This window comes from Photorhabdus machadonis, assembly GCF_052657765.1.
On the sequence record NZ_CP199761.1, the window covers coordinates 3171935 to 3287277 of the forward strand.

General features: G+C 43.3%; 107 protein-coding genes, 4 tRNA genes and 3 pseudogenes (2 of these 114 running past the window's edge). 51 read left to right on the forward strand and 63 right to left on the reverse strand.

Features of this window, described 5'->3' with window-relative positions; translation table 11 throughout:
- Together ACUN2T_RS14965 and ACUN2T_RS14970 are read right to left on the reverse strand one after the other, a co-directional pair.
- Positions 1–218, reverse strand: partial view of an RNA polymerase sigma factor FliA gene (locus ACUN2T_RS14965; protein ID WP_445493795.1) — the beginning only. It extends 505 nt beyond the left edge of the window; the window shows 218 of its 723 coding nt (coding positions 1–218); the start codon lies at positions 216–218; its stop codon lies beyond the left edge, outside the window.
- Positions 219–464: 246 nt separating this feature from the next.
- The gene (locus ACUN2T_RS14970) at positions 465–1532 is read right to left on the reverse strand and encodes a FliC/FljB family flagellin (protein WP_445493797.1); all 1068 of its coding nucleotides are present in this window, start codon (positions 1530–1532) and stop codon (positions 465–467) included.
- Between the two features lie 271 nt (positions 1533–1803).
- Here ACUN2T_RS14970 and fliD point away from each other — a divergent pair, with 271 nt between their 5' ends.
- From fliD to fliT, 3 genes are read left to right on the forward strand one after another with little or no spacing between them, the layout of a single operon-like run.
- Positions 1804–3237, forward strand: coding sequence for a flagellar filament capping protein FliD (fliD, locus tag ACUN2T_RS14975; RefSeq protein WP_445493799.1), 1434 nt, complete (start codon positions 1804–1806; stop codon positions 3235–3237).
- A 12-nt stretch (positions 3238–3249) separates the two neighbouring features.
- Complete coding sequence (gene fliS, locus ACUN2T_RS14980; RefSeq protein ID WP_021324066.1) at positions 3250–3660, forward strand: flagellar export chaperone FliS; 411 nt, start codon at positions 3250–3252, stop codon at positions 3658–3660.
- The gene (gene fliT, locus ACUN2T_RS14985) at positions 3660–4031 is read left to right on the forward strand and encodes a flagella biosynthesis regulatory protein FliT (protein ID WP_445493801.1); all 372 of its coding nucleotides are present in this window, start codon (positions 3660–3662) and stop codon (positions 4029–4031) included. The genes fliS and fliT overlap by 1 nt, the downstream gene beginning before the upstream one ends.
- 237 nt (positions 4032–4268) lie before the next feature.
- Here fliT and ACUN2T_RS14990 read toward each other — a convergent pair whose 3' ends face one another.
- The 3 genes and pseudogenes from ACUN2T_RS14990 to fliE form a co-directional block, all read right to left on the reverse strand.
- Positions 4269–4784 (reverse strand): hypothetical protein, encoded by a 516-nt coding sequence (locus ACUN2T_RS14990; protein WP_445493803.1) that lies wholly within the window; start codon positions 4782–4784, stop codon positions 4269–4271.
- A pseudogene (locus tag ACUN2T_RS14995) lies at positions 4771–4929 on the reverse strand (Thoeris anti-defense Tad2 family protein); the annotation flags it as partial. The pseudogene ACUN2T_RS14995 and the gene ACUN2T_RS14990, both read right to left, overlap by 14 nt.
- A gap of 635 nt (positions 4930–5564) precedes the next feature.
- Positions 5565–5876 (reverse strand): flagellar hook-basal body complex protein FliE, encoded by a 312-nt coding sequence (fliE, locus tag ACUN2T_RS15000; protein WP_445493805.1) that lies wholly within the window; start codon positions 5874–5876, stop codon positions 5565–5567.
- Positions 5877–6160: 284 nt separating this feature from the next.
- On the opposite strand from fliE, the gene fliF reads away from it, so the two are divergent.
- From fliF to ACUN2T_RS15090, 18 genes are all read left to right on the forward strand, one after another.
- Complete coding sequence (gene fliF, locus ACUN2T_RS15005; RefSeq protein ID WP_445493807.1) at positions 6161–7861, forward strand: flagellar basal-body MS-ring/collar protein FliF; 1701 nt, start codon at positions 6161–6163, stop codon at positions 7859–7861.
- Complete coding sequence (gene fliG / locus ACUN2T_RS15010; protein WP_445493809.1) at positions 7858–8850, forward strand: flagellar motor switch protein FliG; 993 nt, start codon at positions 7858–7860, stop codon at positions 8848–8850. The genes fliF and fliG overlap by 4 nt, the downstream gene beginning before the upstream one ends.
- Positions 8843–9547 (forward strand): flagellar assembly protein FliH, encoded by a 705-nt coding sequence (gene fliH / locus ACUN2T_RS15015; RefSeq protein ID WP_445493811.1) that lies wholly within the window; start codon positions 8843–8845, stop codon positions 9545–9547. The genes fliG and fliH overlap by 8 nt, the downstream gene beginning before the upstream one ends.
- Entirely contained in the window at positions 9547–10911 is a 1365-nt protein-coding gene (fliI, locus tag ACUN2T_RS15020) for a flagellar protein export ATPase FliI (RefSeq protein ID WP_445493813.1), read from the forward strand. The genes fliH and fliI overlap by 1 nt, the downstream gene beginning before the upstream one ends.
- A 44-nt stretch (positions 10912–10955) precedes the next feature.
- A complete protein-coding gene (gene fliJ / locus ACUN2T_RS15025; protein WP_445493814.1) occupies positions 10956–11402 on the forward strand; it encodes a flagellar export protein FliJ in 447 nt (148 codons plus the stop codon).
- Entirely contained in the window at positions 11399–12703 is a 1305-nt protein-coding gene (locus ACUN2T_RS15030) for a flagellar hook-length control protein FliK (RefSeq protein ID WP_445493815.1), read from the forward strand. Before fliJ ends, ACUN2T_RS15030 begins: the two co-directional genes overlap by 4 nt.
- Positions 12704–12894: 191 nt before the next feature.
- A complete protein-coding gene (gene fliL / locus ACUN2T_RS15035) occupies positions 12895–13371 on the forward strand; it encodes a flagellar basal body-associated protein FliL (RefSeq protein ID WP_445497883.1) in 477 nt (158 codons plus the stop codon).
- Between the two features lie 5 nt (positions 13372–13376).
- Positions 13377–14381: a flagellar motor switch protein FliM gene (fliM, locus tag ACUN2T_RS15040; RefSeq protein WP_445493816.1), complete on the forward strand. Its 1005-nt coding sequence runs from the start codon at positions 13377–13379 to the stop codon at positions 14379–14381.
- Positions 14374–14793: a flagellar motor switch protein FliN gene (fliN, locus tag ACUN2T_RS15045; protein WP_445493817.1), complete on the forward strand. Its 420-nt coding sequence runs from the start codon at positions 14374–14376 to the stop codon at positions 14791–14793. The genes fliM and fliN overlap by 8 nt, the downstream gene beginning before the upstream one ends.
- A 1-nt stretch (position 14794) precedes the next feature.
- Positions 14795–15247 (forward strand): flagellar biosynthetic protein FliO, encoded by a 453-nt coding sequence (fliO, locus tag ACUN2T_RS15050; RefSeq protein WP_445493818.1) that lies wholly within the window; start codon positions 14795–14797, stop codon positions 15245–15247.
- Positions 15248–15296: 49 nt separating this feature from the next.
- Entirely contained in the window at positions 15297–16013 is a 717-nt protein-coding gene (gene fliP, locus ACUN2T_RS15055; protein ID WP_445497884.1) for a flagellar type III secretion system pore protein FliP, read from the forward strand.
- Between the two features lie 20 nt (positions 16014–16033).
- Complete coding sequence (gene fliQ, locus ACUN2T_RS15060; RefSeq protein ID WP_021324077.1) at positions 16034–16303, forward strand: flagellar biosynthesis protein FliQ; 270 nt, start codon at positions 16034–16036, stop codon at positions 16301–16303.
- Between the two features lie 2 nt (positions 16304–16305).
- Positions 16306–17088, forward strand: coding sequence for a flagellar biosynthetic protein FliR (gene fliR / locus ACUN2T_RS15065; RefSeq protein WP_445493819.1), 783 nt, complete (start codon positions 16306–16308; stop codon positions 17086–17088).
- Between the two features lie 260 nt (positions 17089–17348).
- A complete protein-coding gene (locus tag ACUN2T_RS15070; RefSeq protein ID WP_445493820.1) occupies positions 17349–17756 on the forward strand; it encodes a cytidine deaminase in 408 nt (135 codons plus the stop codon).
- 249 nt (positions 17757–18005) lie between these two features.
- Positions 18006–18563, forward strand: coding sequence for a LemA family protein (locus tag ACUN2T_RS15075; protein WP_445493821.1), 558 nt, complete (start codon positions 18006–18008; stop codon positions 18561–18563).
- Positions 18564–18589: 26 nt separating this feature from the next.
- The gene (locus ACUN2T_RS15080) at positions 18590–19642 is read left to right on the forward strand and encodes a hypothetical protein (protein WP_445493822.1); all 1053 of its coding nucleotides are present in this window, start codon (positions 18590–18592) and stop codon (positions 19640–19642) included.
- Between the two features lie 11 nt (positions 19643–19653).
- Entirely contained in the window at positions 19654–20190 is a 537-nt protein-coding gene (locus ACUN2T_RS15085) for a LemA family protein (RefSeq protein ID WP_445493823.1), read from the forward strand.
- Positions 20191–20195: 5 nt separating this feature from the next.
- Positions 20196–20603, forward strand: a complete 408-nt coding sequence (locus ACUN2T_RS15090) for a hypothetical protein (RefSeq protein ID WP_350304289.1) — start codon at positions 20196–20198, stop codon at positions 20601–20603.
- A 239-nt stretch (positions 20604–20842) separates the two neighbouring features.
- Here ACUN2T_RS15090 and ACUN2T_RS15095 read toward each other — a convergent pair whose 3' ends face one another.
- From ACUN2T_RS15095 to ACUN2T_RS15150, 12 genes are all read right to left on the reverse strand, one after another.
- A complete protein-coding gene (locus ACUN2T_RS15095) occupies positions 20843–21112 on the reverse strand; it encodes a type VI secretion system PAAR protein (protein WP_445493824.1) in 270 nt (89 codons plus the stop codon).
- 126 nt (positions 21113–21238) lie between these two features.
- The gene (locus ACUN2T_RS15100; protein WP_445493825.1) at positions 21239–22213 is read right to left on the reverse strand and encodes a hypothetical protein; all 975 of its coding nucleotides are present in this window, start codon (positions 22211–22213) and stop codon (positions 21239–21241) included.
- 64 nt (positions 22214–22277) lie between these two features.
- A complete protein-coding gene (locus tag ACUN2T_RS15105; protein WP_445493826.1) occupies positions 22278–23879 on the reverse strand; it encodes a hypothetical protein in 1602 nt (533 codons plus the stop codon).
- Between the two features lie 20 nt (positions 23880–23899).
- Positions 23900–24826 (reverse strand): DUF4123 domain-containing protein, encoded by a 927-nt coding sequence (locus tag ACUN2T_RS15110; RefSeq protein WP_445493827.1) that lies wholly within the window; start codon positions 24824–24826, stop codon positions 23900–23902.
- Positions 24826–26793 carry a type VI secretion system tip protein TssI/VgrG gene (gene tssI, locus ACUN2T_RS15115; protein ID WP_445493828.1) on the reverse strand — a complete coding sequence of 656 codons (1968 nt, stop codon included), beginning with the start codon at positions 26791–26793 and terminating at the stop codon, positions 24826–24828. The genes ACUN2T_RS15110 and tssI (ACUN2T_RS15115) overlap by 1 nt, the downstream gene beginning before the upstream one ends.
- A gap of 327 nt (positions 26794–27120) precedes the next feature.
- Positions 27121–28095 carry a hypothetical protein gene (locus ACUN2T_RS15120; RefSeq protein WP_445493830.1) on the reverse strand — a complete coding sequence of 325 codons (975 nt, stop codon included), beginning with the start codon at positions 28093–28095 and terminating at the stop codon, positions 27121–27123.
- 69 nt (positions 28096–28164) lie between these two features.
- Positions 28165–29778: a hypothetical protein gene (locus ACUN2T_RS15125; protein WP_445493831.1), complete on the reverse strand. Its 1614-nt coding sequence runs from the start codon at positions 29776–29778 to the stop codon at positions 28165–28167.
- Positions 29779–29798: 20 nt separating this feature from the next.
- A complete protein-coding gene (locus ACUN2T_RS15130) occupies positions 29799–30725 on the reverse strand; it encodes a DUF4123 domain-containing protein (RefSeq protein ID WP_445493827.1) in 927 nt (308 codons plus the stop codon).
- Entirely contained in the window at positions 30725–30970 is a 246-nt protein-coding gene (locus ACUN2T_RS15135) for a hypothetical protein (RefSeq protein ID WP_445493832.1), read from the reverse strand. Before ACUN2T_RS15135 ends, ACUN2T_RS15130 begins: the two co-directional genes overlap by 1 nt.
- A gap of 10 nt (positions 30971–30980) precedes the next feature.
- Positions 30981–31700 carry a type VI secretion system tip protein TssI/VgrG gene (gene tssI / locus ACUN2T_RS15140; protein ID WP_445493833.1) on the reverse strand — a complete coding sequence of 240 codons (720 nt, stop codon included), beginning with the start codon at positions 31698–31700 and terminating at the stop codon, positions 30981–30983.
- 352 nt (positions 31701–32052) lie between these two features.
- Entirely contained in the window at positions 32053–32190 is a 138-nt protein-coding gene (locus ACUN2T_RS15145) for a hypothetical protein (RefSeq protein ID WP_445493834.1), read from the reverse strand.
- Entirely contained in the window at positions 32171–33481 is a 1311-nt protein-coding gene (locus ACUN2T_RS15150) for an IS4 family transposase (protein ID WP_445493835.1), read from the reverse strand. Before ACUN2T_RS15150 ends, ACUN2T_RS15145 begins: the two co-directional genes overlap by 20 nt.
- Before the next feature lie 359 nt (positions 33482–33840).
- Between ACUN2T_RS15150 and ACUN2T_RS15155 the strand changes: the two genes are divergently transcribed.
- Entirely contained in the window at positions 33841–34161 is a 321-nt protein-coding gene (locus ACUN2T_RS15155) for a hypothetical protein (RefSeq protein WP_445493836.1), read from the forward strand.
- Between the two features lie 307 nt (positions 34162–34468).
- Here the strand turns inward: ACUN2T_RS15155 and flgL are convergent, their stop codons facing one another.
- The 11 genes from flgL to flgB all read right to left on the reverse strand — a co-directional run bounded on the left by flgL (position 34469) and on the right by flgB (position 44513).
- On the reverse strand, positions 34469–35434 hold the full coding sequence (gene flgL, locus ACUN2T_RS15160) for a flagellar hook-associated protein FlgL (protein WP_445493837.1): 966 nt from the start codon (positions 35432–35434) through the stop codon (positions 34469–34471).
- A 63-nt stretch (positions 35435–35497) separates the two neighbouring features.
- Entirely contained in the window at positions 35498–37141 is a 1644-nt protein-coding gene (flgK, locus tag ACUN2T_RS15165) for a flagellar hook-associated protein FlgK (RefSeq protein ID WP_445493838.1), read from the reverse strand.
- Positions 37142–37271: 130 nt separating this feature from the next.
- Complete coding sequence (gene flgJ, locus ACUN2T_RS15170) at positions 37272–38213, reverse strand: flagellar assembly peptidoglycan hydrolase FlgJ (protein WP_445493839.1); 942 nt, start codon at positions 38211–38213, stop codon at positions 37272–37274.
- Positions 38213–39322, reverse strand: a complete 1110-nt coding sequence (locus ACUN2T_RS15175) for a flagellar basal body P-ring protein FlgI (protein WP_445493841.1) — start codon at positions 39320–39322, stop codon at positions 38213–38215. Before ACUN2T_RS15175 ends, flgJ begins: the two co-directional genes overlap by 1 nt.
- Positions 39323–39334: 12 nt before the next feature.
- Positions 39335–40087, reverse strand: coding sequence for a flagellar basal body L-ring protein FlgH (locus ACUN2T_RS15180; RefSeq protein WP_445493842.1), 753 nt, complete (start codon positions 40085–40087; stop codon positions 39335–39337).
- Positions 40088–40159: 72 nt separating this feature from the next.
- On the reverse strand, positions 40160–40942 hold the full coding sequence (flgG, locus tag ACUN2T_RS15185; protein ID WP_445493843.1) for a flagellar basal-body rod protein FlgG: 783 nt from the start codon (positions 40940–40942) through the stop codon (positions 40160–40162).
- Positions 40943–40965: 23 nt separating this feature from the next.
- Positions 40966–41721, reverse strand: a complete 756-nt coding sequence (locus tag ACUN2T_RS15190) for a flagellar basal body rod protein FlgF (protein WP_445493844.1) — start codon at positions 41719–41721, stop codon at positions 40966–40968.
- 18 nt (positions 41722–41739) lie between these two features.
- Complete coding sequence (gene flgE, locus ACUN2T_RS15195; protein WP_445493845.1) at positions 41740–42954, reverse strand: flagellar hook protein FlgE; 1215 nt, start codon at positions 42952–42954, stop codon at positions 41740–41742.
- A gap of 27 nt (positions 42955–42981) precedes the next feature.
- Positions 42982–43677 carry a flagellar hook assembly protein FlgD gene (gene flgD / locus ACUN2T_RS15200; protein ID WP_445493847.1) on the reverse strand — a complete coding sequence of 232 codons (696 nt, stop codon included), beginning with the start codon at positions 43675–43677 and terminating at the stop codon, positions 42982–42984.
- Positions 43678–43689: 12 nt separating this feature from the next.
- Positions 43690–44094 (reverse strand): flagellar basal body rod protein FlgC, encoded by a 405-nt coding sequence (gene flgC / locus ACUN2T_RS15205; protein ID WP_445493848.1) that lies wholly within the window; start codon positions 44092–44094, stop codon positions 43690–43692.
- Between the two features lie 5 nt (positions 44095–44099).
- Positions 44100–44513, reverse strand: a complete 414-nt coding sequence (flgB, locus tag ACUN2T_RS15210; protein ID WP_445493849.1) for a flagellar basal body rod protein FlgB — start codon at positions 44511–44513, stop codon at positions 44100–44102.
- A 240-nt stretch (positions 44514–44753) separates the two neighbouring features.
- On the opposite strand from flgB, the gene flgA reads away from it, so the two are divergent.
- From flgA to ACUN2T_RS15235, 5 genes are all read left to right on the forward strand, one after another.
- Positions 44754–45413: a flagellar basal body P-ring formation chaperone FlgA gene (gene flgA / locus ACUN2T_RS15215; protein ID WP_445493850.1), complete on the forward strand. Its 660-nt coding sequence runs from the start codon at positions 44754–44756 to the stop codon at positions 45411–45413.
- A gap of 125 nt (positions 45414–45538) precedes the next feature.
- Positions 45539–45841, forward strand: a complete 303-nt coding sequence (gene flgM, locus ACUN2T_RS15220) for a flagellar biosynthesis anti-sigma factor FlgM (RefSeq protein ID WP_445493852.1) — start codon at positions 45539–45541, stop codon at positions 45839–45841.
- An 11-nt stretch (positions 45842–45852) separates the two neighbouring features.
- The gene (locus ACUN2T_RS15225; RefSeq protein WP_445493854.1) at positions 45853–46293 is read left to right on the forward strand and encodes a flagella synthesis protein FlgN; all 441 of its coding nucleotides are present in this window, start codon (positions 45853–45855) and stop codon (positions 46291–46293) included.
- 335 nt (positions 46294–46628) lie between these two features.
- Positions 46629–47759 (forward strand): hypothetical protein, encoded by a 1131-nt coding sequence (locus ACUN2T_RS15230; protein ID WP_445493856.1) that lies wholly within the window; start codon positions 46629–46631, stop codon positions 47757–47759.
- Positions 47704–47958, forward strand: coding sequence for a hypothetical protein (locus tag ACUN2T_RS15235; RefSeq protein WP_445493857.1), 255 nt, complete (start codon positions 47704–47706; stop codon positions 47956–47958). Before ACUN2T_RS15230 ends, ACUN2T_RS15235 begins: the two co-directional genes overlap by 56 nt.
- 142 nt (positions 47959–48100) lie before the next feature.
- Here the strand turns inward: ACUN2T_RS15235 and ACUN2T_RS15240 are convergent, their stop codons facing one another.
- The 6 genes from ACUN2T_RS15240 to ACUN2T_RS15265 form a co-directional block, all read right to left on the reverse strand.
- Positions 48101–49579, reverse strand: a complete 1479-nt coding sequence (locus ACUN2T_RS15240) for a hypothetical protein (RefSeq protein ID WP_445493858.1) — start codon at positions 49577–49579, stop codon at positions 48101–48103.
- A 48-nt stretch (positions 49580–49627) separates the two neighbouring features.
- Entirely contained in the window at positions 49628–51097 is a 1470-nt protein-coding gene (locus tag ACUN2T_RS15245) for a hypothetical protein (protein ID WP_445493860.1), read from the reverse strand.
- 185 nt (positions 51098–51282) lie between these two features.
- Complete coding sequence (locus ACUN2T_RS15250) at positions 51283–52773, reverse strand: hypothetical protein (protein ID WP_445493861.1); 1491 nt, start codon at positions 52771–52773, stop codon at positions 51283–51285.
- Positions 52774–52847: 74 nt separating this feature from the next.
- Positions 52848–53252 (reverse strand): hypothetical protein, encoded by a 405-nt coding sequence (locus ACUN2T_RS15255; protein WP_445493862.1) that lies wholly within the window; start codon positions 53250–53252, stop codon positions 52848–52850.
- An 18-nt stretch (positions 53253–53270) separates the two neighbouring features.
- Positions 53271–54842, reverse strand: a complete 1572-nt coding sequence (locus tag ACUN2T_RS15260; protein WP_445493863.1) for a hypothetical protein — start codon at positions 54840–54842, stop codon at positions 53271–53273.
- Between the two features lie 181 nt (positions 54843–55023).
- Positions 55024–55467 carry a hypothetical protein gene (locus ACUN2T_RS15265; RefSeq protein ID WP_445493864.1) on the reverse strand — a complete coding sequence of 148 codons (444 nt, stop codon included), beginning with the start codon at positions 55465–55467 and terminating at the stop codon, positions 55024–55026.
- Positions 55468–56047: 580 nt separating this feature from the next.
- On the opposite strand from ACUN2T_RS15265, the pseudogene ACUN2T_RS15270 reads away from it, so the two are divergent.
- Positions 56048–57143, forward strand: a pseudogene (locus ACUN2T_RS15270) (Fic family protein).
- Positions 57144–57450: 307 nt separating this feature from the next.
- Here the strand turns inward: ACUN2T_RS15270 and ACUN2T_RS15275 are convergent.
- The 3 genes from ACUN2T_RS15275 to flhB all read right to left on the reverse strand — a co-directional run bounded on the left by ACUN2T_RS15275 (position 57451) and on the right by flhB (position 61559).
- Positions 57451–57870 (reverse strand): hypothetical protein, encoded by a 420-nt coding sequence (locus ACUN2T_RS15275; RefSeq protein ID WP_445493866.1) that lies wholly within the window; start codon positions 57868–57870, stop codon positions 57451–57453.
- 463 nt (positions 57871–58333) lie between these two features.
- The gene (gene flhA / locus ACUN2T_RS15280; RefSeq protein ID WP_445493867.1) at positions 58334–60415 is read right to left on the reverse strand and encodes a flagellar biosynthesis protein FlhA; all 2082 of its coding nucleotides are present in this window, start codon (positions 60413–60415) and stop codon (positions 58334–58336) included.
- A complete protein-coding gene (gene flhB / locus ACUN2T_RS15285; RefSeq protein ID WP_445493868.1) occupies positions 60408–61559 on the reverse strand; it encodes a flagellar biosynthesis protein FlhB in 1152 nt (383 codons plus the stop codon). The genes flhA and flhB overlap by 8 nt, the downstream gene beginning before the upstream one ends.
- A gap of 778 nt (positions 61560–62337) precedes the next feature.
- On the opposite strand from flhB, the gene tssI (ACUN2T_RS15290) reads away from it, so the two are divergent.
- Genes tssI (ACUN2T_RS15290) through ACUN2T_RS15310 form a run of 5 tightly spaced genes read left to right on the forward strand, consistent with a single transcriptional unit; the run spans position 62338 to position 68520 of the window.
- Entirely contained in the window at positions 62338–64461 is a 2124-nt protein-coding gene (tssI, locus tag ACUN2T_RS15290; protein WP_445493870.1) for a type VI secretion system tip protein TssI/VgrG, read from the forward strand.
- A gap of 2 nt (positions 64462–64463) precedes the next feature.
- Positions 64464–65813, forward strand: coding sequence for a VRR-NUC domain-containing protein (locus ACUN2T_RS15295; protein ID WP_445493871.1), 1350 nt, complete (start codon positions 64464–64466; stop codon positions 65811–65813).
- Between the two features lie 15 nt (positions 65814–65828).
- Complete coding sequence (locus tag ACUN2T_RS15300; RefSeq protein ID WP_445497885.1) at positions 65829–66974, forward strand: DUF3396 domain-containing protein; 1146 nt, start codon at positions 65829–65831, stop codon at positions 66972–66974.
- 27 nt (positions 66975–67001) lie between these two features.
- Positions 67002–67427, forward strand: a complete 426-nt coding sequence (locus tag ACUN2T_RS15305) for a hypothetical protein (protein ID WP_445493872.1) — start codon at positions 67002–67004, stop codon at positions 67425–67427.
- Positions 67414–68520, forward strand: coding sequence for a hypothetical protein (locus ACUN2T_RS15310; RefSeq protein WP_445493874.1), 1107 nt, complete (start codon positions 67414–67416; stop codon positions 68518–68520). Before ACUN2T_RS15305 ends, ACUN2T_RS15310 begins: the two co-directional genes overlap by 14 nt.
- Before the next feature lie 1372 nt (positions 68521–69892).
- On the opposite strand, the gene ACUN2T_RS15315 is transcribed toward ACUN2T_RS15310, so the two are convergent.
- The 4 genes from ACUN2T_RS15315 to ACUN2T_RS15330 are packed head-to-tail and all read right to left on the reverse strand — an operon-like array spanning position 69893 to position 75553.
- Positions 69893–71743 (reverse strand): beta-ketoacyl synthase N-terminal-like domain-containing protein, encoded by a 1851-nt coding sequence (locus ACUN2T_RS15315; RefSeq protein WP_445493875.1) that lies wholly within the window; start codon positions 71741–71743, stop codon positions 69893–69895.
- Positions 71736–73241, reverse strand: a complete 1506-nt coding sequence (locus ACUN2T_RS15320) for a biotin/lipoyl-containing protein (RefSeq protein WP_445493876.1) — start codon at positions 73239–73241, stop codon at positions 71736–71738. The genes ACUN2T_RS15315 and ACUN2T_RS15320 overlap by 8 nt, the downstream gene beginning before the upstream one ends.
- Positions 73242–73250: 9 nt before the next feature.
- A complete protein-coding gene (locus ACUN2T_RS15325) occupies positions 73251–75248 on the reverse strand; it encodes a dehydrogenase E1 component subunit alpha/beta (RefSeq protein ID WP_445493877.1) in 1998 nt (665 codons plus the stop codon).
- An 11-nt stretch (positions 75249–75259) separates the two neighbouring features.
- Positions 75260–75553, reverse strand: coding sequence for a hypothetical protein (locus ACUN2T_RS15330; RefSeq protein ID WP_445493878.1), 294 nt, complete (start codon positions 75551–75553; stop codon positions 75260–75262).
- An 857-nt stretch (positions 75554–76410) separates the two neighbouring features.
- Between ACUN2T_RS15330 and ACUN2T_RS15335 the strand changes: the two genes are divergently transcribed.
- The 3 genes from ACUN2T_RS15335 to ACUN2T_RS15345 all read left to right on the forward strand — a co-directional run bounded on the left by ACUN2T_RS15335 (position 76411) and on the right by ACUN2T_RS15345 (position 78535).
- Positions 76411–76713 (forward strand): EamA family transporter, encoded by a 303-nt coding sequence (locus tag ACUN2T_RS15335; RefSeq protein WP_445493879.1) that lies wholly within the window; start codon positions 76411–76413, stop codon positions 76711–76713.
- A gap of 228 nt (positions 76714–76941) precedes the next feature.
- Positions 76942–78348: a carbohydrate porin gene (locus ACUN2T_RS15340; RefSeq protein WP_445493880.1), complete on the forward strand. Its 1407-nt coding sequence runs from the start codon at positions 76942–76944 to the stop codon at positions 78346–78348.
- A gap of 61 nt (positions 78349–78409) precedes the next feature.
- Positions 78410–78535, forward strand: coding sequence for a hypothetical protein (locus tag ACUN2T_RS15345; RefSeq protein WP_445493882.1), 126 nt, complete (start codon positions 78410–78412; stop codon positions 78533–78535).
- A 35-nt stretch (positions 78536–78570) separates the two neighbouring features.
- On the opposite strand, the gene cheZ is transcribed toward ACUN2T_RS15345, so the two are convergent.
- The 14 genes from cheZ to cspE all read right to left on the reverse strand — a co-directional run bounded on the left by cheZ (position 78571) and on the right by cspE (position 95656).
- Positions 78571–79221, reverse strand: a complete 651-nt coding sequence (cheZ, locus tag ACUN2T_RS15350) for a protein phosphatase CheZ (protein ID WP_445493884.1) — start codon at positions 79219–79221, stop codon at positions 78571–78573.
- A gap of 9 nt (positions 79222–79230) precedes the next feature.
- Positions 79231–79620: a chemotaxis response regulator CheY gene (gene cheY, locus ACUN2T_RS15355; RefSeq protein ID WP_036848977.1), complete on the reverse strand. Its 390-nt coding sequence runs from the start codon at positions 79618–79620 to the stop codon at positions 79231–79233.
- 70 nt (positions 79621–79690) lie between these two features.
- Positions 79691–80743: a protein-glutamate methylesterase/protein-glutamine glutaminase gene (locus ACUN2T_RS15360; protein WP_445493885.1), complete on the reverse strand. Its 1053-nt coding sequence runs from the start codon at positions 80741–80743 to the stop codon at positions 79691–79693.
- On the reverse strand, positions 80736–81566 hold the full coding sequence (cheR, locus tag ACUN2T_RS15365; protein ID WP_445497886.1) for a protein-glutamate O-methyltransferase CheR: 831 nt from the start codon (positions 81564–81566) through the stop codon (positions 80736–80738). Before cheR ends, ACUN2T_RS15360 begins: the two co-directional genes overlap by 8 nt.
- A 63-nt stretch (positions 81567–81629) precedes the next feature.
- Entirely contained in the window at positions 81630–83264 is a 1635-nt protein-coding gene (locus tag ACUN2T_RS15370; protein ID WP_445493886.1) for a methyl-accepting chemotaxis protein, read from the reverse strand.
- 53 nt (positions 83265–83317) lie between these two features.
- Complete coding sequence (locus tag ACUN2T_RS15375; RefSeq protein ID WP_445493887.1) at positions 83318–85009, reverse strand: methyl-accepting chemotaxis protein; 1692 nt, start codon at positions 85007–85009, stop codon at positions 83318–83320.
- Positions 85010–85189: 180 nt separating this feature from the next.
- On the reverse strand, positions 85190–85687 hold the full coding sequence (gene cheW, locus ACUN2T_RS15380) for a chemotaxis protein CheW (protein WP_445493888.1): 498 nt from the start codon (positions 85685–85687) through the stop codon (positions 85190–85192).
- A 52-nt stretch (positions 85688–85739) separates the two neighbouring features.
- Positions 85740–87785, reverse strand: a complete 2046-nt coding sequence (cheA, locus tag ACUN2T_RS15385) for a chemotaxis protein CheA (protein WP_445493889.1) — start codon at positions 87783–87785, stop codon at positions 85740–85742.
- A 15-nt stretch (positions 87786–87800) separates the two neighbouring features.
- A complete protein-coding gene (gene motB, locus ACUN2T_RS15390) occupies positions 87801–88784 on the reverse strand; it encodes a flagellar motor protein MotB (RefSeq protein WP_445493890.1) in 984 nt (327 codons plus the stop codon).
- A 2-nt stretch (positions 88785–88786) separates the two neighbouring features.
- Positions 88787–89677: a flagellar motor stator protein MotA gene (motA, locus tag ACUN2T_RS15395; protein ID WP_445493892.1), complete on the reverse strand. Its 891-nt coding sequence runs from the start codon at positions 89675–89677 to the stop codon at positions 88787–88789.
- A 136-nt stretch (positions 89678–89813) separates the two neighbouring features.
- Positions 89814–90395, reverse strand: coding sequence for a flagellar transcriptional regulator FlhC (flhC, locus tag ACUN2T_RS15400; protein ID WP_133815924.1), 582 nt, complete (start codon positions 90393–90395; stop codon positions 89814–89816).
- Positions 90396–90398: 3 nt separating this feature from the next.
- Positions 90399–90749, reverse strand: coding sequence for a flagellar transcriptional regulator FlhD (flhD, locus tag ACUN2T_RS15405; RefSeq protein ID WP_445493894.1), 351 nt, complete (start codon positions 90747–90749; stop codon positions 90399–90401).
- A gap of 3544 nt (positions 90750–94293) precedes the next feature.
- On the reverse strand, positions 94294–94986 hold the full coding sequence (locus ACUN2T_RS15410) for an MgtC family protein (protein WP_445493895.1): 693 nt from the start codon (positions 94984–94986) through the stop codon (positions 94294–94296).
- A 457-nt stretch (positions 94987–95443) separates the two neighbouring features.
- Complete coding sequence (gene cspE / locus ACUN2T_RS15415) at positions 95444–95656, reverse strand: transcription antiterminator/RNA stability regulator CspE (protein WP_010847246.1); 213 nt, start codon at positions 95654–95656, stop codon at positions 95444–95446.
- 480 nt (positions 95657–96136) lie between these two features.
- Here cspE and ACUN2T_RS15420 point away from each other — a divergent pair, with 480 nt between their 5' ends.
- Both ACUN2T_RS15420 and ACUN2T_RS15425 read left to right on the forward strand, forming a co-directional pair.
- Positions 96137–96655 carry a YlaC family protein gene (locus tag ACUN2T_RS15420; RefSeq protein ID WP_445493897.1) on the forward strand — a complete coding sequence of 173 codons (519 nt, stop codon included), beginning with the start codon at positions 96137–96139 and terminating at the stop codon, positions 96653–96655.
- Between the two features lie 118 nt (positions 96656–96773).
- Positions 96774–96849: transfer RNA gene (locus tag ACUN2T_RS15425), tRNA-Asn, on the forward strand.
- A 124-nt stretch (positions 96850–96973) separates the two neighbouring features.
- Here the strand turns inward: ACUN2T_RS15425 and ACUN2T_RS15430 are convergent.
- A complete protein-coding gene (locus ACUN2T_RS15430) occupies positions 96974–98047 on the reverse strand; it encodes a hypothetical protein (protein ID WP_445493898.1) in 1074 nt (357 codons plus the stop codon).
- 911 nt (positions 98048–98958) lie between these two features.
- Between ACUN2T_RS15430 and ACUN2T_RS15435 the strand changes: the two genes are divergently transcribed.
- From ACUN2T_RS15435 to ACUN2T_RS15460, 6 genes are all read left to right on the forward strand, one after another.
- Positions 98959–99034: transfer RNA gene (locus ACUN2T_RS15435), tRNA-Asn, on the forward strand.
- Between the two features lie 239 nt (positions 99035–99273).
- A tRNA-Asn gene (locus ACUN2T_RS15440) sits at positions 99274–99349 on the forward strand.
- Positions 99350–99597: 248 nt separating this feature from the next.
- Positions 99598–99673: transfer RNA gene (locus ACUN2T_RS15445), tRNA-Asn, on the forward strand.
- Positions 99674–99890: 217 nt separating this feature from the next.
- Positions 99891–100943, forward strand: coding sequence for a dihydroorotase (gene pyrC / locus ACUN2T_RS15450; RefSeq protein ID WP_445493899.1), 1053 nt, complete (start codon positions 99891–99893; stop codon positions 100941–100943).
- A gap of 203 nt (positions 100944–101146) precedes the next feature.
- On the forward strand, positions 101147–101401 hold the full coding sequence (gene bssS, locus ACUN2T_RS15455; protein ID WP_133815929.1) for a biofilm formation regulator BssS: 255 nt from the start codon (positions 101147–101149) through the stop codon (positions 101399–101401).
- A 203-nt stretch (positions 101402–101604) separates the two neighbouring features.
- A complete protein-coding gene (locus tag ACUN2T_RS15460) occupies positions 101605–102207 on the forward strand; it encodes a LuxR C-terminal-related transcriptional regulator (protein WP_445497887.1) in 603 nt (200 codons plus the stop codon).
- A gap of 63 nt (positions 102208–102270) precedes the next feature.
- Here the strand turns inward: ACUN2T_RS15460 and trhO are convergent, their stop codons facing one another.
- The 3 genes from trhO to ACUN2T_RS15475 all read right to left on the reverse strand — a co-directional run bounded on the left by trhO (position 102271) and on the right by ACUN2T_RS15475 (position 103826).
- Positions 102271–103329: an oxygen-dependent tRNA uridine(34) hydroxylase TrhO gene (gene trhO, locus ACUN2T_RS15465; protein WP_445493900.1), complete on the reverse strand. Its 1059-nt coding sequence runs from the start codon at positions 103327–103329 to the stop codon at positions 102271–102273.
- 31 nt (positions 103330–103360) lie between these two features.
- Entirely contained in the window at positions 103361–103498 is a 138-nt protein-coding gene (locus tag ACUN2T_RS15470) for a hypothetical protein (RefSeq protein WP_445493902.1), read from the reverse strand.
- Positions 103499–103589: 91 nt separating this feature from the next.
- Complete coding sequence (locus tag ACUN2T_RS15475) at positions 103590–103826, reverse strand: DinI-like family protein (RefSeq protein WP_445493903.1); 237 nt, start codon at positions 103824–103826, stop codon at positions 103590–103592.
- A gap of 141 nt (positions 103827–103967) precedes the next feature.
- Between ACUN2T_RS15475 and ACUN2T_RS15480 the strand changes: the two genes are divergently transcribed.
- From ACUN2T_RS15480 to ACUN2T_RS15490, 3 genes are all read left to right on the forward strand, one after another.
- Positions 103968–104144, forward strand: a complete 177-nt coding sequence (locus tag ACUN2T_RS15480) for a hypothetical protein (protein WP_445493904.1) — start codon at positions 103968–103970, stop codon at positions 104142–104144.
- Between the two features lie 15 nt (positions 104145–104159).
- Positions 104160–105101 (forward strand): Kdo(2)-lipid IV(A) acyltransferase, encoded by a 942-nt coding sequence (locus ACUN2T_RS15485; protein ID WP_445493906.1) that lies wholly within the window; start codon positions 104160–104162, stop codon positions 105099–105101.
- A 590-nt stretch (positions 105102–105691) separates the two neighbouring features.
- On the forward strand, positions 105692–107230 hold the full coding sequence (locus ACUN2T_RS15490) for a peptide MFS transporter (RefSeq protein WP_445493907.1): 1539 nt from the start codon (positions 105692–105694) through the stop codon (positions 107228–107230).
- Positions 107231–107395: 165 nt separating this feature from the next.
- Here ACUN2T_RS15490 and ACUN2T_RS15495 read toward each other — a convergent pair whose 3' ends face one another.
- From ACUN2T_RS15495 to ACUN2T_RS15510, 4 genes and pseudogenes are all read right to left on the reverse strand, one after another.
- Complete coding sequence (locus tag ACUN2T_RS15495) at positions 107396–107641, reverse strand: helix-turn-helix domain-containing protein (protein WP_445497888.1); 246 nt, start codon at positions 107639–107641, stop codon at positions 107396–107398.
- 3 nt (positions 107642–107644) lie between these two features.
- A pseudogene (locus ACUN2T_RS15500) lies at positions 107645–107933 on the reverse strand (tRNA-binding protein); the annotation flags it as partial.
- 140 nt (positions 107934–108073) lie between these two features.
- Positions 108074–108466, reverse strand: coding sequence for a hypothetical protein (locus ACUN2T_RS15505; protein WP_445493909.1), 393 nt, complete (start codon positions 108464–108466; stop codon positions 108074–108076).
- Positions 108467–108689: 223 nt separating this feature from the next.
- Positions 108690–109523, reverse strand: a complete 834-nt coding sequence (locus ACUN2T_RS15510; RefSeq protein WP_445493910.1) for a MurR/RpiR family transcriptional regulator — start codon at positions 109521–109523, stop codon at positions 108690–108692.
- A gap of 303 nt (positions 109524–109826) precedes the next feature.
- On the opposite strand from ACUN2T_RS15510, the gene ACUN2T_RS15515 reads away from it, so the two are divergent.
- The 4 genes from ACUN2T_RS15515 to ACUN2T_RS15530 form a co-directional block, all read left to right on the forward strand.
- Positions 109827–111338, forward strand: coding sequence for a CoA-acylating methylmalonate-semialdehyde dehydrogenase (locus ACUN2T_RS15515; protein WP_445493912.1), 1512 nt, complete (start codon positions 109827–109829; stop codon positions 111336–111338).
- 16 nt (positions 111339–111354) lie between these two features.
- On the forward strand, positions 111355–113289 hold the full coding sequence (gene iolD, locus ACUN2T_RS15520; RefSeq protein ID WP_445493913.1) for a 3D-(3,5/4)-trihydroxycyclohexane-1,2-dione acylhydrolase (decyclizing): 1935 nt from the start codon (positions 111355–111357) through the stop codon (positions 113287–113289).
- Positions 113290–113650: 361 nt separating this feature from the next.
- Positions 113651–114637, forward strand: coding sequence for an inositol 2-dehydrogenase (gene iolG, locus ACUN2T_RS15525; protein ID WP_445493914.1), 987 nt, complete (start codon positions 113651–113653; stop codon positions 114635–114637).
- A gap of 114 nt (positions 114638–114751) precedes the next feature.
- Positions 114752–115343, forward strand: the beginning of a protein-coding gene (locus ACUN2T_RS15530) for a solute:sodium symporter family transporter (protein ID WP_445493916.1). Its footprint extends 1079 nt past the window's final position; only the first 592 of its 1671 coding nucleotides appear in the window; its start codon is at positions 114752–114754; its stop codon lies off the right edge, out of view.

Sequence of the window (115343 nt, forward strand, 5' to 3'; positions counted from 1 at the left end):
TGTACCGCATAAGTGGTAAACGCGGTTCCCTGTAAGGAATCAAAACGTTCCACCGCATTTAGTAAGCCGATTCCCCCGGCCTGAAGCAGATCATCCAGCTCCACACACGCGGGTAACCTAACTTGTAGCCTTAACGCTTCATGGCGAACTAATGGTACATAGCGCTTCCAGAGGCTGTTTTTGTCCATCACGCCTTCGGCGGTATACAAATCGCTCACAACAACAGACACCTTTGGAATAAGAGACTAACTACCATTATCCAATCCCCTAACAAGGGCAATCGTTTGAACAATGTAGTAAAAGCACTTCTTTTTCACCTATGCGAAATTTATTGCCCGCCTAATAGTAACACAAATTTTAGGCTGTTCACGATAAACGACTAAAAAAGAAGGACCGGCGAGCCGATCCTTGATTTATTTGAATTTTTATGTGAATCAGGTTCACATACTGCCTTAGCTAAAAAATTAACGCAGCAGAGACAATACAGTTTGAGGAACTTGGTTAGCCTGAGCCAGAACCGCAGTACCTGCCTGTTGCAGGATTTGACCACGGCTCATGTTAGACACTTCGGTCGCGTAGTCAGCATCTTGGATACGGCTACGAGCAGCGCTCAGGTTGTTAACGGTGTTGTTCAGGTTGTTAACGGTAGATTCAAAACGGTTTTGAATAGCACCCAGAGAGCTGCGCAGGCTGTCAACCTTTGACAAAGCATTATTTAAATCGCCTAACGGCTTAGCGTTATCGTCAACCTTGGTTGTTTCACCGTTTACCGTAACTTTACCCTCATTGTTAATAGTGGCTTTATAATATACGTTTTCCCCACCTTTTGTACCGGTTACAACGTATTCGTCCTTAATTTTGTTACCGTCTTTATCGAGGGAGTAAACGACTTTGGCACCTTCAACACCCTCAGGAACAGCAATTGCTGGGTCTACATTAACATCAGCACCATCGGGACCTTTAATTTTCTCAACTGGATCGCCAACACGCACTCCAAATAATGAGTTAACATTAAAGTTGTCCAGCCCCAGTGTTCCTTTGTCGATTTGTTCCAGATTAATGGTGATAGTTTCACCATCGTTAGCACCAACCTGGATGGTCAATTCGCTATTTTTACTTAGGACATTAACACCATTAAATTGAGTTTGTTTAGAGATACGATTAATCTCGTCTAAACGCTGATTCACTTCATCCGTAATAGAGTTAATATCGCTTTCAGAGTTGCTGCCATTTTGCGCCTGTACCGTCAGTTCACGGATACGCTGTAAGTTGGTATTGATTTCGTTCAGAGCACCTTCGGTAGTCTGTGCAATAGAGATACCGTCGTTAGCATTACGTGCTGCCTGAGATAAGCCTTTAATGTTTGCAGTGAAACGGTTAGCGATCGCTTGACCAGCAGCGTCATCCTTCGCGCTGTTGATACGCAGACCAGAAGACAAACGCTCGATAGCGTTACCCAAAGCACCCTGGGATTTATTCAGGTTATTCTGAGTCAGCAGGGACAGGCTATTGGTATTGATGACTTGTGCCATAGTGAGAGTTCCTTTTTTAAATCAAGCAGATATAAGTTTGGGCCTTTGCCCACGGTGTTCATCACCGCCAACAGTTTTATCGGCGTTCCTCAAAGAACCTTTAATTTTTCTTGAAAAAACTTTTTCTTTTTTATCACGCTTCCCTTATAAGCCAAACAGCGCCTGTTCTTGACGATTATTCTTACCATCAAAAAATTATTTTTATTAGTAAACTTTTTTCGAAACTTACCGATAACCGGTTCAATAAAGATTTACTAATAAAGGAGTCAATATGGCTAGCATTTCTTCATTAGGGGCCGGGTCGGGGATGGATCTGGGTTCTATACTGGATAAACTTCAGGCAGCAGAACAAAAACGTTTAGAACCACTGACACAACAACAAACCAGTTATAAAGGTAAGCTAACAGCTTTTGGTACGTTAAAAGGCAGCCTGGAAAAGCTGGAAACTGCGTCTGAATCACTGAAAAAATTTGATAAACTCAATACAACCACCGCCAGTGAAAAACATGAGGCATTCACGGCCACGACGGACTCTAAAGCCAGCCCGGGCAACTACAGTATTGAAGTTAAACAATTGGCGCAGTCACAGGCATTAAAGACAAAAGAGGTCGATGATCTAAAAACGCAAATGGGTGCTCCCTTGGGCGAAGGTAAAACCCGGACAATCACCATCACTCAACCTGGCGAAAAAAAGCCAATGCAAATCAAGTTGACAGACACACAAACTTCCATCCTTGAACTGCGTGACGCAATTAATAAACAGGAAGGTAATGTCAACGCCAGTATTATTAAGGCAAAAGATGGCGAAAACTATTTAGTTCTGACGGCTAAAAAAGCTGGCACTAAATCAATCATGACCATCAAGGTTGAGGGTGACGACAAACTGGCTCAGTTTCTGAACTACACTCCGGGTACAGATGGCGGTAAAGGCACCGGTGGGTTAACTCAAACAGTTGAAGCTAAGAACGCACTCTTGAAAGTTAACGACATCCCAATTGAGCGTCAAACAAACCATATTACTGACGCACCAGAAGGCGTTAAGCTGGATCTGAAAAAAACGACCCACGATAAAGATAAACCGGGGGAACATAAGCCTGAACTGCTGGTGGTCTCCCGTGATATTGAACCGACGAAAGAGGCGATTAAAAACTGGGTTGATGCTTATAATGAACTGCAAACGACGTTTGATTCTCTGACCAAATTTAAACCGGTAAAACAGGGTGAAGAACCGTCGAAAGATAATGGCGCTTTACTCGGTGACAGCACCCTGCGTGGAATACAAAACCAGTTGAGAAGCCAAGTGTTCAGCTTTCAGGCCGCTAATGATATTTCGACCCTGAATAAACTGGGTATTAAGCAAAAGCTTGATGGCAAACTGGAAATTGATAACGAAAAGCTGGAAAAAATTCTAAAAGAAAAACCGGCTAATGTGAAAGCATTTTTTATGGGTGACGGTAAAGAAACCGGTTTTGCCACCCAGACACATAAACTATTAAAAGGCGCCTTGGATAGCCATGAAGGTACATTAGTCACCGCAACTAACGGCATTAATAAACGTCTGAAAACACTTGAAAAACAAGTGGACAGAACACAAAGCAACATTAACGAAACGATTGAACGTTATAAGCACCAATTTTCACAACTGGATAAGATGGTCACTTCCCTGAAACAGACCAGCAACTTCCTATTACAACAGATGAGATAATTAAAGGAAATTATGTATCAACGTTCGGCAAGTCAATTATATGCCCAGATAGATGTGGAGAGCGAAATTATGAATGCTTCCCCCTATCAGTTGATTCAGATTTTGTTCAACGGGGCGCTAAGCGCCCTGCGTCGAGCAATTATTCTGATGGAGCAAGGTAATATCGCGGAAAAAGGCGCCGCTATTTCCAAAGCGATCAATATCATTGATAATGGCCTCAAACAGGGGTTAGATAACGAGAAAGGCGGAGAGCTGGCACACAATCTTGCTTCCCTTTACGACTATATGACCCAACGTTTACTCCACGCTAATTTACGCAATGATGAGCCAGCCATTACCGAAGTTATAAAGTTACTTACCGAGATTTCAGAAGCTTGGCGGCAAATTGGCCCTCATTACAACGCCAGTCAGGATATTGTTTAATGGATAATGAAATGGATCTTTTGTCAGCTTACCAACGGATCCTAAGTTTAAGTGAGCAAATGCTTAATTTAGCCAAAAACGAAAAATGGGATGATCTTGTTGATATGGAAATCACCTACCTCAAAGCAGTAGAAGTGATCAGCCAATCTTCAATATCATCTGCCACCTCTCTTTCGTTACAGCAGAAAATGACCCACATTTTGCAGACAATTTTAGATAATGAAAATGAGATAAAAGAACTGCTACAGGGAAGACTTGATGAACTCAGCAAACTCATCAAACAAGCAGGCCGACAGCAGTTATTAAATGATAGCTACGGCCAATTCCCTGCTGAACCCTATCATACCCTTATGACTACGGAACAGAAGTAATTGAGAAATAAAGGTGATGTACTCCCATCACCATTATTTACTCATTTTGTGAGCTTGGTTTATAACGCGTAGATCTCAATTCAAATCATAAGAAATAGATAAAAAAATCTTAGTAATCAAATGATACTCTGCTTTTCATTCTCAATATCTTATACCTCAATGAAAGGTATTTTACATCTCTGATGAAAATATATAGTATCCCAGTCTACAAATCAGGATTGTTCTTCATATTCCCCATTAGAACAATGGGCGTCCGTGGGGTGAGCTATGGTTGCCTCTGTGAGTTGTAGTTAATAGGACGCCGACTGCAAGGTCAAAGAGGTCGTAATTGTTTCCTACCATATAGGACAGAGTATTTTTGGGACCTAAGTTAGCATTGGGTATGCTGTATTCTTTATCTAAACACCGCACCGTCAGAATTTTTTTCACAAGTTCTTGTTGAACCTTCTCATTATTCTCTTCACCAGTGTTTAAATTAAGAGTAGAAGGGTTAAAATTATCCACACTTTCATGTTCAGAGTAGAAACCTACAAGATTTTTTATTGGTGTGTTGTTACTGATTTCTTCCCATCCACCAATATTAAGTTTATCAACGTGCTGTGCATAGCCAAAATATTTATCTGTTATTGATGCCCAAGATGGGTCTTTTGCAATTTCATAAGCACCAATTGTTATTTTCCCTTTCAATCGAAGTGTTGAATCTGGTTCAGGTGCTGGCTCCGGCTTCGGTTCAGGTGCTGATACCTTTGTCACCCCAAACAGAACGGGCAACACGCTTGCGTAGTTTTAATTGAATCAAAGCCCAAGAAAAAGAACCGACCGGAGCGATAACACCGTGGCATTCATATTGCTTAGGATCAAACGGGCATTCATTTTCAGGCTTGATAACTTCAGACATATTATTTCCTTATATCTATGAATAATTAAAAATTAAACTGTATGATTTAATTTTCGATCTGCTATTAAGCATCCAGTAAATTTCAGTGAATTAATGGAACCAAAATAAAAATTCAAGATTCAATGATAACAGGATATATTATTCACTCTTGTTATCGTTTTTTTGTATTTGCCAATAATTTCACATCGCACTCAAAAATTAGCGCTAAAGTTATTAGGCAACTCCATGCGGAAATTTCAATCTGTATCATTCTGTAAATATCTAACCCGGCGAAACAAGAATAACCTTACTACCCAATTTCGCATATAAAAAGCTTAATTCAACCTATATTGAACTTCAACGCTCAACATCCAAAATTCATTGTTTGCTATAACAAAAAAACCACTAATGTGAAACCAATCCCATTTATTGGATATTTTATACCCAGCGGCTCTTCATCAGATACGACAGGACCTTATTCGAAAAGCAGATATCAAGCAATATGAGCTGTGGATTGCCTCTCAGCACGACAGACCAGAAATAAAACCGATAATTGCACATCTATAAAATTAAAAGCCACCTGCAAATTCGGGTGGCTATCCCAAAACAGGAAATACAAAAGGTTTATCACAATATCTATCAATAAGTTAATATGCCTACACCTGCATACTCATAATTTCCTGATAAGAAGCCACCAGCTTATTTTTTACCTGAACGCCCATTTGCAAAGCGATACTGGATTTTTGCATATCCACCATCACATCATTCAACTCAATACCCGGTACACCCAAGGTAAAATCCTGAGTTTGTTTCGTAGCATGCAAACGTGTTTGATTAATTTTACCAACAGCCGTTGCGAGTTGACTGGTAAATCCCCCCTGCAACGGCATGGGTTTTGCGATGCTCGCCGCCTGTAATGCCTGAGCCTGCATCTGTTGCAGTACCCCTTCAATTGCCTGAATTGACATAAAAACCTCGTGTTAAACCACCCTATACCTTACACAATTCAATGCCATATTAACCCAAGATACATACGGCACATTTTCACGCTGCCACCCTAACATAGCCCTCTCAATCTAAAGCGGGTAATTAACGTAAAAAGTCAGGGCTTATTGTGCCATTAAAAGATGAGTGAACAGCGAATAATGACAAGACTGAAAATAGGAAGAATTTTTTCGCTTGCGTATGGGGAGTCTGTTTTGTTACGCCACGCTTTTAGTATTCATGTTGAACAGCAAGGCAAGGATCGTCTATGAGTGCCGCAACAACCGACGTTGAAAATCAAACTAACGGTTTCAGTGCTATCATTAACCGGATAAAAGCTGATCCTAAAGTACCATTATTAGTTGCAGGCAGCGCAGCCGTCGCGATTGTCATTGCCCTTTTCCTGTGGTTACGCAGCCCTGATTACCGGGTGCTCTACAGTAATTTGAGCGATAAAGACGGCGGCGATATTGTCACGCAACTAACCCAATTAAATATTCCCTTCCGTTTTGCCGAAAACGGCTCTGCGATCATGATCCCTGCCGAGCAGGTCCATGAGACACGGCTAAGGCTGGCGCAACAAGGGTTGCCTAAAGGGGGTGCCGCTGGATTTGAGCTGCTTGATAAAGAAAAATTTGGTATCAGCCAGTTCAGTGAACAGGTTAACTACCAAAGAGCATTGGAAGGCGAATTGTCACGGACCATTGAATCGCTGGGACCGGTGCAAAATGCCCGTGTTCACCTTGCGTTACCCAAACCTTCCCTGTTTGTCCGCGAACAGAAGTCGCCTTCCGCATCGGTTACAGTCGGACTACTGCAAGGCCGTTCACTGGATGAAGGCCAAATTAACGCCATTGTCCATATGGTTTCCAGTAGTGTCGCTGGCTTACCTCCGGGTAATGTCACCATTATTGATCAGACCGGACGTCTTCTGACACAAGCGGATGCTACCGGACGTGATCTGAACACCAGTCAGTTAAAATACATTCAGGAAGTGGAAAATCGCTTTCAGCAACGTATTGAAGCCATTCTGACCCCGGTTGTCGGTCGTGGTAACGTTCACGCACAAGTGACTGCCCAAGTGGATTTTTCCCGCCGTGAAGAGACCGCAGAAGAATATAAACCTAATCAACCCCCTAATCAGGCGGCGGTTCGCTCAAAACAGTTAAGTGAAAGCGAGCAAAGTGGTGGTTCTCTGGTTGGTGGTATTCCTGGCGCGCTTTCCAATCAACCCAGCCCACCACCGAGTGCGCCGATTGATAAGCCAAATACCAAAGAGAATAATAAAAACGACAAGAGCGATAAGAAAACATCATCCGCCGGCAACAGTAACGAGCGCACGGTAAACAATAATCGCAATAACCGCCGTGACGAAACCACAAACTATGAAGTAGACCGGACTATTCGCCATGTACAACAGCAAGCCGGTGGTATTGAACGCTTATCTGTGGCCGTTGTGGTCAATTATGTCACGGTCGATGGCAAAAATGGCCCGGAAACTCAGGCGCTGACACCGGAACAACTGGCGAAAATAGAAGCGCTGACCAGAGAAGCGATGGGCTTTTCCAAAGAGCGTGGCGACAGTTTGAATGTGGTTAATACACCGTTTACTGAAAGCAAAGAAAATATCGAAGTGATTCCGGTATGGCAAAACCCTGCCCTGCTGGAAAAGGCCTTTGATTTTGGTCGCTACCTTCTGTTGGCACTAGTGGCATGGCTCCTGTGGCGCAAAATGGTTGTTCCACAACTCGCCAAAAAACGTGCTGCGGAAAAAGCGATTGAAACACAGAAAGTTCAGAAAAGACAAGTGACTGAATCCAGTGCAGAAATGGATGAAAAAACCCGCCAGAAACTGACACGCCAACGGGTCAGTGCTGAAATTCAAAGCCAACGTATCCGCGAACTGGCAGAAAAAGATCCTCGCGTCGTGGCGCTGGTGATCCGTCAATGGATGAGTAACGAACAATGAGCCTGAACGGAACAGAAAAAAGCGCCGTCATGTTGATGACCCTGGGAGAAGATCAGGCGGCCGAGGTGTTTAGACACCTAAATTCCCGGGAAGTCCAGCAACTCAGTATCACCATGGCGGGCATGCGCCAGGTTTCCAACCAGCAACTGGTCGATGTCCTGGCCGAGTTTGAAGAAGATTCCGGCCAATATGCAGCACTGAGTATCAATGCCAGTGATTATCTGCGTTCGGTGTTGATCAAAGCGCTGGGTGAAGAACGCGCTTCCAGCCTGCTTGAGGATATTCTCGAATCCCGTGAAACCACTACCGGTATGGAGACCCTCAACTTTATGGAGCCACAAATGGCAGCCGATATGATCCGTGACGAACATCCACAGATTATCGCCACCATTTTGGTTCACTTAAATCGTGGGCAAGCCGCCGATATTCTCGCACTGTTTGATGACAAGTTACGTAACGACGTCATGCTGCGTATCGCGACTTTCGGCGGTGTACAACCAGCTGCGCTGGCTGAACTAACCGAAGTCCTCAATAACCTGCTAGATGGTCAGAACCTCAAGCGCAGCAAGATGGGCGGTATTCGTACTGCGGCTGAGATTATCAACCTGATGAAAAGCCAGCAGGAAGAAAATGTTATCGAAGCAATGCGCGCCTACGATAACGAACTGGCACAAAAAATCATCGATGAAATGTTCCTATTCGAAAACCTTGTCGATGTGGATGATCGCAGTATCCAGCGCCTGTTGCAGGAAATCAGCACCGATTCCCTGCTCATTGCACTGAAAGGCTGCAACCAGCAACTACGCGATCACTTCCTCAACAATATGTCTCAGCGGGCCGCAGAGATTTTGCGCGATGACTTGGCAACCCGTGGTCCAGTGCGTATGTCTCAAGTGGAAAGCGAACAGAAAGCCATTCTACTTATTGTTCGTCGTCTGGCAGAAAGCGGCGAGATTATCCTGAACGGTGGCGACGATAGCTATGTCTGATAAGTTGAACAATGCTGGCTGGCAACCCTGGAAACCCAATGAACTCACACAGTGGGAAAAACTGCATACTAAACCAGAGCCTACTGATGATTCACTGGAAACCTCCGGGCATGATGAAATCCTTGAACAAGCGTCAATGCTGGATAACCTGAAAGAGCAGGCCCGGCAGGCGGGCCATGAACAGGGATTTGCCGAAGGCCAGGCAGAAGGTTATGAAACAGGATACCAAACCGGCTTAGAAGCCGGTCTGGCGCAGGGATTACAGGATGCCAGTCAGCAGCAGCAACCTATCATAGAACAGTGGCAAAATATGCTGGCTGATTTCCGCCATTCACTTGAAGGACTCGATACCATTATTGCATCCCGCTTGATGCAGTTATCACTGACAGCCGCGAAACAGGTCCTCGGACAACCCGCGATTTGTGATGGTACCGCCCTGCTCAATCAGATCCGTGAATTTATCCAGCAAGAACCGATGTTCAGCGGTAAACCGCAACTTCGGGTTCACCCACAAGATATTCCCATGGTTGAACAACAATTGGGCACCACACTCTCACTCCACGGCTGGCGTTTACTGGCAGATAACAAACTGCATCCTGGTGGTTGCAAAATCAGTGCAGATGAAGGTGATTTGGATGCCAGCCTGGCAACACGCTGGCATGAATTATGTCGGCTGGCAGCACCGGGGGAATTGTAATGACGGCAAGACTCGGACGCTGGCTGGCGACACTGGATGCTTTTGAGCAGAAATTAGCGAAAACGTCGCCGGTGCGTCGTTATGGCCGTCTGACTAAAGCGACAGGTCTGGTCATGGAGGCAACGGGCTTACATCTGCCTCTGGGAGCAACCTGCCTGATTGAACGGCAAAATGGCGGCAATATTGAAGAGGTTGAAAGTGAAGTCGTTGGTTTTAATGGCGAAAAGCTCTTACTGATGCCGCTTGAAGATCTGGAAGGTATTGTACCCGGCGCGCGTGTTTATGCCCGCCCGTACAGTGAAGATTGCGGTAGTGGACGCCAACTGCCTCTTGGCCCGGAGCTATTAGGACGGGTTTTAGATGGCACCGGCCGCCCACTAGATAGCTTTCCGTCGCCAGATACCGGCTATCGCGCCCCACTCACGACACCGCCAATCAATCCTCTGCAACGCACGCCGATCAGTGACGTACTGGACGTAGGAGTGCGGGCGATTAACGCCTTACTCACGGTAGGTCGCGGCCAGCGCATGGGGTTGTTTGCTGGTTCTGGGGTGGGTAAGAGTGTTCTTCTTGGCATGATGGCGCGTTATACAGAGGCAGATGTGATTGTCGTTGGCTTGATCGGTGAACGTGGCCGCGAAGTGAAAGACTTTATTGAAAACATCCTTGGTACAGCCGGTTTAGCCCGTTCAGTGGTTGTCGCAGCACCTGCCGATATCTCACCTTTATTGCGCATGCAAGGCGCATCCTACGCAACCCGTATCGCCGAAGATTTTCGTGACCGGGGTAAGCATGTATTACTGATTATGGACTCATTAACTCGTTACAGTATGGCTCAACGTGAAATTGCCTTAGCCATTGGCGAGCCACCAGCGACCAAAGGTTATCCACCTTCGGTTTTCGCCAAACTTCCGGCACTGGTGGAACGAGCAGGAAACGGCGTGAACGGCGGTGGTTCAATTACCGCATTCTACACCGTACTGACTGAAGGAGATGATCAGCAAGACCCAATAGCCGATGCTGCCAGGGCCATTCTGGATGGTCACATTGTGCTCTCCCGATCTCTGGCGGAATCAGGACACTATCCGGCAATTGATATTGAAGCCTCTATCAGCCGCGCCATGACATCATTAATTGATAAACAGCACTATCGGCGGGTACAGCAGTTTAAACAACTACTCGCAAGTTATCAGCGTAACCGTGACCTGATTAACGTCGGTGCCTATGCTGCGGGCAATGATCCGCTACTGGACAAAGCGATTGAACTTTATCCTTACATGGCACAATTTTTACTACAAGATATTGAAGAACGTAGTGAATATGAAGCGGCCTGTACTCAACTGCAACAATTGTTACCAATATAATGTAACGATTTTCTGTATGTTGTCATTAAAAAGCGAGGAATAAGATGCAGCAACAATCACCTCTCATGACCTTGCGGGAACTTGCACAAAATGCGGTGGAGAAAGCCGCCACCCACCTTGCACAAGTTCGTCAGAACCATCAGCAAATGGAGCAACAACTTACAACGTTGATGGGCTATCAGGATGAGTACCGGTTGCGCCTGAACGACACACTGAGTCACGGTATGCCGTGTACGACCTGGCAAAACTACCAGCAATTCATGAAAACGCTGGAAAAAGCGATTGAACAGCACAAATTGCAGCTCAATCAATGGCAACAGCGGCTTGAGACCGCTTTATCACAGTGGCAGGAAAAGCAACAACGTCTCAATGCTTTTGATACTTTGCAACAACGGGCGGATAACAACCGAAGATTACAACAGAACAGAACGGAGCAAAAACAGATGGATGAGTATGCCCAACGTAGTGCACAACGGAGAAATAGATTATGAATGTCACTCTTTTGCCTGCTGACCTAAAACCGGCAGAAAATCAGCAAATGCGCAATGATTCACTCACTGACGCCGATCAGCCTTCTGCCTTTGCCCAGCTTCTTAACCGGGAAACCGAGCCGGCACAAAAAGGCATGATCAAACCAGGAAAAGTTTCATCCCAAGAAGGAAAAGAGACCCCGGATGAAACAGACACCGATTTATCGCCACTATTATCTGTATCATCCGTCTCAAATGAAATTTCAGCGGAGTCTATCACCTCCTCACTGATTCCTCTGAATGTAAAAGCAGAAGCAGACAAACAACCGGCTCCTGTTGATGAAAAGCTCATGTCAGCAGAAGAATTGGCGACAAGCTTACCCGTACAACTGTCCAAATTAACCATCAGATCAGAAAACCAGAAAGATAATCCACAACCAACCGAACTGATTAAACATAGTGATAAAAATAGTGATAAAAACCGTCCACTTGTCTCTAAAGAATGGGGGATGACAGGATCACCGACAGAGAAAAATCTTCTGACGGATGTGCCGGAACAACCAAAACATGAAGAAAAAACGGAAGGTTTTGAAAATCTTTTTAAAACAAAACCTGAAAACGGATTAGTACAGCATTCTCAGGTAAAACCAAAGATCCCCTCCGGCACTACTCAGCATGAAAGTGTACCTCAAAATCATTCACGTGAACCGGCACTGATCCAGACAGCCGTTCAAGCTGAAATTCAGCCCACTTCCGTGGTAGCCGAAAATCAGCAAACCGGGCAAGTACCCTCGGTAGCAACCTCCCCCCTGCTTTCCGCAGGGCATAACCAGACGGCCCAGTTTCAGTTATCCAGCGCCTCCACCCCTCTACTGAATGCGCAGTTGGGCAGTGAAGAGTGGCAGCAACAATTAAATCAGCAAATCATCTTATTCAATCGCAATGGCTTGCAACAGGCAGAGCTGCGCCTGCATCCACAAGAGCTGGGTGCATTGCACATTCGGATGTCTGTCGAAGACAATCAGGCGCAATTACATCTGACCTCTGCTCACAGTCACGTCCGGGCTGCCCTGGAAGCTGCGTTACCTGGGCTTCGTCATGCATTAGCAGAAAGTGGAATTCAGCTTACCCAAAGCAATGTTAGCAGCGACAACGCCAGCCCGTGGCAACAAGAACAGCGTTCAGGTTCACAAAACTCAGGCGGAACTGGCGATCAACGCCCTGACGCCAAGCCAGAGAACCATTCGGCTACTGAATCCACAATACGTTTAACACCTCATCAACTGGCGTCAATCCGCGGAGGTGTGGATATTTTCGCCTGATGATGGAGGGTATTTATCCGTAGTAGACGAGACTCACAACAAACGAATGAGTTAGTGGTTTTTTCCCCGTTTGTTCCGGCTATTGCCAGCGTAAATACGCGGGATAATTATTATCGATATTGATGGATAAGCAGGTCCACCACGGAATGAGTGGGCACTTGTCCGCAACGAAAACAGGAACTTGTCTGTCCATGTCTGACTATAGCTACGAGCGTAAACGCAAAAATCCATTTTGGATGATACTGTTAGTACTGATTACCGTTGTCGGTTCTGCCATCGGAGGATACAGTTGGTGGACACTTAAACAGGCAAAAAAGAGTGACTCTGCGGCATCCCGCCCTATAGCAGTCCCTGTATTTATGGCCCTGGAACCTTTTACCGTCAATCTGATCGACAATGAAGATCACTTTGACCGAGTGCTCTACATCGGCGTAACGCTACGTTTAGCCAATGAAAAAACCCGCCAGCGCTTCCATATGTATCTGCCGGAAGTTCGTAGCCGTATGTTGCTGTTACTATCACGCCAAAAATCAGCCGATCTGGCTCATGACAGCGGCAAACAGCGTCTGATGACCGATATCAAGCAAACGCTGCACCCAACATTAGTACCAGGTGAGCCGGATCAGGTCATCACCGATGTGCTGTTTACCACGTTTATTCTGCGATAATCACCATGAGTGACAATATTCTTTCACAAGCAGAGATTGATGCTCTGCTCAATGGCGACAGTGCCAGTGACGACGCAGAAAACACCGCGTCCGGGGAAAACGAGGTTCGCCCTTATGATCCCAATACCCAACGCCGTGTTGTTCGGGAACGTCTACAAGCACTGGAAATTATTAACGAACGCTTTGCTCGTCATTTCAGGATGGGGTTGTTTAACATGCTCCGCCGTAGTCCTGATATTACTGTCGGAGCAATAAAAATTCAGCCTTATCATGAATTCGCCCGTAACCTGGCGGTGCCGACCAACCTTAACCTGGTTCATCTGAAACCGTTGAGAGGAACAGCGTTGTTTGCATTTGCACCCAGCCTGGTTTACATCGCGGTAGATAACCTGTTTGGTGGTGATGGCCGTTTTCCGACCAAAGTGGAAGGCCGTGAGTTCACCCATACTGAACAACGGGTGATTAATCGGATGTTACGTATGGCGTTGGATTCCTACCGTGATGCTTGGGATTCCATTTTCAAAATCGAAGTGGAATATATACGCTCTGAAATGCAGGTGAAATTCACCAACATCACGACATCACCGAATGATATTGTCGTCACAACACCGTTTCAGGTGGAAATTGGCGCATTAAGTGGTGAATTTAACATCTGTATTCCGTTTGCCATGATCGAACCACTGCGGGAACGCCTGACCAATCCACCGCTGGAAAATGTTCGTCAGGAAGACAGCCTGTGGCGGGAAAGCCTGGTAAAACAGGTTCAGCATTCAGAGCTGGAGCTGGTCGCCAACTTTGTTGACATCCCCCTGAGGCTATCAAAAATTCTGCAACTTCAGCCGGGCGATATATTACCTATTGATAAACCCGAACGCTTGATCGTTCACGTCGATGGTGTGCCGGTGCTCACCAGTCAATACGGAACATTAAACGGGCAATACGCCCTGCGTATCGAACATCTTATTAACCCTGTTTTAAATGCTCTGGATGAGGAACAGCCCAATGAGTGACGCTAAACAACCCACAGATACCGCTGCAACCGGATCTACCGAAGATATGTGGGCAGAAGCGCTGGAACAACAGGCCGCGCAACAACAAACCTCTGACAGCAGCGCGGCAATATTTGAATCTCTGGAGCCTCAGGATGCCTTGGCTCATTTATCGGATATCGACCTGATTCTGGACATCCCGGTCAAATTATCCGTCGAGCTGGGACGGACAAAAATGACAATCAAACAGCTGCTGAGATTATCTCAAGGCTCCGTCGTCTCTCTTGATGGCCTTGCCGGGGAACCGTTGGATATTTTAATCAACGGATACCTGATTGCGCAGGGTGAAGTTGTGGTTGTCTCGGATAAATACGGCATCCGTATCACCGATATCATCACCCCTTCCGAACGTATGCGTCGCCTGAGTCGCTAATATGGCTTTCCAGCCTTCTCTTCATCATGGCGCGGCAGAACCTGTCGCGCAAACTCAGGCGGTTACGCAGGTCGCCACTGCCGCGCCGCTTTCCGCAGGTCAGACGCTGATACAGGTCAGCAGCGCGTTAGCCGGTGTTTTACTGCTAATTTTCACCCTAACCTGGTTGATACGCCGTATGGGGCAGGTTTCCGGCAAAAGAAAAACACAGCAACAACTGAGTATCAAAGCCAGTTGCTCACTTGGACAACGTGAACGTGTCGTCATTGTGGAAGTTGAAAATGACTGGTTAATATTAGGTGTTACCGCCCAGCAAATTAATTTGTTACATCAGATGCCAATACCTGAATCCAATGGTGATAACACCAAAGGACAGACCATAAAACCGGCATTATTTAGTCAGATTCTAAAAAATACGCTGATGCGACAAGGCAAGAGTGATGAAAAAAAGTAGTTCTTTCTTTATAGCGAGCAATAAATTCACCTTGTCATACCGCTTGGTAATGGCACTCATTGCGCTGATTTTACCCATGGATGTCGCAGCACAGCTGCCGGGCATTATCAGCCAGCCTCTGGCAAACGGCGGACAAAACTGGTCACTACCGGTTCAGACTTTAGTTTTTATTACCGCGCTGGGTTTTATTCCCGCGGCTTTGCTCATGATGACCAGTTTTACCCGCATTATTATTGTGCTGGGTTTACTGCGTAATGCATTAGGCACCCCATCGGCTCCGCCCAATCAAGTTTTACTGGGGCTGACGCTATTTATGACATTTTTTATTATGTCGCCGGTTTTCGATAAAGTTTATCAGGATGCTTATCTGCCTTTCAGTGAAGATAAAATCAGTCTGGAAACTGCTTTAGAAAATGGTGCCAAACCATTACGGCAATTTATGTTACGTCAAACAAGGGAAAACGATTTAGCATTGTTTGCCCGTCTTGCTGACCAGCCCCCTTTTGAAACAGCAGACTCAGTTCCTATGCGAGTACTGATGCCGGCATTTATTACCAGTGAGCTAAAAACTGCATTCCAGATTGGTTTTACCCTATTCATCCCATTTCTGATTATTGACCTGGTTGTCGCCAGTGTTTTAATGGCGCTGGGGATGATGATGGTGCCACCCGCAACAATCTCGTTGCCCTTTAAACTTATGTTGTTTGTATTAGTTGATGGTTGGCAATTATTGCTGGGTTCTTTGGCACAAAGTTTCTACGGTTGATCTGAAAAGAGACAAACATTATGACACCTGAATCGGTAATGGCATTGGGCACAGAAGCAATGAAAGTCGCACTGGCGCTGGCTGCACCACTGCTTTTATCTGCTTTATTATGCGGTTTAATTGTCAGCTTATTGCAAGCCGCGACACAGGTTAACGAAATGACGCTGTCATTTATCCCCAAAATTCTGGCGGTATTTGTCACTACCGTTATCGCCGGTCCCTGGATGCTGAATCTATTTCTGGACTACATGCGTGAGCTCTACAGCAGCATACCCGTGATAATCGGCTGACTATGATCTCTTTTGACAGTGAAATGCTGATCCAGTTTGTCAGTGAATTTTTCTGGCCACTGGTCCGGGTTCTTGCGCTGTTCAGTACCGCGCCATTATTCAGTGAAAAACAGGCCCCAAAAAAAGTTCGGATCGGGTTAGCAGTGATGATAACGCTGCTCTTAATGCCAAACCTGCAACCCGCGCAAGTACCTATTTTCTCTGTTGCCGGATTCTGGGTGATGATCCAGCAAATCCTAATTGGCACCTCACTCGGCCTTACCATGCAAATAGCCTTTGCTGCGGTGCGTCATGCCGGTGAAATCATTGGCTTACAAATGGGCCTCTCATTCGCCACCTTTTTTGATCCCTCCGGCGGCCCTAATATGCCCATCCTGGCACGCATCTTTAACCTTTTAACTTTATTGCTATTTTTGGCTTTTGATGGTCATCTGTGGCTATTATCGGTTCTGGCGGACACATTCCAGGTGATACCGATACAACCATTGCAGCTCAGTGCGCAAGGGTTCTGGCTCCTAGCACAAAGCGCCAGCATGATATTTATCAACGGCCTGATGTTGGCTCTACCATTAATCACCCTGCTATTAACGCTGAATTTCTCATTGGGGATCTTAAACCGCATGACACCACAACTCTCCATCTTTGTGGTCGGTTTTCCACTAACGCTCACTACCGGTATCTTGGTGCTGACACTTTTAATCCCGATGCTGGCACCATTTTCTGAGCGTATGTTCAGTGAACTGTTTAATCGACTGGCGGTAATTATTAGTAGCATGGTTGTTTAAAGATGATTTTCAAACCAAAGTTGATCTAAAAAAACTATAAGTATTATATACTGTATAAACCGTGCTATTTAATACTGTAAAATTTTACCGACAAATAAGAGAAAAGCGAATTTTAGGATTTTAGGATTTTAGGATTTTAGGATTTTAGGATTTTAGGATTTTAGCCATATAATATATCATTAACAGTTAAGATTTTATTTTCAAAGATACTCTTAACACAGAGAAATAAAATCGGCGAATGGTGCAGGAGCAGTAAATTAATGAATATAGAACAAGAGTTATATAACGCCGCGATTAACTTAATTGAAAAACGATATCCAAAGGGATGGGGTGGCACAGCCGCAGTGCGAACAGAATCGGGTAGGATTTTAACCAGCATTGCACCTGATACCAAAAATGACGCGTTATCCCTTTGTATGGAAGTCGGTGCCTATTTGGAGGTACATAAGCTTAATGAAGCGGTAACACACTCCTTATGTCTCTGTCGTGAAGATGCCGATTGTAAATATATCATTTTGACCCCCTGCGGAATATGCCAAGAACGTTTGGTTCACTGGGGTGGTTCAGTTAAAGCAGCCGTGACTAATGAAAAAAACGAACTGTTATTTAAAACAATACGTGAATTGCAACCTTATCATTGGTCAGCAGTTAATGGGGAAATCCTCTAAATTAGAGGATTTACTTTAATCTTATTATTTCTTAGATCCGCATAGTAAACGCAATTAACTCTCCTTTTAAAAAGTTGTATTTATTGAATTAAATCTGTCCTTGATATAGTATTCTTAATACTTCTGTATTCTCATTTTTAAATGATTATGACAGGTTAAACAAAGTGGGATCTTTCCTTGGTGCTATGCCAGTCAGTAGGAAGGGCATGATTTAATAATAAATATAACCGGATTTTCGTGGAGAAAAAGATGACAATAACCACTATTATTATCTCTCTCATCACTGTAGGACTTATCGGCTGGGGGATCACAATTTATAACCGCCTGGTTGCCCTGAAAGAGCAGACAAGCAATACATTTGCCAATATCGATGTTATCTTAAAACAGCGTGCAGAACAGATCCCGCAGCTTGTGACCGTGCTGGAAAAGTCTATGGAACATGAACGTGATATTTTTACTCGGTTAAGTGACGCAAGGCAGGTATATCTTAATGCCGATACCCTCACAGATAAAATCAAAGCCTCCAATGAAATGAACAATGCATTCCGATCTGTACTGGCCGTAGCTGAAAACTATCCGACACTGATTTCAGGTTCCCAATTTTCACAGTTGCAAACATCGGTGACGGATCTAGAAAATAAAATTGCTCATCGCCGCGAAATGTTTAATGATGCAGTAACCGAGTATAATACGGCGATTTATCTATTCCCTGATCTGATTTTTGCCCGCATGTTTCATTATCAGAGGCTACCTTTGTTAGAAATCTGTCAGGAAGAAAAAGCCTATGACGGTATCAAGTTTAAATAAATCAGATGGTAAACCTTATGATGACTATGATATTTTTTACTTTTATTTTTTCCTGTGTATTAATCTTTATCCTTGACCTCCTTTTAAAAGAAGTCGTGGGATTTAAACGCCTTCACTGGTTTTCCGTTCCTTTAATTGGATTGATCATAACCAGCACGGTTTTTTATTTCGATTATTCTTTCAAACATATTTTCTATATATTCTTTGGCGCCTCTCTTCTTATCTTTGCCATGCCGATTTTAATAAATGTCATTTCGTTTGGAAAAAACGCAGCAGGGTATTATAGACAAGCACGGCAGTCCGGTAAATCTGTCAGCAAGGCAACCTGGCAGGGGATTTTAGGTTCGGCGGCTATTGCCATTTTTCTGATTGCTTTTTTTGTTTCACCCAATGCCTTATTTGGCTTATTTTTCTTACTCTTTATCTATAACCATCTGAAAACAACACCGGAAAAAAAATTCCTTAAATTTCAGCAGATTTTGCCTACATCAAAAATCCGTTCAATCGCAATGGGCTTAGTAGAAGTAGAAGGAAAAATAACAGCGGGAACTCACTTTAAAAGCCCTCTGAGTGAAAAGCTATGCTATGGCTATCGTTATTATGAATATGATATCGACAAAGATTCAGAAGGCAATAAACGTTATTCTTTGCGTCATTCGGAAGAAAAAATCCGTCAGTTCACTTTAACCGATGATTCAGGATCAGTCCGTATTGATGCAACACCAGAAACGTTGACATTTGTGAAATTTTCTTCTTATCAGAACGATGAGACCGATTACGTTTCTTACCAAGAGTACTTGTTATTTCCAAATGAAGAGTATTTAATTATTGGTACAGCCATTGAAAAAGATGATCAAATTGTTATTACTCAGGCTGCTCCTCACCGATTACTGGGGATTACCTCTAAGGGATATTTGGGCGCCTGGAATGAAGTTGCACCAATGCGCCGTAATCTTGCAATTACTGTCATTAGTGCGGCAATCCTGATTGCCTTTATTCTGACCGTTCCTTATGAATATCAGTCTCATCATTTAACGGTTTTTTATCGTGAATCTCCATTACTGAAATGGTTATTTTAGAGATAACAGCAATGGGTGGATATCTTCTCGCTTTTCTTATTCTGGCCGTCATCCTGATTATTGCGGTTCGTTATCTCGTAGGCGTTTTTAATAAAATCGTTATGTTAAAAAGATACCGGGATAAAGCGTTTGCCAATATTGATATTTTACTGAAAAAACAGGTTGATTTAATTCCACAACTTATCACGATAACAGAACAAACAATGGCTCATGAAAAATCTCTCTTTCTGCAACTATCAGAAGTCAGGAAAAACTACCACAGTGCAAAAATAACCGATGAAAAGGTGAAAATGGGTAATACATTAGCACATCAGTTGTTGTCATTTCTGATGCTTGCAAAAAACTATCCGGCCTTAATCAGTCAGCCATCTTTTCAACATTTGCAAGCGCAGATCACTCTGCTGGAAAATCAGATTGCAGACAGACGTGAATTCTTTAATGAAAGTGTTGCTCTTTACAATACCGGGATCCGGCAATTTCCCAATATCATTTTCGCCCGGATATTAAGATATAAACCCAGCCCAATGCTGAACCCCATGCAAGGATAAAACCCATGTTTACCATTCCATTTGATTTATTCGGATTTGTTGATGCCATCCGTAGTAATCCGGGTATTTTAATCGTCACTGCGATTTTCGGCCCTGTGGGTGCAATGTTATGCCTACTTCCCTTTGCTCGAATACCAGGAATTAGCCAGGTTATTCAGACACTGGTTATCAGTCTATTAACCTCTGCTTTTGTTAATTTACTCTGTGTCGTGGTCATTTATTTAATCTTTACAAACGATATTATCCGCCTGTTCTGGAGCTTGATTATTGTCCAAACGGCCTGTTTGTCTTTTTGGTTTATGAATAAAGAAGCCGTGTTTAAACTGGCTGAACAGGATGACTCCATGCGCCAGAGACATTCAAAAATAGGAGGAAAAAATAATACCAAGAAAAAGAAAAGAAAGAAGAAATAAATCTGCATGTAAAACAGTATTACCCTAATAGATGGAGACTAAGGTGCTTTCCCGCCAATGAAATAGCTACCGGTATACCACCCGCTTCATCAACCACTCAAATATCCCCTATCGGTTCAATCTGGTTATAATGAAAAACCCGTTTACTCACTTTTAACACTAATTTTGTGAATACAAGGGTCCGGGGTTTTACAATCACAAACGGCGCTGCGCATATTAACTGAAAGCATGTTTTTTCCTTAACCAATATTAACACTACCGCCACCAATCACAATTCCACCACAACTCACCGCGTCACCGGTTCTCGCCGCAGGTTTACCATCAACAAAAACGGTACTGGAACCTCCGGCAATTATTCGTGAATGAGATGAATGTGACGCCAAACTATCGCCCTGACGAGCCAAAGGAATACCGTCAACTTTCACACTGGTCGATCCTGAAATAACCGGTGTCGGGCCACAATCATCATGAGCTGTGCCAATATCACCAATCTTTACCGCATTACCCATATTGCTTCCTCCATATCTGGCAGAATTAACATAATTAGTTTTTATCTTGCGTAACCGATAATAGCTTTCTTTTGCTGTTCCCATCAAGAAAAAATATCGGGTCAAATAACCCGATATTGCTACCCATTAAATTACCTGAACAAAACGACCGTTAATCAATGAAAAGATTGGTGCGATAGTCGCCAGATCCGTATCGCCGTCTTCATCATTAACATAATAGGATATTGGCGAATTCCTTAAGTCTGATTTATTCACCAATCTGACCATTCTGCCTTGATTCATGATCTTAACCCGATAGTCACTCCAGTTAATTGGTCTCATTTTAAAACTTTTTTCTTTGAAATCATGATGAAAAAATTTGTCGGCAAAGATACTCTCTTCGCTTTCGCCAGTTGCCCAAGCCCAGGCTTTGAGTGCAACTTTTTGTTGCTCACGGAGAGTATTTACATCTTTGGCATTATAAGCCTGCCAGACAGCCATATAAGCCTGTTGCAATTGCTGACGTTGTTCAGGTGTATCCGTGTAGGGAGTTGCCTTCACCCATTCCCATTCCGGTAAGCCACTAATTTTTACACTACGACTAAACCTGTATAAGGTCATATTTAATGGAAATTCTTTGGGATAAAAGTATAGTTTCTCTATATGCCCGGCTTCTACTTTTTCCGACTGTATCATATGACGCACAACCGGTGTGCTGACAGCAGTGTACTTGGGTTCATCTACAGATTTTGTTGCCACGGGTTGACCATTTTTATCCACCGCCACTTCAATTGCTGTCAGCACTTGACTCTCTTTACCACGCATGGCAGTCAGCTCTAGCTTGCATTTAGCCTCTGGGTTAAAATAGTTTCGGGTTTCATCTGACAGTTTATCCGAGGAAAACCAGCCCAGTGCCCCGAATTCCAGACTAATTTCGTTTTCTCCGTTGACCAAGAACAACATGGCAGCGGTGCTGGCCGAACCAAATCCCCGACCTTCTAATGCCGAATTACGGTTACTGAATCCCGTTACCCCATTGGTTTTAATATCACAAAAAGCATACTGGATATCAAATAAACTGCGAATATATAACCTCGGTTCATTTGCTTGAGCACTCAACATAAAAATCACTCCTGATAGCAGTAATAACAGTTTTAATCTCATTTTTTATCCTTTCATTCTTTCTTTACATTCCTGGGAATCCGGTGATAAACGGGATGTTATCCAACTTAGGTTTAGGATTATAACCCCTTTCCCATGGTGCTGTTTCAACGCCTGGAACTATCTCCGGCCGAATAACAGGCCGTTCTTCTCCTATCAGATTAATTCTTAATGGAGATTCGTTGGCTCTTAACGGGTCTGCAATAACCCATTTCCACTTCTTTTTGACTTTAACTATAACTATGGATTTTTTCTTCCCGTTTGCTTCCGCATCCGCAGCTACCTCAATCTCAGCAACAATCCCATTATGGTAGCCAGCCAGATCGATCCCTTTATCATGCTGATCAAGTTCAAAACCCGCCGCTGTTTTTACAGCCACACCCGCTCCTATTGCGACTTCCATTATCATAATATGAGTCTTAAAGGCGACATTCACTTTTCCTTCCAGACTCAATTTCAAATCATTCTTATTACCGGCGTCAAAAGTCCACTGCGTTTGTTTATAAGCGGCTCCCAATTGAAAGGACAGATTGCAGGTCAAAATAAGGCAACATTCCAGATCTAAATAGTTTTTATCATTTGAATTCCTGCGGGCCAGCGCCTTTCTGAATTTGGCTGCCACACGCTCTATCTTGCAATACGCCGCCCCCATTTGGATAAGATCCAGTTTTGCCGTCATCCCCATAAAAGGCGCGGCACTGAAACCCAAAAAATGGCTACGGTCATCCATCGAAGTGGTTCGGTCATAAGCATAAGCCAGTCCGATATTGATGGGATCTACCTTGAGATCAAACAGTTGGTAGCTGCGGGTGCCTTTTGAATCCGGATCGGGCGCCAGGTATTTTTTGGTATAACCCAGCAGCTTTTCCACCCGATTGATGGCTTCTAAATTGGGCAGGGTTTTCCTCACCTGATTAACTTCCGCAAACTTCGCCGAGTAATCGATATCCTGAACCGTTAAAGCGTATTCGACGTTAATGGCCGTCTGTCGGGTCAGATAAAATGGGTCCGTATGGGTTGTCCACCCACTGCGCAGTTTATTGCCATTTTTAGGCTTGACATTTTCCATCGCCTGACGCGCTTTTTTCTGTTCATCACGTCGCTCTTTTACAACGCGTTCTCCATGGGAAAAATCAAAACTCAATCCAGCCGAAACCATAAAACTGACCGACGGGTAAACCGCTATCGTCGCGTACTGTCGGCTATCCAGGCAATTCTGGGTTATTAATTTATAATAACGCGGCTCACTGTACATATCTGTCGGGTTGGCAAGATTAGATAAATAAAACCAGACACTTTCCAGACCACTTTCAATCTCAGCGTCTTCCAACTGATCTTTGTAAAATAATGTCACCTCCTGTGGAGCATTAAATTCCAGCGTTTTCTCTTTCTGCCCCCCGGTCAGCACCGCATGATGTTTAGCCGTGTTATGACATTTACCTTCAATCTGTATCGTCCCTTTTTGACCTTCTCCATGATCAATCAGGCTCATCTTAATTGCCGGCTTTTCAGGCCAGACCTGCGTATTCTGACCAAAAGTGACGCTGATTTTATAAATACAGGGGTCCGGGTTGTCGCATGTCATGCAGGCAACGCCGGCACGGGATGAAATAGTTTGCTCTGCCATATCAATTACCTTTTAATTACCTAATCGGGGATAAAACCCAATTCGCTTTTTAATAATGTTTCCATCCGATAATAACCCGGCCATTGGGTGTCTCTGAGTGCGGTTAACCATGCTAACGGGATTTGCTCAAACTGATTGATATGTCTTTCCATCAGTAAATAGAGAAACCCGCCAATGGCGCGTTCATCAGTGATTTCATTATCACGACAAAAATAAAAACAATCCTCAGCTAAGGTTTTATGTTGAACAAATGTGGCCTCATCCATATACGCGGGAGAATAATGTGTATCAGGGAACGGGTTTTTCAATATCCGGTCTGAATGTGCCGATAGGGTGTCGTGGGGCAGATCTATGGTGCCGGCACCATTATGGTAATTGATTTCATTAATGAGTCGCGTCAGTTTATTAATATATCTTTGCTCGAACAGGTTATTTAACTGAGCATATTGCTCGGGAGTAATTTGCAACAGTTTTTGTCTGGCGCACGCTTCTGCGGGAAATTGTTTTCTGGCGGCATGAAAATTATCTTCCTGTTTAATCCCCATCAAACTGGTGGTAATTTTATTTATCGGCCCCAGAAAGCAATGAATTTCCCAGTCACTGAGTACGTTGAGAAAATCCCAGATATTACGCGGATCATAAAACCGAAAGAAGACCGGTTTATCCTGACCGGATAATAATACTTGTAAATACTTACGCAGATGCCGACGTAATGTTTTCATGTCCGCCGATGAATGAAGACAAACTCCCCAGGGGGTTTGCCATTCCGCCAAATAAAGTCCGACTTTTTCTGTTACTTCCACTAAATAAGGCGCGACTTTAAGCAGTTCAGGTTGCAAAGACTCATTATAAAGACAGGTCGCCGGGGGATTAACATGTTCCAGAACAAAGAACAATCGGGGTTCGCTGGCGCCGTCAATGACGGCATAGTGTTTTTCAGCGGCCATCAGTCGTTATCCTCCTTTGGACAGTGTGCAACAAACATCGAACCGGCACTGGCGGCGGCTTGCAGAATGGCGGGATTAGCCGGGCGCAATAAATCCCCTGGGCTGCCGCCGGAGTTCAGGTTAATGGCTGGACCTTTGATATCGACACCACCGGCATGAATGACCACAAAATTATTCCCCACTTTCAGGCTGATTTTGCTGCCACTCTGCACCGTAATATCCCCCTCGGTATTAATACTGAACATACCCTGGATTTCCTGTGCCACATTGCCATTGACCTGCAAGGATTTATCACCGTCAACCTGAGCAAGATAGTTCCCGGTGGTTTTATGATCCTGTTGTCCTTCAACGGTCACTTTACGGTTATTGGCAACCGCCAGTTCGTCATCATGTCCAATGTGGGTCGTGCGGTTGTAATTAATTTTCTCATCCCGGGCATTGCGCACCTGAATCGCCAGATTTTTCTGCGCATGAATAAACACTTCTTCCCGATCTTTTTCATCCTCAAACCGCAGTTCATTAAACCCGTCCCCTTTATGGGTTTTTGAACGAATTGACATCTGGGTTTTTGCTATTGGCAACGGATTCGGCACAATATTGCTGGCATGATAGGTACGCCCAACAATAATCGGCTGGTCCGGGTCACCATGCAAAAAATCCACCAGGACTTCCTGACCCACGCGCGGAATGGCAATCATGCCCCAGCGCTGGCCGGCCCAGGCCTGGCTGACTCTAATCCAGCAGGAGCTGTGATCATTAAATTCGCCATATTCGTCCCAGGCAAACTGCACCCGTACCCGCCCATATTCATCACAAAAGATTTCTTCCCCTTCCGGGCCAACAACGGTCGCAATTTGCAGGCCGTCAATGCGCGGTTTCGGGTAAGGTGAAGGACGCCATACCCGGTTACCGTCACCAAAGGTGAAACTGTTGGTTAAAGTGGTCCCCCTCTCGCCAAAACGGGACTCATCCGCCTGCGGTTGTCTGCCGTGATGACTGATTTCAATCACTTGCCAGAGAGCATTAAATTTCTCTTTCGGGTGATCGGTAAGCGTAAACCCCGAAGCCGCCGAAAGGACAAAACAGTCGCTTTGCCCGTGACCAAGCATCGCGTCACGGCGGAGGGCTTCCAGACGATATTGACTGATCCGCTGACCAGTCTCGTCTTTATAGCGCCCGGGAAAATCATAGTAATCGTAACTGTGCAGATCTGAGCGTTGATGGCTAAGCTGACGTTCATGATAGAAATACTCGGCGGCCCAGACGGGATTTTTAAAGGTACGATCGCGCAAAAAAACACGCGCAATGCCGACCTGTTCACGCCAGCGAAATTGATTGATACAGCATTGGCTTCCTGTCTCATCCCTTCCTGGATGGTAGGGCAGTGAATGGTTGCCATTGATTCGATGAGAATCAAAAAAAACCACTAATGGTTCACCCGGCTCCTGATTGAACATAAAGTAATAAAATATCCCTTCATCCGCCAGTAAGCGCTGGAGAAACGTCAGGTCGCTCTCATCATATTGAACACAAAATTCCCGTTCAGGATGTTCATAGCGCAGGTTACAAACGAAGTTCCTGACACCATTTTCTTTCAGCAATTTTCCGACAATATCGGTCACGGATTGGCGCTGAAAAATACGGGAATTCACCCGTAATCCCGCACGCCATAAACCCGGATGCAGTGTCAGGGAATAGTGACTGCGATGGCGACCTGTCGTGCTTTGTTCAAACTGAGTCACCATCCCGGTCACACTGCGCTCCGGTTGCCCGTCGCGATAAACCGTCAGTGTCGCAAATCTGTCCAGCACATCGGCAAAATCAATATCCGGGTCAGCGCTGGTTAACGCGGCTTCCAGACAGAATAATGTTGACAACGCTTCATTCAGGGTAAATTCAACCACAGCAAAAGTTTGCTCCGGGAGATGACCTACGGTGAGGGTAAAAACCAGTCCTGAATCCGCCATTATATTCCTCCTGACTGAGTGATATTGACGCTGAGGAAATGAAAGAAATCGTTTAATACAACCATAATTCAACATATGAACGGGAGCATTGAAAAGGGAAGAAATAATGCACTTATTTTCTTTTAAGAACGCTATTTTATTCTGGTCAAAATGAAGTTTTTTGGCGGGATAAAACAGATAACGATAAGAAATTTAATGCGTTTTTTCCCCCTTTCATTCTCTAATAAGTGTAGTGCCACAATGATGATATTCTTTACCGGTATCACCGATTTTTATCGCATTACTCATCAAGAAAAAATATCGGGCTAAAGAACCCGATACTCTTAATTAAATCACCTGGACAAAACGACCGTTAATTAATGAAAAGATTGGTGCGACGGTAGCCAAAACCGTATCGCCATCTTCATCAACGTAATAGTAAGATATTGGCGAACTTTCCGGATCCGATTTATTCACCAGTCTGACCATTCTTCCTTGGTTCATTATTCTAACAGTGTAGTCATTCCAATTAATTGGTCTCATTTTGAAACCTTTTTCGTTGATATCACTGTAAACAGATTGATCAGCGAAAATACTCTCTTCGCTTTCATTAGTAGCCCAAGCCCAAGCTTTGAGAGATGCTTTCTGTTGTACCCGTATAGTATTCACATCTTTGGCGTTATAGGCCTGCCAGACCGCCATATAAGCCTGTTGCAATTGCTGGCGCTGTTCTGGGATATCCGTATAAAGTGTTGCCTTTATCCACGCCCATTCAGGTAAGCCACTGATTTTCACATTTCGGCTAAACCGGTATAAGGTCATATTAGGTGGAAATTTCCGGCTCTTAAAGAATTTTTTATCTTTATGCCCAGCCTCTACCTTTTCTGCTTGTATCACATGACGTACTACTGGTGTACTAATAGCAGCATATTTTGCTTCATTTGCTGGTGTTATTGCCACAGGTTGACCGTTTTTATCTATCACTACTTCAATTGCTGTCAACACCTCGTTCTTTTTACCACGCATGGCTGTCAGTTCCAGCGTGCATTTGGCCTCAGGGTTAAAGTGATTGCGGTCTTTATCTAACATTTCACTTGGAGAAAACCAATCCAACGCACCAAATTCCAGACTGATTTCATTTTCACCATTAGCCATGAATAACATAGATGCTGTACTGCCAGTACCAAATCCCCGGCCTTCCCGGGCTGAATCTCGGTTATCCATTCCCGTTACGCCATTGGTTTTAATATCACAAAAGGCATATTGAATATCGAATAAACTGCGAATATACAACCGCGGTTCACTTGCGTTAGCATCAGACATAGCAATCACTCCTAACCATAGTAATAGTAATAACAATTTTAATTTCATTTTTTATCCTTTCATGCCTCTTTACATTCCTGGGAATCCAGTAATAAATGGGATGTTGTCCATCTTAGGCTTAAAGTTAGAGTCATAACCCATTTCCCATGACGCTGTTTCAGCACCTGGAACAATCTCGGGGCGAACCACAGACCGTTCTTCTCCTATCAGATTAATTCTTAACGGAGACTCACTGGTTCTTAATGGATCGGCAATAACCCATTTCCACTTCTTTTTGACTTCAAATAAGTTTTTTGTACTATCTATTTCTTTATTCTTTTTCTTTGCATCCACAGCTACTGCAATCTCAGCAACAATCCCATTATGGTAGCCAGCCAGATCGATCCCTTTATCATGCTGATCAAGTTCAAAACCCGCCGCTGTTTTTACAGCCACACCCGCTCCTATTGCGACTTCCATTATCATAATATGAGTCTTAAAGGCGACATTCACTTTTCCTTCCAGACTCAATTTCAAATCATTCTTATTACCGGCGTCAAAAGTCCACTGCGTTTGTTTATAAGCGGCTCCCAATTGAAAGGACAGATTGCAGGTCAAAATAAGGCAACATTCCAGATCTAAATAGTTTTTATCATTTGAATTCCTGCGGGCCAGCGCCTTTCTGAATTTGGCTGCCACACGCTCTATCTTGCAATACGCCGCCCCCATTTGGATAAGATCCAGTTTTGCCGTCATCCCCATAAAAGGCGCGGCACTGAAACCCAAAAAATGGGTACGATCATCCATCGAAGTGGTTCGGTCATAAGCATAAGCCAGTCCAATATTGATGGGATCTACCTTGAGATCAAACAGTTGGTAGCTGCGGGTGCCTTTTGAATCCGGATCGGGCGCCAGGTATTTTTTGGTATAACCCAGCAGCTTTTCCACCCGATTGATGGCTTCTAAATTGGGCAGGGTTTTCCTCACCTGATTAACTTCCGCAAACTTCGCCGAGTAATCGATATCCTGAACCGTTAAAGCGTATTCGACGTTAATGGCCGTCTGTCGGGTCAGATAAAATGGGTCCGTATGGGTTGTCCACCCACTGCGCAGTTTATTGCCATTTTTAGGCTTGACATTTTCCATCGCCTGACGCGCTTTTTTCTGTTCATCACGTCGCTCTTTTACAGCGCGTTCTCCATGGGAAAAATCAAAACTCAATCCAGCCGAAACCATAAAACTGACCGACGGGTAAACCGCTATCGTCGCGTACTGTCGGCTATCCAGGCAATTCTGGGTTATTAATTTATAATAACGCGGCTCACTGTACATATCTGTCGGGTTGGCAAGATTAGATAAATAAAACCAGACACTTTCCAGACCACTTTCAATCTCAGCGTCTTCCAACTGATCTTTGTAAAATAATGTCACCTCCTGTGGAGCATTAAATTCCAGCGTTTTCTCTTTCTGCCCCCCGGTCAGCACCGCATGATGTTTAGCCGTGTTATGACATTTACCTTCAATCTGTATCGTCCCTTTTTGACCTTCTCCATGATCAATCAGGTTCATCTTAATTGCCGGCTTTTCAGGCCAGACCTGCGTATTCTGACCAAAAGTGACGCTGATTTTATAAATACAGGGGTCCGGGTTGTCGCATGTCATGCAGGCAACGCCGGCACGGGATGAAATAGTTTGCTCTGCCATATCAATTACCTTTTAATTACCTAATCGGGGATAAAACCCAATTCGCTTTTTAATAATGTTTCCATCCGATAATAACCCGGCCATTGGGTGTCTCTGAGTGCGGTTAACCATGCTAACGGGATTTGCTCAAACTGATTGATATGTCTTTCCATCAGTAAATAGAGAAACCCGCCAATGGCGCGTTCATCAGTGATTTCATTATCACGACAAAAATAAAAACAATCCTCAGCTAAGGTTTTATGTTGAACAAATGTGGCCTCATCCATATACGCGGGAGAATAATGTGTATCAGGGAACGGGTTTTTCAATATCCGGTCTGAATGTGCCGATAGGGTGTCGTGGGGCAGATCTATGGTGCCGGCACCATTATGGTAATTGATTTCATTAATGAGTCGCGTCAGTTTATTAATATATCTTTGCTCGAACAGGTTATTTAACTGAGCATATTGCTCGGGAGTAATTTGCAACAGTTTTTGTCTGGCGCACGCTTCTGCGGGAAATTGTTTTCTGGCGGCATGAAAATTATCTTCCTGTTTAATCCCCATCAAACTGGTGGTAATTTTATTTATCGGCCCCAGAAAGCAATGAATTTCCCAGTCACTGAGTACGTTGAGAAAATCCCAGATATTACGCGGATCATAAAACCGAAAGAAGACCGGTTTATCCTGACCGGATAATAATACTTGTAAATACTTACGCAGATGCCGACGTAATGTTTTCATGTCCGCCGATGAATGAAGACAAACTCCCCAGGGGGTTTGCCATTCCGCCAAATAAAGTCCGACTTTTTCTGTTACTTCCACTAAATAAGGCGCGACTTTAAGCAGTTCAGGTTGCAAAGACTCATTATAAAGACAGGTCGCCGGGGGATTAACATGTTCCAGAACAAAGAACAATCGGGGTTCGCTGGCGCCGTCAATGACGGCATAGTGTTTTTCAGCGGCCATCAGTCGTTATCCTCCTTTGGACAGTGTGCAACAAACATCGAACCGGCACTGGCGGCGGCTTGCAGAATGGCGGGATTAGCCGGTCGCAATAAATCCCCTGGGCTGCCGCCGGAATTCAGGTTAATGGCTGGACCTTTGATATCAACGCCTCCGGCATGAATGACCACAAAATTATTCCCCACTTTCAGGCTGATTTTGCTGCCACTCTGCACCGTAATATCCCCCTCGGTATTAATACTGAACATACCCTGGATTTTACTCGGCGGCCCAGACGGGATTTTTAAAGGTACGATCGCGCAAAAAAACACGCGCAATGCCGACCTGTTCACGCCAGCGAAATTGATTGATACAGCATTGGCTTCCTGTCTCATCCTTTCCTGGATGGTAGGGCAGTGAATGGTTACCATTGATTCGATGAGAATCAAAAAAAACCACTAATGGTTCACCCGGCTCCTGATTGAACATAAAGTAATAAAATATCCCTTCATCCGCCAGTAAGCGCTGGAGAAACGTCAGGTCGCTCTCATCATATTGAACACAAAATTCCCGTTCAGGATGTTCATAGCGCAGGTTACAAACGAAGTTCCTGACACCATTTTCTTTCAGCAATTTTCCGACAATATCGGTCACGGATTGGCGCTGAAAAATACGGGAATTCACCCGTAATCCCGCACGCCATAAACCCGGATGCAGTGTCAGGGAATAGTGACTGCGATGGCGACCTGTCGTGCTTTGTTCAAACTGAGTCACCATCCCGGTCACACTGCGCTCCGGTTGCCCGTCGCGATAAACCGTCAGTGTCGCAAATCTGTCCAGCACATCGGCAAAATCAATATCCGGGTCAGCGCTGGTTAACGCGACTTCCAGACAGAATAATGTTGACAACGCTTCATTCAGGGTAAATTCAACCACAGCAAAAGTTTGCTCCGGGAGATGACCTACGGTGAGGGTAAAAACCAGTCCTGAATCCGCCATTATATTCCTCCTGCTGAGTGATATTGACACTGAGGAAATGAAAGAAATCGTTTAATACAACCATCATCCCACTTTCACTAATTTAAATGACGACCGAAGGTGTTTTACCGGCAGAGCCACGGGCTAAATTTTTCTCCGCCCTTGTTGGGCAGGGCATTGACCTCATATTTCTGCCTGAAATTATTCGCGCCTTGTCGGGTTGATTATTCAACATATGAACGGGAGCATAGAAAAGGGAAGAAATAATGCACTTATTTTCTTTTAAGAACGCTATTTTATTCTGGTCAAAATGAAGTTTTTTGGCGGGATAAAACAGATAACGATAAGAAATTTAATGCGTTTTTTCCCCCTTTCATTCTCTAATAAGTGTAGTGCCACAATGATGATATTCTTTACCGGTATCACCGATTTTTACCGCATTACTCATCAAAAAAGAATTTCGGGCTACATAACCCGACAATGGCATTCGGTTAACCTCTTGCTGGGGCATTAAAAGAGTTCCATCGGGTTCTGGGGCGCATAGATTTTCGTGGATAGTGCCTCCCAGGCCTCACCCGTTGAGTCATTCCGGCAAGTCCCTCTGAAAGAGCACAATAAAATGATTTTAAATGTTTTTTTATCCCCTGCATCAGCAAAGACAAGTGTTTTACAACGAGAAACAAACAGTTTTTGAAATTCAATTTCTGTTTATTTTCTCTGCTATCAATGCAGTCGCTATCGTTACCTCTGTGATTAATATCATTTTCCGATATCCTTGCCAGGTTCAGTAATAATATATGCGCTTGGATTTCTTGTCTGACACCTTTCTCACTCTGTGAATGGAAATCCTCAATGCAAAGGATTGACTTTGACAATTTATATAACTCTTCTATATTCCATCGATGATGATATAAATCATGAAAGGCTTCGGCTTCATAATATCCTTGTTCAACAAGAGTAGTGGCAAGAATATATTCACCATTTCGGTCAGTATGCTTTATTAGTCTTAATGTTAAGCATGGGAATTCTGAAAGAAGCTTTCTCTTTCTAAGATCTGACTTTACTGCTTCCGATGGCGTATAACTAACAATAAGATCATCTGAATTACTGTCAGAAAAATCTCTAATAGCCTTATTCCTGTTTCCCTCCTGTACTCTGAATACTGCATTCAGATTGTTTTGCATTACTTGATATAACAAGTAATAGCTAAAGTATCCCCGATCGAAGATCACGATAGCATTGCTATCTAAACACTGGAGATGCTTTTCGACACAAGCCCTCTCATTATTATGGTTAACAAAATCAACGTCATATATGATCGAATTCAATACATCATAGAGACAACTCATCATTGCATAGGGATAATGTCGTGATGTGTTTTTGGGTGTTTTATATCCATTTTCCAGCAACCCTCTGGGAATGTTTAATTTTGAGCCATCTATAGCAAACAGTCGATGTCCTTTCCATGTTTCGGGATGGGTATTATCTTCCCATACAGAAACGATATTTTTGTTTATGGTTTTTATTGCATCATCAGGTAATTTCATTCTGGCTTCGCACATTGATGAAGCCGAGACGGGCTTATGCTGAGGTAACGGTATTTTTTCACGAATGCACTCAGCCCATATTTCATTAATAATATAAGAGTATCCGTGGTTATTTTTCCCTGATATGATTTTCATGAGAAATAGAACAATCAATTTTGTGTCTATTGACCTTTTTCTTTTTCGCCAGGATTTGTCAATTTTTGAGCATGAATCAAAAAAAGTTTTGTTCAGAAAATGATATATATCCATCAGCATACTCTCCGGGGAAACTTAGATTTTTATAGCATAGTTGTTATCTTAACCGAATGCCATTGCATAACCCGATACCCTATGGATTTCAAGATGCATCGCGGCGGCAAGGGAGCGAATCCCCGGGAGCATAGATAACGATGTGATCGGGGTGAGTGAGTGCAGCCAACAAAGAGGCAACTTGAAAGATGACGGGTATATTGAATTAGAACTTAAATATGATGAATTCATTTATCTTATTTCTTTTAAATCACTGACAAATTTCGATATTTAACTATCCAGAAGAAGTGTTAAGTTAAATTTCTCAAATAAGATTACCTGTACCATATGCAGAAAAACAACCAAAACCATAAGGAAAAAATAATATGAAAACACAATTTATATTTATAAACCCTAATCAAACCTTTGAGATTTATATTAATGGAAGTATATTAGTTCCTTCTGGACAAGAGCCTAATTTTATTATAAAAAACAAAGGTCCAGCACCAATTAGAGCAGCAAATTATTGGGCATCACCATTCGGAAGTTACAACCTGTATACTTTTATAGATATCCATCCCGGCGAAATTAAAGAACTATTAAGACCACCTAACCCTATTTACTTCTATAAAGTTACAGCCATCAATCTCAGTAATACCGAACACGCAGAAATTGAAGTTACTACGATCATCACACTCATCAGATAATAACAGATAAATAGTTGTAATAATTAATAAGGAAACAATAGCATGAAAACACGACTCATCTTCATAAACCCTAATCAATTTTTTGAAGTTTATACTGGTGGGAATATAATGGTTCTTAGTACACATCATCCTAATTACACTATAAAAAACAATGGCCCAGCTAAAAATAGAACTCAGGACTTTTACAAAATATAATGAATACCCGAAATACTTAATGGGTTCCAATTAAATATAAATCAATTTAATTGAAAATAATCGCTGGCCTAAGCCAGCGACTATTTGGCAAGAGATAAGTAAAAAAACAAAACTAACGATAAATCTCAAACAGCGACATGCCTTTCATATCTGTAAATGTCTTATATGATGCCTGAAGCGCAGCTTGTTGTTGATAATAATTAGAAATCGTCGAGTTCCATTCCACATCGACCAGTTCACTCAAACGGCTTTTATTTGCCAGGCTACGTTCTGCGCCCAAGCTGTTTAGTTCTTCAATTTCTCTTAATTGTAAACCAAGTACTGATTCCACAGAAGAAATATTATTCAGCGCATTACGGGCACCTCGGTTTGCCTTATTCAGCAATTCCAGCGCATCATCACGGGTTTCTTGATCTGCCCCTTGAAGTGGCGTTCTTAATGATCGAATCGCCATGTCGATGGTTTTGAAAATATCAGATTCACTGGGGCTGCCATCCGGCTCTTTTACCGGATTGCTGGTAGAAGAGAGAAATACCTGCTTCCCAGTATGCCCAATAATCATAGAACGGTTGCTATCCACTTTCTGAGTCATTTCCTCATAGCCACCGTTATAACTGATTACACCGCTTTTACTCTCATCAAAAGGTTTTACATCCGTTTTATAGCCGGAAAAAATATAGCGGCCATTGCCATCGGTCGAATTACCCAGATTAACCAGTTGTTCTTTAAAACCTTCCAGTTGGATAGCCAGCGAGTTACGGTCTTCATCACTCAATATACCGTTTACTGTGGCGACAAGGCTTTCACTAACATCTTGTACAACACTAACAGATTTGGATACGACACTTAATTGCATAGAAATCGCGTTCTTGGCAAATGAACGGGCCGTCATATATTGCTGATTCTGAGATTCAGCCTGAGCAATCATCACGCCCTGAGACGCGGCCATAGGATCATCTGACGGGTTTATCACTCTCTGACCACTGGATAGCTGTGCTCCCTGCTGCATCCATTTTGACTGGGCCAAAGTGATACCTATCATTTTCTGGTCATACAATATATTGGTACTTACACGCACGATATCATTCCTTTCAAATATTCAGCTAAATATTCAAGCTATTTTTAATCAGTGCCACATTTATCAGCGACGGAGATCTAAAATGGCATTAAATAGCGTTGATGCGGTCTGGATCACTTGCGCGTTCGCCAGATAATATTGCTGCAAACCCTGCAACGCGCCGTACTCTTCATCCATGTTGACACCAGAAACAGATTGCTGTTCAGCATAAAGCTGTTTAGTAATATTGTCCTGAGTTTTTAAATCAACATTGGCGGTGTTGGTCTGGTTACCAATCGTACTGACCATCGAAGCATAAGCACTGGAAAATGAAGCTTTACCATCGACCAGTTTTTTGCTCTGCAATTCCGCGAGTTTTTTGACATTGACGTTATCACTTGGCCCGGAGTCTTTAGTACCGGCAGCAGCAAATTGCGACGCGTCTTTAACATTAACTTCCATGCCGCCAATAACACCGCTGACCGCTTTCAGTGTGTATTGGTCATTCATTTGTGTATTGGTTGAATTAATTTCAACTTTCAATCCATCAAATTCCAGTGTATTACCCGTCACTTTGGCAGAAATATCGGCTTTATCAGCGGTACGTTGTATTTTCCAATTAGCACCATCGTAGCTGATATGGTAATCACTGGCTTTTACCGCCGAGGTATCTGCATATTCCACTTTAAAATCGGCAGAACCTTTATTTTTGTTATTGGAAATAACATCCGGGTTATTAAATGTGAAGAAATCTTGACCCGGTTTACCTTTCAAATCAAAACCAGAACGGTGAACCTGATTAAATTGATCGCCCAATACCAAGGCCAATTGGTTTAATTGATTACGGGAATTATCCAGCACTTCACTACGCGCCCGTAATGTGCCACTTAATCTACCTTGATTAATGAATTTTTCATTAATCTCAACAACGTCACCAAAACCACGATCATAACCCAGTGTGATACGGTTACTATTCGCATTAGATAAAACAGGTTCTACTTTGTATGCGGTTGTCCCCTGAACCAGAGTTAATCCCCCCGCAAAAGTCACATTATAAGAACCGCCATCCTGCTGAGTCACACTCACACCAACCAGCTTATTCAGCCCATTGACCAATTGATCCCGCTGATCAAGTAATGCGTTTGGTTCAGCACTGCTGCCGCCCTTCATTCGGCTAATTTCACCATTCAGTTTGGCTATTTGTTCAACATGGTTATTAATGGCATCAACGGTATCCGTTATGCCCTTATTAATGTTGTTTTCCATACTACGCAGGAAGGCATCCGTATTTTTCAACTGGTTTACCAGCCCCTTTGCGTTACCGATAGTTGTCGTTCTGGCTGCGTCATCCTCAGCATTACTGATGATATTCCCTAAACTGCTAAAGAAGTCATCAATGGTGTTTGAAAGACTATTCGCTTTATCTGCCAGCAAATTATCAATCTGGGAAATTTGCTGGGAATATGTGGTCAATGCACCTTGTTTCGCCTGAGAGGCTGAAAGCTGATTATTAATAAATTCATTATATTGACGGTTAATACTGGTGACAGTAACACCATTTCCCATAAAGCCAATGGATGTCATCGTACCACCATTTTGATTTATAACTGTTGATTGCCGGTTATAACCGGGAACACGGGTATTTGTGACGTTATTACTCACTGTTCCCAGAGCAATCTGAGCAGCCTGAAGGCCACTCATCGCGGTATTAATAAGACTGTTGGACATCAGTAGATCCTTTTGCGTTTTAGTTATGTCTCCGCTGGTGGCGGCAAACAATCCTTCAGATAAGCAAAAACAGTGTCTGAACTGTTATTATTTATCGGCTGAACTCAATAAAACTTGAGCAAAATGTGGATCAGAACAGTTTACTTAAATCGTGGGTATACGCTTTCACCGCCTGCTCTCCGGCACCTTTCAGCTGTTGAATAACAGAGACCAGTTTTTTCGCATAGCCGGGATCGGTTGCATAGCCCGCCTGTTGCAGAGAATAAGCCCCCTGCTCCGGCGTAACCGAGCTAGCAACGTTGGCGTAACGGGGGCTTTCTGTCAGTAACTTGACGTAATCTGTAATCGCTTCTACGTAAGAACCATAAACACGGAAGTTATCCTTCATTTTCTGTGGTTCGCCGTTAATATATTCCGTAGTCAGGATATTGGTTACCGGCCCTTTCCAGCCTTTACCCGCTTTAATACCAAACAGATTATGGCTTGGCTTACCGTCGGCAGTCAGGATTTCTCTTTGCCCCCAGCCAGACTCCAGCGCAGCTTGAGCGATAATCAGTAAATGCGGAATACCACTGCGCTGGCTGGCTATTTGAGCGGGAACAGAGAGCGTAGAAACAAAGTTGGTACTGCTCAGAGGAAGTGGCTTAGGTGCGGTCGCAGGTTTCGGCACTGTTCGGCGGATAAATTGCTCAAGCGCCTGTCTCGGCAGTGTTTGCAACACCTCGTTATCCAGTGTCATCGGCATTTTCCCAGTCATTTCACTGGGCGCGGTATTGGCGTTAGAAAGCTGTTTTAGCATCATATCGGCAAAACCCAGCCCCTTCTGAGACATATTCTGGGCAATTTGTTGATCGTACATCGAAGTATAAAGGCGTGTCTGTTCACTGTTCAGCATGCCATCTTTAGGCAGAGCCGAACGCATACTTTTCAGCATCATTTCAACAAAGATGCCTTCCATTTGTTGGGCTACCTGTCGTAGCCCTTGCTGTGAATCTTTTGCCAAACTGGATTTCAGCGCGTTAACCAACTGTACGTCATAAGCAGCACCGGACAGGGTTGAAAAATCACTCATCAGATGATCTCCAGTTTCGCCCGCAGACAACCTGCACTTTCCATTGCCTGTAAGATTGACATTAAATCATTCGGTGTCGCACCCAATGCATTCAGTGCCTGAATAACACTATTCAAACTCGCACTGGCGTTAACCTTCTGCAACGAACCACCCTGTTCACGGACAGCCACACTGGGATTACGGGTGACCACAGTCGCTCCACCTGCGAATGGGGTATTTGGCTGATTAACCACAACCTGATTCTCAACAGTGACAGAAAGATTTCCCTGAGCAACGGCACAACTATCCAACATAACGTTGCGATTCATCACCACCGAACCGGTGCGAGAGTTAATAATCACTTTGGCGTCACCCACATCAACACGGATAGTCAGGTTCTGCACATGAGAAAGGAATTTAACTTGCTCGCTCCTATCCTTCGGCATACGTAATTGCACCGTACGGGCATCCAGCGGCGTTGCTGTCCCCGCTCCGCGCATACGATTGATTACGTCGCTGATTTGCTGCGCTAGGGAAAAATCTTCGTTATTTAACTGAAGATTAAGTGTGCCATTCTCACCAAACTGTGTCGGCAATTCACGCTCAATAACCGCGCCGTTACTAATTCGTCCCCCCGCCAGCTGATTCACTTTCACACTGCTGCCACCAGCACTGGCACCCGCACCGCCAACCAGAATATTGCCCTGAGCCAGAGCGTATATCTGATTATCAATACCTTTTAGTGGTGTCATCAGCAAAGTACCGCCACGCAAGCTTTTGGCATTGCCCAGAGAAGAAACCACTATATCAATATTCTGTCCAGCACGACCAAATGGTGGTAATTTTGCCGTTACCATCACAGCCGCTACGTTTTTCAACTGCATGTTGGTTCCCGGAGGAACGGTAATCCCCAACTGGGATAACATATTGCTTAAACTCTGGGTGGTAAATGGCGTCTGTGTGGTCTGGTCACCGGTACCATCCAATCCAACAACTAATCCATAACCAATCAATGCATTTTCCCGCACCCCTTGAACCGTAGTCAGATCACGGATACGTTCCGCCGATGCCGGGGTTGTCATCAGAGTCAGCAATGCAAGAAGAAGGCTGACGGCAAATTGTTTTATCATAACCATCTCCTTTTAAAACGGTGAAATATTCAAGAAGAAACGCTGTAACCAGCCCATGTTCTGCGCTTCATTGATATACCCATTACCCACATATTCAATACGGGCATCAGCGACCTGATTAGAGCTGACGCTATTATTGGCGTTGATAGTCCGTGGGTTAACCACACCGGAGAAACGGATAAACTCGGTTCCCTGATTGATGGCAATCTGCTTTTCACCGACAACATGTAAGTTGCCATTTGCCAGTAACTGATCAACTGTCACGGTAATCGTACCTTTGAACGTATTATTGGCATTAGCGCCCCCTTTTCCGCCAAAAGTATTCTCCCCTTCCATCCCCAGATCCGTTTTATCTCCACCTATTAACCCTTTCAGGAAGCGGGGAGTCAGTGCGGCGGAAAAAGCCGTTTTCCCGTTACGGCTGGCATTGGCGGAAGAACTTTTACTGGCGCTGACATTTTCCTGCAAGGTAATCGTCAGGGTATCGCCAATATTTCGTGGGCGACGATCTTCAAATAACGGCTGATAACCATAATAAACAGGCTGCACTACCTGAAAAATGGCGCCATTCGGTACTGGCGCAGTTGCCGCGGAAGGTGCTGCGGTTGTGGCTCCCCCAACCAGAGGTTTCTGTGGGATATAGGCACAGCCCGTGAGTGACAATACCGCCAGTGCTATACTGCAACGCCATTTATTTGCCGCACTTTTCCGTAAATCGCGGGACTGACAAACAGTGCTGGTCTCGGCAACAGCCATTGTATCCATCTTCGATACTCTTAATTTATCTCTGAATAACGGGGAAACGGTGTTCCCCCGTGGTTCTGATTGATGATTAGGTTATAACTGAGTCAGTTTTTGCAGCATCTGATCCGAAGTCGACACAGCTTTACTGTTTATTTCATAAGCCCGCTGCGTCTGAATCATGTTGACCAATTCTTCAGCCACATTGACGTTAGATGTTTCTACATATCCTTGATTGAGTAACCCGGCACCATTGATTCCCGGCGTGTTTTCAGCCGGCACCCCGGAGCTGTTTGTCTCCAGATAAAGGTTTTCACCAATACTTTCCAACCCACTGTCATTGATAAAGGTTGTCAGAGTAAGTTGCCCAACCTGCTGAGGCGCAGATTGCCCCTGCACTTTCACACTCACCAAACCATCACGGCCAATGCTCATTTCTGTGGCGTTATCAGGGATTATGATTGCCGGAGAAATCTGAAAACCACTGGCGGTTGTCAGTTGTCCATTCTGATCCATCTGAAATGAGCCGTCGCGGGTGTAAGCCGTGGTGCCATCGGGTAACTGAACCTGAAAGAACCCCTGTCCTCTAATCGCAACATGTCTGGTGTTATTGGTCTCGAATAAATTACCCTGCTTGTGCAGACGTTCTGTCGATACCGGGCGAACCCCGGTACCTATCTGTAAACCAGAAGGTAAGCGGGTTTGTTCCGATGACATAGCACCTGGCTGGCGAATGTTCTGATAAAGCAGATCTTCAAAAACAGCGCGCTGACGTTTAAAACCATTAGTGCTGACGTTCGCCAGGTTATTGGCAATCACATCCATATTAGTTTGCTGGGCATCCAGCCCAGTTTTAGCAATCCATAATGATCGAATCATCGGTTTTATCCTCTGTGTCTGAATCAACTCATTGATAAGAGCTGATTGGCACGTTGTGTATTTTCATCTGAGCTATGGATAACTTTCATCTGCATTTCAAAGCGACGAGCGTTGGCAATCATACTCACCATGCTTTCCATCGGGTTGACATTACTTCCTTCAAGCACACCCGGCATTAATTTCACCTCATCGCTGGCAGGAAAGACATCACCCTGTAGCTCTTGCGCCTGTTCCGTCATGTGGAAAAGGCCATCATCCCCACGGACAAGCTGACTATCTTCAGGTTTCACCATTTTCACTCTGCCAAGCAGCCCTAACTGAGTGGGCGGATTACCGGCAATCAACGCAGAGATAGAACCATCAGCAGCCAGTGTTAATTCAGCTTGTGGTGGAATCTCTATCGGGCCGTTATCACCCACCAGCAAGTTACCCTGGACAGTCAACTGACCTTCCGGTGAAATTTGAATGCTACCGTTACGCGTATAAGCCTCAGAACCATCTTCAAGCTGAACAGCCAGATACCCCCCCTGCCCAATAGCCACATCAAGCGGACGGGCAGTATAGTTCATCGGCCCCTGACGATGGTCAGCACCCGGTGTTGAAGCCACAACCAAAGTACGGGTGTTATAGGCAGCCCCTTCAACAGGAACCGCCCGCAATGCAGCCAGTTGCGCCTTAAAACCCGGCGTTGATGCATTTGCCAGGTTATTTGCCGTCACCGCCTGATGTTCCAGTGTCTGACGAGCACCGCCCATGGCGGTATAAATGACATGATCCATAATGCTATCCTGAAACTATCAGCGCAGGCTGACCAGAGTTTGCAGGATCTGATCCTGCGTTTTAATGGTCTGAGCATTGGATTGATAGTTGCGCTGAGTTACGATCATATTGACCAGTTCCTGGCTCATATCAACGTTGGATGATTCCAATGTACCACTGAGCAATTTACCAAAATTACCAGAGTCCGCCGTCCCCACCACCGGGCTACCTGAAGCGCCGGTTTCTGACCACACGTTGTCACCCTGCGCCGCCAGCCCTTCCGGGTTGGCAAAGTTAGTCAGCACAATCTGACCAAGCAACTGGGATTGCTGATTAGAATAGGTACCGATGACACGACCATCGTTCTCAATACGGTAGCCACTAAACTGACCCGCAGAATAACCGTTTTGGGTTGGTTTGGTTACGCTGTCAGCATCAATTTTTTGTTGCCGGCTGTTATTAAAATTAATGGTAATATCCGAAGCCAAAGAACCATTCAATGAAGGAACGTTAAACGTGAACTGGTTCTCATTACCAATGACTTTACCGTTACCATCAAATTTCAGGGTGCCGAGTGAAGCTGCTTGAGCATCGGCAACATCCCCATCCCGCGCATGAACTTGCCATTCGTTATCCTTTGTTTTTACAAAGAAAATGCTAATACCATGCGGGTTACCCAAACTGTCGAAAACGGTGATCGTATTAGGGTAGTTATAAGAATCAGGCTTATCTGGCGAGAAAGCTTCTGTTGGTACTTTATGCATCGAATTGAGGTTCGCTTGCATCGTCACCGCAGTTGTCGCTTTCGCCGACAACATATCCTGAGATACCGTAATTGCTACCGGGTTAGCGCCCTTCTGAACCTGTGGTGCTCCCCCATTGATACTCACTGCCGGATAGCCAGTCAGTTTCAAACCTTGCATATTAATAATGTTACGGTTCTCGTCCATTTTGAACTGGCCGTTACGAGAATAGTAGATCCCGCCATTATTGTCTTGCAGACGGAAAAAACCACTTTGTGTGATCGCCAGGTCGAGGGGGCGATTGGTGGTGGTAGGCGTACCGTCTTTAAAGTTCTGGTTAACACCCGACATTTTTACCCCCAGACCCACCTGAGAACCAGCAAAGATGTCAGCAAAAGCCACAGCGCTGGATTTAAAGCCATATGTCGCTGCGTTAGCGATATTATTACCTATAACATCCAGATTAGCTGACGCTGCATTCAAGCCACTCACTGCTTGTGAAAAAGCCATATTACTCTCCGTTAAAATTCTCGTTTGTTAAAGAATCTGACGTACCTTATCCATCGTGACAGTACCGGCCAGTCCTAAATCTAACTTAGCGCCGTCCCCTCCACGGGTAACGCCATTCACAACCGCGAACGTCAGTGGCTGAAACACTCTCTGCTCGCCTTTATAGCTGGCTGCAATGGTGATTTTATAAGCGCCACCCACAGCCATCGTGCCATCTTCTTTTGTGCCATTCCAGGTGAAGGTATGGACCCCCGCATCCAGAATACCGATATCAATCTGGCGTACAACAGCCCCTTGTTTATCAGTAATGGTCACGTTCACATTATCCGCCGGCCTTTCCAGCTCAATACCAAATGGTGTAATACTGAGCCCATCTTCCTCGCTGGAACCAACCAGAACCGTATCGCCGGGGATCATAACGCCCCGCCCAATCAGAGCTGATGCCTGTAAAGACTGGCTATTATTAATCTGACCAACAATAGAACCCAATGTCGTATTCAGCTTTTCAATCCCATTTACCGTGTTTATCTGTGCCAAATGGGCGGTCAGCTCATTGTTTTTCATCGGGTTGGTTGGGTCTTGATTTTTCATTTGCGTGATCAGCAAGTTCATGAAGTTGTCATTCAGCTCTTCACTGTCTTTCTTCTTTGTCTTGCTGGACGATGCCAACTCCCCAACAGTGGTGTTATCCATTGGTTCGTTCATTGCACTGGCAATTCCCATGAGACGCTCCTGTTACTGACCTAACGTTAATGTTTTCAGCATCATCGATTTGGTTGTATTCAGTACCTCAACGTTGGCCTGATAGCTACGGGAAGCCGAAATGGTGTTGATCATTTCCCCGACAACATCAACGTTTGGCATACGCACATAGCCCTTTTCATCGGCCAGCGGGTGCCCTGGCTGATACTCAAGGCGGAAAGGGGTGGGATCATCGACAATTTCACTAACCCGAACACCGCCTGTTTCCTGCCCTGCCGGTGTAGCAACCCGAAAAACCACCTGTTTCGCCCGATATGGCTGACCATCAGGCCCCGAAACGCTATCGGCATTCGCCATATTGCTGGCACTGACATTTAATCGTTGGGATTGAGCTGATAATGCCGAACCGGCAATATCAAAAATACTGAGTAAAGACATGGCCTTTATCCTTGCTGTAAGACTGACATCATGCTTTTAACTTGGGCGCTGGTCGCCGTCAGTTCAGCCTGATACTTCAGGCTGTTATCCATAAAATTGCCGCGTTCCATATCCATATCCACCGTGTTGCCATCCATCGCCGCCTGATAGGGCACCCGATACAGCAAATCCATCTCCATTCTCTTTTGAGGCTGAATTGGAATATGCCGATCCGATGTCAGCGTCAGCCCGATTCCGTTTCCGGTGACCCGACCGTGCTCAATAGTTTTTTTCAGTTGTGTGGCGAAATCAACATCCCGCGCCTGATATCCTGGAGTATCCGCATTGGCGATATTCGCGGACAATATTTCCTGTCGCCGTGATCGCAATGACAAAGCTTCCTGCTGAAAATGAAAGGCTGCATCTAATTTATCGAGCATATTCCTCCCCCTGATGTGACTTACCTGTGTTATGAACCTTAATAGCGCAGTTCGCGATCGCGAAACTCGCAGTAAACAGAATAAACGCAGAAAGAAAAGCCTATCGGATGAATAGACGCTAATTGAATTGCTATTTATCCCATTGACCGATATTCAATACAGGTACACTGTGCGCCACCCAACAGCCGCGGATTTATCTACTTTATTGACAGAATTGACTGAAATAATGAGAGCGAGAAGATGCAAGCTATAAAGGTTATCGGGCTATTCGCGGTTTTCTTTATGACTCCGATGGTATGGGGGAATAATCTACCTCAAGCCATAACGCATTATTTTCAGCAGATGCACGGGGACAATCATCAAAAAATTTCTGTTAAAATCAGAACACCGGAACGGCAATGGCCTCAGTGTGAATCACCAGAAATTCACCCGCCGGTTAGTGGTCAACACTGGGGAAATATCTCTTTACCCATCATTTGCCATCAAAAACGCAAATTTATTCAGGTCACTGTCAGCGTGACAGGACATTATTGGGTTACCCGCCGCGTCCTCTCCCGTAATGAAGTTTTATCGGAGAAAGATTTTCAGGTCAGAAGCGGATTGCTGGAAAAACTACCGAACGATCTGATTGTTAACAAAAATGAAATAAAAAACAGTGTTGCTATACGCAACATTCCGGCAGGACAGGCAATTACCCGCAATATGTTACGTCGCCCGTGGGCTGTGCGGGCAGGTCAGAATGTGGGGGTGATTGTACAAGGAAAGGGTTTTCAGGTACGCAACGAAGGGAAAGCTATTAATAACGCGGTAACTTCTGATAAAGTCAGGGTTCGAATGAATTCAGGGCACGTTATAACCGGCCAGGCGTTAGAAAACGGCAGTGTAAAAATCATGTTATAAGTTGCTAAAGTTTTCTTTTACTGTGCCGATATAACCAGCAGAGCATGATTTGCAGGTATGCAAATGGCATGTAACCTGCTCCGATCCATAGGTGAACCTATGCCTGGCCATAAAGGATAATGATTATGAGTATCGAACGCACTCAACCCTTATTAGCTATCGCTGCTGTTCAACAGCGACCTACTAATGAAAGCGCCCAGGGCACCCGAAGAACCTCCGGCGTTACGTTAAAAAGCAGTGATGCACAAGTAAAACTGAGCGAAGCACAAACAAAACTGGTTCAGCCGAGCAGCCAAGATATCAACATCCAAAAGGTGCAAAAGCTGAAAGAAGCTGTCGCTCAGGGAACCTTAAAAATGAACAGCGGTAAAATCGCAGATGCTCTGCTCAGAGAAGCCGCCGAAAACTTTCCGTATTATAAAAAGTAATTAAACCCGTTATGGAAGAACTTCAACAATTACTCGAACAGCAAGCTACCTATTTAACCTCGCTGACCCAAACAATGGCGGAAGAACAGCGTATTCTGTGCGAGGGTTTTATTGAAGCACGAGATTTACACTGGGTAACAGAACGAAAAAACTTTCTGTTATCCGCGCTTGGTCATTCAGAACAGCAGCGTCTTAATTTAAGCAAAGAATTAAAGACCATCGCGCCTTACGATAAGCAACCTGTGCTTGCCACATTATGGCAACAGATCGGCAAAGCAATTACCCAGGTTCGTGATTTAAACGCCCATAATGGTCGATTATTAGCCCAGCATCTTGAGTTAAATAGCAAAACTATCGCTTTTCTAAAAAGCCACCACAGCCCCTCTCTTTATGGCTCAGACGGTCAGGCTACCCGTCACTCCATGCTTTCCGGCCATAAAGTCCAGGTTTGATTCAGCGCATTACCGCCCATCGCGGTAGTGCCGTTTTTTATTATTTTGATAGTATTTGTCAGCATCGGCTTCCTGTTCAATCCAAGCTTCGTAGCTGCTCACGGAGTCCTCAAGCATGAATAATTCAGACGAAAAGTATTGTGAAACGGTTATTGCAATCTGGGAAGAAAAGATTAGCAAAAATCACCATTTATAAGTCAATGTAACAATTACACAATTACAATGTTTTGCGTGTTACGAAAATATATTGCAGAATAAGAATAAACGGCAACGGGTATTGACAATATAATTTTTAATTACTCAACATACGAGTTTCAACTTCAGGAACAATATTGATGCACAAGCAACTAAAAAAAAGAAAATCGAGCGGACAGCAGATACCAAAAACGCCTCAGCAACAATTCAAAGCTTACTGGAAGTCCATCGAAAAATACCAATTGAAGATCGCCAAGCTACAACAGCAGCAAGACGCGTTGTTCATGCGCTTTCAACAGGAGGTTTTACCGGTAGAGCATCAATATATACAATCCAGATATGATAAAGCGGCACGGTTGCTTTCATTTGCCGAAAAGAAATCGCTGGGGAAAAACCAACGGAGAGAATTATTTTTCTGGATAGAAGAAGAGCTTGCTGAGTTATGTACTTACCCCTTTAACGAAAACCTTGATCTCAATAAGTTGACCGATCACTTTTCCAATCTTCATGCGTTGAAAGAAGAGGAAACGCCGACACCAGAACAGATGGCTGATATCCGGCAGACTCTGGATGAATATTTTGATTTTAATGAAGAAATATCTGATGAAGAATTACTTGATATGATGAAAAGTCCTGAAAAAATGCGGGCCACCATAGAACAGCATTTTCAACGGGAATCAGAACATTTCTACGACGAATATGATGCAGAAGACACCACTGACTTCGACCCTGCGGCAGAAGACCAGAAAAAACTGGATGATTTATTTAAATCGCAGGAAGTGAGCCAAATGTATAGAAAAATAGCCAAGGTATTACATCCGGATCGTGAACAGGATTTAGATGAAAAAAAGAAAAAAAACCAGTTGATGGTGCAGTTATCAAAAGCCAAGAAAGATAATGATATCTGGACGATAATAAACATGTACCACCAGTACATTGATCCAACTTTCAGCTTTAACAGTCGGGATATATCCGACATCAATAAGTTGCTAAAAGCACGTATAGATATACTAGCCAGTGAGCTTAATCAGCTAAAGAAATCTGATTCGTTACCGGGCATGATTTGGCGCACACTGGGAGGTGAAACATCGAAGGTAATAGAGGATAACCTCCGCGAACACTGCAAAAAATTGCGGCAAAATAGAGAAAACGAAATCCAACTACGCGAAAGCCTGCGTTCACTCACTGTACTAAAAAGCTACCTTGCAGAACGACGTGATACCTTTGAATTTGAACAGGATATTATCGACTATCTTTTCAAACAATCTTGAATCCACTGAGTCTGACGGAGATTTCAGCGGCTTACTCTTCTCCTGGTCTGGCGAGCAGGGCTGCGGCCTGCTGGCAAATGCAGCCAGAGCAGGAGCTGGTTATATTCCAATTAAAGGTAAAGAGAAAATTGATATGGGGCCATTGTATAACCGGGGGGAACTTGTAGAACTTCCTGATGTTAATTCCCGTAAAAAGTAATCTCGCTTCATAAGCATAAATAAGCCTTAATCAAGTACCGCTCATCATAATGAACGGCACTCTTTTATCCACGATGATTATCCATTTCGCTAATGCAAAAAACGTGATCATAACGGGCGTCATACGTGTGTGATTATGAGTATTATTTCACATTCTCAAAGATATAAACTGCACCGGCTTTGGGCTCAGAATCGACGTTCTCTGCCCATGCACCAACGGCCAAACTCGTCCCCGCCTTATTCAGGCCGACAACCCCACCAAAACCATTTGGATTGCCTGAAGGATTCAAAATCTCCATAGGTGTTTCCATATTCCACTCATCATTCAGACAGGTATACACATACATCCTGGAAGACGCCCCCACGACCAGACGATCCCCCGCATCATTCAGTTCGAGTGAGCTGCCAAAATACGTTACGCCACTTGCAGGGGCCGAAAACTTAATGGGATTTTCTCTATCCCAGATCCCATCCCTGCGCGTATACAGATAAACTTCCCCATCAGTGGATTTATAAAAATTCGTACCCACCGCCAGACGATCTCCCTCTGCATTCATGCTAAAAGCCCAGCCAAAACCGGATGAGTCATCTTCAGGAGCTCTAAACTTAATAGGGTTTTCTCCATCCCAGATCCCATTTGTGCGTGTATACATATAAATCGTGGAACCGTTATCACGCGCCGCCAGGCAGTTTCCCGCGGCACTCAGGCGGGCAATCCTGCCAAACTGATAAGAATCCGAAGGGAGCGGAATCTGAATGGGGTTTTCTCTATCCCAGATCCCATTCTTGCGCATAAATATACGGAACGGAGAGAAGTATTGGCCCCCCGCCACCAGACAGTCTCCTGCTGCGCTCAAGCTGACACTCATACCAAAGTATTCACTTGCACTCGGAAACACAATGGGATTCTTTGTATCCCAGACGCCATTCGTGCGCGTATACACACAAACCCTCCCTATGTTATCAATCATCGCTGGCACCGGGCTTCCCAACGCCAGGCAATCTCCCGCCGCATCCAGACTGACACTCCATGAAGCTCTATGATCTTCATCTTCATTAACCTCAAGCACAATAGGCTTACTTGTATCCCACTCACCACTCTTCCGGCGCGCATATACATAGACTCTATTAATCATCCCAACCGCTAAACAGTCTCCCGCTGCGTTCAAGCTAACAGAACTGCCAAAGCTCTCATCCTTTTTGGGGAAGGGAGAAACAATTCGCGTTATCATGGTGCGTTTCAAACCCAACACCTGAGTGATCTCCATCCGTTCCCACCGCGATAAACTGAAAAAATCTGCAAACTGAACCTGCCGAGCGGTATCAAACTTTAGATACCCACCTCCATCAAAAGAGAGTCCACCTCCTGGTTTCAGTGATAGGGCCAAAGCGCCTTGATTAGAGTTTAACCCGCCAGAATGCTGGGTGTTGAGGGCCAGTTTCCCTTTGCCATCTCGTTTTAGCCCTGTGGTTGGGCCATCACCCTGAGCGCCATCAATGATTTCATATGCTTTATATGCTTCATCAATCAAATGGGAAAAGGCTTCCGGCATGAGCCTCACACCAGATTTAAAATTCGCTTTCAATGAGTCAACGGTATTAATTTCTTTATCAGTCATCATAATTTCCTCGAAAACTGTATTAAACAGTCACCGTCATCTATATGGGAATCATTTAATATTTTCAAAGATGTAGACTGCACCGGCTTCGGACTCAGAACCAAACTTGAATGGACCTGCGCCAACAACCAAACTCGTCCCCGCCTTATTCAGGCCGACAGCCCCACCAAAACCACTTAAATTGTCTGAAGGGTTCAAAATCTCGATAGGTGTTTCCATATTCCACTTATTATTTATGCAGGTATACACATATGCCCTGGAATATGCTCCCACTACCAAGCGATCTCCTGCATCATTCAGTTCGAGCGCGCGGCCAAAATACGTTACGTCACTTGCAGGAGCCGAAAACTTAATGGGATTTTCTTTATCCCAGATCCCATGCGTACGCGTATACAGATAAACTTTCCAATCAGCGGGTTTATCCTCATTCGGCATTATCCCCATCGCTAAGCGATCTCCCTCTGCATTCAGTCTAAAAGCCCTGCCCAATAATAGGTGATTTTCAGGGGAACTGAACTTAATGGGGTTTTCTGTATCCCAAGTCCCATTTGTGCGTGTATACACATAAATCATGTGACCGCCATCATCCAACGCCGCCAGACAGTTTCCCGCGGCACTCAGGCGGACAACTTTGCCAAATCTATAAGGAACCGGAAACTGAATAGGGTTTTCTGTATCCCAGATCCCGTTCGTGCGTGTAAACATAGAGAACATAGGATAGTACCCGCCTCCGTACCCGCCCCCACTCACCAGACAATCTCCTGCGGCGCTCAAGCTGACATTCTCACCAAAATATTCAGCAGCCTGCGGAAATACAATGCGGTGTTTTGTATCCCAAACGCCATTCGTGCGTATATATGCATAAACCATAGAGGGCGAAGTGTTTCCCAAAGCTAGGCAATCTCCCGCCGCATCCAGACTGACATCCCATGAAGGCTTACGAGATTGATTTTCAGAATTCTCAAGTACGATAGGCTTTCTTATATTCCACTCACCCCTCTTCCGACGCGTATACACACAGACTTTACGATTCGACCCAACCGCTAAGCAGTCTCCCGCTGCGTTCAGGCTAACAGAGCTACCAAAGTACTCATCCTCTATGGGGGAAGGAGAAACAATTCGCGTTATCAGAGTACGTTTCAAACCCAACAACTGCGTGATCTCCATCCGTGCTCCCCGCGATAAACTGAAAAAATCCGCAAACTTAATCTGCCGAGCGGCATCCAATTTCAGATATCCTCCCCCATCAAAAGAGAGTCCCCCTTCTGGTTTCAGTGATAAGGCCAAAGCTCCCTGTTCAGGGTTTAACCCGCCAGAATGCTGAGTGTTGAGGGTCAGTTTTCCTTTGTCATCTCTTTTCAGCCCCGCGATTGGGCCATCACCCTGAGCGCCATCAATGATTTCATATGCTTTATATGCTTCATCAATCAAATGAGAAAAGGCTTCCGGCATGAGCCGCATACCAGATTTAAAACTCGCTTTCAATGAGTCCACAGTACTAATTTCTTTATCAGTCATCATAATTTCCTCGAAAGCTGTATTAAACAGTCGCTGCCACCGGTTTCTGTTCAGGGAAATTTAGACCCACTACCCGGTTATTAAGAATGCGAACTGCCAGCATTCAATAACAACTCTGACAATTTATTCCCACGCCCCTTAAAAACCCATGCTGGCAATGTTCCGCTTAGTGTTAGTGATGATGGGCATCATTTAACATTCTCAAAGACATAGACTGCACCAGCTTCAGACACAGAACTAACCTCGGCTGAAATTGCACCAACCGCTAAACTCGTCTCCCACCTATTCAAACTGACAGATTTACCAAAACCATTTAAATTGTCTGAATTGCCTGAGGGGTCCAAAATCTCGATAGGTGTTTCCATATTCCACTTATTATTTAGACAGGTGTACACATACACCCGGGAAGCCGCCCCCACGACCAGACGATTTCCCACATCATTCAGTTTGATAGCACTGCCAAAATACGTTACGTCACTTGCAGGAGCCGAAAACCTAATGGGACTCTCTGTATCCCAGATCCCATTCGTGCGCGTATACAGATAAACCTTCCCCTTAGTAGGGATATCATAATCTACCCCCACCGCCAGAAGATCTCCCTCTGCATTTAGGCTAAAAATCCGATTAAAACTGGATGAACGATTTTTAGCGGCCATGAACTTAATGGGGTTTTTTTTATCCCAAATCCCATTCGTGCGTGTATACACATAAACCACATTTATTGGATCATGAGAATAATCGATACCATATCCCGCCAGACAATTTCCCGAGGCACTCAGACAAACCTTGGTAAACGAGTTAATCAACTTAAAGGGGTTTTCTGTATCCCAAATCCCATTCGTGCGTGTATATATGTAGGACCAAGAGTCGCCCGCCACCGCCAGACAATCTCCTGTGGCGCTCAAGCTGACATTGTGACCACCAGCGTATCCACGTTGATCTTCCAGCGGAAACACAATGGGATTTTTGGTATCCCAGACGCCATTCGTGCGCGTATACACACAAGCCTTCACTTTCTTATCATTAAGAAAGTATTCCACCAAGTATCCCACCGCCAGGCAATCTCCTACCGCATTCAAACTGACGTCCCATAAAGAACGACGAGATTGATTTTGATCATCCTCAAACACAGTGGGAGCGTTTATATTCCACTCACCCTTCCGGCCCGTATACACACAGACTTTATTATCCATCCCAACCGCTAAGCAGTCTCCCGCCGCGTTCAGGCTCACAGAAGTGCCAAAATATTCATTCGCTTTAGGGGAAGGAGAAACCATACGCGCCATCATGGCACGTTTAAAACCCAACAACTGCGTGATCTCCATCCGTTCCCACCGCGATAAACTGAAGAAATCCGCAAACTGAACCTGCCGATCGGCATCCAATTTCAGGCGCCTTCCTCCATCAAAAGAGAATCCACCTTCTGGCTTTAGTGATAGAACCAAAGCCCCCTGTTCAAGGTTTAACCCGCCAGAAAGGTGAGTGTTGAGAGCCAGTTTTCCTTTATCATCTCGTTTCAGCCCTGCGGTCGGGCCACTCCCCTTTCCGCCATCAATGATTTCGTATGCCTTATATGCCTCATCAATCAAATGGAAAAAGGCTTCAGGTGCAGGCGGAACACCGGACTTAAAACTCGCTTTCAATGAGTCAACGGTACTAATTTCTTTATCAGTCATCATATTTCCTCAAAAGCCGTAATTAGACAGTCACTGCCACCAGTTTCTGTTCAGGGAAATTTAAACCTACCACCCGGTTATTGAGAATACTTAGTGCCCGCATTCAATAACAACTTGGCAATTTGTTTTTGCGTCTCCTCAGGAAGCAATTTAAAAGCTTGGGCCGAAACCGCTACAGTCCCATCCACCGACAGCACCCCGGATTTATCTAACATCAATCCCCCATCGAGCTGTAGCTTTAACGCAAGCCCTTTCGGTTCCAACGAGATGCCATCACCAATCTTAACCACCAAACGGTTGTCGATAACCTGCAACCCAACTCCCGGATGATAAGTTTGATCACTATCCCGCCAACCAAAAAGCTGTCGCCACAACATAGCCCAATCAATCAGTGAATAAAATGCCGCCTCAGTCGGGATCTTGCCCGGGGCGAAATGGGCACTAAGCTGGCTGACCGTTTCATCTGTTATCTCTTTCGCCATCGTTTTTTCCTCATTTAGCTAGTCGTAAAGGTAAACTTTCCCTTCTCCACTCTTCCAGCCACTGGCTCCAATCACCAATGTATTGCCGTCACCGCTAAGACAAATGCCGGCACCAAATTTATGGTTTGATTCCCCATCCACTGCCAATAATCTGCCCTGCGTAATCCATTGTTCATCCTGATAACTAAACCACCATCCGGCACCGGTTTGCACACCTGTGTTATCTTTACCAACAGGTGTTGACACCACCAGTATCTGACCATCGCCACTCAAAGAGAGTTCGCTACCAAACCTTTCCCCGGCAGTCACCGCTTCTCTCAGTATCCCCATGGATTGCCATGCATTACGGTAACGCTGGTACACATAGACCGCACCAACATTGCCCTTCTCTCCCGGACACCCCACCGCCAAAATATCGCCGCTATCGTTCAGGCTGAGACTGGCGCCAAAGCTGTCACTGCTGTCGAGTGAAGGAGAAGTCAGCGAATTGAGTGGCGGTCGCGGCTGCCAATATTCCCCGAGACGATGAAATATCGTCACTTCACCGTTATTACCATTACGCCCGGTTGCCGCCACTGCCAAAGTTGAACCATCCGCACTCAAGCTAAGTTTGCCGCCAAACATATCGCCCTGTGCCGGAGAAGATAAGGCCAGACGCTCACCAAGCTGTGACCATTTCTTTCCGTCATACTGATAAAGATACACTGCGCCACAATTAGTCAGTGAACCCGATCCCCAGCCATAAGCGCCTACTGCTAATAGGGTGCCATCTGCGCTCAGGCTCACAGAACAACCGAAATGCTGCTGAACGTTCGCCTCACTCAGCCAAAGTTTGGCCGATTTCTCCCACACACCATTTGCCAATCTGTGATAAACGAACACTGAACCATGCCCACCATCACTGTTTCGGTTATCAATACCCACCGCGAGAACATTACCATTTCGATTCAGACTTAACGCTCTACCGCCATAACCACTAACGTAATCAGCGAATTGCTGCCGCCAACCGTTATCGGTATAAGAAAATAGATATACAGGTTCCTTTCCTTCTGCCCCACTAAGCGCGACAGTTTTCCCATCGCCGCTGACACTGACAACAGCGCCAAGATTTTTATTGTTACCGTTGGCCGGCAGGTCAAGCGCGGGCAACTGCACTTTACTCGCTGCCATCTCTCCAGCATGAATCAACCAACGGTAAAGTTCTCTTTGTTGTTCCTGCGTAAAACTCTCAAACAACTCCAGCGACAATTTAAACTCGGGGCGTAACCCCAATTCGCCATTAATAAACTGTAAGCCGCTGTCCTTATTAATATTGACCGCAATTTCACGGTCTTCTCCGATATGCACCCCTTCACCGGGATTCACTAAGAGTAAATTCACCTCATCCAGATCCCGGTTCAATCCTGCCCCTGGATTATTATCAGGCTGAGCAGGGTCCAGCCCGGCTAAACGCCGACCTTCCGCCGCTATTTGCACCAATTGAGTATAATTTTCACTTTTCGGCAGGGAATATAATTTAAACCAAGATTTAACTTCCTCTTTATCCAACAAATTATTCTCGCTGGATGTAGATGTCTTGTTGTGAGCCATTAATACCTCCAATGCAGAATGACAAATAAATTAACGTTGTTACACGCCGTTCTATTCTTTTACTTTCGGGATAAACAATATTCTGGCTTTATCCCTCTCTCGATGTTTCTCTTCATTTTAATTGGCCACTTTAATCGGTAACATTTGCCGAATCGTCCGGCGTGGCGATATGTTTACCCCCCTAACTGGGCATTCCTTCTCTGGGTACAAACAGCACCTCTGCGGCTTTTAGCTGCTCGTAGTCTTTCTTACTCCAGAAAAGTCCTTCATCGGCAAACTTCGCCAAATCATCGGGTGTGGCAACATGCTTAATCCCCACACCGCGTATTTTTTCTGCTGGTATAAACAATACCCTTGCAACTTCCATCTGTTTGTAGGTTTTCTCATTCCAGTAGCCTTCTTCATCGATAAACTTAGCCAAATCATTGGGCGTAGCGATATGTTTAATACCCAGACCTGGCGGCGTTTCTCCTGCTGGCGTAAACAATACCTCTGCAATTTTCATCTGTTCATAGGTTTCTTCATTCCAGAAGAGGGCTTGATCGGCAAACTTCGCCAAATCATCGGGTGTGGCAACATGTATCACGACAATATCATCTTGATGTAGCGGCGGTTCAGTTGACATAATGTTCCCCCATTAATAAAGTCAGACCTTGGTTATGTGTTATAGTTGATACTGCCCTCGAAAGACACGCTCCCGATAACACTTATTTAATATTTAACTTGACTACGCTATTCGTTTTTCGCATGACACAATCAGTTATATTTAAGCATTATAGAAAAGTGAATTTTTGCCAGCCATTTAATAAAATTTAAATTACTTTTTAAAAAAAACTCATCTAAAAACATATCATTTAAATAAAATCCCACCAGTATCGCAATAATCATTAATTTAATTAGATTTAAATCAATCAACCAAGCATTTTATTAGAATAAACATAATGATCAATAACACCTATAAATGTCACATATTTATACCAGGCTATTTCATTGATACATAATGAAAACATTTTACTTTAATAATTAAGAAAATAGCGCGCACACTTAAATAATACCAGAATCATAATTATCCACATTAAATAATTTAGAATCTGAAAGTGTGAGATCTCGCCCAGCCCTCCATCAAGGTCAATAAGATCTTAATTGCCTTAAAAAAACCGTAAATGAGTAGAATGGAAGTCTTATTTGACTCACAGGTGAAATCAATGTGGATATGGGAACAACATAATTGGCCTGAATTCCACTGGAATGCCGACGTTATTGCACCATTACTACGAGACGTACATTTCAACCAAGGATTGTTATTAGGCAAATCTGAGTACGAAGACGCCAGGCAAGCAACACTAGATAGCCTGCTATCCAGCATAATCTATTCCAGCGAAATTGAAGGCGAGAGATTGAACGCGGCTTCTGTACGCGCGTCATTGGCGAACAGGTTGGGCATTACAGAAGAAAAACCTTATCCAACAACAGAAAGAACTGACGGCATTACCGAGGTCGCCCTTGATGTGATAGAAAACAGTGACTCCGATCTGACCCTTGAGCGTATCCTCAGGTGGCATCAGTTGATGTTCCCCGCAGGATACACCCTGTTCAATCCGATACAAGGAGGTCAGTTACGCGAAGGGGTGATAGAAGTGGTATCCGGTCGTCTGGATAAGCCGGCTGTTCACCTTGAAGCGCCACCACCGGAAAGAGTCGTCGCCGAAAGTACTTCAATTTATAAAATGGTTCAATAAATCCCGAACAGATCCCAGTCTCGATCCCATCATTAGGGCAGCAATTGCTCATTTATGGTTTGTGACAATCCCCCCCTTAGAAGACGGAAACAGCCGCGTTACCCGATTTTTAACAGACCTTGCACTTGCTCAAGCCGAAAACCGCTCAATCCGTTTCTACGCAATGTCAGTCAGTATTTGTGAGCATCGTAAGATGTATTACGAAATCCTTGAAAGCACTCAGAGAGGCAGCATGGATCTTACCGCCTGGATAGTTTAGTTTCTGAAAATACTGCATGAAACCTTAGTAAATAAACTGAAAGAAATTAATCGGGTTGTGTTAAAAGCTAAGTTTTGGCGGCGGATAGATCAGACCCAATTGACTAAAGAGCAGGCACAAGTATTAAACCGTATGCTGGACGGCGATTTTGAGCAGGGTATTAACAGCAGCCAATATCAAAAAGTGGCGAAGGTAAGTCGCCCCACGGCAACAAGGCATTTAGCACATTTAGTTGAGCCAGGCTGTTTAGAAAGCACCGGCGCTGGTGGTCGTAGCACCCGTTACATTCTCCATTACATTTGAATTTATTCAGGATGATTTAATTGCAACCAAACGTAAGGAATATTAATAAAATTCCGCTCGTCACAATGAATATGTCATGCGAAATGCTCATGATTTTACAAGCGTTGGATATATTAGTTAAGTTCTTCCGCCAAACTCAGTGAGTCAGCTTTATATTTGATGATGGGATGAATAATGTGGAGCATGAGAGTTACCTCACGTTTTGTTTAAGATTTCGACATCTATATCAAAACCGGTAACTCTCAATCTTTCAAATTCCTGTATCAGATCAAGTCGCGCCTAATACACATTAGGCTAACTTAATCGATTATTTTCCAAATATCTTGGTCTTAGCCGGTATTCCGTTAGAGAATTTTGTACTACTCCAGTCTATCTGATTAGGTGGTATACCGAATTTTTTCCATGTCAAATTAACGGGTACGCCAAGTATGCATGCAGCGATAAATCGATGCTGACCATCCAATATGTGGGTAAGCCCTGTCTGATTATTACGCCAGACAACGATTGATATTGGATTTCCCTTTATTTTGAAGCTTTCTATTTTTTCATCGACAACTTTTTGAAAAACTTCTGCTTGAGCAGGCAGTGGTGCTGAATTTCCAATATCATTTCGTCCTACAGGGCTTCCTTTTAATATTGATGTGTCATATGTGCCCTCATTTCCTTTTAGTTGAGGTCCACTTTCTGTTTTTCTTAATGTTACGGGATTTAACATATTTTTATACATATTTAACTCTCATCCTTTTGAATTGTTTAGAGCGGCAAATATTACTGAATTTTATTTTTTCGTCACCAAATTTGGTGTGTTATTTTTTATCTTTCCTTTATCATTATTATTCTTTAATTCAACATTCGACTCTTTAGTTTGTTATTTATTATCCCTGCCCAATATGATTTGCTCTATTTTTGATCTATTTCGAAAGTTTTTTATCTTTAAATAATATTAAAATCAAAACTAACAATATTTAAAAATTAATTATAACTCTCTTTATCAACCTATTCTCAAGCTCATTAATGATTATTATTTAATAATAAAAAAACCGAAGTGAATAAAAACCACTTCGGCGGTACTTGTAAAGGAAAATATGATAAAAGAAAAATCTCACTTTTATCCTAAACGGACAATTTTTTTAAAAAAAATATTAAGGGCCATTTACGAATATAAATGGCCCATTATTTTATTAATATGATTATCCATTACCACCAATGGTTGCCGTCATACGAATTTGACGGTTATCACTAATTTCAAGATTAGATAAAACCACTAACTGAGGTAAAGCCCTCCGCAAGAAACGCGATAATAACGGGCGTAATGCATGGTTAACCAGCAGTACCGGAGGAGCACCCAACATCTCCTGACGTTGCAGTGCTTCTGTTGCCTGCTGTTGCAGGTTATCCGCCAATCCTGGCTCCAGACCACCACCGTTTTGCAACGCCTGAATTAACAAACGCTCAAGACCGGCATCTAAGCCGATAACCTGGATTTCCTGCGCTCCCGGGAACCACTGTTGAGCAATCGCCCGGCCAAGCGCGATTCTGACCACAGATGTCAGCTCATAGGGATCAGTTTGCCCCGGAGCATGTTCAGCCAGCGTCTCAATAATTGTCCGCATATCCCGGATCGGCACTTGTTCGGACAACAGGTTTTGCAGAACCTTATGCAAGGTTGTCAAACTGATAATATCGGGAATAAAGTCTTCGGTCAGTTTAGGCATCTCCTGACTGACACGTTCAAACAGTTGTTGGGCTTCCTGACGGCCAAACAATTCATTAGCATATTGCGTCAACAGATGATTCATATGGGTAGCCACAACCGTACTGGCCGCAACCACTGTATAACCCTGAACCTGCGCCTGTTCTCTGAGGCTATCATCAATCCAAACCGCAGAGAGCCCAAAAGCCGGATCTTTGGTGATATCACCTTGCAATTCCCCTACTGCACCGCCAGGATTTATTGCCAGCCAGCGCCCCGGATGGGCTTCACCGCGACCAATTTCTACCCCTTTCATGAGAATACGGTAGCCAGCCGGAGCCAGTTCGAGGTTATCCCGGATATGAACCACCGGTGGTAAATACCCCATCTCCTGAGCAAATTTCTTCCGAATACCACTGATTCGCCCCAGTAATTCGCCATTTTGACGAAAATCAACCATCGGGATCAGGCGATATCCCACTTCCATCCCCAGTGGATCTTCAAGCTGAACATCAGACCATGAAGCTTCTGATGCCTGCTGTTGTTCTTCTATTTTGGGTTTTTCCGCATTCATCACTGGACCATCAGCACGGCGATAGAGATACCAGCCAAGACCTGCCAATGCCGCAGTAAACAGCAAGAAAACAAAATTGGGCATTCCCGGAACCATGCCCAACAATCCGAGAACCCCCGCACTCAACATCAACACACGGGGATTATTGAACAGTTGAGTCACCATCTGCTGACCAACATCCTGATCCGTCGCCACACGGGTAACAATCACACCGGCCGCGGTCGAAATAATCAGGGCAGGTAACTGCGCCACCAGACCATCACCAATGGTTAACAGGGTATAAGCTTCCCCCGCATCCCCCATACTCATACCATGCTGGGCCACACCAACAATTAAGCCACCGACGACGTTGATAACCAAAATCATTAATCCGGCAATCGCATCGCCGCGCACAAACTTACTGGCACCATCCATCGAACCATAGAAATCCGATTCCTGCGTCACTTCCGCACGGCGTTTCTTCGCTTCCTCTTCGCCAATTAATCCGGCATTCAAGTCAGCGTCAATCGCCATCTGTTTACCTGGCATACCATCCAGCACAAAACGGGCGCCGACCTCTGCAATACGCCCCGCACCTTTGGTAATCACCATAAAGTTAATCAATACCAGGATAACAAATACCACAATACCGATAGCGAAGTTACCGCCAACCAGAAAGTGACCAAATGCTTCTACAACGTGGCCCGCTGCCGCAGAGCCAGTATGCCCTTCCAATAAAATGATACGGGTTGAAGCCACGTTAAGAGACAAACGCAACAAAGTGGAAAACAGTAATATTGTCGGAAATGCGGCAAAATCCAGAGTACGCCGGGTAAACATCGCCACCAGCAACACCATAATTGATAGCGCGATATTAAACGTAAACAGCAAATCCAATATGAAGGGTGGCAACGGCAGGACCATCATTGACAAAATCATGAGGATCAATACCGGTCCGGCAAGAATTTGCCATTGCGAACCTTTCATATTGCCCGGTAAACGAAGTATAGAGGCCAGATTAGCCATGACGATTATTTTCTCCAGCGAAATCCAGTGCTGGCGGCACTGGCAGATTTTCAGGTTTCTTCGGCTTCAAGCCGCCTTCCCGTTTCCAACGTTTCAATTGGTAGACCCAGGCAAGCACTTCCGCTACCGCCGCGTAAAGTGTCGCGGGGATATGCCCCCCAATTTCACTATGGCGATAAAGTGCCCTGGCAAGTGGTGGTGCCTCAAGTAATGGAATGTGGTTTTCTGTGCCCATTTCTTTTATCCGCAATGCAATGATCCCCGCCCCTTTCGCCAATACCCTTGGCGCACTCATCGCTTTTTCGTCATATTTCAGGGCGACGGCGTAATGAGTTGGGTTGGTGACAATCACATCCGCTTTCGGTACATCCGCCATCATACGCTGACGGGCAGCCGCCCGTTGTTGTTGACGGATACGCGCTTTAACATGTGGATCTCCCTCTTGTTCTTTAAATTCATCCTTTATTTCCTGCCGGGTCATTCTCAGTTTTTTCAGATGGCTGTATATCTGGTAAACGACATCAAAAGCCACCATCGGTATCAACATGAAAACCACCACATAACCGGCGAATACCAACATTTGCATCGCATCATCCAATGCCAATAGGGGTGGTTGAGCAATCAGCCGTAACATGGCAGGCCAGTTCATCCAAAGAAATAAAGCAGCACCAATCCCGACAAATCCGGCTTTAAGCAACGCTTTGAATAATTCAGCTAACGCATTCATTGAAAAAATACGTTTCAGACCAGAAATAGGATTCAATTTTTTCGCGTCAAATTTGATGGATTTTGTACTGAATACTAATCCACCCAATAGCGCCGGAGCACTTAACGCAACGAACACTAATCCGGTAAAAACCGGCAACAAAGCCCAAACAGCTTGCCGGAGCAACCTGCCAATCTGCTGAACCATTTGCTTATCATTGCTGACCATGCTGTGATCGAAGTTAAAACCTTCAAACACCATCAACGACAATTCATGAGTAATCGATTGACCGCTCATCCAGAGCAAACTCAGGCCACTGGTCAGCATCAATATGGAACTCAGCTCTCTGGAGCGGGCTACCTGCCCCTCTTTCCGGGCTTTTTCCCGTTTATGGGGCGTGGGTTCTTCTGTTTTCTCAAGATCGCTATCTTCGGCCACGGCTTTCCTTGTCAGCGTCTAAAACGTTGTCAGTCAGAAAATATGGAATTAAATAGCTGCTAGCATGACAAAAGAGAAAAAATTCGATGGCTGGAACAATGAGAAATTTGGCAGGGTATTTGTGGGATCAAGACGAATGACAAGGTGGGTTCAAAGCAATGATGACCTAGTTTGGATCAAACATTTCATACCCTTGCTCCGGTAATAAGATCCTTACCCGCATTCTTTTAAGTCTTCGGCATGTTCAGAGTAGAAATCAGGGGTTAAACAACCCATATAAACTATTTCTGAATAGTAATGATATTCACTCCCGACAAGGGCGTACTCTCTGATTTTCAACAAATCACCATGCGAAGTCGAATCTCCAACCAAAATAATGGAACGTAACATTTATTACCTCACTTAACTATGAGTTAAATATTAATTTCAACTTATGACATCTCGCTATCATGGTGCCATAACTTGATTAAAGCAATCTTCCCTAAATCAAACTTTTTGAAATAAATTAAATCATTATGTTACTTAAACACCGATAAAATTTACACCCGTGACTGTTATAAAGTGAGATTTACACATCTTTAAAATATCAATCTTGATATTTACTAAATTAACATATAAATTCACATTAACCTTTGATCATAAAAGAGGCAGGCACACCTTACCTCATGTATCCCTGAATCGAGTGATCCCGATATTCTCCGGGGCTGGAAGGTCATGAATACTGGACATCTTTCAATAATGCCCGGACACCAAAAAATTATGTCATTGAGGAAAAACCATGAAAACCGGACTCCGCTTTTCCTGCACTATCGGCAACCTGGCCCCCATGACTTTTGCGGTCGTCAATTTTACATTAGATGAAGCGCTTTCATCGTTATTTACCCTGTCTCTGACATTAGCGACACCGCGTTCAGATATTGATACCGATACCCTCCTGCTCCAAACCGCGCAGTTCACCGTCACCCGTGACGATAATCCGCAACGTGAAGTGAAAGGGTTGGTTGAAAGTGCCGTTATTGGCACCACAAACCGGCATCAAACCCTGTATCACCTGACCGTCAGACCAGAAATGTGGCTGCTGACCCTCGATCAGGACAGCCGCATCTATCACCAACTCAGCGTTCCCGAGATTTTACACAGCATACTGAAACAGAAAAAACTCAGGGCTAATATGCATTTTAACGACCCGCATTCAGTGCGGGAATACACCACCATGAAAAGGGAATCCTCCTATGATTTCTTTACCCGCCTTGCCGCGGAAGAGGGGATTTTCTTCTGGTTCGCCGATGACGGGCTCCATGTCAGCGACAGCCATTTAAACATGAGGGCACCGGATACGCTGATCTACAACCCGGACGTCACCAGCGCAACAGAAGAAAATGTTATCTCCAAATGGTCTCTGGGCTCCCACATGCGCCCGGAATCGATCTCCCAAAAAGACAGAAATTACCACAACCCCAATTATGCCTTGCAGCATAACGCGACAGATTTTGAGGCAGAGAGCAGCACGCCATTTCACATTTTCGAAAGTTATGGCCGCTTTCTGAAAAACAAAGAGGGCATGCCATTAACCCAGTACCGGCTGGAAGCGGTGCGGGCCGACAGCAAATCAGGGCAAGCGGACAGCAATTGTATTCGATTAATGCCGGGCCGGATCTTCACGTTAACCCACCACCCGATTGACACCATGAATGACCGCTGGCAAGTCGTCTCTTCCCGACATCAGGGGCATGTGCCCGCCGTTTTGGGTGATGGCGGAGCCGGTACTACCTTAAACTCACAGACCCGGTTCATTCCCGGTCGCAACGATTGGCGTCCGCCCTACCGCTACAAACCCCAGGCTGACGGCGATGAAGTCGCCACGGTTGTCGGGCCCGGCACGGAAGAAATTTACGTCAATAAAGATGGCGCGGTTCGCGTTCACTTCCACTGGAACCGTTACGACGCGCCTGATGACCAGGCGTCCTGCTGGGTACGGGTGGCACAAGGCTGGAACGGCAACGGATTTGGCTTTCTGGCCACCCCGCGAATCGGCCAGGAAGTGATTATCTCCTATCTCAACGGCGATATTGACCGCCCCATGATTACCGGATGTACCTATAACGCGCTTAACCGTCCGCCGCTGAATTTACCGGCGGAGAAGACCCGCACTACGTTCAGAACTAAAACCCATAAAGGTCATGGTTTTAACGAATTGCGTTTTGAAGATGAAAACGGCAGCGAGGAAGTGTTTATTCATGCTCAACGGGATATGAATACGCAGGTTCTCAGGGATAAAACCACACAGATAAACCATGACCAGAAAACAGAAGTTGAACATAACCGTACCACTATGATTAAAAACGATGATGACGAAGCCGTGCAGGGCTTCCAGACGCTGGAAGTCAGTCAAAATCAAACGGTGACCATTAAAGGCCAGCAGGCCATTTCAATCGGTAAAAGCCATCAATTTAGCATCACCGATAACCAGCAAATCATCGTAGGTAAACATATCACTGTGCACTCGGAAAGCGGGCAAATCACCATTGGGAACGCAGGCGGGCAGATAGTCATTGACCCAATGGGCAATATCCGTATCGAAGGGGTCAGTATTACCATGTCTGACCATATCACCGGAAAGAAATCCGCCGATGCGCTATTCGACTACTCAGCACGCTATACCCTGCGAAGCGAGCAAACCGGTATGCCGCTGGTGAATACCCTTTATACCATCACCACCGCTGGCGGTCAGACCCTTTCCGGTAAAACTGACACGCTGGGCAGAACTGTAACCGTACAGAGTAAGGCAGAAGAAAATCTGCAACTGAGTTCACCGGAAACCCCACCGAAACCGAAGCAAACCTTATATCAGGCCAGTGATAACACACCGGTAGAGCATGTTATGGAATTTACGGAGAAATAAGTATGACAATATCCAACAGCGGCAAGATGTGCCCGGCAGTGACCTCAATTAACTGTACGATGGAAATAGGCATCTTTCCCGCCGATGAAGATCCCTGTTATCTGGCGAGAAAAGCCGAATACGCCCTGCGTCTGCCGGCAATGATTATCACCCGGCTGGGTGCTATTCGCTTTCTTAATCAAGTCATTATGAGTGGATTGATTAAGGTTGAGGAACTCAAACATGACTTTCTGTGGCCCTATAAAGCGGAAGTGGTGTTTGCTATCCGAGGGCCTAAAGATGTTCCTTTGCCCATGCTGGCGACCAGTCTGGCCTCTAAACAGCGTTATAGCGGTAATTTACCACAATCCAGCAATCCATTTGCCCGGCCTTCTGCCGACGATACGAAGAAGTTTAGCGTTAAGCGTATTCGGCGCCCCGATATTATTTTGGTTAAAGATAAAGCTCTCCGCTGGCCGGGCAGAAATGCCACCTACTTCGATGGTTCTGTGCACCCTGATAATCTAAAAATGTTAATTGAGGTGAAATTTCCGGGCGATGACCTAACTCTGGGACAACAAACTGATTACATTCAGATTGCGACCGAAGACCGCTTTGGTGTAATGCGTATCAGCGATAATCGTACCGAGGAGCAAAAACAGTACGATGAAACATGGCGAAAACATTACCAACCCGGCTCCCAGCACTATAAAAATCCCATACCACTGGCCCCCCTGCCGCCCGGTTCACCTCCTGATGATGACGCCTTACCCTCACCTCCTGAAGAGGGCGTGCCGGGCACTATTCCGCAACCCCTGACAAAAAATCCACCGCTTCTCAGCACTTCCCGCTGGTCGTTTCTACCCAGCTATGAAGACTGGGTTATCCTTGGACAGGAGGTAGCCGGCTTGACAGAACAGGGGTTAGATTATGTCCGTAACAGTACCCGTGAACGCCTTGCCCAGTTTGGAGCATGGTTCAGTGAAACCGGCAAGTGGGTATGTAACGAGATTATTGACCCAATAACCCATCAGGCCAGTTACGCTTTTTCCTGGGTCAGTGAACAAACGGGAAAAATCGTGACCTGGACGGAGAGTGAGATAAAAGCCCGGTGGCAAACCGTACAACAGGGCTCAGATATCACCCTGGAAGACCTCAAAAATATTAGCTGGATGCAAATATTGAAAAAGGTGGGTGAAGAGATGCTGGAAGTGATTGTGATTATTGCCGAAGTTGCCGTTGTTATCCTCGTCACCCTTGCCGTCGCTGCGGCGCTGATTGTACTGGTGAAAATTTTAGCCGCAGCCAGTGCCGCAGCATTAGCGGCTGTCCTGACTATATTGGCGGGTGTAACATTCGCCACCGCCTCATAATTCACGGAGAAAATGATGGAAACTGTAGATTACTTTGACCAGTTGAGATCACAACTGACCGCTTTTCTTTTTATCAATGGCGATGGACTGACTGTTTCCCGCCTGGGTATCTCAATAACCCTGTTTTTTAAACAGGGCTACACGCTGGAGAAAAAGCAACGCATTCTGGCCTGTTACCGGCGCTTCCGCGAAGAATTTGGTACCCACCTGCGTTTTCACCGTCATGAGCTGAAAGGGTTAAAAAAATATTCACCGGAAAATATTGCCAAAGTGGAAGAAGGTATTCTTAATCAGAAAAAAAACCAGTTTTCTAGTTGGGTGGTCAGTGATGCCAAAAATGAAGATGAGGCACCTAATTATCTGATGTGTTACCTGGATTCCGATGAGGATGATGGTGATGATAGTAGCTCCTACCTGAGTCTGGTGCTGCCCTGGGATTATCTAAAGGAACCAGAGGGCATGACTCGTTTTATGGCATGGTTGGATTTTCTATGTGAACAGCTCGAACCCGACAGTGGAGACTGTGGCTATTGTCTGGTCCTGCCCAAAGATTACTATGACTACTTTCCTTTAGAGCACCAACTGGCGCAACGTTACCCTTCCCTGCAAGTGAACTCCGCAGTGCATACAGCCAAATTACAGTACGGACATTCCATCCGTGGCATTAACTGGATCACCCTGCTGTCTAAACGCTTTGTAGGACGTCTGGGCGGAGAAGTCTGGATACGCAAAACACTGGCTCGTTACCCAGATGTGGTCATTAGTCCTTACTCCAAGGGTCTGATGATACGGGCAGGTCAATACCCAGATCTGACACCGCTGCCGGGCAGTGTCCCGGAGAGTTATTTCGCCATTAACCAGTTGATACGTCCGATACGGGTGATCCCCCGGGAAGGTCATTCACTGCATTTTTATGGGGCCGGTCATTTTAATTCAACTTCCACCTTGGCTTGGTATGCCCGCTATGACCGGGGCCCTCTGCATGTAACCCCAGTGAGAAGCGGCGAACCGATGCTGGTCAGCGGATTCTGGCGAACCGACAGCCAGCCTGACAAACAGTATTTCTTTGTTCAGGGCGCGACTGCCTTTGATATTCAGGGCGCGGAGCCGGGAACAACGGTATGGCATCTGATACGAGAAGCAGAAAACAGGAATGAGTAAGGGTGAGAAACAGTCGATGAAAAAGAGATGCTGGAAGAAGAGGACGCGCTGGAGTTCCAGTTTTTCAGTGAAATCCTCTCTGGTTTGCTTGGCAATCTGCAATCCTCCCTGCCGGGCCAACAGGTTTTGGCAAAACTGGCGGCTAACGAGTCGGACAGCAACGGGGATGGCAACTTCTGGCGCACCATTACCGGCAGTGTTATCACCGTGCTGAATAACGACAAAGTAAAATCACCGATGCTTAAGAGCCCGTTTATTCGCGGTGTCGATAATATTCTGCTGGGTATGGGAACATTCCTGGCCACCGTCTGTGCTGATCCCGGTCAGGCGATTTCTCAGGGGACAAATTATCTCCGCCAGCTTCCCCAGAAAGCCATCGACCAGATAACCCAACAATTTGTTCCCGCCCTGCTCTCTACGCTGGGCGTCGGATGGCAGAGTGGCGCTCAGTGAACAGAGTTATCAGGAAATGCTTAAACGGCTGGAATCGAAAGCCCATCGTCACCTGCCAGATCCAGCGGTACGGACACAGGCTATTGGGGAACAGATCATTAACTGGAGTCAACGCCTGGGATCACTCGGCAACAAACCGGTGATAACCCTGCCCGCCGTTAAAACCAGTGCAGACTCGCCGGTCCAGCTTTTTACCTTAGACGGTGCCGGTAAACCGTCCATTGGTTTACTGTTTGACGCCTCACTGACCGGCGTCAGCCTGTTTCTCAATGCCTTTACCCTGGCAGATGTGGCTATGCAGACAGAATATGCCCGCAATAACCCGTTACAGCCCGGACCGACCTATATGAACCTGCTGCGCTTTAGTACGGCGGTGATTGGTATGAGTGCTGATTTGACCTCTCTGGGTTCGACGCTGGCGAGTAAGGTAAATTCCCCGATAGTCAAGGCGCTGATGAACGGGATAAAAGTGCCAGCTATCAATGCAGCCATGGTCAGTCAATTCTCCCGGGTTGCCGGTAGTGTCGCAGGTTATTTAGGGGCGCTGGTCTCCTTCTATGATGCGAGTAACGCCTTTAAAGTGGGCAATAAGGTGGAAGGTTATAGCCAGGTAGCGATAGGGACAGGTTCCATTATCCTGACCACAGCAGTCTGGATCGGAGCGGCCGCAGGCAGCTTCCTGACGGGAGGCATACTCACGGCAATAGTCGTCGGGGCCAGTTTGCTTATCGGTGGCAGCATTGTTCAAGCCAACAGTGCCTGGTCAGATTTAGAGAAAGTGTTGAATAACTGTTTTTGGGGAGCGGGGAAGAAATATGATTTTTGGGGAGAAAAAGGAAGACCTGAAATATCAGAACAACTTAAAACAGCAAGAAGAATGAACAATGATACCCAAAATCATTTTCTTATCGAAAACCAGGATTTTTTAAATCTGTTTATTCAGCCACAATTAAAAATACCATTAAGGGCAGTTTTGACGGGGAGCGCACACTATGAAGCAACGACTAAAAAGCTTACTCAAAAAATGGTTTCCCGCTATTCATTCACTGCCAGCCAAACGGCTGGCTCGCTGCTTTTTTCAGTGATTAATTAGCTGAACAGGCTCCCATTAATGCCGAATGTTTAAAAGGTACAGAGTAACCAAAAACGATTTATTCCTTGTCATGTTTAATAATATTCATCGACGATGCTATCCTCCGTTTATTTTACATTTACCTGACATGACCATTTAAAAGCACGAAAACGGAGATATTAAAGCTTTTATATAAAATACAGAGGCAGATTTAACTATAAGTAAATTCTTTTAAAATTACGTTAATTAAATTTAATCAAAGTGAATTAACCATTAACCATTAACCAAGAATTTAAAATAAATCAGCAATAAAAAGAATACTATCCGAGAAAATATAAAAGGATATCTTTATATCATCAAACTATTTACTGATTTATTTATGAAAACAAAATAAAGAATGATGGCCGATGAAAACCGTTTAAGATTGCCAATAAAACAGTGGCAGTAAAGATAAAATGGAGTTGATTAACGTTCGTTGAATGTAAAATAAGATATTCCATGATGATTAAACTTAACAAAGAGCAGGCGTTAAAAGTGGTAGAAACCATTATTAATAATCTTATACCAATTAAATAAAAGAGTTAAGACAATGATTTTTAATCACAGTTTAAAACCTACCTATCATGAGGCTATCAGTGGAAAATAAAAAAAATCAATCTATTAATGTTTATATAAATAAGTTTCCAAAATAGTGCTACATCTTATACCACTTATAATTCTATGTATAACAATGGGTTGAGAAAGTCCATGTGTAGCAGAATTATGAAGAGTTATTTATTTCAAAAAAATTAATAATATGAATAAACCAATTAATATATTTTCAAAAAGGAATCTATTTTAATAGCATTTTTAACCGGGTAATGATTTTTTATAAGCCAATTAAATAATCGATCATGAAAAATAGGCATAGAAAAATCCACAAATAAATTATTTTCAGGATCGAATCTCCGGATCACTTTTCGCGTTTTACGACCCCTTAAATACGCCAGTTTAAACTTGCTTTTCACTGTCTTAATCCATGCAATAGTATTTATTTTTTACGATTTTATTTAAAATGTCTTTCTTTTTCATTCCTTTAATTTAATTTTATACGAAAATAAATTTCGTTATTTTTCCAGGCTATTTTCGCCCTTTATTAACGATTAAATACCGGTCTAATCTTTATCACTTTTCTGATTAATTAATCCGTCAGACTTTTTATCATCGTTAATACAATTAGTTAATACAATTAAAATATTATTAAATATGAGAGAAAGCCAATCAACCAACAATACGCTATTTAAAATTTTCGATGAAGAGAAAACATTTCTCATTCTTTAAATGGGTTGGTTAATAAATTTGATAAATTCCCTGTTGTAAAACAGGGAATTTGTACGGAAAAGAGAGGGCCCAACTACGGTTTTTCAACCACAAATTCGTTGTTAGGTAACCAGTAACGCCGATGTTCAAAAGCATATTTGGGCAGTCGAATGCGTAACGGCTTCTGCCCAGAAGGCCAGCAAGTACGCCAATCTATATCCTGACCTTGTAACCATAAGAATCGAGAATCGTCCTCTGCCATATGAAGCCATTGATCTTCTTTGGTTGCAGCAGATGAAGCAAAATCACGGAGTTGATTCAGGAGATCCTGCCGTGATGTTGCAACAAACAATGCCCGATGAGGTAGCGCTGCCCTGCCAAACTGCAATGTCCAGCTAACCGCTTGTAGATCGATGTTTTCATCGTTCTTAATAAAATCTCCCAACATAACCACCATTTTTTGCAACGATGCCTGGCTATTGGCCGCGATGGGATAATAATATCTATCCGAACTGGTTTTAGTCTGTTGCTGAACTTTGGTCGGCGCCTCCTCCAAAATGACATGAGCGTTACTTCCACCCAATCCGAAAGAGCTGAGTCCAGCAAAACGTTTTTGTCCTGCATCCACCAGCCAAGCGTTCTCCTCTGTAGCCAATTGTAATCGCGTGTCAGCGCTATCAATTTCAGGGTTCAGACGCTGAAATGCTGCGCAAGGTACAATGGATTTATGCTGCAACATTAATAAAACTTTAACGATACCCGCTAACCCCGCAGCGCCCTCTAAATGCCCAATATTGGCTTTTACTGAGCCAATATAGCAAGGTTGCAACATTTTTCCTGACTGACCATGGTTAAAGACTTCATTAAGCGCATTAAATTCAATTGGATCGCCCAGTGAAGTTCCCGTACCGTGTGCTTCTAAGTAACTGATTTGCTCCGCAGAAACTCCAGCCTGTTGCAAGCAATCATTGACTAATGCAATCTGCTGCTCAGGGTTAGGTGAAGTCAGTGAGTTAGCACGCCCGCCATGATTTACCGCCGATGCCCGAACGTATCCATAAATAGGATCCTGATCCGCCAATGCCTGTTTTTGTGTTTTCAAAAACAGGCACACCGCGCCTTCACCACGGACAAAGCCATTCGCATCCGCGTCAAAAACCCGGCAACAACCATCCTTAGATAACATTCCCGACCGGTAATAAGCAGCCATGTTAAATGTGTTGCTCAACAAATTAATACTGCCAACTATCGCCTGCTGACATTCCCCAGAACGCAATGAATTTACCGCCTGAGTCAGCGCCGTTAATCCGCTTGAACACGCGGTATCAATTTGCAAGCTGGGACCAACAAAGTTGTAATAAAATGATAACCTGTTCGCCAGCAGGCAATTCAGTGTTCCCGTCGTTACATAAGCATTCGCCATTGCCATATCAGCCGCGACAAGTTCACGATAATCATTACTGCACGAACCAACAAAAACACCTGTTTTTGATCCCGAATAACTTAGCGGATTTGTACCGCTGTCTTCTATCGCTTGCCAAGTCAGCTCCAATAGCATTCTCTGCTGCGGATCCATCATGGCGGCCACTCGCGGAGAAATACCAAAGAATGGCGCATCAAAACCATCAATATTATTCAGCAACCCAGCTTTTAATGCTTTTTTAGGCAGCGGAATAATGTAAGGTTTCCCAGACGCAAGCCGCTGCTCCGGAATCTCTTCTATTACACTGCGTCCGGATCTTATGATCTCCCACATTTGCTCTGGGGAATCTTCCGCGCCAGGTAGTCGGAAGGCCATGCCCACAATAGCAATAGGCATCTGTTTCGTATCATCTGAACTGCTTACTGATGGAGCCATGGAGCTTAAATGCTCCAGCAAGGCGGATTTAGCTATCCGCTGTTCCTCCAAGCTTAGTGAATGATATATGTGATACAGATTATCCATGCTTACCTCCCTCTATGAGGCGCTGCAATCCTAATGCTGCTTCACCATCAAGACAACGCACCGCATTAATAAAGTCATCTAAAGAATGTTTATTCTCGGCTACTTCTGTTCTGGAAATGTCAAGATACTCAATCAACCGATGCGGTGAGCTATAACGCCAGAACAGCGTGGGCGATAATTTCCGGCGAAAACGCACTGACATCAGTTCTGCAAGTTTTACCGCTTTTAGCGAATCAATGCCCAAATCAGCCCAAGTGCGTTGCATCATTGATTCAGTAAAATCTTCGTCCCAATTCAGGAAGTCAGCCAGAAGCGTGCGTAACTGCCCAGCAACCGGTTTACCGGATTGACCTTCCATCTGATGCGCGACAGATTGCGGACCGGACAGAACGCGAACTTCAGCAGCAATCTCCGTAAGAAATTCAGCCGCTTCTACCCCATTCAGCAAATAGTGATTGAATGCCAGAACGAGGTTCATTTCTTTGTTGTGCGGAGCACCGATGAACAATGTTGACTGCGATGGCGGCACGATAAGCGGTACAGCCGAGGTAGCACCATCGCTGCCGGTATACGAGATCATCATGGGAACATCTATATCGACGGGCACTCTTTCAGCATCGGGATCAAGTACACTATTCAGATGTTGTCTGAACTCGAAAAAGCCCATGATCTGTGTTCCCGCCACTTTTAATGAACTCAAATCACCTTTTTCATCCAGAAAAGCAATACCCAGATTGATATCGGTATAAGTATGATAACGTTCTTGATCCAGCGGCCTTGAGCGCAGCATCGGGAATTTTTTCAGCGCCTGAGAAACTGCGTAAGTGATTACCTGAAACGGTGTTATCCACTCTTGCTGCCCAGAATTCTCGGTTAGATGACGAATGGCGTTATCAACCAGTTCAATCGACAGTGGTTTAGCTGCCCAACAAGGTTGTACCGTACCGCTATTCAACCGTAATGCACGATTAAGGCGCTGCTGATCTTTTGACAGAAAACCAATATTGTCATCTTCGGAATGGCCATTTTCTGGCAACTTGGTTTCACTGTGCTTCAGGTAGTCATCAATGTGGTTGGGCAATAATGTCCCGTATTTTTCCGCCAATTGATTAAGAATGTGGGGCTCAATTTGGTGTTCTTGTGCATACAGACGGGTTTTGGGCGGAATACGCGCAGGAGGAGCAGATACCTCCGGAGCCGTCTCCACGCTAACCGGCGGAGGCGTCAACTCTTCACTGACAGGGGAAGGCTCTGCCAACTCACCGACGGCTCTGATGACCGCAATAGGCGACCCAACAGGGATAATATCATTTTCCGCAGCCAGCCATTTTTCCAGGATCCCCTCAACATCAGATTCAATGGTAAAGGCGGCCTTATCCGTCTCCATTTCATAAACAGGTTCATCACGCTTGACATGATCTCCCACCTGCTTAAGTAACTGGGTAATGACGACTTCAGTGGTTCCTTCTCCCATCGGGGGAATAAGCAACTGTGCCATAAGTTCTCCTTAGCTCATTACCGCATATACGGAGGCCAAAATGTCATCCGTGCCGGGCAAAACAGCTTTCTCTAAACAAGGATTAAAAGGAATATGAATATCTTCACGCGTCACCAAACGCGGTGGTGCCAGTAAAGAGAAGAAATTGTCATTCTCATCCAAAAGGTCAGCAATAATGGATGCGCCAACACTGGCTGTCCGGGTATCCTCTTGTACAACGATAAGCCGCCCGGTTTTGCGCAAAGATTCCGCAATCCGTTGTTTATCCCAAGGTACCAGACTACGTAATTCAATCACTTCAATGTCAATATTGTTTTTTTCCGCCTGAAGAGCAGCCATAGTCGCAAGTTGAACAGTGTTTCCCCAAGCAACCAGCGTAATATCCTTTCCTGCCCTGATGATATTTGCCTGCCCGAGAGGCACTGGGCTCACCTGTCGGCGCTCATGACGCTCTCTCATAAGGTGTTTAGGGATCAGGATCAGGCTCGGCATGTCCAGACTTAACGCTGTACGGAACAACCCAATAGTGTCGGCGGGTGTCGTTGGAACAAGAACATTAATACCAGGAATATGCGCTAAGATACCGTCCGAGCTCTGGCTGTGCCATATACCGCCTCCTGGGAGATAAGCACCATAAGGCGCATATATCACCACCGGGCAGCGCCATTTCCCCACCGTTCTCCAACTTAAAGTGCCAAGTTGTGACTGTAATTGGTTGAGGCCCAGCCCAACAAAGTCGATAAATTGTAGTTCAACAATTGGACGCCAGCCACAAGCGGACAACCCAACAGATGAACCAATAATCGTGGCTTCAGAAAGGGGGGCATTAATAACGCGATCAGGATAGCGGGTGGATAAGCCACGGGTAAAACCGAAAACCCCTCCTTTAGGATCTTCAATATCCTCACCAAATAACAGTACATTCGGATGCTGGCTCAACGCCTCATCCAAAACCTGATTAACCGCTTTAACCTGTGTCTCTTCAGCTTCCATCTCAACATGTACAACAGGAGCCCCCTGACGATTGCACAAATAGGTACTTACACTTTCAGGATCAGGCTCTTCTTCGTGATAAACACGCTCAAATATTTCCGCCACATCAGATTTAATGCTCTCTTTTCGTTCAGCCAAATCCTGATCATCAAGCGCCCCTTTTTCCTTTAAATAGGCGACATAATTCTCAATAGGATCTTGTAGCGCCCCCAGTTCATCCTGGGAACGGTACAACTTGTGAGAATCCGAATTGGAATGAGAGTCTAACCGATCCATACGACAAACCAAGATGCAGGGAGTTCGCTCAAATCTCGCCTTATTGAATACCTCCTGTGCAACAGGAAACACGGTTTCCGGCTTGCGGGCATCAACCCGGCGAATCAAGCACTCGTTAAAAATTCCCAATCGATACGGTGCCATTGCCTCTGTTGACGTACTAATGCCTAATTTATTATCGGAAACCACAAAAACTACGGGCAAACGCCTTTCAACCGCAAAGCTGACCGCTTCATAAAATTCTCCCTGCCGAGTTGCTGCATCGCCGACACCACACACGACAAGCCCATTTTTATTGTCCAACACACTTGCCCAGGCAGCTCCAGCTGCGGGAATACATTGGGTTCCGGTCAGGCTGACTACCGAGAAGATATTGTTCTCTTTGTCACAAAAATGATTCGACATGGTCCGGCCGGCTGAGTGAGAAGTGGCCTTTCCCATAAGTTCCCTTGCCATTTCAACAGTAGACATACCACGCGCTAAGACTAATGCCCGATCACGATAGTAAGGAACCAGCACATCATTCTTTTCCATAAGCTGTGGCAACACTGCCAGCCCTTCATGTCCAGCAGCCGATACATGGAACCAGGCACGGCCTTGTCGCGTGACTAACGCACTACGGTTATCAATTTCCCGTGACAGCAGCATGTCATAAAGTAACTTTTGCTCATCCAGACAATTATCCATTAAAGGGCTGTGTTCCTTAAGAGGTACTTCATTGATCTGTACGTCTATCACTCTCTTTTTCCTCACAAATAGTTAACGTGGTAGTTGTCGTTATTGCGCTTAATGCCTGATAAAGAAGCAAACACGGGGGAGTCCCCTGTCATCACTGCCTGAGAGACTATCGATCCCGATAAAAAAGTGAACACGGGTAATCCTGCCACACGGATTACATAAGATGGCGATCTGCGGTCACAATTCTTAATAACGTTTATACGCCTGACGTGGGGTGCAAAATTATCTCCATGACCATGAGTAGCTCTGGCTGTCGTGGTGTTTCCCAAATTTTGAGCATTGTCCTGAACACAATGTGACGCCATTTAAAAACTCCAACCGATGAACAATAGCTATTCGCTAAACACGGAGCCAATAAACACCGGTATTTCCATAATTACGCTACGATTAAAAAACAGGCTTTTACCTATGTCTTTAAATCCCTCAATGATTAAGACATTGGAACTATTCATTACTTTACTAAATTATTTTAGTAATCAAATTTTCCCAACAGATAATTCATTAGACACTCTTATATTTAACCAAGACATGGTTCCAATAATAACACCTATTATATCAATCTAACTTAAGGCTTTATGCTCACATCAAAACTCATTATATTCTGTGATAAATGTCAATAATGACCTCGCCGTATCGAATAATACATCAAATTAAATTGATAAAGTTATACAGTATTAATAGTGATATTTTACAAAAATTTAGCTTACTATCTCTTATGTTTTATCATAAAAGAATCTGTCGTAATGAGGGAGTGATCACAAAAAAACGCCAATGCACTTAACTATATGATTAAAAAAAATTTATCATATCTTACCCAGTTGAAATCATAGTACAATGGATAGCATATCAACATATAAAAATAGATTTCTCAACTACTTGAATATACTATCAATCATTTAAATAGTAAATTTGAAAAATAATAAAATAAAATATAATTTCCATTAGGTTTATTTAAATAAATTTATATCTACAGCAGATATACATTATTGCTATAACAATAGAATCAAATACATCTTTGTTCATTCTATAGAAAATTAGGATAACAGCGTGATTAATTCATGCAATTATTTCCACTTCAAATGTTTTTTCTATTCTAAATAAATTGCCAAGCAAAAGAATCAACCACGTTTAACCACCCGTATTTGTGCAATTTTTTGCTCTGATGTGGGTGAGGCAAGAACCACTTACTCAATCCGGGGCTTGCTTCAAGCCAGGTTTACTGGTGGGGATGTTATTTGCCCTGGAATTTTTATTTGTGGTTGAAGGTCTGCGTTTTACCACCGCATCACATATAGCCGTCTTTCTTTACACGGTGCCAGCTTTTACCGCCATTGGCCTACAGTTGTTTTACTCCAGAGAACAGCTTGCTCTCCCTCAGTGGGGTGACATCGCCCTCGCGTTTACTGGTATTCTTGCAGTATTTCTTTCCGGAGTGCAGGATAACAATATCGTCAGTGCTCATTAAGAGAGTGAGAGTCTGTTAACGCGACCCAAATACACTTGATTAATATCTTAAAGCCCTTTAGGATTTTCATCTTATCTCTCCGCCCGCACTGGGCGAGGGTTTAAGGCGATTTTTGCTAATGAGTCATTGATTGGCGCCAGCTAACTTAACTCAATTATCTTTTAGCCTGAAAACCCATTTGACGATGTAATAAAGCATAATAACTAATATCCCAAAGGGTAAAGTACCATGAAAAACCTTCGCTATTTGATTGTCACACCAGGATTAATCCTTTCAGCCTCGGCCTTTGCCTCGCCCGCCACCCGCATCGAAGCGCGCCTTGATGCACTGGAGCAACGATTGCAACAGGCAGAACAACGCGCCGCCCAGTCCGAAGCACGTGCCATAGCCGCCGAGCAACGCGCACAACGTTTGGAACAACACACTACCGAAACCACACAGCAGACCGTACAGGTGGCCCAACCCATTACTTCGCAGGAAAATAACGCTTCACCAGCCAGCAAGTTGAAACTGAATAACTTCGGCGATCTAAAACTGTACGGTGATGTAGAATTTAATCTCGACAGCGCCAGCCGAAGCGGTCAGCTTACTTCATTGAAAACCAATGAAAATAAAAACTGGAAGCCCGGCGACAAAGAACGCTGGAATATGAATGGCCGTATCTTGATTGGGCTAGACGGCTACCGTCGCAATCAGAACGGCGACTTTGCCGGATTCAGTGTGCAACCATTGGCAGACATGACCGGCAAAATGAATCTCGACGACGCCGCTTTCTTCTTCGGTAACGAGAAAAATTGGCAGGCCAAAATCGGGCGTTTCGAAGCCTACGATATGTTTCCTCTCAACCAGGATACCTTTATTCAGTATTCTGGTAATACCGCCAACGATTTGTATGCCGATGGTTTCGGTTATATCTACATGATGAAAGAAGGACGTGGCCGCAGTAACAATGGCGGTAACCTGATGTTAAGCAAATACGCTGGCAACTGGTATTTCGAACTTAACACGCTGCTCGAAGATGGCACTTCGCTATTCCAGGATAAAACCTACCATGGCAATACACTGGATAATAAGAAAAATGTTGCTTATCTGCGCCCAGTGGCCGCCTGGAAAAAAGACCAATTCAGTGCAGCAATAGCGATGGAGAGTAATGTTGTCAACAACGCTTACGGCTACCAGAATGCCCAAGGGCTATGGATTGATCAATCCAAACGCAATGGCTACGGCATGACACTGAGTTGGAACAGTCTGGCAACCAACCCAGATGATGGCATTGTCGCCAACCTGAACACCGCCTATCTGGATGCCTCAGGCGAGCAGAACTTCACTAGCGGAATCAATGTAACGTGGCATCGCTTCGAACTGGGCTATATCTATGCCCACAACAATATCAAAGAGTTCAACACTGACGATATCACCGCATATATTAACCATCCTTTCAGTGAGCCAGGCAAATACGACATCCACACTATCCATATGTCATATCTGATCCCTGACATCATGGATATGCAGAATTTTAATCTCTATCTTGGTGCCTATGTCTCTATGCTGGAGGCCGATGCTGACAACAAAATCGCCAACAGTGATAACGACCAGCGCTACGGTGCACGCGCCAGACTCAAATATCTTTTCTGATGCAAGTTAATTGATTTCTGTCGTAACTTTGGCTAATGATTTTTCTACAGGAGTTTACGGTTTGGGGCAACTCTGCGAAGACCAAACCGTAGGTTTCTGTACGTTGTCTCCCAAACCGGTCTGTCCGGTCACTTTACCTTCATCCTCGCATCCTCGCAGTTTTCCGGCGGCAGTCAGTGCGACTTGACATCCTCCCCGCCCTTTAGACCCCGCCACTTTTATTCAGAAACCTAAGCTATCCAGTAGATCATCAACCTGAGCCTGATTAGCGATAACACCCACGCCATTTTGATTCACCTGCGGACCATTTAGCAGATTATCAGTCTCTTTTTTCGATTTCGCGACCTGGTCAGCTGGCATGTTTTCCATCAATACCATTACTAACTGTTTTTCTATTTCCTGAATAACATCCATCATCCGCTTGATAACCTGACCGGTAAGATCCTGAAAGTCTTGTGCCATCATGATCTCCAGTAATTGAGCGTTAGTGAAAGCAGTATGCTCAGGTACAGTATTGAGGTAATTCCGGGTATCCGTAACCAATGAGCGTACCACAGGCAATTCAACCGGATTTTCAAACCACTCATCCCAACGTCTGGTCAGTGAAATTGCCGATGATTCCAACTCATTCTGACAAGGTTGCGCTGCCTCAACACAGTTAAGCGCCCTTTCAGCTGCCTGCGCTGTCATCTGCACAACATAATCCAGACGTTCTCTCGCATCGGGTATTGCCTCAGCAGCCTGAGCGATCGTTTGATCCAATCCCAGTTCACGTAAACTATCACGCAACATACGCGTAAGCTGGCCGATCCGGCTAATAATTTCACTGGCACTAATGGTCTCATCCCTTGGCATGATTGGATTTACACTCATTATGTCTCCTTAGAGGCCCAGTTTTTCAAATATTTTATTGAGCTTTTCTTCCAGAGTAGCAGCGGTAAAAGGTTTAACAACATAACCACTCGCCCCGGCCTGCGCAGCAGCAATGATATTTTCTTTCTTCGCTTCCGCTGTCACCATCAAAACGGGTATCTTAGCCAATTGTGCATCTTCACGAATAACTTTTAACAACTCCAGACCATCCATATTAGGCATATTCCAGTCAGAGATAATAAAGTCAAATTGAGATGAGCGAATCTTAGTCAGGGCTTCCGTCCCATCTTGAGCTTCTTCTACATTATTAAAACCCAATTCTTTTAAAAGGTTACGAACAATGCGACGCATGGTTGAAAAATCATCAACCACCAGAAATTTAAGATCCTTATTCGCCATAAAAACTCCTTGAAATTATTTACCAGTCAGCACAGAGCCGCTTAAAAAAATTAAATTTATCCGTCAGCCGTTAAATACGGACAGACTGCCCCGAGCTTATCTTTGCCAGCATTCTCTTGCTCATTTTAAGGATATCCATGACTTCATCCACAGCCCCCATTTGTATTGCAGCTCTTGGCATACCAAACACCACGCAACTCGCCTCATCCTGTGCCAATGTGTACGCTCCTGCTTGTTTCATCTCCAGCAAACCCGCCGCGCCGTCACTGCCCATTCCTGTGAGTAATACACCAACAGCATTTCTTCCAGCAAATTTAGCTACTGATCGGAACAACACATCCACAGACGGACGATGGCGATTAACCGCCGGTACATCCGTTATCAGAACCTGATAATCAGCTCCATTACGGCACAGTTCCATATGACGATCACCTGGAGCAATGTATGCGTGCCCTGGCAAAATCCGCTCACCGTTTTCGGCCTCTTTTACTGTAATTTGGCTAAGTTTATTCAATCGTTCAGCAAAAGAACGGGTAAAACCCGGAGGCATATGCTGCGTAATCAGTAGTGCCGGGCTGGTTACCGGCAACGGTTGCAACAAATTCTTTATCGCTTCCGTTCCGCCAGTAGAAGCACCTACTGCAATCAGTTTTTCGCTGGATAACAGAGGCTTAAAACTTAAAGGAGCAGCGTTTACCCGTGTGGTTGTTTGCACCGATAATTTAGCCTGTGCCGCCGTCCGCACTTTCTCCGCAATAAGCTCACTGTAAGCCAGCATTCCTTCACGAATACCTAATTGAGGTTTGGTGACAAAATCAACAGCACCAAGCTCCAATGCCCTTAATGTGATTTCAGAACCTTTAGCGGTCAGAGAAGAAACCATCACCACAGGCATTGGCCGTAAACGCATTAATTTTTCCAAAAAATCAATGCCATCCATACGTGGCATTTCAACATCCAGCGTGAGTACTTGTGGATTATGTTTTTTAATCAGATCACGTGCCACCAGTGGATCGGGGGCGCAAGCTACGACCTCCATATCCGGGTGGCTATTGATGATCTCTCGCATAATTTGGCGCATAAGCGCTGAATCATCGACACAAAGGACAGTTATCTTATTCATAACCTCTCCTTGCCCGGCCTACACCGTAAACGGTCTGTCCTTGCAAGTAGAATTCCCGGCTTATTTGAGTGACATTTTCAGAATGCCCAGCAAAGAGCAATCCATCGGGTTTTAACAAAGTAATAAAATGGCGCAGTATCCGTTCCTGCGTATTTTTATCAAAATAAATCATTACGTTACGGCAAAAAATGGCATCAAATTTACCTTCAAGCGGCCAATTGAGGTCTAACAGGTTTAAATGCTGGAATGTCACCATGTTAGCAAGTTGTGGCCGGACACGCGCGTAACCTTCATAAGATCCAACACCTTTAAAAAAGTAACGTTTTCTCTGCTGATCTGTCAGTTGGCGCAACTCATCCAGCCGATAAACACCTTTACGTGCTTTTTCCAGTACATTGGTATCGATATCACTGGCAATAATTTTTACCCGCTGAACACGATGCCCCAATACATCGCTCAGCGTCATAGCAATTGAATACGGCTCTTCCCCTGTGGATGCTGCCGCACTCCACACCCGGTATGAGCTATCATTCTTAATTGCATGTTTAGCTAACAAAGGGAAATGATGCGCCTCCCTGAAAAAAGCCGTCAGGTTAGTCGTCAACGCATTGATAAATTCCTGCCACTCCTCACTATCAGTATCGTTCTCAAGAATGAACAGGTATTGCCCAAAATCACGTATTCCAAGCACTCGTAAACGCCGGATTAAACGGTTGTAGACCATCTCGCGTTTATGCGCAGCAAGCACAATACCAGCACGTTGATATATAAACTGGCAGATGCGCTCAAAATGCACATCTGACAGGGTATAACGCTGAATCATGTGATTCAGTGGCGAAGACGGTAAACTTGTCGCTGAAGCAATTAAATTTGATTTCATCTGGCCTCAGCGAGTCTGACTGACCGCTCGTCCGCTATCCGCAGACCTCAGCGTAAGTAAAAGTTCATTCTCAAGTTTATTTCCTGAATTATCCGGTAACTCAAACTGTGCTACTGTCTTAACCAGAATATCAGCCTGATCTTCAAGTGCCGCTGCTGCTGCTGCTGACTGCTCAACCAATGCAGCGTTCTGCTGAGTAACTTGATCCATCTGTGTAACCGCTTGTGCCACCTGATGGATACCACGACTTTGTTCATCGGATGCCGCAGCAATTTCGGCCATCAAATCCGTGACCCGGTTTACCGAGGCGACCAATTCATTCATGGTCTTCCCAGCATCACTAACCAATGCAGAACCTTGACTTACCCGCTGAACGGATTCACTAATTAATGTTTTAATCTCTTTTGCCGCTTCGGCGCTTCGTTGAGCGAGATCCCTGACTTCACCAGCAACAACGGAGAAACCACGGCCTTGCTCACCTGCCCGTGCCGCTTCTACTGCCGCATTGAGTGCCAGGATGTTCGTCTGAAATGCAATGCCATCAATAACGCTGATAATTGCACTGATCTTCTGTGAACTATTGGCAATTGCATCCATCGTTTCCACAACGCCGGTTGTCAGCTCACCACCTTTAGAGGCTGTTTTCGATGCAGATACTGCCAATTCACTGGCCTGACGGGCATTTTCAGCATTCTGTTTTACCGTTGCCGTCAGTTGTTCCATACTTGCGGCTGTTTCTTCCAGTGATGCCGCCTGCTCTTCAGTGCGGGAAGAAAGATCGGTATTACCCTGAGTAATTTCCTGAATACCGCTGTACATCAGGTTAGTATTTTCTTTCACCGAAGTAATGGAACTCACCAGTGAACGTTGCATTTCACGCAATTTGAAGAACACTTCACCAATTTCATCATGAGTGAAAACAGAAACCTCTTTATTCAGTTTTCCCTCTGCAACATTCTGGAAGTGACTTCTCATATTAGCGAATGGTCTGAGCAGATTTCTTTTTAACCACCAATGGGCTGCCCAAGCAACTACCAGTACCATTAGGATCGCGCCTGCAAACATGGCAATTGCAATTTGATAATAAAAACGACCATCCTGAACGGCAGTCTTAATTTCTTCTCCGATATACTGCATATATTGGTTGAAATCAGATTCCAATTGCTGCTGATACTTTTCTGTTGGCTGGTCTAAAAATGCATCATAATTACCCTGCGCCAAGAAAGCAGAGAGTTCCTTCAGTGCATTGATATATTCCTTGTAGCTGGTTTCCACAGATGCCAGCAATACACTGCTACCATCCTCTTCATTTAACTTAGGCAGCGCAATAAATTCCGCAAAATGCATCTCTGCCTTATCCAGCGTCTCTTTAACATTCGCAACCATACTGTCAATATGACTTTCAGATTGTTGCAGCGTTTTTCCTACAGCGATTCTATTCAGTGTATTACGCGATTGCAGCAAAGCCGCCCAGCTCAGTCCTAAAGTGTCTCTCTTCTGTGTTCCCAAATCAATCCGCTCGATATAAGTCTGGTCTGTGTAAATGATCCCAAGTGATAAACCACTTGAGATTATCTGCATTACACAAAACATCATCAGTAACAGATATAAACTGGTTGATATACGAAGCCTGCCTAACATGTAATCACCTCGGTTAACGGCTGCATATGCAGCCGTGGTTATCACTTAGTGTTTTAAAATGTTTCCCAATTAGATTGTTCTTCCACATTGCTGACTTTCTTCAACACGGGTGGATTCGATTTAGCAGGAAGAGTCTTAACCGCAGGTAAATGCTCAGTTTTCGTTTCTGGTTGAGGCTTATCGTCAAGATTTGGTAACTGAAACAGAGAAACAAGTTTTTTCAATCCAGCCGCCTGATCTTCCAGCGCGGCCGCAGCGGCGGCTGATTGTTCAACTAAAGAAGCATTTTGCTGTGTTACACGATCCATTTCGGAGATCGCCAAGCCAACCTGAGTTATCCCTCTGCTTTGTTCATCAGATGCAGATGCAATTTCACCCATAATGTCAGTTACACGGGTGACTGAACTGACAATATCGTTCATTGTTTCACCGGCACTTTCAACCAGGACAGAACCGGTATCCGCGCGGCTAACTGAATCTTCTATTAATGCTTTGATCTCTTTTGCTGCCTCAGCACTACGCTGTGCAAGATTACGGACTTCTCCTGCCACAACAGCAAAACCACGCCCATGTTCACCGGCACGTGCGGCTTCTACCGCAGCATTAAGCGCCAGAATGTTAGTCTGAAACGCTATAGCATCAATAACACTGGTAATATCGGAAATCTTCTGAGAACTGCCGGCAATTTCATGCATCGTCTGTACAACATTCGCCACGACTTTCCCACCCTGGCGGGCAATTTCAGAGGCGCTGTCAGCCAGGTTACTTGCCTGACGGGCATTTTCAGCATTTTGTTTTACCGTTGCCGTCAATTGTTCCATACTCGCTGCTGTTTCTTCTAAAGAAGCCACCTGTTCTTCAGTACGTGAAGAGAGATCATTATTCCCGGCAGCGATTTCGCTAGTTCCGTTATAAATATTGTCACTGCTGTGACGAACACTACTAACCGTATTAATAAACTCTTTCTGCATATACTTCAGGCCAGTCGCTAACATGCTCATCTCGTTCTTGCCTGAAACAGTGATATTTTGTGTCAAATCCCCCGTAGAAAGTGACTTAATATTCTCCAATAATTTGTTTAATGGGTTCAGTAAACTGTGCTTGATGCTAACCCAGCTAAAAATCATCGCTGAAACCAAGATCAGTATGATAATACCCAGCATAATCATTGCATTTCTGTAGGATACACTCGCATCAAAGACAACATCGGAATAGAGATGATCGTTTTGAGTCAGATAGAAGTTATATTCTTCCTCAAAAGCACTCTGATATTTGCCCGTTGGCTGATTAAAGAATTCCACCGCCTGATCATGTTCAATCAGGACAATGAGTTCATGAAGTGCTGAAATATAAACATCATAGGCTTTTTTTAGACGATTAAGGCTTTCTGATTCATGAATAGGTAATTTAGCCGTCTGTTCATATTGTTCAAAACGCTGCTCTGCTATAGACAGGTTACCTCTGGCATCGGTTAGCAACTGTTCCATTGTGTAATAATTGTCAACGCCTTCATCCTTCATCATGTACCGAATGCCAGCACGGTTTAGACTGTTACGAGCCTGTAGCAAATTAACCCAAGTGTCATTCAAAAATGTCTGCTGCTCACGCATCTTATCCAGTATTTCCAGGTTTTCTTTATTACCTTTCAACTCATGGAAGAAAAGTCCCCCAGATATAAATTGCAGAGCACCAAATAATATGATGACCGCCATCAGCCCGGTCACTATTTTCATTCGGTTAAACATGTTTTCCCTTTTTTACAATAGATCAGCATGGCTCTGTTATCGGCATAGCTAAAAGAAACTTTACTGGTCAACTAAAAGAAATTTGAATATTTTTTCTGATTGGGATCAACAAGGAATAGACAAAAAAATAGCTGCCATCTAGTCGTCATGGCAGCTATTTTTGATGGCTAGTTTTTATGACTAGTTTTTAGCCACTGAATCTACCAGTGCCATCTCTTCGCTATTAAGCAGCTTCTCAATATCCACCAGAATCAACATGCGATCATCTAGTGAACCCAAGCCCGTCAGATATTCAGTAGACAATGTTACTGCAAATTCCGGAGCCGGGCAGATTTGTTCAGATTTAAGCGATAAAACATCTGAAACACCATCAACAACGATACCAACCACCCGGTTCAGCAGATTCAGAACAATAACCACAGTGTTATCATTATAGGTAACAGTTTCCTGAGCAAACCTAATTCTTAGGTCAATAATAGGAACAATAACACCACGCAGATTGGTTATCCCTTTAATGAACGCAGGAGTATTTGCAATACGGGTGACCTGATCATAGCCACGTATCTCCTGTACTTTAAGTATTTCGATACCATATTCTTCATCACCTAGGGTAAAAACCAGATATCCTTCCCCGGCAGTTTCTCCTGACAATTTATTAAAAGCTTCTATGGCCGACATAATCCTACCTTTTGCTGTGAGATTGACGATTTTCTATGGGGATAAGCCCCATTTAATGTTTATTTTTTTCTAATAACTCAGCTTTGCTTAGTGCCAATTGGTCATGATTGAGTTGCTGCAATGCAGAGACATCAATAATCAGTGCCACACTGCCATCACCCATAATTGTGGCAGCCGATATTCCCGGCACTTTGCGATAGTTACTTTCGATATTTTTCACGACCACTTGGTGCTGCCCAACTAACTGATCAACCAACAAGGCATAACGACGACCGGCACTCTGTACAATCACAACAATCCCTTTAGTCGGATCTGTTTTCGCCTCAGGAATATCAAAAACCCGATATAACTTAATTAGTGGCAAATACTCGCCTCTGACATGCAGTAATTTCTCATCACCGGTCAGTGGATAAATATCTTCTTCCTGCGGCTGAAGAGAACTGACTACCGCATTCAATGGCAAAATAAACACTTCGTCATTCACTTTCACTGACATACCATCAAGGATTGCCAGTGTCAGAGGTAACAAAATCCGGATAATTGTCCCTTTACCTGCCTGGAAGTTAATCTGGATTTGTCCGCCCATTTCCTGAATATTTCGCTTAACCACATCCATACCGACACCACGGCCAGACACATCTGTCACCACTTCAGCCGTGGAAAAACCAGGGGCGAAAATCAACATAGCAACCTCTTCGTTACTCATGTTTTCACTGACTGATAGCCTTTGTGATATCGCTTTGGCCAGAATTTTTTCACGATTCAGCCCAGCGCCATCATCGACAACTTCAATGCAGATATTCCCACCCTGATGTTCAGCAGAAAGTGTCAGATTACCCGTTTCAGGCTTACCCGAAGCGAGTCGAATTTCCGGTTCTTCAATACCATGATCAAGGCTGTTGCGGACCAGATGAGTCAACGGATCAATAATGCGCTCAATTAAACTCTTATCCAGTTCAGTGGAACTGCCAACCAAAGTCAGATCCACTTTTTTATTCAGTTTGCCAGCAAGATCCCTGACTAAACGTGGATAACGGCTGAACACATATTCCATTGGCATCATACGAATAGACATTACAGACTCTTGCAAGTCTCTGGAATTCCGTTGTAACTGAACCATGCAATTCAGTAAATCGCCATGTGAATTAGGTTCAAGATCGTTACAATGCTGTGCCAGCATAGACTGTGTAATAACCAATTCACCCACTAGGTTGATCAGTTGATCAACCTTCTCAACCGCAACCCGAATGCTGGAAGATTCTGCACGCTGACGTGGCGATCCAGCCGGTGGCATAGGTGCAGGACGCCCGACAGGTGGTATGGCACTTTTTTCCGGCACCGCCACTTTGACGACTTTAGCTGTATCCCGGTTTTTAACGTCATCTTTGGGTTCGGTTACCGGCAAAAAAGTGATCTGTTCCGGCTCAATCACAAAACAGAGCACAGCGGTAATGTCATCTTCTGTGGCTGATGTTACCAATGAGGCTTCCACACTATCCCGGGTCTGTTCAGCATCATAAACCTCCCCCAGATTAGCCAGTTCATCCAGCATCAAAGAAACTTCGCGCTCTTTCAGACCAGAAAGATGAACCCGAACTTTGCCTTGTTGGTTTTTAATCACAACGGGTTCTGGTTTTAATTCTGGTTCGGATCCAGGCAATCCTGGTGCTACCTCAGTGATGACAGGTTCAACCTCACCTTCATTTTCTCTCTGTACTTCCAATGCAAGCTGGCGCAAAGTCTCACAGATGTAGATAAACGCACTTTCATCCGGCTCCTGAGAACTTTTATAGGCATCCAACTGTTGTTGCATAATATCTTTCGCTTCTAAAAACAGGTTGATAATGTCAGTCGTCAGACTCATTTCATCTCGTCTGGCGCTGTCCAGCAAATTTTCCAGAACATGCGTAGTTTGCTGTAGCTTGATAAACCCAAAAGTCGCAGCCCCCCCTTTTATAGAGTGGGCACTGCGAAAAATAGCATTCAACTGTTCCTGATCTGGTGCATCGGGATCAAGCTGCAATAGATGCTGCTCCATATCCTCCAGCAATTCGTCTGCTTCATCAAAAAAAGTCTGATAAAACGCGGTAATATCCATCGTTACTTTGTCACCTTAGTCGGTACCACGATTAGGCTCAGTACTCAGTGGTTCTGGTTGAGCCGATATTGTGATTTCATGGGATTGTTGTGTTGGCCCACTTTCAGCCGAATCCGTTCTAATCACCTCGTGAATTTCCTGACTATCATTAATAATCAAGGAATTGCTGCCGGTGTTTTGCTGTTCAATTCGCTCTTCCGCTTGCTTATTGAGCACTAAAATACTGATGCGACGGTTAACCGGTGAACTGGCGTCTTCCTGCTTTAGGCGGACCGTTGAAGCCATACCAACAACCCGCAATATCTTGCCTTCATCCAACCCGCCTATTAGCAGCTCTCTCCTTGACGCGTTAGCCCGATCTGCGGATAGTTCCCAGTTACTGTAACCACGCTCACCATTGGCATATTTCAAGTCATCAGTATGACCGGACAGGCTGATTTTATTTGGAATATCGTTCAGGATTGGTGCAATAGCCCGCAAGATATCACTCATATAACTTTCGACTATTGCACTGCCAATCATAAACATTGGCCGATTTTCCCGGTCAATAATCTGGATACGTAACCCTTCATCCATCATGTCAATCAACAGATGTGGACGTAATGCTTTAAGACGGGGATCAGTAATAATCAACTGATCGAGTTGCTCACGCAACCTGTTTAGCCTACGGAATTCATCATTATCTTCAACGACTTCAGCCTGACGCAGAATATCACCTTCCTGATAAAGTACATCCTGCCCTCCCCCTGGGATAGGATTAGAGCTATCACTACTATGTTCCCCTTTATTTATCGCGACTTGTAGCGGGGTACGGAAATATTCTGCAATTCGGGTCAATTCCTGCGGGCTGGAAATTGCCAGCAGCCACATAACCAGAAAAAATGCCATCATAGCGGTCATAAAGTCAGCATAGGCAATTTTCCATGAACCTCCATGATGTTTGATGTCATTTCTTTTACGTCTTTTTACCCTAATGACCGAGACGTTACGCTCCTTCATATTTATTCTTCAGTTTCTTCAGTTTCTTGCTGAACAGGTGCTTTCACCCGGCGAACATGTTCTTCCAGCTCAGTGAAAGAAGGACGATCCGTGAGATACAATGTCTTACGGCCGAATTCAACAGCAATTTGCGGGGCATAACCATTCAGGCTGGATAGCAATGTCACTTTAATGCATTGCATCATTTTAATATGTTCGCCACTGCGCTGACGCAGCAAAGTTGCCAGTGGAGAGATAAAGCCATATGCCATCAAAATACCGAGGAATGTCCCAACCATGGCATGAGCAATCAGCACGCCAAGCTCTCCTGCCGGACGATCTGCCGAACCCAAGGCATTAACAACCCCCATAACAGCCGCCACAATACCAAAAGCAGGAAGTGAATCTCCAACCATCATCACGCTAGTCGCCGGGATCTCGCTTTCCTGCTCATAAGTTTCAATTTCTTCATCCATCAAAGCCTCAATTTCGTGAGGATTCATATTGCCACTCACAATCAACCGCATGTAATCGGTGACAAAATCCATCAAATGCTTATCCTTAAGCAAACGTGGATATTGGGTAAAAATATCACTCTGCTGCGGATTTTCAATATCCCGCTCTAATGCCAAAACACCATGCATACGGGATTTTGCTAACAATCGGAAAAGCAGAGCCATCAGATCCATATACATCGTTTTGTTATAGTTAGATCTGCGCATTACCTTTGGCAAAACACGCAATGTTGCCTTAATCGCTTTTCCGTTGTTACCAACAATAAAAGCACCGATGCCAGCACCAGTGATAATTAAAAATTCAGCAGGTTGATAAAGTGCGCCCAAATGACCACCTACAATCAGGTAACCACCGATTACCGCACCAAAAACTACGATATATCCTAAAAGTACTAACACGCGATATCCTTTAGCTAAGTTGGTGAGCGGATGGGAAATTGAACAGTCTGAATCCAGAATGGTTGTAGTTTCAACACAGGTTACAAGAAAAAAAGTGCAAATCCGTAACCTGTAGGAATGGTTTTCCCATTTAAATTCACATTGCGCGCTGAGCAAGTCCATCCAGCAGTTGTGAATTACTATCGGCAGACTGAGAGGAAAGTTTACGTTTTTTTACTGCGCGTGATGGCGGTTGGCAAAGACTACAAACAAAGCTATTCACAGGTTGATGAGCATGAGTAATAAAAGTTCCGCCGCAAGTACGGCATTGTGAAGGTTGCAACATGCCACTGTCTACAAAACGTACCAGAGTCCAAGCGCGAGTCAACGCCAGAATAGGAGCGTCTCCTTCAACAGGAGGGCATTGTTCAAGATAGAGCCGATAAGCTTTAACAACCGCCTCCACACCATAGCAATAACCGCTTTTAAGTAAGAAACGATAGGCATTATAGAACATTGATGAATGAATATTCTGTTCCCAAGTCATAAACCAATCTGTTGAAAAAGGTAGCATCCCCTTAGGCGGAGGGCTTCCCCTCAATTCTTTATAAAGCTTAATTAGTCGCCCTCTGCTTAATTGCGTTTCACTTTCAAGCATTTGTAACCGTGCGCCCAAAGTGATGAGTTCCATCGCAAGATGTATATCCTTAGCTTCTTGAACTATACTTTTCTCGGCCATCTCTTATGCTCTTTTTTTCACTGATGTATCATCTTTCGAAGATAACTGCTGAAACAAATGAGTAGATAACAAAATGCCTGTGTGTATTTGTTGTAAATCATCTACTCGAGATTCCTTTGTAAGATGCTGAATAGTTTCACTGTCTTCGAACCGGAAATTACAGACTAATTGATTAGTCTCGGCAAGCTTTATCAACTGAGGTAATGTCAATTCAGACAACGTATCAGCCATAGAATCGCTAATACCTAAACGGAACATCGCTGATGCTTTTTCATGGTTAATTAACCGCTGAGCTAAAAGCAGATACGATAAATTTATGTCATAAATATGTTTGAGCAATTCAACCGTACTCATTTGTCTATCCCGTCCGATTACATTAAAAAAATCAGTTAAGTGTTCGAAAAACCACTCGTGACAAAATTCCTAAAATAGCTTAGGGATTAATAATCTCTTACATAACTAAAATACACAAGCTTAGTCAGAGCAGTAACCATCCTTTGTATTACTTTTGATTCGTCCAACTTCAAAAATATTACGTTAGGAGCTGCAAAAGTATTATCGCGTTACCTGATATAACATTTTTACTGTCGATTAAGAATATTCTTAATGCAGAACAACTTTACTCCTGAATCATCAACTTATACAACGGAAAGAGAACGCAATTTTAAATACTATGTGACATAACTCACAAAAACAAAGGCTTTTAATATGCATTTAATCGATAAATTGATCATTAATCACCCAAACAATTAAATAAAATCCGAATTCCCAATTTTAATAAGTTAAATCATCTAAATAAAAATATTAGGTATATTTTTTGATTTTATACGATCTATTAAACTTATAAATTAAAAATAACGACAAAAAAATCCTCCTTTAGCCAAATAATTACAACAAAATCAGCTTTATCACTGAGTAATAGGTATAAACAATCATCTTATTCTAAGATCTGACATTTCCATTTATACGATAAAACAGATTGATTTTATGTAAAATTTAGTTACAAAAAAGATACTGGTATGATCACTTTTGGTTTAGATTTGTATTTTATTTAACCAAAAGACTTAACTAAAAACACAGACCACCATGCACAAATAACACTAACCATACAAAAAAAGCATAAAATACAGTAAGATAATGAATAAAAAAACAACTACAACAGCACTTTGCCGCTCAAATAATAGACAATATACAGTATAAAGATAATAGAAAATGCTGCCAATTTTGACGCCAAGTAGCCAAATCAACGGAATAAATCATTAAAAAAACTTATCAAAAAATCACATTTCATAATATAATAAAACACAAAAACCTCCTGTTGATTACTTTATATTTTTCACCTTTAGTTTTCATGTTTCAAATTATAAATTAATTAAACTTACACATAATCAATATATATTATTTAAAAACATTAAGTATTTTAAATAAACATTAGGTTATTTATTAACCTAACATTCTAGTTTAAATATTTATAATAGATATAATTGCAGATATAAAACCTTCAATCAACATAAATATATATAAAAATAAAGTACCCGCCACGAATATAATCAAAATTTATTATATAATTCATAAATCAATATTTAGAAAAACAACATACACTATTCCAGAGTTCATGCCATTATAATACAAATTAAATAAAAAATTAAAATAACTTTTTATCCTCTTACATTATTTCATATAAAATTTTCAACCCTCATCCCAAAAAACATTATCTTCCTATGTAAAAGACACTAATAAGGCTGAAATTAATAGACATTTTAAACACCATTTATTTCAATGGAAATCATTGATAAAAAAATAAAATCCATAAGGACAAAATAATTAATTAAGAATTATTGTAAAAATAATCAATGATAATAAGGTGGTAAAATAAAAATCAAGACAATATCCTGCCAGGATAATACAATTAATAATCATTGATAATAAAAATATCATAATATTTTCATATCAAATATAAAGAAGGTATTACTTTAATGAGCAATTTATTTCCCCATATAAATAGTAGTTATACTTTTTCAAGTGACTATAACCACTCTCCGAGCATGGAAATTAATGCGACAATTGATGACGGTCTCATCTAACCATAGAAAACATTCTTAGGACAAAAACTCTAAACCCATTAGCTGATTAAATGAGAAAAGAATAAAATAGATATCGAGAATCATTATCAGTTATGCAATCAATAATACTGAACATATCGTTGTATCTTGGATAAAAGATATCCTTCATGAGAGCAAAATACAAACAAATCTCATCTACCATTTAATACACCAATCTGGATAAAATAAAACCACACGAACAACATTTATTACTTAAAAATCTCATCATGTCAATATATATGTCTGCATAACAAACCAATTCTGCCAATACAATAAAATATCCAATATTTTTAGTCCTTCATTGATACAATTTTCTCATAAACTCCCTATCCATTTTATCTCAATGTAAAGAAAGCTATGAAATATCACATATCAAATTTTGTACTAGTAAATGAATATTTTTCATCAGGAAAAATGAAATAAAAATGCTGGCAGTTAACATTGAAAAAACATTACTAAAGTCTGAACTTACCGTTATATTCAAGCACTTGATGATATTCCCTCGCGTCTATCTCTCTTAACTATCCTTTGTCTAATCCCCGCTGGTTTTTCTCAAGTCGGGTAATATCCATCACTTTTTTTTGTATATCTGTACCTGTTGTAACATCAACGTATCTTAATACCATGACCTTATTAATGTCATTACCAGGTAAGCCCTCCGTATACCGGTTCTTTTATAACATGGGATTTTTACAACGCCTCAGTTCACTAAATACCGCTCCTATTCCATTTACCAAGATCCCAGCACCGACTTGCTCAGTTTGTTGGGTTATTAAAATAACATCGAAATCTAATCCTACATCATGACAAACCATGACAGTAATAACAGAATTATCTTCGGTAAGAACTTTTACTGTCCTTCCATACTCTCTTAATACAGAAATAGCAAAGGTGGATCTCTTCTCTACAGGAACAAAAAAAGTTAGTCACTCTTGTAATATCACGACTCTTTCACCATCAAAAAGCAGTAAGTGTTTTTACTTTATCATCGAACAAATATCGAACTGCTAAATTAATACACTGAAATTTTGCCTGATGGTAACCATTAGCTACTACCATTATTTTTTCACGGTATACTTCATCAAGCAGAATTATTATCTATTTTACTCTTATATAAGAACAAACTTAGATCATTCCTTCTACTTCACTTTTGCAAGTAAAATGATATTTCCACTGAAAGTTCTGAGCAGTAATAGACAGCCGATGCCGAACAAAATAAAAGGGTAACTCATCAATTTTTCTGTATCCGCGTATGCTACCTGTATCAGCTTTACCCAACCAAACTTGATGTGAGAATGACAACCATCAGCAACATGTCAATAATTAATTTGATGATAATTACCACAGTAAAAAATACTAAATTTAACCATCCACATTCTAATAAAACCATTAATAAATAATATCCCAAAAAAACCATTATCTCTATAAAGCAAATTTGTAACCAACTCATCTCAAGAAAAAAGTAGCAAGAATACAATATCGCCTAGTACAAGATATTTGATTGCTAGATCTTAAATAGGGATTTTCAAAACTACGACTTCGGGTTGCCTCCCTTGAACTGATCACAGATTTACCGGATTTGTTTATAATTCATCCTTTCCAAAACCACCAATATATAAGCAAAAGCGCAACTGGTTAAATATAACCCATATTATTCGGAAAATAGTTTCTTAATTACGCGTTGCCTAACTGAAAAAACATGCTGTAGGCAACGCTCTATTTGTTTTACATGATGGAAAAGTCGTGATTCTTTATCGAACAAAATTATTATTGTTTTATACAAATAATTTTCAGATTTATAGTTCAGAAGCAATTTTCCAGTTTATTGAGCTAACGCTTCTTTCCAAACTCATACGACAAACAATCGCTTCTATCTCTTTTTGATCAGTGAGTGTTGCTAATACTTCAGCACACACTTCAAGTTTTCCAGGTTGGATCATATCAGTGAAACTCAGTGATTGTAGCCTCACGGCTACGCCATTAAGAGCCTGTAATACTAAAGATCTTACCAAAACTCCATCATTACTGTCACATACTACGTGAATTTTATAACGCTGTGCCTGATCAGTGGCCAGCTGTCTGGGGTGTAAATTAATTCGTTGAGCAGCTTCACGTAATAATATATTTGCGCAAAGAATAATCGCTGTCGCTATCGTAGCCAGCCAATACTGCCCAAGGCCACACAGGACACCAATTCCAGCGGAACACCACAAAGTTGCGGCGGTATTTAATCCACGAATATTCATGCCTTCTCGCATAATGACACCGGCACCAAGGAAACCAATCCCTGAAACAACCTGCGCAGCAATACGACCAGCACTATCTGGTGAAATTGTTATTGAACTGAGTATAAAAACAGCGGCACCAGTCGCAACTAATGCATTAGTTCTTAAACCCGCCATACGTTGACGCCATTGACGTTCAGCACCAATTAACGCACCAAAGCACATAGCTGATAATAAATGAAAGACAAAAGGAGTTATTAACATGACATTCTCCATACAACTAAATGGATAAATAATCATGTGCATTTATTTTGCACACAGAAATTTGTGCCGAATGTTTAATTCAGCATTATTTTCTGTACATACCTGGAGGTAACAAAATGTAAATATATAACAGCATAATAGAAAACCCAATATACTATCCTCAGTGGCTCCACTGAGTACCGGATAATACCGTCTTTGAGTAAGTACAGCTCAGATATTTTGAGTGGTACCGCCCGCCTTGTTCAGCAAGCAGCAAATCGAAAGGAAATGAACAGCTTGCCGTTTTATTTTTTATTTAACCAAAAACTTCGACTGTCCAATGAATCTAATCTCCCCAATAAAGTTTGCACGAAGTATAGTCAGGAGTACTGAATAAGTAAAGAAAGATATTACTCTAACAAAGAAAAAGCCCGCCACTATATTAAGACAATGACGGACTTAAAAATCATTCAGGCAATCAGATAGCAGTTACGTTTGCTGCTGCTGGGCCTTTAGCACCATTTTCAATGGTGAATTCTACGTTCTGGCCTTCTGCCAACGTTTTGAAACCGTTACCCTGAATGGCAGAGAAGTGAACGAATACGTCTTTGCTACCGTCAGCTGGGGTGATGAAACCGAAGCCTTTAGACTCGTTGAACCACTTCACTTGACCTTTCATTTTGTCAGACATTGTGACTTTCCTATATATCAAAAAAATTTTGCCAACATGGGCATGTACTGGCCAGTTATCAGCTATTACTTATGGAGGCACTAAGAAGGAAACGCGTCAACAAAGGCTATCTGAGGATAACACTTACACATAACTCATTAACTCAAGATGTCGTACATAAAGTAGGTCTGTTTATCAGGCCGGCTGCATTAACTCATGATAGAAAAAGAATAGCAACCTTTTTATGCGTTAGTGTTTTAAAAAAAACGTTTACGCTCATTATTAGAGCAATAATATAAAAAATAAAGTCATTGTTTATAAGTTTTTTTGATTTATTCAACCTTTATCTTAATGAAAGTATTAAGATTAATCATAATCAATAACAGTTGGTAAATTAAAATAAAACAACTGATCTACGTCAGATCATCTCTCTCATGCTAGCCTTAAAGACCGATAACTATGAAAATATTTCACTTTCTCTTCATTTAATCAGGTCAACATATGACTATCATTAAGCAGATACTGATTCAGGATCTTGAACGAATCAACATTGAAGAACAGCGTGATGGCAAACTTCGTTTTAACAGCCAGTTTATCAGCAGCCATCCTTACCTTTGCTTGGCTATGCTCGTATCTTATCTGACTCTCACTGCGCTTATCTGGTATGCCCCATACTTTGGTTTACTGTCATTGCTAGCCTTCACCGTACTTTTCATTGTTATGGCGGCTGTTTTATTATTCGAAATTAAGCCCATATATCGGTTTGATGATATCGGTGTGCTTGATCTACGGGTATGTTACAACGGCGAATGGTTTGTCAGCGAAAAAATTTCAGACCAAGCAATCAAAGAGCTTCATCTCCATCCTCATGTTCCGTTGGCAATAAAGGATGAAATCAAGCACATTATAAAAATGAAAGGTGAAATACATTTTTATGATGTTTATATCATGACAATCACTGAGCAATCTCACACAGCAACACCATTGCCGATAATGAATAAATGCACTCAATTTCAGTAAAATAGCACAGTTATAACACAATGCGTTCACATAGCGAACAAACAATAAAGCAGTAAGATTTTTTGTGTTGACAGCGTTTCGGTTCATCGCTAATATTCGCCCCGTTCCCAAGAACGATTCCTCCATAGTTCAGTCGGTAGAACGGCGGACTGTTAATCCGTATGTCACTGGTTCAAGTCCAGTTGGAGGAGCCAAATTCAAGTCTGGAGATACTACAAAGAATTTCCAGCACTATCAGATGAAAAGTCTGTGAAAAAGCCCAATGAAAATTGGGCTTTTTTTATGTATGCAACAGCACATTTAGGAATACCAACCTGATTAATCCAGGACTACTTTATAAATTTTTTCTTTAGATTTATGCAGTATGTTTACTTCATCAACAAATGATATTTCGTAATGAATTCTTACCCATCCATTACTTATATAATTGAAGAAATCAATACCCCCCGGCTGACCATCAGCATTTTCTTTAGGATTAATTACAGCTAAATGGAAAATATTATTTTCATTATCACTAAAAGGCTCTATCTTTAATACTATTTCGCCTACATCCTGATTATCATCAGAATACCCTTTAATGTGAACTGTACCTTTTTTCAATACCTTATCTTTAAGTTTAATATCACTGACCATAATATTGATATCATAATCAATAATACTCTCACCAATTGGCCGGCCTCTGCTCTCATCATATTCATCAATATAAGGCACTTCCAGATCACGACGAATCTGAACTGTTTCAGGAGCTTCATCAAGCTCTACAAGCACACGTTGAACAGTAGAGAATTTAGCGCTGCCACTTTCGCTAATAGTATAATAAACACTATGGTGTTTACCCGCAGTAAGAAGAGAATTCTTTACCGGCAAGCTACGAATATCATTATTATCTTGTACACTTGGAACAACTTCAATATTATCATCAAAAATAAATTTCAGTTCATGCTTATTTAAAATATTCGAATCAGTAAAAAGTACTTTAACACCTGCTCTTATATCACCACTGTCAATAACATTATCATAATTTGCCGGATATATAGGTGCTGCCAATCCTGTTGATTTTAGCTTGAATCGATCGAGAACAGCTTCTGCGACTACACTGCCACTCGCATCTGTTATTTCAGCAACAAATTTGATTGTGGCATTAACCTTTTGATCTGTTTTAACTTTTATCAATATTTCAGATGCTCTACTGATAGAATCAAATACGTTATTGTTATTTACAATTTCATATTCGCCCTCATTCAAGCCATGCACTACAATTTTACTTTTGTAATTATCTAATGATGTCGAACCATCATCATCCTTTGGAACTACAAACAATCGCAATGGAACGTTAAACCAATCTTTATGTGAAACCCAGTTAGTTACATCAGTATTAATTAAAAACTTCATGACTTTTCCTCATTTGTTTTATAGAAATCACCAGAAAATTAGCCACTCTTTTCGGGAGAAATATTATCTACTGACTTTATATTTAGAATTATCCTCACCTCCTTAACAATAATTTAATTTTATAATTATGAATTTTTATTTATTCGATTTTTAATGTTTTTTCTGAAATGGATTTTCATTTTTTACTGCATTTTTTATATTAATTAAAATCTATTATTAAATTAAAAAATATCCTAAATAGCTTTTCATAATACCGATACAGTTGGTCTATTTGATTAATGTCCGAGTAGTGCAAGTCTGATGCTTGATAGGCAGCACTAACTTATCGCTCTGCTATGCATAGCGCACAACCCTTGCTACACAAAGCGTTGTACGAAGTGGAGCACTATTTTGGAAAGTTATTTAGCGCGTTAGCGAAAAATAAAACTTAATTATCAACAGCGAGCTATTTATAGCTGCTTAAGTCTCGATTAACACCCTGTTTGAAAAATTCGACGCCAGATAACTAATTACTTTTTCAATTAAGAATTATAGACAAGTAAACTTACTAATAAATATCAAAAGACAATAAGTGATCTGTTAAAATAAATAAAATAGGAAAATTATTATTAAATATAAAAATCCTATAAATAACATTAAAATAAAGTTACTGAATATATATTTACTGATCTGTTTAATACTCATGATTAATTATTTTATAAATAAAAAAAAGATAATATTTACACTATCCAATTATCATAGATGGATATTAGTTAATTCTTGTATTTCCTGAACTGGAAAGTTTAATTGACTAAAAAATAGCAAAAAACATCATTTTGAACACCAGTTAATCAATCAAACTCAATTCTTACTTTTCCCCTTTGACAAGCCCCAAATACCCAGCTATTATTCGCCTCGTTCTCAAGAACGATTCCTCCATAGTTCAGTCGGTAGAACGGCGGACTGTTAATCCGTATGTCACTGGTTCGAGTCCAGTTGGAGGAGCCAAATTAGGAAAGCCCGCTTAGTGCGGGCTTTTTGCTTTTCTGATGCCACTAATTACTGATGACGTAACATAATAACCCTGATAAATCCGCTTCTATAACATACAGTTCCAGCAAACAAGCTTTCGTTCAGCATAAAAACAGCCAAAAAGTTCAGATTGCCAGCAAACAAACCCTATTTGTTGTTTTCTGCTTTGACAAAGCAAAAGTGTGCCGCTAATATGCACCCCGTTGTGAAGCAATTCCTCCATAGTTCAGTCGGTAGAACGGCGGACTGTTAATCCGTATGTCACTGGTTCAAGTCCAGTTGGAGGAGCCAAATTAAGAAAAACCCGCTTAACGCGGGTTTTTTGCTTTTCTGATTTCACTAGTTACCCTGGCATCGTTACACAAACACAATCATTCTTTCCAATCCACTCTCATAGCATATAATCCCATCAAATAACCATTATTTAGCATAAAAACAAATCAACAAGCTCATTTTCAAAGCAAACAAACACTATTTGTTGTTTTCTACTTTGACAAAGCAAAAATGTGCCGCTAATATGCGCCCCGTTGTGAAGGAGTTCCTCCATAGTTCAGTCGGTAGAACGGCGGACTGTTAATCCGTATGTCACTGGTTCGAGTCCAGTTGGAGGAGCCAACTTCATTTCTTGTTTTACCCTCATATTTTATTTTTTCCTTGTTGATAAGAAAATCCACCTCTGATTACCCTAAGCTTGTTGATTTAGCTAAATTTTTTACTAAAGATTACATTCATTAATAGCTATTTAACTGTTTTAGCTTTATTATCCATTCCCGGCTTGAATATGCTGAACTCAGCATATTTCCTTCCTATCATATATATTGGAGCCGGTTTCATGACCACTAAATCATATACAATAAAAATCCGCCGCCCTGATGACTGGCACATTCATTTCCGTGATGGTGAAATGCTAAAAACCGTCGTTCCCTACACCAGTCACTATTTCGGGCGGGCTATCGTCATGCCTAATCTGCTTCCGCCGATTACAAAAGTGGCGAGTGCCAAAGCCTATCGAGACAGAATACTAGCAGCCGTCCCCGAAGGAGATAATTTCCAGCCTCTTATGACTTGTTATCTCACTGATTCGACTGATAGTTCTCAGGTAGAAATTGGTTATAAAGAAGGCATTTTTACCGCTTGTAAGCTCTACCCTGCCAATGCCACAACCAATTCAAGTCACGGTGTCTCTGATATAAAGAATATTTATCCATTATTAGGAATGATGGAAAAACTGGGAATGCCTCTGCTCGTACACGGCGAAGTTACTGCTTCTCATATTGATATTTTTGATCGAGAAGCCCGTTTTATTGAACAGGTGATGGAACCATTGCGTAATCAGTTCCCAGCACTGAACGTTGTATTTGAACATATAACAACCAAAGAAGCCGCACAATATGTACTGGAAGGCGGCAATAATCTGGGAGCAACATTGACTCCACAGCATCTCATGTTCAACCGTAACCATATGCTGGTTGGTGGAATACGCCCACACTTGTACTGTCTGCCTATTCTGAAACGCAATATTCATCAGGATGCTTTGCGAGCCGCCGTCGCCAGTGGCTGTGATCGCTTTTTCTTAGGTACAGACTCTGCGCCACACGCACTACACAAAAAAGAGTCACCCTGTGGTTGTGCTGGCGTATTTAACGCACCATCTGCGTTATCGGCTTACGCAACAGTGTTTGAAGAGATGAATGCATTACAACATTTTGAAGCTTTCTGTTCACTTAATGGCCCTAAATTTTATGGACTGCCCGTCAACGAAGGTTTTGTCGAATTGACTCGCAAATCTTCCACGGTCATTGAGCACATTGATTGCAACAATGAAAAACTTATTCCATTTCTGGCTGGCGAAGATGCCCGCTGGGAAGTAAAAATAGCGGACTGATATACACATGGGGATAGTCATCGTCCCCATTAATTTACATGGCCTATCAATCCACCAGCAAATGGGTCAATAATTCCTAACAAAAAACCTTCTTACTTTCATTAAAAAGCATATACTGATAATGACTCATTCAAGAATGAGGTAGTTTGCTCTTAGTCAATGATATTAATAAATAATGCAGTGATCTGATTAGGAGGTGTTTTATGGGCAGTAAAGATGAAGTTATTCAAACGCATCCTGTTGTAGGTTGGGATATCAGTACCGTTGATACGTATGATGCTGTGATGCTACGCCTTCACTATTTGTCCTCCCAAGATCAAACACCAGAACATGTCATGGTAGATCGAACCTTATGGTTGACAACTGACATTGCAAAACAGTTGATATACATCCTCCAGGCAGGAATTGAAAAGATCGAATCCTCAGAATACAGCGATCTGAACCATACTAAGCATTAATAATCTCAAGCCCGGACACCCAAATAACTGGGTGTCCGGCCTGGAGGCACATTGATTCACCCCAACGATTTTGTCTACAATACCATATCATTAGATAATAATTTCGGATTAAGCTGACTTAACTATCGCAATTGCCGAGTTGACTCTCGATAGATAAGGCGTTTATTGTGAGTTCGGCCAAACAGGAACAGGGGCGTACAATAATGAAAATCTTAGTCGTTGAAGAGTGCTATTACACCCGTTCAGGTATCAGTGAGTTTTTAAAGAAAAACAACAATGTTGAAAATATTGAAATTGTTGATTTACCTTCAATTAACGAAGCTATAGATATTGTAGCTCGTTTTTCTCCTGATATTGTTTTAGCTAATTTAACTCATTATTATCATCATTCGAGTTATTGCTCTAATTTACAGAAATTCATTACTCTTATAGATAACGCACGTATCTATATATACCTTAATAGCGCCTACCCTTACTGTGAAAATTATATTGCACTGAAAAATAATGCTTTTATTTTGGCAAAAAAAAGCCTTCCCTATTTGCTTAATAAATTGAGTAAAATAACATTACAAGAAATTCAGAAACATCGAGTATCAATTGATGAACATTGTTCCATTTTTAGTCCACAAGAGCATAAAGTCATCGATTACTGGATGCAAGAAACTCCAAATTACCGGATATCCCAAAAACTAAACATCAGTGACAGTACAGTATATTCTCATAAAAGGCATATTACTGAAAAAATAAAAGTACATAATAGAATTGAACTCTGTTTTATTTACAATGTATTTAAATATCTCTACTGAAAAAGCTATTATCTTAAAATCAATAAACTGGCACAACTATCTCTGTGCCAGCCATTGACAATACTATTTAGTCAACTGTAATGAGGTAATATTCAATCCATCCTGTAAACGATGCCGGGATTTATTAAATACTTTTGCTCCATTTTCTCGACCAGCCCGACGAACACGCTGTTCCGTTTCTGGTAGCCTGACTTCTTCCCCACATGCTTCACTGCAACAACCTTCAAATTTAGCGGCACATTCCGGGCACTGAATAAACAACAGGTGGCAACCATCATTCTTACAATTAGTATGGCTATCACAAGACGCTCCACATTGATGGCAATGAGCAATGACATCATCTGAAATACGTTCTCCCATCCGCTCATCAAATACAAAGTTTTTACCCATAAAACGCACTGGTAATCCCTGCGCCCTGGCTTTACGGGCATATTCGATAACACCGCCTTCTACGTGATATACGTTTTTAAAACCATTGTGCAACATATAAGCACTGGCCTTTTCACACCGAATACCACCGGTGCAATACATCACAATGGTTTTATCCTTATTATCCTGCAACATTTCCACTGCCATTGGCAATTGTTCGCGGAAGGTATCAGAAGGAATTTCAATGGCATTTTCAAAATGCCCGACTTCATATTCATAGTGATTACGCATATCGACAAATAGCGCCTCAGGATCATCCAACATCTGGTTGACCTGCTCTGCTTTAAGATATTCACCGGTTTTTGATGAATCAAAAGTTTCATCTTCAATACCGTCAGCCACGACGCGGTCACGCACTTTCATACGCAAAACCCAGAAAGATTTTCCATCATCATCAAGTGCGATATTCAACCTCAGATTATCCAACGCAGGATCAACGCCATACAATAACGCTTTGAATGCTTCCAGATGATGAGTTGGTAAACTTATCTGTGCGTTGATCCCCTCTTTGGCAATATAAACCCGACCAAATACTGAAAGCTCAGTAAACTGTTGATACAGGCTGTTACGGAAAGCCAGAGGATCTAATATATTAAAATATTTATAAAAAGAGATGGTAGTACGAGGCTGGCTCTCCGCCAGCATACGTTCTTTCAACTCTTTATTAGAAATGCGGTTATGTAACACTGGCATGGTGTACTTTCCTGAATTTCAAGTCATAAGATTAAATGTAATAAGTGATGGCCTCCGCCATCAAGCGGGTATGATAACGAAAATGATTTTCAACGAGTAGTAATTTGTAACGCGGTAACAGGAAATCAATAATAAAATGGGAGGTCTTCCCCTCCCATTGATTGATCATGAAATCCTTCACATCACAGACTATAGGATAAGCACCTCAGATTGCTGGCAACCGGCAGGTTTAACTGACTGTCATTTGGCTTAACCCTCATTCAGGGCTGGAACCAATCATCAGCACTTTCCCATGTCTCTTGCAGAATTTCTTCAACGACTTTCCTGTCATCGGGAGTACCACCACGGACGGATAGCCCATCATTACCCGCTAACTTCACATTGGTTTTAATATCAGGCCAACGGCGTTTAAGACGGTTATCCAGTTCTACAGCAAGAGCAAGGACAGCACCTTTTGGCAACTTCTTAGATTTATCGATTGTCACTTCTACATGCATAGTTTTTCCCTCCACAAACAACACTGTTTATACAAACAGTAATATTATCCACACGCATTGTAAATAGCTTCTGGAAAACTATTTTAATAATTATTTATCAACAAGTTATTAGGCATCATTCTTTACGGATAGCAAAACTGGATGGCAGACGAGCACGCTACTATACTGGCGAAAGAAAGCAGCAAGCAGTTTAGTAAAGCCGGCCAGAACATGACTCACCATCGATATCCTAAACATTTCATGTCTGAAAACTTCGATATCCCGTCAAAAAGTGTCACAATAGGCGAATTGTTTTGTCCATCTTATTTGGAACCATAAATAACCTGAGAATCCATGATACACTCACCTTCTTTTCAACGCTCATTGCTTCATCCCCGTCATTGGCTTACCTGGTTTGGTATCAGTCTGCTTTATTTGCTGGTCCTGCTCCCCTACCCCATGATTTATTGGATAGGCACCCGTCTGGGCAGATTCTCCATGCGCTTTCTGAAAAAACGCACCAGAATTGCCGAAAGAAATCTTGAGCTATGTTTTCCGGATATGTCTCAAGAGAAACGCAGTGAGCTGCTAATAAAAAACTTCGAATCCGTCGGAATGGGGATATTTGAAACAGGTATAGCCTGGTTTTGGCCGGACTGGCGGGTAGAACGCTGGTTTAACGTTATCGGGCGGGAAAATATCCAGAAAATCCAGGCTCGCGAACAAGGAATTATTGTTATCGGTATTCATTTCCTGACACTGGAACTGGGTGCCCGAATTCTCGGTTTACTCAATCCGGGAATTGGTGTTTATCGCCCAAATGATAATCCGGTTATGGATTGGTTACAAACATGGGGACGACTGCGCTCCAACAAATATATGCTGGATAGGAAAGATGTCAAAGGCATGATCCGCTGCCTGAAAAATGGTGAAATCGTCTGGTACGCGCCCGATCATGATTACGGCCCACGAAATAGCGTATTCGCGCCACTATTTGCGGTAGAACATGCCGCAACAACCACAGGTACCTCTATACTTGCGCGTCTCGCTGATCCGGCAATGATCCCATTTACCCCCCGCCGTCTGCCTGACGGAAAAGGTTATGAGTTAATTATTCAACCTGCGGTAGATGGGTTCCCTAAAGATGATGAAGTGAAAGCAGCAGCTTTTATGAACAAAGTCGTGGAACAGGAGATCTTACAGGCTCCTGATCAATATATGTGGCTACATCGTCGCTTTAAAACCCGGCCTAACGGTCAGCCTTCTCTGTACGGGCAGGCTGACAAAGTCCATTAAATATCATTATGGCTGTTTCGTAGATGCAGAAACAGCCATAATGAGTTTCACATACAGCCTAATAATCCATTATTTTATTCCAATATTGATGTTGTACCTTTTAATCTGATTTATTAGCTATGTTTATATAAAAAATATAAACTAAAGTAGCTAAATAAACACATAGCTAATAATCAAATGACTGTACTTTTTTACCTTTCATTATCACTCTCAATATCTGGCCTCTGAAAAGATTATGTATGTATTATCCCTATTACTTAATTTATTACTCTAAAATCTTTTCATTTACAAAAACATGAAAAATATAAATAAGTCAATAGGCCTCATCATCACTTCAATCAACCCGTGGTGAAAAATGAGATTTCTGTCGAACTTTGCTATGAAAAATGGAATGTAAAGTAAGAGATATCCTGTTTATTAATAAAATTAGCCGAAAAGTATGTTAAAAACATATTAATAAGACAGGACGTCATTTAATAAAAAAACGTGGCTTTGTTGTTTGCTCTAAACCAAAGCTGAGAGAGCTTTTTAAAGGCTTGATTTGTTGCACACATGACACTCCTGGCGTGCAGTATTATAGGAAAACTTAGATGCAATCCTCCATTAACAACACAAAAAACCGAACCTTCTTCGGACATCCTTATCCATTAAGTTCCCTGTTTTTCACAGAAATGTGGGAACGTTTCTCTTACTACGGCATTCGCCCACTACTGATCTTATTTATGGCCGCATCCATCTATGATGGTGGCATGGGTATTCCCCGTGAACAGGCCTCTGCTATCGTCGGTATTTTTGCCGGGTGTGTCTATTTGACAGCCCTGCCCGGCGGCTGGCTGGCGGATAACTGGTTGGGCCAACGTCAAGCTGTCTGGTATGGTTCGATCATTATTGCATTAGGGCATCTGTCTATCGCCCTCTCCGCGTTTTTAAGTCATTATTTGTTCTTTATTGGTTTGTTATTGATCGTATTAGGTACAGGACTGTTTAAAACCTGTGTCACCGTCATGGTCGGAACTCTGTATAAAAAAGAGGATCCACGTCGTGATGGTGGTTTTTCCCTATTTTACATGGGGATTAACATCGGTTCCTTTATTGCTCCTCTGACGACTGGCTTGCTGGTTCGTGACTATGGCTGGCACTGGGGTTTTGGTATCGGAGGGTTGGGAATGCTGGTTGCCCTATTGATATTCCGCTTCTACACGATCCCTTTGATGCGCCAATATGATAAAGAGGGTGGTTTGGATTCAAGCTGGGACCGCCCTACAGTGAAGCGTAAAAACGTTGGAAAATGGGTTTTTACTACGGTCATCGCTATCATTGCCATTATTGCTCTGCTAATCCTTGGTGTCATTCCATTCAATCCAGTAGCCGTAGCCCGCGCAATGGTTTATGTGATCTCATTCTGTGTAACACTTTACTTTGCCTATCTGTTCCTGTTTGCCGGCTTAAGCAGTAGTGACCGTTCACGTCTGCTAGTCTGTTTGATTCTGCTAATATCTGCTGCATTCTTCTGGTCTGCATACGAGCAAACACCAACTTCATTAAACCTGTTTGCCAATGATTATACTGACCGTATGGTGATGGGGTTTGAGATACCGACAGTATGGTTCCAATCAATTAATGCGCTGTTTATTATCCTGCTGGCCCCCGTATTCAGTTGGTTCTGGCCCAGATTGGCAAAAAACAATATCAACCCGAGCAGTATCAGTAAATTCATTATTGGTATTCTGTTCGCTGCCGGTGGTTTTGGTGTGATGATTCTGGCTGCACAAAATGTACTGGCAACAGGTGAAACCGTTTCTCCTTTCTGGCTGGTATCCAGTTCTCTGTTTCTGACACTCGGTGAACTGTGCCTTAGCCCGATTGGCCTTGCCACTGTGACGCTGCTGGCACCATCACGAATGCGTAGTCAGATAATGGGCTTGTGGTTCTGTGCAAATGCACTGGGTAATCTGGCTGCTGGTCTGATTGGTGGGCATGTTCGTGCGGATCAACTGGACAGCCTGCCTGATCTGTTCTCCCGTGTCTCTCTGGCCCTGGTGATTTGTGCAGCCGTGCTGATGGTGTTAATTGTGCCCATTCGCCGCCTGCTTAATAATGCCGATAAATCAGAAATGAAAACTCAATAATATCTATAGCCAGCATAAAGCTATCTTATGATTCAGATGGCTTTATGCTCCTAACAACAAATCCATCAGTGCACTGCCGTTATGATTGATGGCTTAACTATCTGTTTTACATTCAGTGGTTAGGCACAATATCGTTGTGCATCAAGTCATAAAATTCTGAAAATATCATTTTGTCTTACGCAGCCTGGCTGGTGTGCAGCCATAATGCTGACTAAATGCAAAGGTAAAAGCTGACTGGGAAGCATAGCTGGAAAGAAAAGCAATATCAGTCAAAGGCTTATAACTGTTAACCAATAAATTATAAGCAAGTTTCATCCGGTATGTTTTCAAATAAGCCATTGAGCTCATGCCAGTTGCAATAAAAAGTTTGCAGTGCAAAGTGCTGGGAGATACCGCGCAAATATCGGCCATATCCACCACCGCACCATTTTCATCGACACTGCCGGTTAATAATACCTCTGATTTGACACCCGCGATCCGCTTTGGTGGAAAGTTGCACACACAAAGAACCTGACGGCCGATTAATTGCTCAGGTGTGTAATGCGCGGTTATCTGAGCGCTTAAGTTTCTAACGCCCAGTTCACCGAGATCAATTTGTAATTTATAGACAGGTTTGCTGGCTTTGGGCATTCAATCCTGCCGAAATAATTGTGCCAACCCGCATGTCAATTTTTTCAAAATCAGCCCATTCGATCTGTTCCATGTCTTTCTCCGCTCAGTATGAAATCATTATATTCACATGGCAGTAGAGGAAATTCTTTCGAAAGACTGTCAACAATTATCGACAAGCTGCTTTTTCTGGTAACTCATTTAATTTACTATGCAAATAGCGTTGAATAGTGATCATTTCCTATCAAAAAAGTTACTTCTAGTCATTCCTCCGTTCTGTTCAATTCGATTAGCTCGCTCAATATCCCGCTGGATTGAATCATTGAATCCATGATTCAATCCTCCATTGATCCCATAATTAAATCGTTCATTATCCTGCCAGTGTTCGGCATATCTTTTTGTTTCTTCAACCTGTCTTTTCTGTTCCCATTTTTTCACAAGTTCATTATCCGCAGTGAGTTTATCCACATTCAAATAGTTGGATGCAAGATTTTCTCTCTGCTTCATATATTCTGCCGATGGCTTATTGTCTGCCGGAATATCACTTTTGTAATGGAAATTTACAGCAAATGACTGGAAAGAAATTGCAGATAAAATGACAAAAATGTAACGCGATCCTTTAATCATCGTGTGATCCCTCTTTAAAACCATAACTCCAAACAACTATTAAATAATTATTGTCAATAGGAATCAACAACATTTACGTATAAAAAACCAGTTATTAATATCAGGTTTACATTTTGTTTAAACAGAGATTTTTCCACTAACCTGGTAGAAATTAACCCGCCGGTACCAACGGGTTAATAATGATTAAAATGTTCATCAGGAATACAAGAACGTCATTTTAAAATTAAATAGTGTTTCCTTGCCGATAAGCCAGAGAAACTGCCAAAGACTGCACTAAACACAACGTTGCAGACTGAGAACGAAATGCATCCACCTGTGCTTCTTTAATCACAAAACAGACATCACTGAAACTGGCAAGAGGGCTAATCTGACTATCAGTAATCACTATCTGTTTTGCCCCTGCTTTCGCTGCCCTCTCACTGATCATCACTGTCTCTTCCGCATAAGGGGTAAAACTGATTGAAACGACAACATCTTCTTGCCCAATTAAGTTAATCTGTTCCCTGAACATCCCCCCCAACCCATCCACTAATAATGGACGGCATTCCAGATGACTCAATGCATAAGAAAGATAAACAGCCACACTAAAAGAACGACGCAGCCCAATAATGTAGATATTCTTGGCCTTAGCCAATAAATCTACCGCGTTTTTTAAATCTTCAGGCGCTGTTCGGGTAGCCAGCTGTTGCATCGCCTGCACATTTGAACGGGCAAATTCCTGCAAAATATGCTGTGGATCTTCCAGCGGCTCCTGCTCACCATCCAGTTCCCTGAATAATCTGGCTCTGTCTGCATAACTGGCGGTCTCTTCTACCATATGCACACGAAATAGCTGTTTCATTTCATTAAAGCCACTGAAATAAAACGCATTTGCGAAACGAATTAATGTTGATGGAGGAACATCAGCTTCTCTGGCTATCACAGCAACAGTATCAAAAGCCACACTATTAGTATTATCCAGCACATATCGGGCTACTTGTTGCAAGCGTTTACTCAATTGACCATAGCGTGAACGGACTTGTTCTTGAAATTCATTCAGATTCGATGCTACAGACATAAATCCCCCCTAAAATTTATCGTTGGCAATTGTAATTGTTTTACAGCATAAGATGAATCATATTTCATTTTTATAGTTGGAAATGAAATATATAATCCATTAATTGTAATAGTTTATTATTATCATAATATTGAATAACAACTCATTAGTCACCTAGTTACCTGTTATTCATAAAACATTACTCCGATCACACTAATCGGTTATCGTTCTAAATATGATTGAAAATGAAATAAATATTTCATATATCTATTACCAAGGTTTCTGATTCAGTACAAACATTAAAATCTGTAAGAGAGGCTCAGAATGGAACAAGTCAAGAATTATGTTAGCGGGCAACTCATTCCTAGTCACAGCGTCCGTTTTTCTCCTGTTTTCAATCCAGCAACGGGAAAACAGATACGTCAGGTAGCACTAAGCACAGCCCATGAAGTTGAACAGGCAATTGAAACTGCCCATCAGGCTTACAACGGATGGTCTAAAATTTCACCGCTTAAACGTGCCCGTGTAATGTTCCAGTTCAAAACATTGCTGGAAGCCAATATAGACAAATTAGCGCGATTGATTTCAGAAGAACACGGAAAAATCTACTCAGATGCCATTGGTGAATTAACCCGTGGCCTGGAAGTTGTTGAATTTGCCTGCGGCATTCCTCATTTGCAAAAAGGTGAACATTCCGCTAACACCGGAACAGGCGTCGATAGCCACTCATTGATGCAGCCTTTGGGTGTTTGTGCCGGTATTACCCCTTTCAACTTCCCGGCAATGGTTCCTATGTGGATGTTCCCCATCGCGCTGGCTACAGGGAACACTTTCGTCTTGAAGCCTTCAGAAAAAGATCCTTCTGTTGCTGTTGAATTAGCACTGCTGCTTAAACAAGCCGGTTTACCCGATGGTGTATTTAATGTTGTCAACGGTGATAAAGAGGCAGTCGATGTCCTGCTGACTGATCCGAGAGTACAGGCCGTTAGCTTTGTAGGTTCTACCCCGATTGCCGAATATATCTATACGACTGCCTCTGCACATGGGAAACGCTGTCAGGCTCTGGGAGGGGCAAAAAACCACTGTATTCTCATGCCGGATGCTGACCTTGATATGGCTTGTAACGCGATTATGGGCGCGGCTTTTGGGGCGGCAGGTGAACGTTGCATGGCACTGTCTGTTGTATTAGCGGTTGGGGATGAAACGGCCAATGCCCTGATTGCAAAACTACATCAACAGATCAGCAACATGTCTGTCGGCCCCGGTATGACTGAAGGTAAAGAGAATGATATGGGTCCGGTTATCTCGGCCCAACACAAAGCCAAAATCTGTGACTATATTGCCAGCGGCGAAAAACAAGGGGCCAGCCTGCTGATCGATGGTCGTCAACTCAACGTTCCTGGTTATGAAAATGGCTATTTTATTGGTCCGACGCTATTTGATAACGTCACACCAGAGATGAAAATATATCAGGAAGAGATTTTCGGCCCGGTCCTGGTCATTGTTCGTGTGCCTGATTATGCCACCGCACTAACGTTAATTAATCACCATCAGTATGGTAACGGTACCGCCATATTCACCTGCGATGGAGAAACCGCCCGTCAATTCAGCGAAGATGTACAGGCCGGTATGGTCGGCATTAATGTCCCTATTCCGGTGCCTATGGCATTCCACAGCTTTGGTGGCTGGAAACGTTCGATTTTTGGTCCACTTAACGTTCACGGTAATGATGGTGTTCGTTTCTACACCCGCATGAAAACAGTCACCAGCCGTTGGCCGGAAAGTATCAGGTTAGAACATCATTCCAGCAGTTTTATCATGCCAACGATGGAATAAAGTGGAGTTCTGTGAAATGAATAAATCAACAATGACAACCGCTCAAGCATTGGTGAAGTTCTTGAATCAACAATATGTGGAAGTCGATGGTGAACAGTCCCCATTCATCAGAGGAATTTTTACCATTTTCGGTCATGGTAATGTTGTTGGATTAGGGCAGGCACTGGAGCAAGCTCCCGGTCACTTAACCGTTTACCAAGGATGCAATGAGCAAGGCATGGCTCATATCGCAACCGGTTTTGCCAAACAGAAAAAGCGCAAACAGATTTTTGCCGTGACCTCATCTGTCGGCCCTGGCTCCGCTAATATGGTAACAGCCGCTGCAACCGCCACAGCTAACCGGATCCCTTTGTTGCTATTCCCCGGTGATCTCTTCGCCTGCCGCCAGCCTGATCCGGTTTTACAGCAAGTTGAACAATTCCATGACTATACTATCAGTACAAATGACTGTTTCCGCCCTGTTTCCCGTTACTGGGATCGTATCTCCAGACCAGAACAACTCATGAGCGCGATGATTAATGCCATGCGGGTTCTGACCGATCCCGCTGATACAGGCGCTGTCACAATTTGTTTGCCGCAAGACGTTCAAGGCGAAATTTGGGATTTTCCGGACTATTTCTTCCAAAAACGGATTCATCGTATTGAACGCCGCCCGGCATCTGTCGCCATGATCAACGATGCGGTGACACTAATAAGCCGCAAGAAAAAACCCTTACTAATCTGCGGTGGCGGCGTGCGCTATTCAGAAGCACATCAAGCTTTCCGTCAGTTCGCAGAAAACTTCAATATCCCTTTTGCTGAAACACAGGCAGGTAAAAGTGCTGTCGTTGCCGATCATCCACTTAATTGTGGTGGTTTAGGAACAACGGGCTGTCTTGCAGCCAACCTGATAGCCAAAGAAGCTGATTTGATTATTGGTGTCGGCACCCGGTTTACTGATTTCACAACCGCATCCAAATCCCTGTTTCAGAATCCAGATGTTGAATTTCTCACTATCAACGTCGCGGAATTCGACGCCTGTAAACTGGATGCCGTTCCTATCGTGGCCGATGCCCGTGAGGGATTAAATGCTATCGCAGAGAAACTCGCTCAGTTAAGTTATCGCAGTGGCTATCAGGATGAAATTTCTCAAGCACGAGAAATGTGGCGAAAAGAGTTAAATCGCCTGTTCGAAATTCAGTATCAGGCAGGTTTTACTCCAGAAATTCCCGGTCATCTTGATGATAAATTAGAAGAGTACAGCCAGACATTACAAACCCGCCTGACACAAACCAAGGTATTAGGATTACTGGATAAACACCTTGAACCCGAAGCGATCATTGTTGGTGCAGCCGGCTCCCTACCCGGCGATTTACAGCGGGTATGGCAACCTAAACAACCGGATACCTACCATCTTGAGTATGGCTATTCCTGTATGGGTTATGAGATAGCGGCGGCTATTGGTGCCAAACTCGCCTGTCCCGACCAACCCGTCTATGCCATAGCGGGTGATGGCTCTTATATGATGCTTCATTCGGAGCTGCAAACTGCGGTACAGGAAAATATCAAGATCACCGTGTTGCTGTTCGATAACGCGGGATTTGGCTGTATCAACAACCTGCAAATGAGCCAAGGGATGGGCAGTTTTGGCACAGAAAACCGTTACCGGAACCCAGAAAGTGGTTACATGGATGGAAAACTGATTAAAGTCGATTTTGCCAAAAATGCAGAAAGCTACGGCTGCAAAAGTTACAGCGTTCACGATGAACAGCAACTGTTTTACGCATTACAGGAAGCCAGAAAACAGACCGTACCCGTGTTGATCGATATTAAAGTGCTGCCTAAAACCATGACACATGGCTATGAATCATGGTGGCGAACAGGAACGGCGCAGGTAGCTGAGAATCCAGCTATAGAATCTGCATCAAAGAACATAAAAGAGATGATTGCAACCAAAATACGTCAGTATTAAAAAAAGTTGACGGCCTGCCGGGTGGCAGGCCACTTTTCCCAACGACTTCCAATACTATTTTTGAAATTTTTATTTCGAAAATGAATCACTTTATCCTTTTTATTCAATCCTTATTGCTAACCCTGACGACGACTTAATCGAATCGATACTTTCATTTGTTTTTAAAAGAAAAATAGGTTATTCCGGCCAGTATGAGTCTTACTTTACGTGATCTGCTTAACACAAATTCAACATTATGATTACAAAATGCTATCCGGCACACAAAAATATAATTTCTAAATATAGTTAAATTGAAATAAACGTTTTATTTGATATATTCCTGAATATCCCAAAAGTAGTACCCAGGTATCAAGGAGCATCTATGTTTAACATTGCATTATTTGGCGCTGGACGTATTGGTCAGGTACATGCGGCGAATATCGCGAATCATAAAGAAACCTGCCTTTATTCCGTTGTCGATCCGAATCAAGAAAGTGCTGAATCTTTAGCACAGAAATACCAGACAAAAGTACAAGCCATTGAACAGGCAATATCTGATCCGGAAGTTCATGGTGTTCTTATTGCTTCAGCGACGGACACTCATGCAGATCTCATCGAACTCGCAGCAAAGCATCACAAAAAAATCTTCTGTGAAAAACCGGTCCACCTTGATATTGAACGTGTTCATCACTGCCTTGAAACTGTTAAACAGTATCAAGTTCCCTTGTTGATTGGTTTTAACCGTCGTTACGATCCGCAATTTCGCCGGGTAAAAACACTGTTTGATGCCGGTACAATAGGAAAAGCCGAATCTCTGCTGATGACTTCTCGTGATCCCTCACCGCCCTCTGCTGAATACGTCAAAGTCTCTGGTGGGATGTTCCGGGATATGACAATACATGACTTCGATATGGCACGTTTTATTATCGGTGAAGAGCCATGCTCAATATATGCCCAAGGCAGTAATCTGGTTGATCCGGCAATTGGGCAAGTTGGTGATATCGACACCGCCTTTATCGTTATGAAATTCCCATCAGGTGCAATGGCAGCCATTACTAACAGCCGCCGCTCCGGTTATGGCTATGACCAGCGGATTGAACTACATGGTGAAAAAGGATTGCTTAGTGCCGGCAACATCAAAGAAAACAGCGTTGAACTCTGGGAAAACACCGGCTGTTTAGCCGCTAAACCAGAGCACTTCTTCCTGCAACGTTACCGGGAAGCCTATATTGCTGAATGGGATCATTTCGTCAACGTCATGGCTGACCGAACCACACCAGAATGCAGTGGTTTTGATGGCGAACAGGCACTCTATCTGGCAGATAAAGCACTTGAATCCCTGCACTCCGGTAAAGAAATCAAATTATAAAACAGGCCTACACCTGAATAACTGATTCACAATTTATTTTCACAATAAAAACGGGCCCCCTTTCCCATTAGCGCATTGCTGCCTGAAAACCGTAATTCAGGCGTGGAGGACAGTATGTTAGCTTTTCTCTCATTTATTGGATTTACCTTATTAGTTGCTGGCTTTGCTTATTACAAAACACATAATGCCCGTCTGACAGAATCTACTGAAGGCTATTTTCTTGGTGGGCGTTCTCTCACCGGTATTTATATCGGTAGTTCTATGTTGCTGATGAACCTTTCTACAGAACACTTAGTCGGTTTGAATGGATTAGCATTCCGAACCGGATTTATCGTCATGGCCTGGGAAGTGATAGCTGCTATTACCATTGTTTTATTTGCTCTTTATTTCCTGCCTAAATATCTGAAACTCGGCATTTCAACCATTCCGGAATATCTTGAACGTCGGTTTGACAAAAATACCCTGCTTATTACCTCAATACTGTTCCTAGCTATGTATGTCATTTCACTGCTGCCAATTGTGCTGTATACCGGTGCGATCGCATTGGAAAGTCTATTCCAGGTTTCAAATGTATTCAGTGTCGATAAAACCACAGCATTATGGATTATGGTTTGGGGTATCGGTGGATTAGGGGCTATTTACGCTATCTTTGGTGGTATTAAAGCGATTGCAGTCGCAGATACTATTAACGGAGCCGGCTTAATCA

Coding starts and splice junctions, on each gene's coding strand:
- ACUN2T_RS15030 (WP_445493815.1), top strand. CDS start 11,399: ATGAATGTCACTCTTTTGCCTGCTGACCTAAAACCGGCAGAAAATCAG.
- fliR (WP_445493819.1), top strand. CDS start 16,306: ATGATCTCTTTTGACAGTGAAATGCTGATCCAGTTTGTCAGTGAATTT.
- ACUN2T_RS15420 (WP_445493897.1), top strand. CDS start 96,137: ATGACTATCATTAAGCAGATACTGATTCAGGATCTTGAACGAATCAAC.
- ACUN2T_RS15230 (WP_445493856.1), top strand. CDS start 46,629: ATGCACAAGCAACTAAAAAAAAGAAAATCGAGCGGACAGCAGATACCA.
- cheR (WP_445497886.1), bottom strand. CDS start 81,566: ATGATTCAGCGTTATACCCTGTCAGATGTGCATTTTGAGCGCATCTGC.
- cheY (WP_036848977.1), bottom strand. CDS start 79,620: ATGGCGAATAAGGATCTTAAATTTCTGGTGGTTGATGATTTTTCAACC.
- ACUN2T_RS15225 (WP_445493854.1), top strand. CDS start 45,853: ATGGAAGAACTTCAACAATTACTCGAACAGCAAGCTACCTATTTAACC.
- fliG (WP_445493809.1), top strand. CDS start 7,858: ATGAGCCTGAACGGAACAGAAAAAAGCGCCGTCATGTTGATGACCCTG.
- ACUN2T_RS15095 (WP_445493824.1), bottom strand. CDS start 21,112: ATGGGTAATGCGGTAAAGATTGGTGATATTGGCACAGCTCATGATGAT.
- fliL (WP_445497883.1), top strand. CDS start 12,895: ATGTCTGACTATAGCTACGAGCGTAAACGCAAAAATCCATTTTGGATG.
- ACUN2T_RS15120 (WP_445493830.1), bottom strand. CDS start 28,095: ATGTCTGATGCTAACGCAAGTGAACCGCGGTTGTATATTCGCAGTTTA.
- ACUN2T_RS15460 (WP_445497887.1), top strand. CDS start 101,605: ATGAAAATCTTAGTCGTTGAAGAGTGCTATTACACCCGTTCAGGTATC.
- ACUN2T_RS15265 (WP_445493864.1), bottom strand. CDS start 55,467: ATGTCAACTGAACCGCCGCTACATCAAGATGATATTGTCGTGATACAT.
- ACUN2T_RS15180 (WP_445493842.1), bottom strand. CDS start 40,087: ATGGATACAATGGCTGTTGCCGAGACCAGCACTGTTTGTCAGTCCCGC.
- fliT (WP_445493801.1), top strand. CDS start 3,660: ATGGATAATGAAATGGATCTTTTGTCAGCTTACCAACGGATCCTAAGT.
- ACUN2T_RS15490 (WP_445493907.1), top strand. CDS start 105,692: ATGCAATCCTCCATTAACAACACAAAAAACCGAACCTTCTTCGGACAT.
- ACUN2T_RS15130 (WP_445493827.1), bottom strand. CDS start 30,725: ATGGCCGCTGAAAAACACTATGCCGTCATTGACGGCGCCAGCGAACCC.
- ACUN2T_RS15125 (WP_445493831.1), bottom strand. CDS start 29,778: ATGGCAGAGCAAACTATTTCATCCCGTGCCGGCGTTGCCTGCATGACA.
- ACUN2T_RS15510 (WP_445493910.1), bottom strand. CDS start 109,523: ATGTCTGTAGCATCGAATCTGAATGAATTTCAAGAACAAGTCCGTTCA.
- flgK (WP_445493838.1), bottom strand. CDS start 37,141: ATGTCCAACAGTCTTATTAATACCGCGATGAGTGGCCTTCAGGCTGCT.
- tssI (WP_445493833.1), bottom strand. CDS start 31,700: ATGGCGGATTCAGGACTGGTTTTTACCCTCACCGTAGGTCATCTCCCG.
- ACUN2T_RS15480 (WP_445493904.1), top strand. CDS start 103,968: ATGGCAGACGAGCACGCTACTATACTGGCGAAAGAAAGCAGCAAGCAG.
- ACUN2T_RS15105 (WP_445493826.1), bottom strand. CDS start 23,879: ATGGCAGAGCAAACTATTTCATCCCGTGCCGGCGTTGCCTGCATGACA.
- ACUN2T_RS15080 (WP_445493822.1), top strand. CDS start 18,590: ATGATATTTTTTACTTTTATTTTTTCCTGTGTATTAATCTTTATCCTT.
- ACUN2T_RS15255 (WP_445493862.1), bottom strand. CDS start 53,252: ATGGCGAAAGAGATAACAGATGAAACGGTCAGCCAGCTTAGTGCCCAT.
- ACUN2T_RS15240 (WP_445493858.1), bottom strand. CDS start 49,579: ATGATGACTGATAAAGAAATTAATACCGTTGACTCATTGAAAGCGAAT.
- ACUN2T_RS15495 (WP_445497888.1), bottom strand. CDS start 107,641: ATGGCCGATATTTGCGCGGTATCTCCCAGCACTTTGCACTGCAAACTT.
- flgC (WP_445493848.1), bottom strand. CDS start 44,094: ATGTCTTTACTCAGTATTTTTGATATTGCCGGTTCGGCATTATCAGCT.
- tssI (WP_445493828.1), bottom strand. CDS start 26,793: ATGGCGGATTCAGGACTGGTTTTTACCCTCACCGTAGGTCATCTCCCG.
- ACUN2T_RS15305 (WP_445493872.1), top strand. CDS start 67,002: ATGCTGGAAGAAGAGGACGCGCTGGAGTTCCAGTTTTTCAGTGAAATC.
- ACUN2T_RS15145 (WP_445493834.1), bottom strand. CDS start 32,190: ATGCCCCAGCAAGAGGTTAACCGAATGCCATTGTCGGGTTATGTAGCC.
- fliM (WP_445493816.1), top strand. CDS start 13,377: ATGAGTGACAATATTCTTTCACAAGCAGAGATTGATGCTCTGCTCAAT.
- fliJ (WP_445493814.1), top strand. CDS start 10,956: ATGCAGCAACAATCACCTCTCATGACCTTGCGGGAACTTGCACAAAAT.
- trhO (WP_445493900.1), bottom strand. CDS start 103,329: ATGCCAGTGTTACATAACCGCATTTCTAATAAAGAGTTGAAAGAACGT.
- fliN (WP_445493817.1), top strand. CDS start 14,374: ATGAGTGACGCTAAACAACCCACAGATACCGCTGCAACCGGATCTACC.
- ACUN2T_RS15295 (WP_445493871.1), top strand. CDS start 64,464: ATGACAATATCCAACAGCGGCAAGATGTGCCCGGCAGTGACCTCAATT.
- ACUN2T_RS15470 (WP_445493902.1), bottom strand. CDS start 103,498: ATGATCAATCAATGGGAGGGGAAGACCTCCCATTTTATTATTGATTTC.
- cheZ (WP_445493884.1), bottom strand. CDS start 79,221: ATGAGTGTAAATCCAATCATGCCAAGGGATGAGACCATTAGTGCCAGT.
- ACUN2T_RS15150 (WP_445493835.1), bottom strand. CDS start 33,481: ATGCTGATGGATATATATCATTTTCTGAACAAAACTTTTTTTGATTCA.
- ACUN2T_RS15315 (WP_445493875.1), bottom strand. CDS start 71,743: ATGGATAATCTGTATCACATATATCATTCACTAAGCTTGGAGGAACAG.
- ACUN2T_RS15320 (WP_445493876.1), bottom strand. CDS start 73,241: ATGGCACAGTTGCTTATTCCCCCGATGGGAGAAGGAACCACTGAAGTC.
- fliQ (WP_021324077.1), top strand. CDS start 16,034: ATGACACCTGAATCGGTAATGGCATTGGGCACAGAAGCAATGAAAGTC.
- ACUN2T_RS15300 (WP_445497885.1), top strand. CDS start 65,829: ATGGAAACTGTAGATTACTTTGACCAGTTGAGATCACAACTGACCGCT.
- ACUN2T_RS15260 (WP_445493863.1), bottom strand. CDS start 54,842: ATGGCTCACAACAAGACATCTACATCCAGCGAGAATAATTTGTTGGAT.
- ACUN2T_RS15100 (WP_445493825.1), bottom strand. CDS start 22,213: ATGTTGAGTGCTCAAGCAAATGAACCGAGGTTATATATTCGCAGTTTA.
- ACUN2T_RS15110 (WP_445493827.1), bottom strand. CDS start 24,826: ATGGCCGCTGAAAAACACTATGCCGTCATTGACGGCGCCAGCGAACCC.
- ACUN2T_RS15375 (WP_445493887.1), bottom strand. CDS start 85,009: ATGTTTAACCGAATGAAAATAGTGACCGGGCTGATGGCGGTCATCATA.
- ACUN2T_RS14970 (WP_445493797.1), bottom strand. CDS start 1,532: ATGGCACAAGTCATCAATACCAATAGCCTGTCCCTGCTGACTCAGAAT.
- ACUN2T_RS15360 (WP_445493885.1), bottom strand. CDS start 80,743: ATGAATAAGATAACTGTCCTTTGTGTCGATGATTCAGCGCTTATGCGC.
- cheW (WP_445493888.1), bottom strand. CDS start 85,687: ATGTCGGCCATAGAAGCTTTTAATAAATTGTCAGGAGAAACTGCCGGG.
- flhC (WP_133815924.1), bottom strand. CDS start 90,395: ATGGCCGAGAAAAGTATAGTTCAAGAAGCTAAGGATATACATCTTGCG.
- flhA (WP_445493867.1), bottom strand. CDS start 60,415: ATGGCTAATCTGGCCTCTATACTTCGTTTACCGGGCAATATGAAAGGT.
- bssS (WP_133815929.1), top strand. CDS start 101,147: ATGGGCAGTAAAGATGAAGTTATTCAAACGCATCCTGTTGTAGGTTGG.
- pyrC (WP_445493899.1), top strand. CDS start 99,891: ATGACCACTAAATCATATACAATAAAAATCCGCCGCCCTGATGACTGG.
- fliD (WP_445493799.1), top strand. CDS start 1,804: ATGGCTAGCATTTCTTCATTAGGGGCCGGGTCGGGGATGGATCTGGGT.
- flgJ (WP_445493839.1), bottom strand. CDS start 38,213: ATGAGTGATTTTTCAACCCTGTCCGGTGCTGCTTATGACGTACAGTTG.
- flgB (WP_445493849.1), bottom strand. CDS start 44,513: ATGCTCGATAAATTAGATGCAGCCTTTCATTTTCAGCAGGAAGCTTTG.
- fliO (WP_445493818.1), top strand. CDS start 14,795: ATGGCTTTCCAGCCTTCTCTTCATCATGGCGCGGCAGAACCTGTCGCG.
- flgA (WP_445493850.1), top strand. CDS start 44,754: ATGCAAGCTATAAAGGTTATCGGGCTATTCGCGGTTTTCTTTATGACT.
- ACUN2T_RS15410 (WP_445493895.1), bottom strand. CDS start 94,986: ATGTTAATAACTCCTTTTGTCTTTCATTTATTATCAGCTATGTGCTTT.
- ACUN2T_RS15155 (WP_445493836.1), top strand. CDS start 33,841: ATGAAAACACAATTTATATTTATAAACCCTAATCAAACCTTTGAGATT.
- ACUN2T_RS15370 (WP_445493886.1), bottom strand. CDS start 83,264: ATGTTAGGCAGGCTTCGTATATCAACCAGTTTATATCTGTTACTGATG.
- ACUN2T_RS15075 (WP_445493821.1), top strand. CDS start 18,006: ATGACAATAACCACTATTATTATCTCTCTCATCACTGTAGGACTTATC.
- fliH (WP_445493811.1), top strand. CDS start 8,843: ATGTCTGATAAGTTGAACAATGCTGGCTGGCAACCCTGGAAACCCAAT.
- ACUN2T_RS15330 (WP_445493878.1), bottom strand. CDS start 75,553: ATGGCGTCACATTGTGTTCAGGACAATGCTCAAAATTTGGGAAACACC.
- iolD (WP_445493913.1), top strand. CDS start 111,355: ATGAATAAATCAACAATGACAACCGCTCAAGCATTGGTGAAGTTCTTG.
- ACUN2T_RS15175 (WP_445493841.1), bottom strand. CDS start 39,322: ATGATAAAACAATTTGCCGTCAGCCTTCTTCTTGCATTGCTGACTCTG.
- flgD (WP_445493847.1), bottom strand. CDS start 43,677: ATGGGAATTGCCAGTGCAATGAACGAACCAATGGATAACACCACTGTT.
- iolG (WP_445493914.1), top strand. CDS start 113,651: ATGTTTAACATTGCATTATTTGGCGCTGGACGTATTGGTCAGGTACAT.
- ACUN2T_RS15505 (WP_445493909.1), bottom strand. CDS start 108,466: ATGATTAAAGGATCGCGTTACATTTTTGTCATTTTATCTGCAATTTCT.
- fliP (WP_445497884.1), top strand. CDS start 15,297: ATGGCACTCATTGCGCTGATTTTACCCATGGATGTCGCAGCACAGCTG.
- ACUN2T_RS15475 (WP_445493903.1), bottom strand. CDS start 103,826: ATGCATGTAGAAGTGACAATCGATAAATCTAAGAAGTTGCCAAAAGGT.
- ACUN2T_RS15275 (WP_445493866.1), bottom strand. CDS start 57,870: ATGTATAAAAATATGTTAAATCCCGTAACATTAAGAAAAACAGAAAGT.
- fliF (WP_445493807.1), top strand. CDS start 6,161: ATGAGTGCCGCAACAACCGACGTTGAAAATCAAACTAACGGTTTCAGT.
- flgG (WP_445493843.1), bottom strand. CDS start 40,942: ATGATTCGATCATTATGGATTGCTAAAACTGGGCTGGATGCCCAGCAA.
- ACUN2T_RS15085 (WP_445493823.1), top strand. CDS start 19,654: ATGGGTGGATATCTTCTCGCTTTTCTTATTCTGGCCGTCATCCTGATT.
- ACUN2T_RS15250 (WP_445493861.1), bottom strand. CDS start 52,773: ATGATGACTGATAAAGAAATTAGTACCGTTGACTCATTGAAAGCGAGT.
- ACUN2T_RS15430 (WP_445493898.1), bottom strand. CDS start 98,047: ATGAAGTTTTTAATTAATACTGATGTAACTAACTGGGTTTCACATAAA.
- fliI (WP_445493813.1), top strand. CDS start 9,547: ATGACGGCAAGACTCGGACGCTGGCTGGCGACACTGGATGCTTTTGAG.
- fliE (WP_445493805.1), bottom strand. CDS start 5,876: ATGTCAATTCAGGCAATTGAAGGGGTACTGCAACAGATGCAGGCTCAG.
- ACUN2T_RS15340 (WP_445493880.1), top strand. CDS start 76,942: ATGAAAAACCTTCGCTATTTGATTGTCACACCAGGATTAATCCTTTCA.
- ACUN2T_RS15515 (WP_445493912.1), top strand. CDS start 109,827: ATGGAACAAGTCAAGAATTATGTTAGCGGGCAACTCATTCCTAGTCAC.
- ACUN2T_RS15335 (WP_445493879.1), top strand. CDS start 76,411: ATGTGGGTGAGGCAAGAACCACTTACTCAATCCGGGGCTTGCTTCAAG.
- motB (WP_445493890.1), bottom strand. CDS start 88,784: ATGAAGGAGCGTAACGTCTCGGTCATTAGGGTAAAAAGACGTAAAAGA.
- ACUN2T_RS15070 (WP_445493820.1), top strand. CDS start 17,349: ATGAATATAGAACAAGAGTTATATAACGCCGCGATTAACTTAATTGAA.
- cheA (WP_445493889.1), bottom strand. CDS start 87,785: ATGGATATTACCGCGTTTTATCAGACTTTTTTTGATGAAGCAGACGAA.
- ACUN2T_RS15245 (WP_445493860.1), bottom strand. CDS start 51,097: ATGATGACTGATAAAGAAATTAGTACTGTGGACTCATTGAAAGCGAGT.
- tssI (WP_445493870.1), top strand. CDS start 62,338: ATGAAAACCGGACTCCGCTTTTCCTGCACTATCGGCAACCTGGCCCCC.
- ACUN2T_RS15135 (WP_445493832.1), bottom strand. CDS start 30,970: ATGTTCAGTATTAATACCGAGGGGGATATTACGGTGCAGAGTGGCAGC.
- cspE (WP_010847246.1), bottom strand. CDS start 95,656: ATGTCTGACAAAATGAAAGGTCAAGTGAAGTGGTTCAACGAGTCTAAA.
- flhD (WP_445493894.1), bottom strand. CDS start 90,749: ATGAGTACGGTTGAATTGCTCAAACATATTTATGACATAAATTTATCG.
- flgE (WP_445493845.1), bottom strand. CDS start 42,954: ATGGCTTTTTCACAAGCAGTGAGTGGCTTGAATGCAGCGTCAGCTAAT.
- fliS (WP_021324066.1), top strand. CDS start 3,250: ATGTATCAACGTTCGGCAAGTCAATTATATGCCCAGATAGATGTGGAG.
- ACUN2T_RS15190 (WP_445493844.1), bottom strand. CDS start 41,721: ATGGATCATGTCATTTATACCGCCATGGGCGGTGCTCGTCAGACACTG.
- flgM (WP_445493852.1), top strand. CDS start 45,539: ATGAGTATCGAACGCACTCAACCCTTATTAGCTATCGCTGCTGTTCAA.
- ACUN2T_RS15485 (WP_445493906.1), top strand. CDS start 104,160: ATGATACACTCACCTTCTTTTCAACGCTCATTGCTTCATCCCCGTCAT.
- ACUN2T_RS15090 (WP_350304289.1), top strand. CDS start 20,196: ATGTTTACCATTCCATTTGATTTATTCGGATTTGTTGATGCCATCCGT.